Below are 115,343 nucleotides of genomic sequence, written 5' to 3'. Positions count from 1 at the left end.
CGTGATCGTGCGCGGCGCTGTCCCATTTTTCGGGGCGGAAGTTGGATTTGAAGCGCAGCGCCTGCAAGCGGCGGTTCAGGCCGAGATAGGTCTGGTGCAGTACCGAGTTGCGCGCGGCTTCGTTGATCTTGTTGTGGATGGCCTGGTTGCGGCTGTAATAACCGGGCAGGTCGTTTTGTGCCTTGCAGGCCAGCATGGCGTAATGCAGCGCCTTGATCTCGGCCACTTCCACCGGCGTGATGCGTTCGCAGGCCAGTTCGCCGGACATCGCTTCCAGGCCGCTCATGAGTTCGAAGGTTTCCCAGATCTCGTTTTCCGACATCTTCGACACCGATGCGCCGCGGTTGGGCGAGATTTCGATCAGGCCTTCGGCGGCCAATACCTTCAATGCTTCACGCAGCGGCGTGCGTGAAATACCTAGCGTTTCGCACAGTTCGCGTTCGTTCAGTTTGGTCCCGGGCGCCAGCACCGCTTCGACGATCAGGTTGCGCAGGTGCTCGACGACGGTGTCGTGCAGACGCTGGCGCTCCAGTTTCGGCAGGGCGGCGGGGGTGTTTCTGGTCTCGTTCGTGTCTAGTTCAATTGTTGAATTTTGCATTCAAAATCCTTAATGTCCTACTGGGGCGTATTTTAGCAGGGATAGCTTCATTGCCAAAATACCAGCTTCCTGCTGTTGTATGGATGAAAAATATTGCCATGAAATTCCTATTAGTGATTCTAAGTATATCTATTTACGCGATTTTTACCAAAAATATGCGCAGACTCCATACCTGAAGTAAGGACTGTGCGGATCAAAAAAACCTTTACCTCTCCTGGTCTGGCTGATAAAGTATTTTGCATTCAAAATACAAAATATCTAAAAGTTAAATTTCAAAGACAGATTTCAAAGGAGGAGTAAATGTTAAAACTAGACTTTCATCCAGCCGGCCGTCATTTCCTGCAAATCCCTGGTCCCAGCCCTGTGCCTGATCGCATCCTGCGCGCCATGAGCTATCCGACCATCGACCATCGCGGCCCGGAATTCGGTGCGCTGGGCTTGCAGGTGCTGGCGGGCATCAAGAAGATTTTCAAGACCGAGCAGCCGGTCGTCATTTATCCGGCCTCGGGCACCGGCGCATGGGAAGCGGCGCTGACCAATACCCTGAGCCCCGGCGACACGGTGCTGATGTATGAGACCGGCCATTTCGCCACGCTGTGGAAGAAGATGGCCGAAGCGCTGGGCCTGAAGCCCGAATTCCTCGGCTTGCCGGGCATCGAAGGCTGGCGCCGCGGCGTGCAGGCCGATCTGATCGAAGAGCGTCTGCGCAAGGACGGCGGCCATCAGATCAAGGCCGTCTGCGTGGTGCACAACGAAACCTCGACCGGCGTGACTTCCGACATCGCGTCGGTGCGCAAGGCCATCGATGCCGCCGGCCATCCGGCGCTGTTGCTAGTGGATACGATCTCGGGCCTGGCGTCGGCGGATTATCGCCACGACGAGTGGGGCGTCGACGTCACCGTCTCCGGTTCGCAAAAAGGCCTGATGCTGCCGCCGGGCATCAGCTTCAACGCGGTCTCGAAGAAGGCCATCGAGGCCAGCAAGAGCTCGAAGCTGCCGAAGGCGTTCTGGGGCTGGACCGAAATCATCGAGATGAACGCCACCGGCTACTGGCCGTACACCCCCAACACCAATCTGCTGTACGGCTTGTCCGAAGCGCTGGAGATGATTCTGGGCGAAGGCCTCGACAACGTCTTCGCGCGCCACGAGCGTCTGGCCGAAGCCTGCCGCCAGGCCGTCACGGCCTGGGGCCTGGAGATCCAGTGCGCCGATCCGGCCGTGTATTCGCCGGTGCTGACGGGCGTGATGACGCCGGCCGGTTTCGACGCCGACGCGATCCGCAAAGTGATTTACGAAAACTTCAACATGTCGCTCGGTACCGGCCTGGGCAAGATGAAGGGCGGCATGTTCCGCATCGGCCATCTGGGCGAAGCCAATGACCTGACCCTGATGGCGACGCTGGCCGGTTGCGAAATGGGCCTGAAGCTGGCGGGCGTGAAGCTGGCCGGCAGCGGCGTGCAGGCGGCGATGGACAACCTGACCGCGAAGAAAAACAAACCGGCGCTGAAGGTTGCCTGAATCCAAATGACAGTCAGCCGTATCCATGCCGTGTTGCGCCGTAAGGAGCGCAGCACGGCAGGGCAAAGCAAAAAGCAATAACGGAGGAAAGAACGCCGGCGCAGCGCGCATGTACGAGAAGCGCTGCGCCGGTCACGTGGACCAATAACGAAAGACCGGCGAAGCAGCATCCCGCAGAGGAATCGAAACCACAGGTTTCACGGCGCGCCGGCGCACCAATACTGGAGACAATGCAATGAGACACCTGCGTTTGCGCGCGACCACGGTCGTGCTATTGATGTTATGCATGATGTATTTCATCACCTACCTCGATCGCGTCAACGTCAGCACCGCCGCGGCCGGTTTTGCCAAGGAATTCAACCTCTCGAAGACGGAAATCGGCCTGGTCTTTTCCGCCTTCGCCTATCCCTATTTAGTGTTTCAGATCATCGGCGGCTGGGTCAGCGATAAATTCGGCGCGCGCCGCACGCTGATTTATTGCGGCTTGCTGTGGGCGCTGGCGACGGTGCTGACCGGTTTCGCGGGCGGATTGGTGTCGCTGTTGCTGGCGCGCCTGCTGCTCGGTCTCGGCGAAGGCGCGACCTTCCCGGCGGCGACCACCGCGATGTCGCGCTGGGTGTCGAAAGAAAAACGCGGTTTCGCACAAGGCATCACCCACGCCTTTGCACGCATCGGCAACGCGGTGGCGCCGGCGGCGGTGGTGTGGATCATGGCGGAGCACGGCTGGCGCGAATCGTTCTATATCTTCGGCGCCTTCAGCCTGGTGTGGGTAATCGTCTGGGCCTTCGTGTTCACCGAAGATCCGGCCAGGCATCCGCGCATCACTTCGGAAGAGCTGGCGATCCTGCCGGCCGGCAAAAAGAAGAGTCCGCAGATTCCATGGGGCCCGCTGTTCAAGCGCATGATGCCGGTCACCATCGTCTACTTCTGCTACGGCTGGACCTTGTGGTTGTTCCTGAGCTGGATTCCGCAATACTTCCTGCACAGCTATGACCTCGACATCAAGAAGTCGGCGCTGTTCGCTTCCAGCGTGTTCTTTGCCGGCGTGGTGGGCGACACCCTGGGCGGCATCGTCAGCGACAAGATTCTGAAGAACACCGGCAACCTCAAGCGCGCCCGCAGCTACATGGTGTCGGTGTGCATGCTGCTGACCTTGCTGTCGCTGCTGCCGCTGATGTTTACGCACAACGTCTACATCTCGATCCTGTCGCTGGGCGCGGGCTTCTTCTTCGCTGAAATGACGATCGGTCCGATGTGGGCGATTCCGATGGATATCGCGCCGGAATATTCGGGCACCGCCAGCGGCATGATGAACACCGGTTCGGCATTGGCCGCGATCATCTCGCCGGTGTTGTCGGGTTACCTGATCGACAAGACCGGCAACTGGGAGCTGCCTTTCCTCGGCAGCATGGTGTTGATGGGCTTCGGCGTGGTGCTGGCTTTCCGCATGCAACCCGACAACAAGTTCGAAAACACTACGCCCGACGCCGGCGGCAATGTGGTCAAGGCACGTGCCTGATTGCATCGGAAAACGCATCAAAGAAGAATGCCGTGCCTGATGAACCGGGGCCGGCATTCCTTCGCATCATCCATACGAGGTAGCCATGACGACTTTACTTTCCGCGGCTGAAGAACTCGGCCATCTCCTGGGCGACGCCTATTCCCGGCAAGCGACGCTGGCCGTCGTGCCGGCCGGGCTGGAACCGGCCAACATGGACGACGCCTACCGCGCGCAGCAGGCATTTTTGCGCCGCAGCCACGCCGCCACCGGCGGCTGGAAGATCGGCTCCAAGAGCGAATCCGGTCCGGTGCAGGGGGCGCCGTTACCGCTGGGCGGCATCCATCCTTCATCCTCGTCCCTGCAGCGCAGCGCTTTTCCCGTGCTCGGCATCGAGCTGGAAATCATGTTTTGCTTCGACTGCGATTTCGCCCCCAGGCCGGCGCCGATTGTCGAGGCGGAAGTCATGGACAGCATCAGCGCCATGGGGGCCTCCATCGAGATCGTCTCCAGCCGCATCGCCGGCTGGCCGGACGTGCCCAAGCTGAGTCAGCTGGCGGACTTGCAGAATCACGGCGCGCTGGTGATCGGCGAACTGAGCGACTACCGCGACGGCTTCGACTTCCATCGCCCCGAGGCGCATCTGACCTTCAACGGCGAAGACGTGTTCAAGGGGCAGGGCGTTAATCCCGCCGGCGACCCGCGCCGCTTGCTGAGCTGGCTGGTCAATCATTGCAGCGAGCGCGGCATCGTCATCCCCGGCGGCACGGTCGTCACCACCGGTTCCTACACCGGCATGTATTTTCCGAAAGCACCGGGCATGGTGATCGGACAGATCGCCGGATTGCCGCCGATCCATTTTGAACTGAGCTGAATTCCACGCTCGTTTTTTGACAGGACTACTTCATGCTGGTCAAGCCCATCCATCTTGTTCCTCCGAGCGGGCGGAGCACTGCACCCGCTACGCCGTTCGCCATGCAATTGCAGCGCGAGATGCGCGGCGAAGTCATGTTCGGCAAAGCCGATCGCGGTCGTTACGCCACCGATGCCTCCATCTATCAGATCATGCCGTTGGGCGTGGTCGTGCCGCGCGATCAGGCCGACCTGAAGATCGCGCTCGATATCGCGCGCCAGCATCGCATGCCGGTGCTGGCCCGGGGCGCCGGCACCAGCCAGTGCGGCCAGACCGTCGGCGAAGCGCTGATCGTCGACAACAGCAAGTATCTCAACCAGGTGATCGACTTCGATCCGGTTGCGCGCACCATCACGGTCGAGCCGGGCATGGTGCTCGATCACCTCAACGCCTGGCTCAAGCCCCATGGCTTGTGGTTTCCGGTGGACGTCTCGACGGCGGCGCAATGCACCATCGGCGGCATGTCCGGCAATAACTCCTGCGGCTCGCGCTCGATCGAATACGGCAACATGGTGCACAACGTGCTGGCCATTGAGGCCGTGCTGGCCGACGGCACCGAAGGCCGCTTCGGTCGTTTGCCGGAGATGCCCGGCAGCGGTCGCATCGGCGACATCGTGCGCGGACTGCAAACCATCGCGCAGCGCGAGCGTGGCGAAATCGCCGAACGCATCCCCAAGGTATTGCGCCGCGTGGCCGGTTACAACATCGACATTTTCGATTGCCAGAATCCGCGCGCCTACACCGACGACGGCGTCGCCAACCTGGCGCATATCCTGATCGGCTCGGAAGGCACGCTGGCCTACAGCCGCCAGATCATGCTGGCGCTGGTGCCGCTGCCGGCGCACAAGGTGCTGGGCGTGGTCAATTTCCCGACCTTCTATCAATCGATGGACATGACCCAGCATATCGTCAAGCTGGGACCGACCGCGGTCGAGCTGGTCGATCGCACCATGATCGACCTGGCGATGAGCAATCCGGCCTTCAAGCCGGTGATCGAGAAGGCGCTGGTCGGCCATCCGGAAGCGATTTTGCTGGTGGAATTCTCCGGCGAAAATCTCGACCGGCAACTGGAACAGCTCAAGCGTCTGGGCGAACTGATGGGCGACCTCGGCTTGCCCGGATCGGTGGTCGACATGCCCAACGCCAACGAGCAAAAAGCCTTGTGGGACGTGCGCAAGGCGGGGCTGAACATCATGATGAGCATGAAGGGCGACGGCAAGCCGGTGTCCTTCATCGAAGATTGCGCCGTGCCGCTGGAGCATTTGGCCGAGTACACGCGCCAGCTGACCGAAGTGTTCCACAAGTACGGCACCGAGGGCACCTGGTACGCCCACGCCAGCGTCGGCACCTTGCACGTGCGGCCCATCCTCGACATGCGGCGCGGTGGCGCGAAGGACATGCGCGAAATCGCCGAAGCCGCCGCGGTGCTGGTGCGCAAATACAAGGGCGCGTATTCCGGCGAACATGGCGACGGCCTGTGCCGGGGCGAGTGGGTGGCATGGCAATACGGGCCGAAACTCAACGCCGCCTTCAGCGAGATCAAGGATCTGTTCGATCCCGACAATCGCTTCAATCCCGACAAGATCGTGCGTCCGCCCAAGATGGACGACGCGAGCAACTTCCGCTTTGCGCCCGGCTATCGCGAGTTGCCTTACAGCCCGGCGCTGGACTGGTCGCCATGGAACGTCAAGCGCGATCCGCTGACCGGCAAGGAAAGCGCGCCCGGCAGCGGCGGCGATCGCAGCGACGGTCTGGCCAAGCTGGTCGAGATGTGCAACAACAATGGCCACTGCCGCAAGTTCGACGCCGGCACCATGTGCCCGAGCTATCGCGTCACGCGTGATGAAAAACATGTCACGCGCGGTCGCGCCAATACCGTGCGGCTGGCGCTATCCGGGCAGCTCGGCAGCGACGGGCTGGCCAGCCCCGAGGTCAAGGAAGTGCTGGACCTGTGCGTCTCCTGCAAGGGCTGCAAGCGCGATTGCCCGACCGGCGTCGACATGGCCAAGATCAAGATCGAAGCGCGCGCCGCCTGGGCCGCCAAGCACGGCATCAGCCTGCGCGACAGGCTGATCGCCTACATGCCGGCGTACGCGTCCTATGCCGGCAGCGTCGGCGGGGCGCTGGCATTGGCGGAGAAGATTCCGGTGATTTCCGGCTGGGTGAAGGGTTTGCTGGGGCTGGCGCCGCAGCGTTCGTTGCCGCGCTTCCGTAAAGCGTTTCTGAGCAATGCGCAGAGTGCGCCGGCGACAAATGCAGACAAAGAAGTCCTGCTGTTCGTCGACACCTTCAACAACAACATGGAACCGGAAAACGCCCGCGCCGCGCAGCAGGTTTTGGAAGCCGCCGGTTACAAGGTGCATTTCAACACGCTGCCGGAACAGCGTCCGCTCTGCTGCGGCCGCACCTATCTGGCGGCGGGGCTGGTCGACCAGGCCAAGGCTGAAGCGCGCCGCACGCTGGATGCGCTGATGCCCTACGTACACCGGGGCGTGGCCGTGGTCGGGCTGGAACCGTCCTGTCTGCTGTCCTTGCGCGATGAGTTTTTGAACTACGGTTACGGCGAGGAAGCACAACAACTGGCGAAATCGGCTTTCCTGTTTGAAGAGTTTCTGGTGAAGGAACACAAGGCCGGCAAGTTGAAGCTCGATCTCAAGCCGCTGTCGTCCAACAAGATCGTGCTGCACGGTCACTGCCATCAAAAGGCGTTCGACGCTTTCCGCCCGGTGCCGACCGTGTTGCAGTGGATTCCCCAGGCGGAAGTCGCCGTGGTGGAATCATCCTGCTGCGGCATGGCGGGGAGCTTCGGCTACGAGGAGGAGCACTACGAGGCATCGATGGCGATGGCGGAGCTGGCGCTGTTGCCGGCGGTGCGCAAGGCTGCGGCGGAAGCAATTGTGGTGGCTGACGGCACCAGTTGCCGTCATCAGATCCACGACGGCGCCGGGCGCGAAGCCGTCCACGTGGCCCGCGTGTTGGCGGCCGCACTGGACGGTGGAGGAAGGATTTAGTTCTTCGCCGGCGCGGGAGCCAGCGCCCAGACAACTGCAGCATCGAACAGGCGCAGGCCGATCGGCGTCAGTTGGTCAAAGGTCAGGTTGTCGAGGAAGAAGGCGACACGGCGCGCCGGTGCGACGAAGTCGTAATCCATCGTCGCGCCTTTCTCGTAGCCGAAGATCACGGCCTTGTCGAGGTCGCCCGGCAAGGTCGCGATCACGATTGCGCTGCGCGCCGGCGTGCCCCAACCCATGGAGGTGTCACGCGGATAGACGTAGGTCTTGCCGGCCGGCAGTCCGGCAGCCAGCGGATGCGGTGCGTTGACGATGCGGATGTAATGCTCCTTTTCCACCTCGCCGTAGACTTCGCCTTTCTTGCGGCCGGTCAGGCGCAGCGAGTCGAACAAGTCATTTTCCCAGGTCAGCATGGGAACGCGCACATCCTTGTAGGCGGTATCGGTCAGTTCACGCGATTGCACCACCGATGACAGAATCACCAAGTCGTATTTCTCGGCATTGGCCGGCGGTGCGCTCTGGTCGGCGAAGGTCACGGCGTAACCCATGGCTTCCAGATGCGTGCGTACCCTGGTGTCGCTGGCCATGCCTTTCTGCTGCAATTCCTTGTTGCGTTCGCTGGCGTTGGCGGGCAGATCCAGGCGCGTGACGTAGAGAATTTTTTTCTGAGGGGTGGCAACATCGGCAGCGTGGGCGATGTTTAACGGTGCAATGCCGATGAGTGTCGCGGCTGCTACAAGCGCCAGCCGCAGCAGGCGGGAAAAAGTGCGGATCATGTGTTCATCCTTTCGTTATCAAGTCAAGATCATCAGAATTCAACATTGCTCGACAGCGTGATCGTGCGCGGCATGCCCACGGCCAGTTGGCCGCTGCCCGCGGCACTCCAGTAGCGCTTGTCGGTCAGGTTGTCGACGTTGGCCTGGAAGGTGGTCTTCTTGCCGAACATCCGGGTCTGGTAGCGCAGGCCGGCGGTGTAGGTGGTGTAGCCGCCGATGAAGGCCTGGTTCTGGTCGTTGACCGGACGCGATCCCATCGACAAGGCGCCGGCGCTCACCGACAAGCCGGGCAATGCGGTGATGCGATAGGTGGCGAACAGATTGCCGGTGCGTTGCGGCGTGTTCTCCGGCGTCTTGCCGATCAGGGCGGTGGTGGTCGAGGATGCGATCCGTGCATCCAGCAACATCAGCGAGGCCGTCAGCGACAGGTTGCGTGTGAGGTCGCCTTGCAGCGACATTTCCACACCGCGGATGCGTTGCTTGCCGTTGATCGCGTAGACGTTGCTGCTATCGGTACTGGCCGACGGCTGGGCAATTTCAAACAAGGCGGTCGATGCCATCAGGCCGTCGGTAATGCGCGAACGCACGCCGACTTCTTTCTGCCGGCTGACGGCGGCGGGCAGCGACTGGCCGGCGTTGGAGGCGGTGGTCGGCGCGGTGCCGGCGGATTCCAGACCTTCCACGTAACTGGCGTACAGGCTGGTGTTCGGCGTGACTTTGTAGATCACGCTGAGCGACGGTGTGGTCGCCGTCGTCGAATAGCGCGCCGTGGCGAGTTGATCGATCGTGTACTTGCTGTAGCGTACGGCGCCGACGACTTGCCAGTGATCGTTGAGCGTGACGCGGTCCAGTGCGTAGACGCCGCCGTCGCGGACGGTCTGCTCGTTGAAGCCGCGGTCGCGCAGGGTGCTCTTGCTGCCTGTCGGAGAACGGATCAGCGTGGTGACGTCGATCGGGTTGTACAGGTTTTGCGCCGCGCGGTACATGTAGGTGTAGAAGCTGGGCTGGTACAGGCGGTTCTGGCTGGCGCCCATCAGCAGGTCATGCTGCAGGAAACCGGTGCTGAAGAGACCGTTGATTTCGGCGCGCACGTTCTGGTTGGTGTAGATCTGGCCGACCTGATCGGCGCCGTAGACGGTGCCGGCGCCGGTGGTGGCGTTGTAGTTGTCCATGATCCACAGCCAGCGGTCGCGATGGGTCTTGGACTGACCGGCGGTGATCTTGCCGGTCCAGTTGTCGTTGAAGGCGTATTCGGCGGTCAGCAAGTGGGTCTGCGCGTCGGAGACGGTGTTCTTGCCGCGCATCGACAGCAGCTTGGACGGATCGGGAATCGACGGCAAGGTGATGACGCCGCCGACTGCATTTTGCGGAACGATGGCGGCTTGTTCGGTGACGCTGGCCTTGATGAACTCGGCGTCGTAGCGCAGCGTCAACTGGCGGTTGATGCGCCAGTCGAATGCCGCGCTGAACATGCGGCGGTAGCCGTTGTCGTTGCCGATCGGCGTATGCACGTTGTTGGTCACGGCATTGATGCGCAGGCCGAATTGCTGGTCTTCGCCGAAACGGCGCGACAGATCCAGATGCGCGAGTGTGGAGCCGTTGTTGTCGGTGCTCAGCGTGACGGCTGTAACGGGCGTATTACCGGCGCGCTTGGTGGTCATGTTGACGACGCCGCCCGGCGTGATGAAACCGTAATAGAGCGCAGCGGCGCCTTTCAGGACTTCCATGCGTTCCTTGTCTTCCATCGGAATCGGCAGGTTGTTGTCGAACGGCAGTACGCCATTGAACAGATAGCTGGCGCGGTTATCCAGATTGATGCCGCGGATCGACAACTGATCGTAGGCGATACCGCTCTGCTGCTGGCGCACCACGCCGGCGACATTGCGCAGTGCGTCGTACAGGCCGGTCGCGCCCTGTATGTCCATCAGCTCGCGCGAGACGACGTTGACGGTGGCAGGCACGTCGAGCAGGTTGCCGCGGTAAGGACCGGATTCGACGGTCGTGGGCGCGTAGGGACTGTCTTTCTTGTCGGATACCGTGACGGTGGGCAGGGAGGCGTCTGTGCTTGCATCGGAGGTGGCGGTCTGCGCCAGCGCGGCATAGGGGATGCTCAACAGCGCCATGACCAGCGGCAATCGGCGTGGCAAAACGGACTTCATCGGATAGTTCTCCAAAGGTCGAATTCAAGTTCGAATTCAAGCTCGAATTTAAAAACAGAAAGACGCCCGGAAAGAAAATCTCCGGGCGACGCCAAGTGCTGATGAGGGACTGCGCTGTCAGCAACTAACGCGATGGCGGGTTCAGCGTGAGCGTGAGAACCGTGAAGCTGTCTGCGTGAAAAACGGGGTCCTGCTTGTGGCCGGCGGCGTCCGCTGCCGGTTGGGTGAAGTCCATGGTGAACAGATAGGCGGAACTGCGCGCCTGGTCGTACACCATGTTGTGCGCCCACAGGCGCGTGCCGACGTAACCGAGCATGCGGTAATGATCGGCATCGTCCTGCTGCACGACGGAGAGGTTGCCGGCGTTGCCGCTCGGGATCAGCAGGCGGCGTTGCGCGCTGTCCCAGGCCAGGGCGTTGACCGCCGGTGTGATCGGCAGGCTGGCGATTGGTGCGCCGCTGTCGAGATCGGCGACCGTCAGGATCGGCGCCTTGCCGCGGCAGGCGACAAACAGGCGGCGATTGGCATTGTCGCTGGCCAGTGCGCTGGGCTGCACGCAGCCGGGAAAGCTGTAACTCGCCAGTGTTTCCAGCGTCTTGCCGTTGAGGCGAATGACCCTGCCTTCATCGCGCATCGGCAGCAACAGGTTGCCGTCGCCGAGCACCAGCAGCGGATCGATTTTCTTGATGTCGACGTTGCGCTCGCCGACGATGCGATCCCGCTTCGGATCGAGGATGTACAGCGCCGACTGGTTGGCGCGGCGGCCGCTGGCGATGATGACGCGGCGGCTGACCGGTTCGTACACGGCGCTGTTGAGATTGGCGTCGGTGACCGGCAGGCGCTTGAGCGTCTTGAGGTCGGACAGGCGCACCACGGTCAGCGAGCCGTCCATGTTGGTGACGTAGGCGCGGTCTGCGTCGGGAACGAACACCACGCCGTTGGCGCCGGCGCTGTCGTCGAGCGTGCGGACAGTTTGCTGCGTGTCGGTGTTGAACACGGTCAGGCCGTTTTCTCGGCGCGCAATGAACAGGAAAGGGCGAGTCGGATCCTTGGCGGCGAAGCCCCAGCTATGGCCGGAGCCAGGCAGGACGCTGAGGTGCGTGATCCGGGCCAGCGGCTGAGGGGCGGATACTGCGGATTCTGCGGCAACTGCGGTGGCTGCCACGCCGGAGCCGAAGCCCAGCGTGGCAAGCAGCAGCGCCAATCCATGATGACGGACGGCGGCGCGCATGATCAGAACTCCAGCGTGGTCAGCAGCGAAACCTGGCGTGCATCGCCCATCGAGACGAAGTACTGGTTCGCGCTTGAGGTGTAATAAACGCGATTGAACATGTTCTTGACATTGAGCTGGAACTTGACCGACTGGCCGCCGATTTTGGTGTCGTAGGTGGCGAAGGCGTCGGCGGTGGTGTAGCTCGGCAGCATGAAGCTGTTGGCCGAATCGCCGGCGCGCTTGGCGACATAGTGCATGCCGGCGCCGGCGCGCAGTTTGTCGCCGCCGAGGATGGCGCCGAAATCATAGGCGGCGGAGAGCGCGGCAGTTTGCTTGGCGACGTTCCACAGACGCAGACCGGCATAGAGCGGATCTTCGGTGGTCTTGGCGTCGGTGTAGGCGTAGCTGCCGATGATGTTCCAGCGATCGGTCAACTGGCCGGTGACGTCCAGTTCGATACCGCGCGAGCGAGCAGCGCCTGCAGTGCGATAGTCGGTCAGGTTGGTGACGGCGTTGAACTGCGACACCAACACATTCTTCTTCTTGATGTTGTAGACCGCCAGCGTCGCCGTCAGGCCGGAGGCCAGGTCGTACTTGGCGCCGGCTTCCCACGAGGTTGCCTGTTCAGGCGCTACGTTGGAGTCGATCACGACACCAGTCCCGAAGGGCGCGATGGTTGAGGTCGGCTTGAGCGATTTGGTGAAGCTGGTGTAGAACGACAACTGATCGTTCAATTTGTAGATCAGGCCGGCGCGTGGCAGCCATTTGGAGCCGGAGAGGTTCGTGTTTGTGGTGAACGGACGTCCGCGTCCGGCCAACTGGTTGTAGTCCTGATAGCGCATGCCGCCGACCAGGATCCACTTGTCGGTCAGGTAGAGCGAGTCTTGCATGAACAGCGAACGGTCATGCAGCAGATCGGTCTGGGCGCTGTCGCTGGCCGATACGGTTGACGATGGCTGCAAGGTGCCATACACGGGATTCAGGAAATTGAAATTGGGTGCGGCCTGACGCAGCAGATCGGCACGGTAGATCTTGCGATATTCGATGTCGGCGCCGACCTGGATATCGTTGCGCAGACCGGCGATGTTGGTCTTGCCTTGCAGGTAGGCGGTGCCGTAGCTGTCAGTGCTGAGCGAGCCGTGGGTGGCGTCGTTGCTGCGGGTGATGACGCCGGTGGTCGGATTCAGGCCGGTGATGCGCAACTGGTTGGCGTCGTAGACTTCGCGGTTGTAGCTCAGGCCGATGTGGGCTTTCCAGTCGGCGTTGATGTCGTGGTCGACGTTCAGTTGCACCAGGTCGCTGTTGCCGACCATGTTGTTGAAGGGCTCGTCGAGGCGGCGATCGGCGGGGATGTTGAGCGGTCGTCCGGTGCGCGAATCGATGGCGGTGCCGCGGTCGAACGGGTACAGGAAGTCGCGGTGCTCGTAGGAGAACACGACCTGGGTTTCCTTGCCGTACCAGGCCAGCGACGGCGCGACCAGGGTTTCCTGATGCTGGCCGAAGTTGCGCCAGTAGTTTTCGTCGACGCGGTCGACGATCAGGCGATAGGCCAGGTTGGTGTCGCCGATGGCGCCCGTGGTGTCGAGCGTGGCGCCGCCGCCGCTGCGACCGTGGTCATAGGTGGAACCGAGCAGCGAGATGGAAGTGCGGCGTTCCAGTTGTGGCTTCTTGCTGATAACGTTGATCACGCCGCCCGGATCCATGATGCCGTACAGCAGCGACGACGGTCCTTTGAGCACTTCCACGCTTTCGGCGGTGGCGTTCAGCGCGCGGCCCTGCACCAGCGGCATGCCGTTGCGCATGACGGAACCGTCGCGATTGCCGCCGAAGCCGCGTTTCATGATGGTGTCCTGGGTGCCGGCCAACGTGTTGCCCTGGGTGATGCCGCTGACGTTCATTAGTGCGTCGTCGAGATTGCGCGGACGCTGATCGTTGAGTACTTGCGCCGGCACGATATTGACGATCTGTGGAATTTCCAGCGTTGAGGCATTGCTGCGCAACGTGCTGCTGCTGGGTACGACGCGATAGGTACCGTCTGCCTGCGAAGTACGGCTGCTGGAAGCGACGATGGTCGGCAGCGGCGCCTGCGCAGCGGAAGCGGCGGCGGATTGCAGGATGTAGCTGCCGTCGTTTTGCACGACCGCGACCAGGCCGGTGCCGGTCAGCAATTGCTGCAGACCCTGGCTGACCGAGACGCTGGCGTTGAGGCCGGGGCTATTCTTTCCTTGGGTCAGGCTGGCGTCGGCGGAAAGGAGGATGCCGGCTTCGCTGGCGAACTGGCGCAGCGCCTGGCCCAGCGGCGCCGCGGCAATGCTGTAGCTGCGCGCGACTGTGGTGCTTGCGCCGGTGCTTTGCGCGTGTGCCGGCTCTGCCGCCAGCAGCGGCAGAGCCAGCAAAGCCAGCCGCAGGTAGTGGGGCAGCGGGCGCATTTTCAACGAACGAGTGGGCGAGCGTGTGGCGCGTACAGGGAATCGAGCAACGGTCATGACGGTCCTTTTGGGTTGCGTGTTCGGCAGAGTTCTTTTTCCATTGCCAAGCGAAATGCAAAAAAGGGAACCGTTTCGGTAAAAATATTTTAAGAGGGATATTTTTAAGTGGGCAATCAGGCGGGCTCGACGCTGATCCACCACGGCAGGATGCGCCGCACTTTGATCGGCAGGCTGGCAGTCAGCGCCGCCAGTACGCGGTCGGTATCGGCCAGTGGATAGACGCCGACCAGGCGCAGATCGGCGACCTCGGGCGAGCAGGCGATGTAGCCGCGGCGATAGCGGCTGAGTTCGTCGAGGAAATCGGCCAGGCGCATGTTGTCCGGCATCAGCATGTTACGCGACCAGGAGGTGCGGCTTTCGTTGGTGGCGACGGGGTGGCCGATCCAGTTGCTGCCGAAGGTGACTTCGCTGCCGGCGGCGATGACGCGTGTTGCGGTGCCGTCTGCCGGTTCGACACTGACGGCGCCTTGCAGCACCGCCAGATGAGTTCCCTTGTCGCTCGGGCGCACGGTGAAGCGCGTGCCGAGGGCACGCAGCCGGCCATCTTTGACGTCGACTACGAGAGGACGTTTCGGCGCATGGTGGTCCGGAGCTGTTTCAATCAGGACTTCGCCCTTGTGCACGACGATGCGGCGCAGATCGTCGGTGAAGTAGGCGTCGGCGGCGCTGGCGGTGTTGAGCCATATCTGCGAGCCGTCTGCCAGCACGATTTTTTGGGTGATGCCGATGTCGGTGCGGTATTGGGCGTTGAGCGCAGCCAGATAGTCGCGCGGTGCGCGCGTGGCGAGCAGGCCGCCGGCGGAGGTCGCCAGGCACAGCAAAGCCAGCCGCTTCGCCAGCTTGCGGCGCTGTGTACCTGTGGCGGTCAGCGCATCGCGCGCAACTTCGCCGGGCAGCATGGTGAATTGTTCGTTGACGGCTTCGACTTTGCGCCAGGCTTCGCGATGCGAGGGTTCGGCGTCGAGCCAGATTTGCCAGCGCTGCCGGTCGCGGCTGTTGGCGTCGTCGGCGCGCAGCAGGGCGAACCATTCGGCGGCTTCCTGCAAGGTGGGGAAGTCGGGCGTCGACGACATGGATGCCGCTTTGCCGTGTTGGTTGCTGCGCAGGCTGGCGCTCATGATGCAACCAACAACATGCATTGCAGCATCGCCTGCGCCATGTACTTCTTGACCATGCGATCCGAGACGCCGAGCTGTTCTGCAATCTGGGCATAGGTCAGGCCATCGAGCTGCGCCAGCAGGAAGGCCTGGCGCGCCTTGGGGGCGAGACGTTCCAGCATGGCGTCGATCTGGCAGAGGGTTTCGATGACGAGGGCGCGTTCTTCCGGGGAAGGGGCCAGCATTTCCGGGCGGGCTTCCAGCGCGCTCAGGTAGGCGCGTTCGAGAGCCAGTTTGCGCCAGTGATTGACCACCAGCCCGTGGGCGACAGTAGTCAGATAGGCGCGCGGTTCGGCCAGCTCATCGGACGGCTTGGCGCTCAGCAGGCGCACGAACGTGTCTTGCGCCAGTTCCGCCGCATCTTCGCGTGAGCCGAGCTTGCGCCATAGCCAGCTGTACAGCCAGCCGTGATGGCTGCTGTAAAGGTGGCTAAATGCGTCGGCAGAAGGGCTGTTGGCGGACACGATCGAATACTGAATAGGTGCGGTAAGACGGTTGCAGTAAAAGCGGCCTTGAAGAGCGGTGGGGCGGTGAAGTGAGACCCGGTATCTCTTTGATCTCAAAAATTATATAATAAAAATCATTCGCATTTACGAATGTGTCGCAATATTTCATGTGCCTTCAGGCATTTGCAGTCAGCGTTGTTGTAGGGGTGTTGTTGGGGTAGTACAAAATTTCTTGACGAGCGTAGCTTTGTCGGCTATATTGTTTGCTGTTTCTCGGTTCGAAGCCGGGAGGTAAGTCGAAAAAGCAATAAAAACGCTCGGCTTGCTGGTGAAGGTTACTCCGCATTACTTCTTCATTTTTGACCTTTTCGGTCATGTCTGTAGCAGCAATTCATCTGTAAATCTTCCTCTATACATAAGTTTTAAGCGCGTTCGCATACGGTCGTCATTGTCCGCATGTTCAGTTTTTGGCATTCGTGCTGATATCAGAGCAGATTCATCTTTCGTCGTCGCCACTTTTCAGATAGAACTGGGCGGCGGGAATCTTCTCTATTATCCGCACGGATGCGGTCAATAGCGGCGGTCTTGCATTCGTACGGCGGGATCATGTGCCGGTGCCGATAACAGAGCGGATTCATAGTGCGATGCCACGTTTCAGATAGGATCGGGTGTCGAGAATCTTCTCTCTTATCTGCACACCGTAAGCCCGCTGCAAGTCATTGCCGGTATCTGTGCTGATGGCAGAGTAGATTCACAGGCGTCGGAACCACTTTCCAGATAGGACTGGGTGCCGGGAGTCAGTGCTGCTATCTACGCGGGATGCATCTGAGAGAGCAGTACTCAAGCTTGCGTGGTCTGCGCCGATAACTGAGTAGATTCAAATGCGGCACCACTTTCCAGATAGGTTGGGGTGCTGGAATCCTCTCAGTTATCGGCGCGCCATGCGTGCGGATACCAGAGCCGGTTCACCTTTCGCCTGCGCTACTTTCCAGATAGGACTGGGCGCAGGGAGTCAGCTCTGTTATCCGCATGTCAGTCATCAAGAGGATGAACGTCCTTCAGCTCGTTCTGCTCGTTCTGCTTTTAGGCAAGGCTGTTCATTACTCCAGCGACATCTCCACCGGGAGCACTGCCATATCATTTGAAAAAGGCAGCACTGCATCCGGCTTGGCGGCCAGGATTACTCGTCCGAACTCTTCCTGGATATGCGCCAGCGTCTGCGCCGACTCCGCTTCAAACCGCATCACTACCACCGGCGTGGTATTGGAAGCGCGTGCCAGACCAAAGCCGCCGGGATACTCAACACGCAAACCGTCAATTTTGATGATTTGATCCGCTCCCGGGAAATGTGCATCGCGTTGCAGCCTGGCGATCAAGGCGAAATTCTCTCCATCGTTCAACTGCAGTTGTAATTCCGGCGTGCTGACCGACTGCGGCAAGGCATTGAGCAATGCCGACGGATCGTCTTCGCGGCTGAGTAGCTCCAACAGACGAGCGCCTGCATAGAGGCCGTCATCGAAACCGTACCAGCGATCTTTAAAGAAGATATGTCCGCTCATTTCACCACCCAGCGGTGCGCCGGTTTCGCGCATCTTGGCCTTGACCAGCGAATGGCCGGTCTTCCACATCAGGGGGTGGCCGCCGTGATGGGCAATCCAGGGGGCCAGATGGCTGGTGCATTTAACGTCATAGATAATTTTTCCGCCAGGATGGCGTGTCAGTACGTCGGCAGCAAACAGCATCAGTTGGCGATCCGGGTAAATGATCTGGCCATCTTTGGTGACCACGCCCAGGCGATCGCCATCGCCGTCGAAAGCCAGCCCCAGTTCTGCATTGGAATGCTGCAAAGTCCGGATCACGTCTTTCAGGTTTTCCGGATGGGCCGGATCGGGATGATGATTGGGAAACCTGCCATCCACTTCGCAGAACAGTTCCCGTACGTCGCAACCAAGTGCGCGATATAACTCGCCGGCAAAGGCACCGGCAACGCCGTTGCCGCAATCCACCACAATCTTCATCGGCCGCGTCAGCTTGGCGTCGCCGATGATGCGTTGCAGGTAAGCGTGCTTGATGTCGTGCCGGCGGTAGCTGCCGGACGGCGACGTCAGTGCATCTTGCACACGGCCGCTGCTGATCGCCTGGTACAGCTGTTGAATGGCATCGCCGTAAATCGCCTCGCCGGCAAGCACCATCTTGAAGCCATTGTAGTCCGGCGGATTATGGCTCCCAGTGACCATGATGCCGGATTGCGCACCGAGTACGTGGGTCGCAAAATAGACCATCGGCGTCACCACCACGCCCAGATCAATCACATCAACGCCGGCATCCTGCAAGCCGGCCATCAAGGCGGCGCTCAGTTCGGGGCCGGATAGGCGCCCGTCGCGGCCGACCACCACTTGCGACTCGCCTTGGTCGCGCACTGCCTGGCCAAACGCCTGGCCTATCTGCCTGGCGACGTCAGCATCCAGCGTGACGCCGACTACACCGCGAATGTCATAGGCTTTGAAGATCGATTGTTGAATAGGAAGCATGATGTCACCATAGGTTATTTGCGTTGATAAATGTCGTCGAGACGCACGATGTCGTCTTCGCCGAGATAACTCCCGGACTGCACTTCAATCAGGTGTAACGGTAATTTCCCGGGGTTTTCCAGCCTGTGCGTGACGCCGACGGGAATATAGGTCGACTCGTTTTCGGTGAGGAATTTCTCCTCGTCACCGCACACGATGCGTGCTGTCCCGCTCACCACCACCCAATGTTCGGCACGATGATGATGCATCTGCAGAGACAGCTTGCCGCCGGGGCTGACGGTAATTCGCTTGACCTGAAAGCGGTCCCCCATGTCGATCGCCTCGTAGCTGCCCCAGGGACGATAGACGCGGCGATGGGTCAGGTGTTCGGTGCGCTGCTGCTTGCCGAGCTCGCCAACGATTTTCTTGACGTGTTGCACTTGATCCTTGTGTGCCACCAGCACCGCATCCCTGGTTTCCACCACCACCACATCCTGCAGTCCCAGCACCGCCACCAGACGGCTTTCCGCCCGTATCAGCGAATCCCGCACCGCGTCCGTATAGACGTCACCGCGCAGCACGTTACCGTTTTCATCGCCTGCCATGACGGACCACAGCGCCGACCAAGAGCCGACATCATTCCAACCGATGTCAGCGGGCACCACCGCTGCATTGCGGGTGTGTTCCATCACGGCGTAGTCGATCGATTCGCTGGGGCAGGCAGTGAAAGAAGCCTCGTCCAGACGGTGAAAATCGAGATCCCGATAGGCAGCGTTGAAAGCCAGTTGGCAGTGCTCTGCGATCAGTGGTCGAAACTCGCGCAACTCCTCCAGATAGCGTTTCGGCTGGAATAAGAACATGCCGCTGTTCCAGCTATAGGCGTTATCCTTGACGAAAGTTTCTGCCGTTGCACGATCAGGCTTTTCGACGAAGCGCTCGACGGCATAGCAGCCGGCCGCGCCGGGTAATTCTCCCTGGCCCCGGAGGATATAGCCGTAGCCGGTTTCCGCCGCAGAGGGCACAATGCCGAAGGTCGCCAATGCACCTTGACGGGCCGCCTGCGCGGCACATTCGATGGCGGCACGAAAGGCTTCCGGCCGGCTGATCACGTGATCGGCCGGCAGCACCAGCATCAAGCTGTCGTGGTTCGTTTCTTGCGGTTCCGTCGCTGTGGACTGCTTGCGCTCATGCTGCAACAGGTATTGCGCCGCCACGGCCACCGTCGGCGCGGTATTCCTGCCCTCCGGTTCCAGCAAGATCGCCAGCGGCGCGATGCCGATTGCGCGTAGTTGTTCCGCCACCAGAAAGCGATGTTCGTTGCCGCAAACCAGCAGCGGCGGCATCAGTTCCGCCCACTTGACCAGACGCAGCAAGGTCTCCTGCAGCATGGAATGCGACGAGCAAAGCGGCAGCAGCTGTTTGGGATAAGCCTCGCGCGACAGTGGCCACAGGCGCGTGCCGGCCCCTCCGGCAAGGATGACAGGGTATATTCTCATGGTTCGCTCAGCGCAAGATTGTCGACGCTTTGATTGACCATGATGGCCCTGACGCCATAGCTGGCCAGAGATCCAATCAGGCAGACCGTGGTGGGCTTGCCAAAAATCGGCGTCATCGGTTGCGGAAAATCGTAGGCCGGCGGGCGTACCCGCGTGCCTTTAACTGCGGCCGGAATAACTGCGGCCGGAATCATAGCTTTCATTGAAATCACCTCATGCGAGTCGGCAGAAAAAGCGAGCGTGCGTTAAGTCCGCGTCTGGGGCTGTGCATTTTCTGCGCTGTACCTATGGCACAACAGCAAAAATTTCATGATGTCAACGGTATAGCGTTGCGCCAAGCGCCGTGGTTCGAGAGACAGGCGAAATAGCCACTCAAGATGAATCCGCCGCACCAGTCGTGGCGCGCGCGGCTTTTCTCCGCTCCAGAAGTCGAACAGGGCGCCGACGCTGATCACCACATTGGCATTGAGCGCATCGCGGCATGCCAGAATCCATTCTTCTTGTATCGGATTCCCCAATGCCACCAGCACCACATCTGGCCGCGCGCGGTTGATCGAATCAATCAGGACGGCACGGTCCTGCGCCATGCCTGCATAGCCATCGCAGGTACCGACCACTTCTTGCTTCAACGTAGTGCGCACATGCACGGCGGCCTTGGCCAGCATCTCGGGCCTGCCGCCCAGCATGAACACACGCAACGGCGCCGCGGCATTGGCGAAAAAGCGCGGGACGAAATCTGTGCCGTTCAGATTTTCCTTGAACGCCTGGCGACGGAACAAATAAGCCGCGATATCCATGCCAACGCCGTCATTGACGATGACCACGGGCGTGCTTTTTATCTTTTCCAGCAGGGGATGGCATTGCACGATGAAATTGGTATTTGCAAAAAACAAGCAGGCCTTTTTGTTGAGGCACTTGGTTCGCAACAGATATCTGGACAATACGGACGAGGTGGTCTTGACTACCGGAAATCCAGCGATGTGAATAAATTTGTTTTCAGACATGGTGTACTCCTTCATTGGCAATATCAAGCATTGATTCAACAGGGAAAACTCATTGCTAAGACCTTGCTGCGCTAGCGTGTACCTGTGCGGAGCGGCCGCAAGACTGACTGCAGCAGGGCATGCCAGGAAGCGTTGCGGCTCCTGATACGCCATCCGGTCACAGCGACCGTCAGCGGATATAACAGGCAAGCCAGCACAATGCCGCCTGCCAACGTCAGGCTGGTGAAGTGTCGCGGTATCAGCGCCAGATAAGCTTCCAATCCCAACAACAACACCACGCCCGCCACCAGAGGTGGCGCCAGTGCGAACCACACCATGCGTGAATTCAGGCCAAGCGCGCGATGCAATAGCCACTGCGAAACCGGGAATATCACCAGATAGGCGCCGCAAAACGACAGACTCATGCCGATCAGGCCGAAGTGGCTGACGCTGGCGGCGGAGGTAATTGCCAGCAGCAATTGCGCGATGCTGAGCCATACCGGCAGCCGATTTTTTCCGAGGGAAAAAAACAGGTAGTCATTCAACTGAACAATCGAGGAGAGCATGTAAAGAAGCGCCAGGACACCGATGACCGGCGCTGCCGGCAACCATTTCGCACCGAATACGATCTGCACCAGCGGTGTGGCCAGCGCTCCCTGGAAACAGAACAAGGGCAGAATAAAAAACAGAGTGATGCCGATGATTTTCAGATAGCGATTCTGCAACTCGATACGATCTTCCAATGCATCGGAAAACATCGGCAGGGCGACTCTTTGCATCGAACTGGTAATGACCAGATAGACTGCTGAGGTCACGCGCTTGGCCAGGTTGTACAAGCCGGTCGCGTAAGGTCCGAGCAAAAAACTGACTAAGAGAGAATCGCCGTTTGCATTGGCAAAATTGAGCAAGCCGCTCATGCCGACCTGGCGGATATCGTCCCAGTATTTTTCATGCAGTGCGCGATCAAACACCAGTGTCGGCAACCATCGGCTTTGCGCCACCACCAGCACCAGAGCCAGGCCGGATGCCGTGACCTGCTGCACCACCAGCGACATCGCCCCCGCTCCACTGGCCGCCATTGCTATGCCAATGACGCCGCCTATCATCACCGAAACGATCGAGCGGATTGCCAGTTGCCGGAACATCATATTGCGCACCAGTCTGGCTTCATAAGCACGCACCAGACCGAAGAAGAAAATTGAGATGCTCATTCCCTGCAGTACGACTTTCAGATCCTGTGTGCGAAACAGGGAAGAGATCAGTCCCGCCGAAAAAAACATCGTCATGGCCAACAGCAAGCCGGCAATCGAGCAGCAGGTAAACACCCAGGAATACAGCCTGTCGTTCGGCGCCAGGGCGCGCACGATGGGCATAGCGATGGCGTCGAACACGACCAGCCGGGTAAACAAGATGAACAGATGCGCCACCGTCAACAAACCGAAGGCATCCGGTGCCAGAAAGCGCGCCAGCACGGCAAATGCCAGGAACGACAGCACTTGCTGCGCGAGGTTATCGACGATCGACCAGATCGAGCCGGATGCCAGGTTGCCGTTCATGTCTGTTGGAGCTTGTTTGCTCATTTTCGCCATCCTTGTACGCGCGCCAGCACGCTGACGTATTTGAAGTGTGCTTTGAGAAAATTGCCGCCCGCCATGGCCAGCAATGCACCACCGCAGGTGCGCAGGCAGGTGCCGGGGAAATACCAGAACGGATAGGCGTTGATGCGCATCACGCGGCCAATGCCTGCCTCATATTTTTTTTGCCGGTGGCAGGCGCTGTCGTCGAAGTTGGCGGTTTTCACTGGATGGTGCAGCGTTATTTCTTGCAGATATTTCAACTTGAAGTCGTGCTGCAGGCTGCGCAGAAGATAGTCGGTTCCCTCTGCCGCACCCCATTCGGTGCCGGCGCCGACACCCAGCGATTCATCGAACTGGCCGACTGTCTCCACGACCTTCCGGCGCAGAAAAATACTGAATTCGATCGCGCCGCGCCAGACGTTATAGCGGTCCAGCAGCATGCTGCGCCTCAGCCAGCGGCCTTCGGTACGGCCGCTGCCGTCGGTGAAGCGTCCGGTAATGCCATCGAGCTCCTGATGCTGGTGCAAGACGGCGGCCACCTGTGTCAGTAAGCCGTCCGGATACCAGCAATCGTCATCGGGAAAAGCAATCACGTCACCTTTCGCCAGCGGCAGACCGGTATTGCGAGCGCGCGAGACGCCGCGTGCAGCCGAGCGGAGATGCCGGATCTGCATTTTTTCGCCATACATGGCCATCAGTGGAAGCAGACGATCATCGTCATTCTGATCGACGACGATCAGCTCGAAATTTCGATAGTCCTGGGCGTGCAGCGACACTAAAAACCGTGCAACCTCGTCAGTGCGTCCCAGCGTGGCCAACACCAGTGAAAATTTCATCGTGTTCCCTTCGTGCGTGTTGTGCATCAGTGCTACATCGCTTGTTTCATCCAATACATGGATATGGACACGGCCTACAGGCCGGTTTTCAAAATGGCCATCTGCGGCTTGTCGCCATTGCTGTCCGGTTCCAGGTTGAACGGATAGTCGCCCAGCCATTTGCTGCTGGTCCAATAGGTCCAGCCGCCCCAGGCTGCGCGGTCCTGCATGCCTCCCACGATGGCGCTCAACGCCTGCAGGCAGGGTGGCGTGGCGGCGACACCGAACTCACCCAGGAACAAACGCTGTTTGGTCGCCTTGGCCCATGTGGTGATCGCGCTCATGGCCGCATTCAGGCGGCCAGGATCGATACAACTTTTTTGGGTGCCGGAGAAATCGGCATCCGCGTATTGATGCACTTCGATCAGGTAATTGTTGGCCGGGTCGTGAAACTGGCTGAAGGCATCCGCATTCGATACACCTTGCTCTTTCGCGAACCAGGAATGGGCGCCGCTCCAGTTGCCGCCGGCGACCAAGATCAGATGGCGCGATCCGTTTTTGCGCAAGATGCCAAGCGTTTCCTGTGCCACTCCTGCCCATGCTGCAATCGGCAGTTTGCTGGGCTCGTTCATCAAGCCGAAAGCGGTGTTTTCGGGGTCCTTGAAACGGGCCAGAAGCCGGCTCCACAAGTCGAAAAATGCCTTGCGCGGTACCGCCGACGAGTCGAGCGGCTTGCCGCGATATTCGCCAAAGTTATGCACATCAAGGATGATGCAGGCGCCTAGCGAACGGGCGGTAGCGACGGTTTGTTCCATTCGTTGCACTTCCGCTTCATCCAGTGGACCGAATAATTGCGGCTGTATCCTTTCCCACAGGAACGGCAAGCGGAATGCGTTCATGCCTGCGGATTGAAAGTGACGCATGTCGTCGGGATCGGGATAGCCGTAGTCTTTGAAGACCGTTCCAGGCAATTTGTCGGCGGCGAACTCCGGCCCGCTCAGGTTGACACCTGCCAGCCGCTTGCCGTCCAGGCAGGCAGCCACGGCCGCATGGCCGGACAGGAAGCAGGCAGCCAATAGCGCCAGACCGAGCATGCGTCGTACATGGCTGCCTATGGCGGGCCATTGCCAAGGGCATTTGTGTGCCGTGATTTGTGCCATGGCTGTTGCCGTGGCCGATAGGAGCTTTATCATCTGATCTCACTTTCGGTAGGCACAGCGGGGGTGTCGTCCGCCAGCGCAAAAAATGGCAGGACTTTGTGCTGCAGAGTCTTCCCCGTGGATTTGATGAGCCGTGCTCCGGGGCGCTCGACGAAGCGATAGTTGAGCCAGGAAAACAGCAGGACCAGCGCGATAAACGGCGCCAGTAACAAGAGTTGCAGGGGGGATTGCAAGGGTTCCGGATGCCACTGATGAAATAGATAAATCACGGGCATGTGCAGCAGATAAATGGAAAAACTGCATTCCCCGCACAAGAGGATGAATTTGTTTTCAAAAACGATCGCCCCGAGTGCGGATGGAAACGACAGGCAAAACACGATCAAGGCACCGAAAACGGCGCTCAGAACGCTGTCATAGAAGGTGTTGTTGCTGGAAAAAGCCAGCGGCAGCCAGCCGCAGAGAATCAATATGGGCGAGACGGCCAGCACGGCATGCAGCAAGCTCAGTGACGTGCGGTCTCGCTGCTGATCGGATCTGACGACCGAGCGGAGCATGCCGGCACCGGCGCCGAACAGAAAATAATGCAGTTTCGAGCCCAGGAAGGTGCCTGGAAAAGAAGCCCGATACGACAACAAAATCAGACTGCACAGCACCAGCAGCAGTAGCGGGAACAGCTCCCTCCGGCTCCGGTAGCGGCTGACGGCAGCCCAGAACAACACAAACAGGAAATAGAATTCAACCTCGGGCGTGATACTCCAGAATACCGATACGTTGCCCGAGAAGAGCAGATGGCGCAGGATGTTTTGTTCAGATATGTTGTAGACAAAATGCGGATCAAGCTGTGTATAGATGAAAAAGGACGCCAGCAAAATGATCAAATAAGCAGGCGCAATTCTGGAAAATCTGTGGATGCCATATTCAGTGACTGTCGTGATCGAGAATTGCTTGTCCAGATATAGATAGGCCATCAAAAAACCACTGAGCGAGAAGAAAATCATCACGCCGAGTTCTCCGGATAAATGGTTTTTCCATGGCAGTGCAAACCATTCCACGCTGTGGCCATACACCACCAGCAGTGCGGCCATGCCACGCAATCCCGTGATGGCGTCGATTCTGTCGTGATTTCTTGGCTGATCCATCGCTGCCACCATCAATTCAGCAAGTCTTGATAGACGTCGACATACTTGGTCGCGATACGCCGCCAGCTATAGCGTTCGACGAACGACTGCACTTGCGCGCGCCGGCGTGCGTAATCAGACCTTATTTCTTCGTGCAGCCTGGCTATTTGCGCAACCTTGGCCGCCACATTTTCTTGCGTCAGTACTAAACCGGCGGGGGCGTGTTCGAGCAGATGGCGAAACGGCGGAATATCGCTCAATATCGGAATCAGTCCGGCGCTCATTGCTTCAATCGGCGCGATGCCGAAACCTTCGTGCCGGGACAGGCAGATGAAATAGCTGGATTGGCGGATCAAGGCCGCTAATTCATGATCGGAAGGATTCGCAACAATCTGCACGGCCGCCGTCAAATGCTGTTGCACCACCAAGTCCCGCAATTGCTCCGCGCCGAGATCGTATTCGCGGCCGGCGATGATCAGTTTCCAGCCAGATTCGCGCGTGGCCAGTTGTTTGAACAGGTCCAGCATTTCCAGCAAGCCTTTGTTGGCCGACCAGCGGCCGAAATAGATCAGCGTCCGGGTCGATTCAACTGACGAATGATCCCGGTATTTCTCGACATCGACGCCGTTCTCGATCACACTCAGTTTCGGCGATTTGACAATGTCGCGGAAAATATCGCCGTCGTTGTCGCTGGTGGCGATGATCTTGTCGTAAGCCATGCAGGAAGCGCGCGTGATGGTATTGAAATAGAGCCGCTTGAGCCCGGATGCAAACTTGGTGTGAAAAAAACCGCCATGCGTGGATGCCACCAGCGGCCGTTTGTGCAGTTGTTTGGTAGCGGCCAGGTAGTCAAAGAAGAAATCGATGCCATGCACATGTATTACATCGGCGTCTTCCAGATGCCCCAGAACTTGCGGGCAAAAGGGGTATCGGCTGGTACCGTGATACGGCAGTCGCACGACGCCGACGCCGTTGATCAAGGCTTCCGGTTCGAGCAGTTCGGCAGAGTTCCTGAACAGGCGATTGAGCGTAACTATCCTGGGAAGCTGTCCGTGCTGCTCGCGCTGCAGGCGGGCAATATTCTGAACCACATTTTCCATGCCACCGATGGAGGGGGCATATTGGCGCACGATATGTGTGACTTTAATAGGCATGTCGATTTTCCTTTTCATCACTCTGACGGCTTGCCATGCAGCCGATCAGAAACCATAAAATTCCGGCAGTTTTTAATGCAAAAAGAGACGTTCCGCTGACGCATAGAATTAGTGAGATATAGACCGTGACGGATGCGCGCAGACGTGCGCCGCGCGGGTCCTGCATGTTGATCATCCAGAACGCGGCCCACAGAAACAGGCAGAGCAGCAAGCCCAGTCGGGTGAGCAGGGAGGGATAGCCCATGTCGCCGTAATTGGTGTTGAAGCCATCCAGGCCGAAGATCATGGGCAGGTCCAGGCTCTGCAAGGTCCGACCGCTGACATACAGGCGGCCGACGATATTGTCGCCATACTGGGTGCCAAAATAAGTTGCCAGAAAAATCAGCAGGGCAACGCAGACCGCCGGCAAGAGCATCATCCATGCGTGGTGTTTCCCCAGAGGCAGGCAACGCAGCAGCACCAGAAGCGCCACTGTAATCATGCCGTAGCGCGAGTCACTCAAGGCGATCATGACGGCGGCAGCCAGCACGAAAAAAGCCGTCTCCTTGATCTGTTCGCGGCTCTTGACCAGCCCCCAGGCAGCGACGATGACGGCAAAATTTCCCAACGATACCGGCTCCAGAAAAATGGACGAGATGCGATGGTTGCCGAGCAGGGATGGCAAGATGGTGCGGCCGATTCCTTCCGGCCGGATGCCGTTCAATCCCAGTACGCTATCCTTGGCCCAGTTGGAACCTGCCGCCAGACCGCCCTGGCTCACGTAGTAGGAAAAGATATTGAAGATGCGGGAAAACCAGTCCAGTAAAAACAATTCGAAAAAACCGAACACCAGCACCAGTGCAATCATCCACTTCAGCAGGCGGTCGGCGTATGGCACGCTGCCCAGTTGCCGCCCCAGGCCATAAAACAGGATGGGAATCATCACATCCCGGAATCCCTTGGGATCGAGCTGATTGCGCAAGATTGCCCACAGCAACAGATAGGCCGCCGTGAGACTGCCGATGACCAGCAGTTCGAGCTGGACGCGCCGCGCCAGTATGACGATGCAGGCGAGATAGATGACCGCTTCGGCCAGCGCGACATCGGTCATGGAGATGTTGTGCAGATTGGTGTGAATCGCGCACAGCAAGGCCTGATAAGTCAGCGCGCTCAGCAGTATCCAGAAAGCCGGTGTGGCCAGACGGAGCTGAGCCTGAGCCGGGCTGCCGGCCATCTGCCCCGGCTGCATGATCTGGCTCCCGTCCATCAGAAACTCACCATGACAGAACCGACGATTTCGGCGCCGCTGTGCCGCAACTGATCGCTGACGTTGGCAAGATCGCTGATCCGCGTATGGTCTTTGCGGATCACCAGCAATACGCCACCGGCACGCGCGGCGACAGCCAAGGCATCGCCCGCGCTGAGCAACGCGGGGGTGTCGTACAAGACGACGTCGAAGCGTTCGCACAGGGTTTGATTGATCGCATTGAAGCTGGCGCGGTTGAGCAATTCCTGCGGATTGGGGGCGGGCGATCCGGCTGGTAACAGCGACAGATCGACAAATGAATCAATCATCTCGATCATGTTCAGGTCGCTGCGCCCAGCCAAGACATCGGCTAATCCGCTCTGGGTCGGCAGATTGAAAATATGATGCTGACGCGGGGCACGCAAATTCGCATCGACCACCAGCGTCTGTACTCCCAGTTGCGCAAAGACCACGGCCAGGTTGGCTGTCAGCAAGCTGGTGCCGTCGCCAGAGTTGACACTGGCAATGGCGAGTTTCTTGCGGCTGGCGCTGAACCAGCGCGACATCAGCTGGCTGCGTATTGAACGCAATTCTTCGACCTCCACGCTGAACGGACGGTAAGCGGCGATCAGCGTCGATGGAAAATTGCCGCTGCCATCTTGCAGGTAGGGATAGTCGAACTGACGCGACAACACTTGCTGGATATCATCTTCACAGATCAAGCCGAGACGTTTTGCCGCCTCGCCGAAACGCAGGCCCTCGCGTTTTTGCATCAGACGCACCGTTTCGACCTGCTGCAGTGTGAGCTTGCCTTGCTCAACCAGCATGTGGCCGATGTGCGAGTCCTTGTATGATGACGCTGTGTTGGCGGTGCTCAGTATGGAATGCATAGGTTTGTTCATGTGGGCTCCCTGTCAAGCTGGTCTGGATGTATGGCGATCAATGCGATAAAAACATATTTGGAAATCCAGACTTGCGTACCGGTTTTTTCCAGGCGACGGCTCCCAGCACTGGCGCTTGCAATACGGTCAGCAAGTCGTCGCTGGATCGCACGCGCCGGTTGGTCAGTTCAGCCAGGATCGCCAGTGCCAGGCCCAACGTGGCGCCAAGCAATACTGCCAGCACGGCATTGAGCGCGATATTCGGGCTGGCCGGTCGTGCTGGGATCACGGCTGGATTCAGCAGCACCACATCGGATTGGTTGGCATTACCTTCCAGGTCGGTCTGGGCCAGCCGCTGCGCGGCAGCGTCATAGGCGTGCTGGGCGTTCTCCACATCCTTGCTGAGCACCGACAATTCATCGCGCGCCCGATTCATCTGCAGCAGCTTGGTAGTCTGTGCATCCAAGGCTGCACGTATTTCTGCTTCGCGCTGGCGCAAGATACGGCCGTTATTGGCCACGCTGTTATTGGTTGAACTGATGCTGTTATTTAGTGCGGCCTGCAATCTGTCGACTTCAGCTTTGGCGGCCTGGTACTGAGGATGGTTGTGGTCCAGGTTTTGCGACAGCATCGCGAACTTCGCTTGCGCTTGCGCCAAAGACGCTTTCAGATTTTGGATCAGCATGTTGCTCGCCACATCCGGCGAATCCCTGCCATCGCGGCCCATGGCCTGGCTGCCGCGCGAGGATGCTTCGATGGCCTGGCTCTGGGCCTGGACCAGTTGGGTCGACAATTCGTTCAGACGTGCAGTGGCGACGTCGACACTGCTGTCCGTGCTGACGATACCGTGATCTTGCTGATACTTGGAGAGTTTGTTTTGCGCCTGTTCCAAAGCGCTACGCAAGGTCTTGACTTGCGTCGAGAAATACTGCGAAGCCTGCTGCAAAGGGGCCAGCTTGATCTGCAAGTTGATCTGCTGATAGGCTGCGGCGAAGGCGTTGGCAACGCTGGCAACGAATCTCGGATCGCTGCCTTTGGCGCTGATTTCGATCACGCTGCTCTCCCTCGAAGGTGCCAGCTCTACCATCTTCAACAAGGAATCGGCTAACCAGTCGCGCATTGGGACGTTGCCATTGGCGACCTTCTGGAAGCGTTTTTGGGCATTGGGGTCGTCGGCCAGCCCCAGATTGTCAACCACTTTCAGCGCTACGCTCCTGCTGGTGACGATGTCCATTTGGGTCGCCATGTATCCGGATACCTGTTGCGCCGCCAGAACGTGACCGGAGACGGGGTCGGTGCCCTTGTAGTTGAGCAGCAATGAGGTCGTTGCCCGATAGGTTTTTGGCAATGCGAGGCTCACCGCGACGGTCGCCGCGATCACGATCAGCAAGGTCGTCAGAATGAGTTTGTAGCGCGTGCGGACGATGGTCCGTATCTGAAAAAAAGTCATGGCAGCTCCGTCCTGGTGCAGGCCGAAAAATGGCGGCGAAAGAATAGTTCGATAGCGGCGTGCATCAGAACAGGCTCTCTTTCACATACACAATGTCATCTGCCTGTAGCACCGTATTGTTCTTTGCGTCGATCATTTGCAGATTGCCGCTGGCATCGCGGCGTTTTATCCGCAGGCCGCGTTCGGTGCCGCGCGGGGTCAATCCGCCGCCCACGGACAGGGCCTGCAGCACAGTCATCTCGGCTTCCAGCCGGTAGCCGCCGGGATGCTGCACTTCACCGTAGATATAGAATTTCGGCGCGCGATCGACATACACCGTGTCGCCGTTGCGCAATTCCAGATCCGATGTCATATCGGGTGAATGAACTATTTGAGCCAGATTGATCACTTGTTTGCTGGACTGGCCATTGCGCATGCCAATGACGGTGACGGTATCGCCGCCGTCGGGGCCGACGCCGCCGGCCATCGCCAGCATGTCCGTTACCTTGCGCTGGCCGCTGATGACATAGCGTCCGGGATGCAAGACCTGCCCTAGCACCGACACCATCTGGCTTTGCACTTTGGTGACCAGAATATTGACTTGTGCTTTATGCAGGAAGCCACCTTGCGTCAGCAGCGCGGAAATTTTCTTTTCGGCGTCGGGGACAGACAAGCCGCCGACACCGACATTGCCGATCATGGGAAAGGTGATGTCGCCAGCATCGCTGACTTGCGTTTCCAGGCTCAGATCTGGATTGCCGAAGACCGAGATTTTCACGGTATCGCCGGCTCCCAATGGCGTATCTGTTGCGAACGCGGAAGTGCAGCAAAGAAGCAGCAACCAGACTGCCAGTATGGCTTGAGGAAATCGTGGTTTCATCATATTCATCCTGTACCTTATTTAGTGATTTCAGCGATGGATTTATCTTGGACAAAATGGTGGTCTTCATGCACGGCGTGGGCACTGGCGACGGCAGTCTCTGGTTGGCCGGGCAAGGTCATGACTAAAGTTGATGTGTTCTCAACTATCAACGCAGCGGGTTTCTCGACGTATTCGATCTTCGCCGCAGAACGCAGCCGTGCAATTTCTGCTGCGGAGACTTCCTGCATTTTTTTGTTGAGCAGATAACGCTCGATCTGCGGGTAGGCGGTTTCCTCTGTGACGGGACTATCTTTCCAATCGATCAACATGCACAACCGATCTCGCTGCCCGTCTTTCAAGATAAAGAAACGGTTGCGCCTGAGCTTCTGAAGCCGTTCGGCAACGTCGGGCGGCAATTCGCCGCTGGTATAGGAAAGCTTGCCTTTGTCATAGGCAATGGCATGCTTTTCCAACCAGATTTCGACCTGATCCAGGGACCGGGCAGAATCCATCATTGTCTTGAGCGGCAAACTCAGGTCGCGGTCAACAATACTCAACTGCTGGATATTGAAAATCTTCCGATTCGCAAACAGTTCCGGGTGAGCTTTAAAATAGGCATCGACTTCCGCCTTGGACGGTTTTCCCCGGTTTGCCTCTATCGATTCCAGGTAGGCCTGGACAATCGCCTGGGTCTTGAAACGATTGACGACCTGTATCAATTTCGGATTGCGGTCGAGCTTGTTGCGCATGGCCTCGTCGAGCAGGATCTGACGATCAATCAAGGCCTCCAGTGCCTGCCCGCGTACTGGCGGATGTTGTTCCATGCCTTTGGCGCCGCCGGCATACTTCAATTCGGTTTCCAGCTGAAACGCGGTGATCGGTTTGCCATCGACACGGGCCAGCACTTTGCCGGTATTTTTTTCCTTATCGCCGCAAGCCGACAAGCTCACGACAGTCAGCAAGAGCGCAATGCCGACTGCCTTTCGTTGTGAAAAAGCAGTCGGCATTTTCTCCATTGGATAAAGAGCCATGGTTAGCATGAAATCACGCAACCCTTGGCGCAGTCGATATCGATGCGGGCGGGAAGCCGATCGAAGCTCGCATCGAGCGCGGCCGGATCTGGTACAGCAAGAAGCCAATCCCTAGTAGAAACAGGCTCCAGCGTGCAGGTTTTTGCAGCGGTTGTGCCTGAAAATCCTGCAGGAAATAAAACAGAGAATCATCCGTAATATTCAGTGTGGAGGTCGTTGATGCCGCTTCCAGCGGACTGTTGAGGGCAGGTGAATAGCCCACCGCAAGCAGCTGGCCGCCCAGGGACGTAGTATCTCTAGCGGCATCCGTTTCGCCAAAGACCACAGAAGCAGCGGAAACCCGTCCCGTGGAAGGCGTTACACGGCTGCCTGGCAACGCCGGCAGTGGATTGATCACGCTGGCTGGATAAGCATCGATGGCCTGCACATAGGTTCCCCTGTCCTGGTTTGTATCGATTTCAAAAAGCGGCGTGGCGGCGCTGGCGGCGCCGCAAGAAGTGGTAAATAAAACGGTCATCAACAACTTGGTTCTTTGCATGATGCTTCTCCAGATAAAAATTCATCACATCGGGATCGATCTCCAGCGCTGCATGCGATCGCAGCTATGTCTCCTGCCATCCTTCTTTTGCTATGGATCAGTAAGCGCTATCTTTTTTCAAGACTTCTTTGACAGTGCGAACGATGATCCATAAATCCAGCGTCAAAGACCAATTGCGCAGGTATTCAAGGTCGTATGCAATACGCGAACGCATTTTGTCCAGGGTATCGGTCTCGCCGCGATAGCCGTTCACCTGGGCCCAGCCGGTAATGCCGGGCTTCACCTTGTGCCGCAACATATAGCCGCTGATGAGTTTTCGATAAAGCTCGTTATGTGCGACTGCGTGAGGGCGTGGACCGACGATACTCATACGCCCCTGCAGCACGTTAAAAAATTGCGGCAATTCGTCGAGTGAGGTGCGCCGTAAAAATCCGCCAAAACGGGTAACGCGAACGTCGTTCTTTTTGGCCTGGTCGACTTTGTCGCCATCTTCTGCGACCGTCATTGAACGAAATTTATAGACCACGATTTCTTCGCCATTCAAGCCATAACGGCGCTGAGCAAAGATGATTTTTCCGGGGGATGAAAGTTTGACGCCGCAGGCAATCACCAGCATGATGGGCAACAACATGAGCTGGATCATTAATGCCAAAACAATGTCGCTGCCGCGCTTGACGACACCGCGCAGGCCGGTGAAGGGTGTTTCCCAGATGCCGATCACCGGTACACCGCCGACATGATCGAGGCGAGCTTGTATGAAACCATGGGTATAGATATCCGGCACCAGATAGACCGAGGCCGTGGTGTCGCGCAATTCTTCCATCAGCGCCAGAACTTTGTGTTGCTCCGTCATGGGCAGGCAGATGAAGATCGTTCTGATCTTGTGTTTCTGGACATACGCGCTGACCTCGGCAATGGCACCAAGGTGAGGGCTGGAAAAAGGCGCGTGCAGGTTCGCCAATTCATCCGGATTTTCAAAGAAGCCGCGGATGTCGAGAGTCTGACTTGCCTTGCCCTGCGATGCCAGACGGCTAAGGATGCCGCCCTCAGGGTCGTTGGTGCCGACGATCACCGCGGAGCGTACTTCCGGATGCTTGCCGAAGTGGAAGGCCAGCTTATATGCAGTCAACCGACTCAGCAGCAATGCAACCGGCGCGCTGGCAAACCAGATGGCGATGACCTTGTCAGAAAAATCATAGCGCAAGCCGGTACCTTGTCCAATGAGCGCCAGAATAGTGATGATGATCATCCATCCCAGAAAAATATCAACGGCATACGCATGTTGTTTACCGACGTGCAAAGTGCGATACAGGTCAATCTGTTCGTAGATATAGGAGGATACGAAGAAGGCGATAATCATCAACACCAGATAGCTGCCCGTGAATACTTCGTCCTGTATCAAGATGCTCAGATACAAGGAACCAAGAATAATCAGCGGATCGAGCAGGCGTTTGAAGAATGAAACCAGGGGGATGTCATTTTCGGTCATGATCGGTCACCTCAAAACGTATAGCGTGTGGTGAGCATCACGCCGTTGCTTACGTAGCCACCCGAAGCATTCTGGAGGGTCTGGGTACTACGCGTGCCGGACAGCTGGATGCGCCATTTCCGGGTCGGGTTATAGACCAGGCTCAGAGCCATGTCGCGCAACGTGTCGTTGGGATAGGCGGCGCCCAGCTCGGACGATTGGTTGAAATTTCTCTCTATATATCTGTATTGCGCCACCAGCTGGACCTGTTCAGAATATTGCCAACTCGATCCAATGCTGGCACCGTGATTCAGTGAGTACACGACGGAGACATCATCGATCGCACCGATTTCCCGCCAGCCGGCGACGGACACTGCAATTTTTCCCGTGGCCAGCCAATCGGCGGAGACGCGCGTATTGATGCCACTGAAATTGCGCGAAGAAAATTCATCCTGCTTGCGGCTCACCCAGCCGCCCAGAAAATGCAGCGTGGTCTTGCCAGTTAACAGCCAATCGATCTTGGCCTTGAGTTCGTCCTGGCTATAGCCGTTCAAGACCGCGGTGGCGCCGTTCAATTCAGGATTGGGATAGTCGGCTCTGGTATGACGCAGCTGCAGGCCGATGGTACTGCCGCTGGAAGCCAGGTAGTCCACTCCCAGTTCCTCTTGATTCTGGGTGTTGTTGCCCGGCTGTTGCGATGCGAGGTCGTACCATAACTTGCTGTGCACCAGTCCGCCCCGCAGGCGCCAGCTGGGCCCTAACAGCCAGCTGCCGTCTGCGTAAAACTTCTCGGTGGTGCGTAAATTACGTTCCAGTAAATGGAAGTTGATGAAAGGTGTCAGGCCTTGCGTATAGCTGGTGCCGACATTGCCCTGAAACTGTTGACCGGCATGCCAGTTCCAATTCAGCGCTGCATTTTTGTCGATATGATCGAGTTGGCTGAATCTGTCGTAATCGACTTTGGCGGCATTCAGATTAGCCGTGAGGTGTTGCTGACTGAAAGTCTTGTCTACCGTTAGGCCGAATAGTGCGCTGCGTGTGAAATCGGATAAGTTGCTGCCGATCCCCGCGGTTTGCGCAGACGCCGCACTTGGCAATCTCAGCAAATTACTGTCATAGCTGATGCCGTAACCCACATACGGCGTGACGGCATCCGGTGTAGGGATAACGATGTCGGGCGACGGAATGTAGTCGGTCTGCACAGCATCCCCGGCAAAGGCAGGTGCTGCTGCGCAAGAGCAGATCGGTATCAGAAGAACGCTTTTCCACGGTAAACCGCAAAACAGGACACGTCTTCCGACGAGGCTTTTTATAGGTCTGCTCATCAATGATCTTTCTGGCATAAAGAATGACGTACAAACGCGTAACTGCGACACCACAGACCATTTTTACGACTGCTCATTACATGGCGAGCAGGCCGAAAAATAGTAAGGATGTACGCCGATAAGCCGCTTTGTGTTTTTCTAAGCGCGACGAGAGACCATTGCTCGGAATCGTTCGAATGATTCAGGCAGGTGGCAATTGCATCAAAAAAATCTGGTGTCGGCTGTGCACGTGCGTGCCGCCGCCTCGCAGTTATCGCTTTGCATCAAGATGCACTAGCGGCAATCAGAACGCTTGTCACCGATAACCACGCGAGGAATTCTAAAGATCTGAATCGAAAAATAATGAACGGAATTGCACGGAGGTTTCGCAATGAACGCAATGAATGGCATGGGCGCTTATCGCGACGGAGCTATTCTTTAAGGCGGGGGCCAGGAACTGCGAGTGAACGTTTGTTTGCATGGTCCTTCCTTTAACAAATACTGAGCAAGTAATGGCCGTGGCCCGTACAAGAAAATAAGTAGGGTCAGCCTGGTCATTTATTGACTGACGTTCTAAAGCAATTCAAAGTCAACTGTCCTTTTGAAGAGGCGCATCGAATGCGTTTTTCAGGGCATGTTGCAGGACAACATTGAGACCAGAGAGGAGCTGTGTAGGTTCAGATTAAAAACGATTTGTTACATCTTGCTTTTTAATAATTCACAAGATGTTAACTGTGATGCTGTGGTGCACCAAATTGGATTTCTTGGGTGCCCAAGATCTGGGCGCCGGATGAGAATAACAAGCCAGGAAAGTGTTCCGCTGAGGTAGGTGAGCCACTCGTGTGCATGGTGTGCAAGCCACGTGGCGCACGCTGATGTGAGTGGCGGTTGCATTGATTGCTTCCGTCATCAGCAGTACTTCACAGACGTTGTCGGCATCGATTGAACGCGATGAATCGAGCGTGGCGAATACGATGGTGTCATTGCGGACGAGCGAGAACGCGTTAAGGTGCCGGCGCATTTGTCTCGCCTGCCCAGCCGTTAGCTTGATGCAGCACATGCCTAGCAGGGATCGCATAGTAACGTTCGCGGTGGGCCGATATCACTAACGTTTACTAGAGCGCGTCTCAGACCGATTTGTGAAATGAGTTCTATGACATGCATCGGGTCTGCCGGATCGGGCAGCGGCAGTCCGGATCGAGCGGCCGCGTTCGCATTGTCTGTCAGACTTTACCTACACGGGTGTGGAAAATAGGTCAGACGAATCTGAGTGGAGCGTTGATCTACTGTTTGAAGCGAGGATCGCAAGGCCTCGTTCTCCGGTGTCGTGCGCGACTGGTCGCGTAAATACTGCGCCATTCTTGGGCAGGGCCTGGTATTGGCTGCTTGCGTTCTTCATGCAGCTGCGCGCCGCGTTCAATAAGTAGCTTGGCCTCGGTGCGATTTTTCAGACCTGGCCGGGCGCAGGGAGTCCATTTGGTCGCTGGTGCGTATGCGGGCTTTCTTGGCCGTGCGCTGCAAAGCAGCGTAACAACGCTACTAATTTGTTATAATTACGCGATGTTGCATGGTTGCACGCTTAACGTGCATGATGTGATCATGTTTTTGCAGTATTCCCTATTCAGCATGTAAGAGCGAGAAAGGCACACCGGTTATGACACCGCGAACTACCACCAAGGTCTCTACGCGACGCTAGTCGGGTTCTTTTTCGTCTTCTGAAAAAGCGCGGCTGGTCCGCGTTTTTTTTCGTCCTTATTTTCCGCATTCTATAAATCAAGCGTCGGCAAAAAATGCCGAGATGGAGTTCAAAATGGTTTCAGTTCGTCTCCCCGATGGTTCGCAACGTCAATTCGACGCGCCCGTCACCGTGGCGCAAGTCGCCGCCAACATCGGCGCGGGTCTGGCCAAGGCAGCGCTGGCCGGCAAGGTCGACGGCAAGCTGGTCGATACGTCTTTCCTGATCGAAAAAGATTCCGATCTGGCGATCGTCACCGACAAGGATGCGGACGGCCTGGAAGTGATCCGTCACTCGACCGCCCACTTGCTGGCATACGCGGTGAAAGAACTGTTTCCCGATGCGCAGGTGACCATCGGTCCGGTGATCGACAACGGCTTCTATTACGATTTCGCTTACAAGCGTCCGTTTACGCCGGAAGATCTGGCCGCCATCGAAAAGAAAATGGCCGAGCTGGCCAAGAAGGACGAGCCGGTTACCCGCAAGGTATTGCCGCGCGACGAGGCGGTGGCTTACTTCAAGTCCATCGGCGAAGCTTACAAGGCCGAGATCATCGAATCCATCCCGCAAGACCAGGATGTGTCGCTCTATACGGAAGGCAGCTTCACCGACTTGTGCCGCGGTCCGCACGTGCCGTCCACCGGAAAGCTGAAGGTGTTCAAGCTGATGAAGCTGGCCGGCGCCTACTGGCGCGGCGATTCCAACAACGAGATGCTGCAGCGTGTCTACGGCACCGCCTGGGCCAAGAAGGAAGATCAGGAAAGCTACCTGCACATGCTGGAAGAGGCCGAAAAGCGCGATCACCGCAAACTGGGTCGCGCGCTGGACTTTTTCCACTTCCAGGACGAAGCGCCGGGTTTGATTTTCTGGCATCCGAAGGGCTGGTCGATCTGGCAGCAGGTCGAGCAATATATGCGCCGTGTTTATCAGGACAACGGCTATCAGGAAGTCAAGGCGCCGCAAATCCTGGACCGCTCACTGTGGGAAAAGACCGGCCATTGGGAAAACTATCGTGAAAACATGTTCACGACCGAATCGGAAAACCGCGCCTATGCGTTGAAACCGATGAATTGCCCTGGCCATATCCAGATTTTCAATTCCGGCCTGCACAGCTATCGCGACCTGCCGTTGCGTTACGGCGAGTTCGGCCAATGCCACCGCAATGAGCCGTCCGGCGCGCTGCACGGCATGATGCGCGTACGTGGCTTTACCCAGGATGACGGCCACATTTTCTGTACTGAAGATCAGGTGCAGGAAGAAGTCGCGGCCTTCAACAAGGTGGTGCGCGAGGTGTATACCAACTTCGGCTTTACCGACGTCGCCGTGAAGCTGGCGCTGCGTCCGGAAAAACGCATCGGCGAAGAAGCCGTCTGGGACAAGGCCGAAAACGCCTTGCGCGAAGCCATCCGCGCTTCCGGCACCGAATGGGAAGAATTGCCGGGCGAGGGCGCCTTTTACGGTCCGAAGATCGAATATCATCTGAAAGACTCTATCGGCCGTTCCTGGCAGTGCGGCACCATGCAGGTCGACTTCTCGATGCCGGCGCGTCTGGGTGCGGAATATGTCACGGAAGACAACGACCGCAAGGTGCCGGTCATGCTGCACCGTGCGATCGTCGGCTCGCTGGAGCGTTTCATCGCGATTCTGATCGAAAACCATGCCGGCGCGATGCCGCTGTGGCTTGCTCCCGAGCAAGTTGTCATCCTGAATATTTCCGACGCGCAGGCCGAATACGTCAAAAACGTTGCGCAAACGCTGAAAAAACAAGGGTTTAGAGTCGTCACCGATTTGCGTAACGAGAAGATTACCTATAAAATACGGCAGCATTCTTTACAGAAGCCGCCCTATATTCTGGTGGTCGGCGATAAAGAACGCGATACAAACACAGTGGCCGTGCGTGCGCGGGGCAATGTCGATCTGGGTGTCATGCCTATCGACGTCTTGGTGGAACGCCTCAGAACCGAGGTGGAAACCAAAGCCTAAAGGAGCAAAGCTCCTTCCAGCGCAAGAGCACGGCTTAATTTATTGGACGTTTAAAGGAAACTGCAATAGCTACTGACAAGTCGCATCGCATCAACGGTGAAATTACTGCACCGGAATTGCGTTTATCCGGAGTCAATAACGAACCGCTTGGTATCGTCAATTTGGCTGAGGCTTTCCGTCTGGCGGAAGAGGCTAACGTGGATCTGGTGGAAATCGCACCGACCGCCCAACCTCCTGTTGCGCGCCTGATGGATTATGGCAAGTTCAAATATCAGGAGCAGAAGAAAGCTCATGAAGCCAAGCTGAAGCAGAAAGTCATTCAGGTCAAGGAAGTCAAATTCCGTCCTGGCACGGATGACGGCGATTACAACATCAAGCTGCGTAATCTGACCAAGTTCCTGGAAGAGGGTGACAAGACCAAAATCACCTTGCGCTTCCGTGGCCGTGAAATGGCTCACCAGGAAATCGGCATGCGCGTGTTGGAGCGCCTGAAGGCGGATCTGGAGCCGTTTGGCCAGGTCGAGCAGTTTCCAAAGATGGAAGGACGCCAGATGATCATGGTCCTGGCGCCGAAGAAGAAGAAGTAACAGCAATACATTCAAGAAAAAGCAGCCATGCTTTTTCGCGCATCGCAGGGCAGGTCTTTGCGATGCGTATTCCGGTCCAGCAAGCGTCAGCTGTAGCGAAACCGAAGATTTTGTCGGGAAACAGTGGTTTTGTTTCCTGCAAAAGCAGCAATGAAAATTGCTGCCAATAAGTGAGAGCAGGCATCCAAGAGCAGCGTATTGTTGCCACCTGCAATCATCAAAAAATGGAGCTGTCCAATAAAGGACAGATAGTGTTATGCCAAAAATGAAGACGAAAAGCAGCGCCAAAAAGCGCTTCCGCGTCCGTCCAGGCGGTACCGTTAAACGCGGTCAAGCGTTCAAACGTCACATCCTGACCAAGAAGACCACCAAGAACAAACGTCAATTGCGCGGTGCAGTGGGAGTCCATGAGACTAACATGACATCCGTTCGCGCAATGCTGCCGTTCGCTTAACCTCACACTAAGGAGCTACTATGCCTAGAGTTAAACGTGGGGTAACAGCACGTGCCCGTCATAAAAAAGTCCTGGCGCAAGCCAAGGGTTACCGTGGTCGCCGCAGCACCGTCTATCGTATCGCCAAGCAAGCAGTCATGCGCGCTGGCCAATACGCATACCGTGACCGCCGCAACAAGAAGCGCGTATTCCGTGCACTGTGGATCGCCCGTATCAACGCTGCTGCTCGCGAGCATGGCGTGACATACAGCGTGTTCATGAACGGCCTGAAGCGTGCTTCGATCGAACTGGACCGCAAGGTTCTGGCCGATATGGCTGTGACTGACAAGCCAGCGTTCGCTGCGATTGTCAATCAGGTGAAAGCCAACATCGCTAAGTAATTAGCCATGTTGCAGTCGTCGTCCGGTTTCGGACGGCGCTGCACATCCTGCGGGGCAGAGGTGAAATACCTGTGCCCCGTAGTCGTTTTACATCTCAGTATTTCACTGTTTTTTCGACTTCGTCGTCAGAGCCGAACGGTTCTTGGATTTATCAGACTTCCATCTGAATGGAGCGAGACTTACCGCATGAATTCCCTAGAACAACTCGTTGCACAGGCCCAGGCCGATTTTGCCGGCGCACCCGACGCCGCAGCCCTGGAAAACGCCAAAGCCAAATACCTTGGCAAAACCGGCCAGATCACCGAGCAAATGAAGGGCCTTGGCAAGCTGGCTCCGGAAGAACGCAAGGTGCAAGGCGCCGTCATCAACGCCGCCAAAGAGCAGATCGAGAATGCGCTGACCGCGCGCCGTGATGCACTGGCCAACGCGCAAATGCAAGAGCGCCTGAACGCCGAAGCGATCGACGTTACGTTGCCGGGCCGCGGTCGCGGCAAGGGCGGCATCCATCCGGTCATGCGCTCGTGGCAGCGTGTCGAAGAAATCTTCCGTTCGATCGGCTTCGACGTCGCCGACGGCCCGGAAATCGAAACCGACTGGACCAATTTCTCCGCACTGAACAGCCCGGAAAACCATCCCGCGCGTTCGATGCAGGACACCTTCTACATCGAAGGCAACGATACGCAAGGCAAACCGCTGCTGCTGCGTACCCACACCAGCCCGATGCAGGTGCGCTATGCGCGCATGAACAAACCGCCGATCAAGGTCATTGCTCCCGGCCGCACGTATCGCGTCGACAGCGATGCGACGCACTCGCCGATGTTCCATCAGGTCGAGGGCCTGTGGATCGCCGAAGACATCAGCTTCGCCGACCTCAAGGGCGTCTATCTCAACTTCGTCAAAGCCTTCTTTGAGACCGATGACTTGCAGGTGCGCTTCCGCCCCTCGTATTTTCCGTTCACCGAACCGTCGGCGGAAATCGACATCGCCTTCGGCAGCGGTCCGCTGAAAGGCCGTTGGCTGGAAGTGTCCGGCGCCGGCCAGGTACATCCGACCGTGGTGCGCAACATGGGTCTCGATCCCGAGCAATACATCGGTTTCGCGTTCGGCTCCGGCCTTGAGCGCCTGACCATGCTGCGCTATGGCATCAACGACTTGCGTCTGTTCTACGAAGGCGATTTGCGCTTTCTGAAACAATTCAATTGAACATTGTGATGCGGGGCCGGCGCGAATATCATCATCGTCATCCGCGCTGCCTTGCGAACTGTATGGACTGTCCGGATTCCCGGATCATAGCTGAAGGTTTGAATCATGCAATTCTCTGAAAACTGGTTGCGCACCATGGTCAATCCGAAGATGACTTCGGATGAGTTGTCGCACTTGCTGACGATGTCGGGCCTGGAAGTGGAAGAGGTCGAAGCGGTCGCGCCACCGTTCTCCAACGTGGTGGTCGGCGAAGTGCTGGAAATCGCCAAACACCCGAACGCCGATCGTCTGAACGTCTGCCAGGTGGACGTCAAGACCGGCACCATTCTCAACATCGTTTGCGGCGCGCCGAACGTGCGCGTCGGCATGAAGGTGCCGTGCGCCATGGCCGGCGCCGTGCTGCCTCCGGGCGCCGACGGCAAGCCGTTCGAGATCAAGGTCGGCCAGTTGCGCGGCGTCGAGTCGCAAGGCATGCTGTGCTCCGCGCGCGAACTGAAGCTGTCGGAAGACCACGGCGGTCTGCTCGAGCTGCCGGACGACGCGCCGGTCGGTCAGAATTTCCGCGATTACTTCCTGTTGAACGATCTCAAGTTCACCATCAAGCTGACGCCGAACAAGGCGGACTGCCTGTCCGTGCTGGGCGTGGCGCGCGAAGTGTCGGCCTTGACCGATACACCGCTGAAACAACCGACCTTCCAGAAAGTCGCCGTCGGTATCGACGAAAAATTGCCGGTCAGGATTTCCGCACCGGACCTGTGCGGCCGCTTTGCCGGTCGCGTCATCCGCGGCCTGAACGCCAAGGCATCGACGCCGCAGTGGATGAAGCAGCGCCTCGAGCGCAGCGGCCAGCGCCCGATTTCGGCGCTGGTGGATATCTCCAACTACGTCATGCTGGAACTCGGCCGTCCGTCGCACGTGTTCGATCTGGACAAGATCCACGGCAGCCTCGACGTGCGCTGGGGCAAGAAGGGCGAACAGATCAAGCTCCTCAACGGCAATACCGTGGAAGTCGACGAATGGGTCGGCGTGATCGCCGACGACAAGGAGCTCGAATCGCTGGCCGGCATCATGGGCGGCGACGCGACATCCGTGTCGCTCGACACCGCCAACATCTATCTGGAAGCCGCGTTCTGGTTCCCGCAAGCGATCCAGGGCCGCGCGCGCCGCTACAATTTCTCGACCGATGCCGCCCATCGTTTCGAACGCGGCGTCGACTTCGCCACCGTGGTGGACCACATCGAGCGCATCACCGCCTTGCTGATCGAAATCTGCGGCACGGCCGACACCAAGGTCGGTCCGGTCGACGACCAGATCGTCAACCTGCCCAAGCGCGAGCCGGTCAAGGTGCGCACTGCGCGCGCCACCAAGGTCATCGGCGTGGACATCACCGACGACATGATCGCCAACATCTTCACGCGTCTCGGCCTGCAATTCACGCAAGAGCCGGGCTTGTTCGCCGTCACGCCGCCGTCTTTCCGTTTCGACATCGAAATCGAAGAAGACCTGATCGAAGAAATCGCGCGCGTCTACGGTTTCGAAAACATCCCGGCCTTGCCGCCGGTGGCCGCCAGCGCGATGAAGATCGCACCGGAAAACGTCCGCTCGCTGTTCGCCGTGCGTCATCTGCTGGCCGATCTCGACTATCAGGAAGTGGTCAATTTCAGTTTTGTCGACAGCGCATGGGAAGCTGATTTTGCCGGCAACCTGGAGCCGATCAAGCTGCTCAATCCGATCGCCAGCCAGATGAACGTGATGCGCTCCTCGCTGATCGCCAGCCTGGTCGCCAACGTACGTTACAACATCAACCGCAAGGCCAATCGCGTGCGCGTGTTCGAGGTCGGCGCCGTATTCCATCGCGACACCCAGGTGCAGGACGGTCCGCTGCAAGTAGCGGGTTACCAGCAACCGAAACAAGTCGCCGGCCTGGCCTATGGCGCTGTGGCTGACGAGCAGTGGGGCTTGAGCTCGCGCAATGTCGATTTCTTTGACGTCAAGGCGGACCTGGAAGCCTTGTTTGCACCACGGACGCTGCGCTTCGTGCAGGCTGAACATCCGGCCTTGCATCCGGGCCGGTCGGCCCGGGTCGAGCTCGATGGCCAGGATATCGGCATCATCGGCGAATTGCATCCACGCTTGCAGCAAAAGTATGATCTGCCACTGGCCCCGGTGGTATTTGACGTTGCTGCGTTAGCATTGCAAGAGCGTAAGGTGCCGACGTATGTCGAGATTTCCAAATTTCCAGCGGTCACGCGCGACCTGGCATTGGTGGTTAAGCAAGCGGTTCGGGCGCAAGAATTGTTCGATGTTTTTGCTGAAGAAAAGCGAAATAACAGCGCCTGTGCAATCATCCAAGCCATTGTTTTATTTGATGAATATCAAGGGAAAGGCTTGGAAAATGACGAAAAAAGCCTTGCTTTCCGATTCACCTTGCAAGATACTCAAAACACACTCCAGGACGACAAAGTTGATGTTGCGATGAGCGCGATAATCGCCGCCGCGACGGGCAAGCTTGTCGCCAAAATGCGTGCATGATTATCTTGAGCAATCAAGATAATAAGCAAAATAGTATTCAAAACAGTAAATTAGGCACCACTGCCATAACAGTCAAAATAAGACTCAGAACCGGTAAGGAACGGGCAACCCTCTCGTCATGAACAACGTGAATTCAAGTGAATTTCAGTCTGTACTGGATGCCGATCTGGAGCGCGCCGTACTCGAGTCGCAGGTGCGCTCCCAAGCGGAAAAAAATCTTCCGACGCTGACCAAGGCCGAGTTGGCCGAACTGTTGTTCGAGCAAGTCGGCCTCAATAAGCGTGAAGCCAAGGATATGGTCGAAACTTTCTTTGACGAAATCCGCAATGCGCTAGAGCGCGGCGAAGCGGTCAAGCTGTCGGGCTTCGGCAACTTCCAGTTGCGCGACAAGCCGCAGCGGCCTGGTCGCAATCCCAAGACCGGTGAAGAAATTCCGATTACTGCGCGGCGCGTGGTGACTTTTCATGCCAGCCAAAAACTCAAGGAAATGGTTGAAGTGTCAAGTCATCAGCCGTTTGCCATCGTCGTCTGAACGTGTAAGCCATGAATGAACGCGTTAACAAGCCTGCGCTAATCGTATTGCCGCCGATTCCGGCGAAACGCTATTTCACCATCGGTGAAGTCAGCGAGTTGTGTGGGGTCAAGCCGCATGTACTGCGCTACTGGGAGCAGGAATTTACCCAGCTCAAGCCTGTCAAGCGGCGCGGCAACCGGCGCTATTATCAGCATCATGAAGTGCTGCTGATTCGGCGTATACGTGAGTTGCTGTATGAGCAAGGCTTCACCATCAGCGGTGCGCGCAACAAGCTCGACGGCCATATGGGCGAAGAGCGGCAGGAAGTGTTGCCGGAAGAGGCCGAAGTGTCAGTGTCGATGGATGCAGCCCAGATTGATGCGGTGCGTGTCGAATTGCTCGATATTCTCGAATTACTGCGACCGACGGCGCGTGCCTGATGGCCTGTATGAACAAGAAAGCTGCCGCTGGCAGCTTTTTTCTTATCCGAGACAAGCACGTAGCAACGCGCACTTCGGTTGGTGCTTGAGGCATACTGAGCGCTCACAGTACGTTTCGTACGCCTATTTCCCTTTTCCGGAATCACATAAATTATTGAGGCTATAGTGATCAAAGCCATTAAAGCTGCCTTGTCCAGATTGAAACACGATGTCGTTGATTCGCAACGGCTGTATGCTCAATGGGAGCAGATCCAGCTGAAAAAGCTGCTGCGATATCTGGATGTCGATGCTGTCTTCGATATCGGCGCGAACCAGGGGCAATATGCCGAGATGCTGCGTCGCGGCGGGTATCAAGGTCATATCTTTTCGTTCGAGCCGAATCCGCGTGACGCCGCAGTCCTGCGCCAGCGTTCCGCGCGCGACGATAAATGGATCATCAGCGAACTGGCGATTTCGAATCAGGATGGCGTCGCCCAATTCAACGTCATGCAATCGAGCCAGTTCAGTTCGCTGAGCACTCCCAGCCATGAAGATGTGAATTTGTTTGTCAAATTGAATGCGGTCAGCGAAACGATCGAAGTCAAGACCGAACGCCTGGAGAAAACCTTGCGCCGGCTGCAGTCAGAATATGGTTTTGTCCGGCCCTTCCTGAAAATGGATACCCAGGGTTACGACGTCAACATCTTCAAAGGCTCGGCCAATATCGTGCAGGAATTTGTCGGTCTGCAGAGCGAACTGGCGATTGCCAAACTGTATGCGGATTCGGTGGATTTCCGCGAGGCCCTTACCGTATACGAAAGCCACGGCTTCACGTTGAGTGCCCTGGTGCCGAACAATGCCGGGCATTTCCCGCGCCTGGTAGAAGTCGATTGCATCATGATCCGCTCGGATCTGGTACCAGCGAAATAAGCCAGGCCCTGCTGCACAGAGGAGCAGTTTGCCGCTTGCCGTTGCGCACGGCAGACCGACGGGCTGCACATGGATGGCAGCCGGTCTTCAGACTTCACGGTAGTTGAGATCGCCCGCTCCTGGTGCAGACGGACAGGGCTTATTTCTTGCCCAGCAGGGTATTTTTCAGACGCGTCATTTGCCATTGCCGCAAGTAACGCCGGAATTCCATATTGTCATAACTGGGCTGACGGCGTACCCAACACCAGAAGAACCCGAAGATCATCAACAGGCCGCCAATGAACACAGGTTTTTCGCGCATGCGGTTGATGCCGGCGGCAATCGCATACAGCGGATGGTAACCCATGTACCACATGGCCCGGCCCCAGCGCAGGCGGCCTTCATAGATATGCTTGTCGGACGAGCCCATAATCCGGTGATGCCATAGCCAGGCTTGCGGATCGTAAAAGCTGAAGGTTTTCCAGCCCTTCATCCAGGCGCTATGGACGTCAATACCATCCCACGACAGGTGCTGCACGAAACCGCCGATGTCTTCAAATGCTTTGCGCTTGTAGAGCTTGAACTGGCCGGCGACCTGTTCGTCGATATGGGTTTCTTCGATATAGCGGCCATCTTCGTCGCGATACACTTTGCCGGATACGGCGGCCAGTTTGGGGTCGATCTGCAGGCGCTGAAACATGCGCTCCAGGTAGAGCGGGCCGAAGGACATATCGCCATCGAGTTTGGCGATGTATTGGTATTCGCTGTGCTGGATGTGTTCCTTGCCGAAATTGAAGGCGGCGATCACACCACCGCCCAGTTTGCGGAACCCGCGGTCCTGGCGCGGCAGCAGGCGGATGAACGGGTATTTCGCGGCATATTCGCGCACGATGTCGGGGGTGGCGTCCACCGAGCCGTCATCCACCACAATCCACTCGATTGGGCGATAAGTCTGTGCCACCACCGAATCCAAGGTGCGGCGCAAGTACTTGGCTTCGTCGCGCACCGGAGAAATGATCACTAAAGGAACAATGTGAGGATTGACCGCAGGTGCTGCGGCTACCGGTTGCAGGGGCAGTTGTTCGGTATCGGGCATGGCTGTCCTAGGAAGTTGGTTTGTTGCAATTTTGACAGGCATAAATGCACTTGGCGTGTGCCGCAGTGTTGTTTATCCTGTGTCATCAGCATGCAAAAAGCAAAAAATTATCTGGCAATGATCATCAAAAATTGGGGTACTAGTAGAAAATTGTTAAAATAATATCAAATTGGCTTCGGTCAAGCTAATGCATTGAGGTAAGTTTGCTTGCATTCGGGTGAGGAAGAAATGAAAACAGGGGATTTTCCGATTTGTCGGATGTTTGGTATCGATATATGTGTTGCCAGTTTTGATCAGGCCGCACAACGTCTGATGCAACTGGCCGCCAGCCCTGCCGGGAAGCCGGCGATCGTCGTCACGCCGAATGTGGATCATGTGGTGCGGCTGGATGCAGATCCGCAGTTCCGCCAGTTGTATGTGCAGGCCGATTTCATTTTTGCCGACGGCATGCCTTTGGTGTGGGCCAGCCGTCTTACCGGGCAGCCCTTGCCTGAGCGGGTTACGGGGGCGGATTTGTTTGTCGCGCTGGCACGGGCTTGTGCCGCGCAACAGGTGCCGGTTTATGTGATCGGCGGCATGCCGGGGCAGGAGCAGGCGTTGCATGCGGCGTTTGCGCGTATCTATCCGGGCTTGCAAGTGGAGCTGTTTTGTCCGTCGATGCAGTTCGATCCGCTCGGTGCGGAAGGATTGGAGGCTTTGCAGCGGGTCAATCAGGCCCGACCGGGAGTGGTATTCGTCTGTCTGGGCATGCCCAAGCAGGAGCGTTGGGCAATCGGACTGCGCGATCAATTGCAGGCCGGGGTGGTAATGTGTGTGGGCGCGGCAATGGAGTTTGCGCTTGGTTTCAAGGTACGCGCGCCGCGCTGGATGCAGAAGTGCGGCCTGGAATGGACCTGGCGGCTGGCGTCCGAACCGCGCCGCCTGTGGCGCCGGTATATCGTGCAGGGCGCGCGCTTCGCTGGTCTGCTGCGGCGGAAGTGGTAGCTGCAATGCAGCGTAGGCAACAAGCAAAAAGCGAAGAAGGAGTGGGCATTGAGTTTTTATTCGGATAAGCGCAATCACCATGCGACTTTACTGGGGCTCGTAGTGGGCGTGGCCTACGCCTTTACCATCGTACTCACGCTGGAAGTCTGTGTCGCTTTCTACCAGTGGGCGAATTTCTCCACCTTCAACTTTGTCGCCGCAGTAGCCGGTGTCACCGGCTTTATCGTGTTCAGTGACCTGCGCCGCTATGCGGTCGAGAACACTTCCATGATGGTGCATCATTTCGGCACGATAGTACGGCTGTGGGTCGGCACCTTCTTCGTGGTGGTGCTGGCGCTGTACCTGACCAAAAGCACTGCCGATTTTTCGCGGGTGGTGATGACTGCCTGGCTGATCATCACGCCGTTCACGCTGACTGCTACCTCTTTGCTGTGCCGCTGGTGGGCACTGCGTCTGTACACCGCCAAGGGGCAACGGCGCACCGCCGTGTTTGTCGGTTTCAGTGAAGATGCACAGCGTCTGTCGGAATCGTTCAAGACCTCCAAAATGCTGGGCATCAGTCCGCTCGGCTTCTTTGACAATCGCCAGGGCATCCAGCGGGTAGGTGCTGAACTGCCGCGTCTGGGTGGTCTGATGGATGCCATCAGGTGGATCGAGGAAAACCCGGTGGATGTGGTGTTCGTGGCGCTGGTGCATGCGCGTTCCAGCGATATCGCCCCGGTCGTGGATGCCTTGCATGATTCGGTGGCATCGGTGTATTTCGTGCCGGATTCCAAGATGTTCGGGCTGGGTCATATGCAATATGCAGAAATGGCCGGCACGCCGGTGCTGGTGGCGTATGAAACGCCGTTTATCGGTGTCGCGCGCCTGCTGAAGCGCTTTGTCGATGTGGTGCTGTCGTTGATCATCCTGATCTTGCTGAGTCCGTTGCTGGCGTTCATCGCGCTGGGCGTGAAACTGTCGTCACCGGGACCGGTGGTGTTTCGTCAGTTCCGTTATGGCGTCGGTGGACAAGAGATCGTGGTGTCCAAATTCCGTTCGATGCGCAACGACCCCTTGCCCAGGGATGAAGAGGTCAGGCAGGCCACTGTTGGCGATGTTCGTGTAACACCGTTAGGTCGTTTCCTGCGCAAGACCTCGCTGGACGAGTTGCCGCAGTTCTTCAACGTGCTCGAAGGTTCGATGAGCATCGTCGGTCCGCGTCCGCACGCGGTCCAGCACAATGAGCTGTATCGCAAGCAGGTCAAGGGCTACATGCTGCGCCACAAGGTCAAGCCGGGCATCACCGGTTGGGCGCAGGTCAACGGCCTGCGCGGCGAAACCGATACGCTCGACAAGATGCAGCGCCGTATTGAGTACGATCTCTACTACATCCGCAACTGGTCGCTGGCATTGGATTTCAAGATCATCCTGCGCACCGTGCTGGTGGTGGTCAAAGACCGCAATGCTTATTGAATCTGCCGAAGTTGCCGCGCCGCATATCGCTTATGCCGCATGAAGTCGTCCGACACCTGCTGAGCGCACTGGCGCCGGATATCGCCGGCCGCTTTGCCGTGGGGATGGCGATGCGTATTCATCCCTCCTTCGAACACAGCGAGATGCGCTGGCGCGCGGCGCAGGCCTCATGCGCGGCATACGGTTTCCAGGCCTACGACTGGCTGGCGACCTGGCAGCGCGAACTGGGGGCGCGGCAGGGCTGGGAAGTCTGCATTGTCGAGCTGACGGATGCGGATGATCGCACGCTGATGCTGCTGCCGCTCGGCCTTCAGCGCAAGCAGGGGATACGCATCGCCGGTTTCCTCGGCGGCGAGATCACCGACTATCATGCGCCGCTGCTGCATCCCGACTTCGACGCTTCATCCTTTGCGCTGCTGTGGCCGGTCATCATCCGCCTGTTGGGCGGCGTCGATGTCTTCCGCGCGCGGCGCATGCCGCAACATGTCGAAGGCGTCGCCAATCCGCTGATTGCATTGACGGGCATGCGCCGCACCGAGCAGGCGCATGCGGCGACGCTGACGCCGACCTATGCCGAATTCCAGAAAGCGCGCAGCGCCAAAATGTTTGCCGACACGCGCCGGCAATTGCGGCGTCTCAATGAATTCGGCACGGTGAAATTGCTGATCGATGCGCCTGCGGATCAGCGTGCGGCGGTGATCTCGGGCATGGCGCAGCAGAAGGCGCGGCGCTGGCATGAGACCGGCAGCCGCGATCTGTTCGCCGAGCCGGGCTATCTGGACTTCTATCAACATCTTGCGGCGCAAGGCCTGTCAGGCGGCGAGATTGTCGTATCGGCCTTGTATGTCGACGACAATCTGGTTGCAACGCATTGGGGCATGCGCTACGGCAGCCGCTTTTACTGGCTCATGCCGGGTTATCAGGACGGCGAGTGGGCGCGCTATTCGGTGGGACGGATCTTGCTCGATGCCGTGGTACAGCATTGCATCGCAGAAGGATTGGCGGTGTTCGACCTGACCGTGGGCGACGAGGGCTACAAGATGCAATGGGCCGATCACATGCTGCCGCTGTATGCCGGCCAGCAGGGCCATAGCCTGCGCGGAAAAATTGTAGTGGCGTGCAGCGAGGCCTGGCAGCAACTGCGTGCGCGGGCGCGCAACAATGAGCGTCTGCGCAGCCTGGTCAGGCGTCTGCGCGGGCAGCGTTCTTCTCGAAGTAATCAATAGCCGCATTCACCGGCAACACCTTGCAGCCCGCGGCCAGCGCGGCAGCGACGGCATGTTCCAGCCGCTCAGGAGTATAGCCGAAACGGCTCGGCGGACTTTCCACGTCATGCGTGTTGACGATCAGCCAGCCTTTGCTGCGCGCGGTGCGTTCCAGCAGCGTTTCATAATTTTCCGTATCCACCGGCAGGTCGTACAGGCGATGCGTCTTGAGCGCGTTCAGGTCCGCGACCTGTTCATGCGTGCCGCCGCCGGTGACGCGGCTGGAACGGAAGCGCCTGCTGCAGATGCGTTTGGCGTTGTAGGCGTAGGCGCCGAACGGATAGGCGAAATTCAGCGCCGCAATATCCACGCCCAATTCGGCGAGGAAAGCGGCGTTGCGGTCCAGTTCTTTTTCCAGCGCATCGACGCTCAGGTTGTCGCAGCGGATGTGCGAAAAACTGTGGCAGCCCAGTTCGTGGCCGTTGGCCAGCAGGGTCTGCAGATGTTCGCGGGTATGGCAGGGTTTGCCTTCTTCCATGCCGCCGGTCAGGCCGCCGGCCACGTAGAAGGTGCCGTGCGCGCCGTGGTGCTCCAGCGCGTGTGCACCTGCTTCGCATGCCGATGCCGGCGCGTCGTCGAAGGTGAAGCTGACCACGCCGGTCTCTGCCTGCAATGGCAAGAGGTTGCGAAAGGCATGCTGCGATAGTCGGCGACTGATGCGCAGGGCAAGTTTGGCGGCGGTATCGGGCATGAGTGTTTTCCGGCAGCGTTGGCGATGATGTCAACTCGTCAATCAGTTGTCGACCACGTGCGCGCCGAAACGGCGGCGCCAGCGCAGGAACGGCTTCTCCACAAAATTGTAGGACGACACGGCAAGTACAAATGATAGCAGCACCGCAGTCAATGCGAAGGCCGGGAAGGCGTGCCAGCCGATGCGCTGCGGCCCGAGGCTGCCGGGCCCCCACCAGATCTCCGCCAGCACGATGGCGATGGGGTGATACAGGTAGAGCGAATACGACCAGCCGCCGATGCGGCGCATGGGTTTGGTTTCCAGCACCCTGGTCAACGGCGTCGCCGAAGCAGTGAAGCAAATTGCGGTTATCAGCGGCATCAGCGCCAACCCTTGCAGCGAGTAACAAAGCGTGTCGTCAAAGCCGGGATGACGCACCACGAAGCTGGCCTGCAGCAACAACAGGCACACCGCCTGCACCACGTGGCTGGCCGAAAAGCGTCGCCAGTGCTTTTGCGTATCGTTGGCCAGGATCAGCGCCAGCCAGGCGCCGTACAGGATCGAATCGATGCGCGTGTCGGTCGCCATGTAGATGTAATCGCTGGTGCCGCCGCCGCTGTTGCCATAATGATGCACGATCACGCGCCACGCCAGCACCAGCACGACGCTGCCCGCCAGCACCCAGGAAAAGCGGCGCAGGTCGGCGGTTCCCGCCAGCAGAGCGACGCAGACAAAAGGGAAGACCAGATAGTATTGCTCCTCCACCGCCAGCGACCACAGAATGCTGAAAGGATCGAAGCCGTCGCGGCCCTGGCCGAAGTGAACGTAGATGCCGTAGTAGTTGGCATAGTAGAACAAAGCTGAAAATACCTTGCCCCAGCCCATGATGCCGCCCGCTGCGCTGAACGTCAGTGCGGCCAGCGCCACCGCCACCAGCAAGGCAGGATACAGCCGGAACAAGCGCCGTACATAAAACCGTCCCACTGCAATGCGGCCGTTTTGTGCATGCTCAGCCAGCAGCAGTCGGGTAATCAGCAAGCCGCTGATGAAGAAAAACACCGTTACGCCGAAGCCGCCGGGGATCGCCGTGCTGAAGCCCAGATGGGCCACCAGCACCAGCAGGACCGCGCAGGCGCGCAAACCGTCCAGGCCGGGGATGTAATCGAATGAAGGTCGGGCGCTTGCCGTTGTGCTCATACTGGTGCCGACGGTCATCGCAGATCCTCAATTTGTTGACGCGCGCGGTTGTAGCCTTGCTGGTTGTCGAAGTTGAACGGCCCGGTGATGTTGTCGAAGGTGTAATTCAGACTGACTTGTACCGTGCTGCGCCGGTAGTCGATATTGCCTCCCGATTTGGAGGTGGTCTGTTCGCGTATGGCGTCTACACGCAGCGCCAGGCGGCGCGTGATGTCGTAATCGTAGCGAAAGCCCAGGCGCAACACCTGATCGTCGCCGCTGGTCGGCGTGCTGATCTGGGCGGTGGCGAAGTTCTGCGACTTTTGCGACTCCAGCGAGGCCAGCAGCGACACGCGCGTCTTCGGCGTGGCCTGCCATACCGCACGCCCTTGCACGCCCCGGGTAATCACGTAGAGACGGCTGTCGGCTTCCTCGTTGGCTTGCGGACGATCCCAGATGCGGCCGTAGAAGGTGGTCTTGGTCGAGTAATGCCAGTCGACTCCAAGCTCGCCCGACACCAGCCGGCTATCGCGATTGGGCAACGTGTTGAAATGGCGCGCGATCGAGCCGAGATGGGCGACGAACACCGTGTTCTCGGTATAGCGCCAGGCCGCGTCGGTGAAGAATTCGGTATCGGTATAGCCCGAATCGAAGTCGGCGACGTCCTGGGCCGTACGATTGGGAAAACCGACCCGGTTGCGGCGTACGCCCGCCGACAGCGTCGACTTGGTGCCGGCGGTGTAGCGGATCGCCGCCTGGATGGCGTTGCTGTTCATGTTGTACATCTCAACCCGGCCCGGCACCGTGTAGCTCAGCGTTTGCTGAGTCCAGGTGAGCGGCACGTCAAAGCGGTTGGTGACGCGATAGGCGACTTCGACCTCGTCTTCGCGGATATGCGGAAATTCCGGCTCGACGTTGGAGATGCCGCGTGGCGGCGTCGTTGTGCTCGGCGTGATTTCACCGCCGAAATAGTTGTACAGGCGGTCGTCGGTGCGATGGCGGATACGGCCGCGCAGCAGGTCGCTGAATTCCCAGGTGTACATGCCTTGAAATTGTTTTTTGGTCTGGTTCAGGCTATAGGGGCCGTTGCCGTTGAGGTCGGTGTAGTTGCCGAATGTGCTGCCGTAGTGCATCTGCGACACCGATGCGGTCAGCTGCAGGTTGCTGCGCTCGGTCGGCAGCGGCAGGAACAGCGCGCCGCGGACGTCCGTCGACCAGGCCGAGTCGGAGGTCTTGAGCTTGTTGTCGCTGTCGCCCGGGAACATGAAGGGGTTGTCGATGCGATACCAGCTCACGCCGCTCTGCAGCGCGTATTCGGCCGTGGCGCGCGCCGACGCGGATATCAGCGACATGCCGAGCGCTGCCGATGCCAGCATGCAAAGCCGCGCCGGCAAAAAGAAAGGGCCTAGCGATTGCTTGCGTTTATTCATCGGCGATTACCTCGTACCAGGGACTGGCCTGGGCAATATCGGCCTGGATATGGATGATTGCCATGCCGTTGTTGAGGCTGGCGCGGCTGCCGTCGAGCGCGGTCATGCGCTTGCCGCTGCCGTCGAGGGGATAGACGCTGATGCGTTTGGCCTGGGTGCGCAAGCTGATGCGCGCTTCATTGCGTTCCATCCAGACCGGCCCTTCGACGTCGCGCGGACCGGAGGGTTTGTTGTTCATGCCGGCGTCCTGCTCCAGCGTCCACCATCTGGCGTCGCTCTTGTAGCGGATCAATTCCTTCGGGCGCGGCGGCATCGAGCCGGGCTGATTGCCGGTGACGGCACTCGATGCGGAGATCAGTATCTGCCGCGACGAGACGAGCGGGCGGTTATCCAGCGCGGTCAGCAGCACGCCGGTAAAACCGCGGCTCTTGCCGAGCAGCTCGATGGCGGCATTGTCGTCGCCCACGCGGCGTTTCATCAGGAAACCGAAGAAGCCGCGCGCCTGCGGCGTGCGCAACTGGATGGTGCGTTGTTGCGCTTCGAATTCGAATTCGCCATTGGCCGCGCGCAGCGGCGTTGTTGCCGGCGGCGTTTGCTTGTCCAGCTTGCCGGCGCCGGTCAGATCCATGCCCAGTCGCGCTTGCGTGGCCAGTTCCGGCGTGACGCCGTAGCGCACCGACAGATGCGTTTCGAATGCGCTCTGCTCGCGCACGGCGGCGACTGCCGCGCGTGTTTCGGCGCCGAAAGGAATCGCCGTTTGCTTCGGCAGCGTGCCGACCAGTCCGTTGCGAAAGAGCATGGCGCTTTGCCCGGTGGCGGCGTATTTGCTCCAGTCGCCGCTGAGCGTGAAGGCGGACGGCGTGGCGGCCCAGTTGTCGCCGTCGATGTAGTCGAAAAAGAATAGTCCATCCCAATCCTGCGCCGCGCCGATGGCGGCCATCAGCGGCTGGATTTCGCTGCCTTGCTTGTTGGGGAAGGGCTGGTTGTATTCGCTGACGACGAAGGGCTTGCGGATGTCGCGGCGCAAGGACAGCGCCAGCAGGCGGTTCAGTTCGCCGTCGCTGGCGGCGCTGTTGCGGATGCGCCAGTCGTTGCGGTCCCAGGCCGGGCCGGGGAAGTCGGGATGGTCGATGTAGAAGTGCTCATCGAGGTAATCCATCTGCGCCTGCGAATCGAAGTTGAGCACGCCGCCGTAGCCCATCTGGGTGCCGGTCACCGGCACCAGCGCGTCGGTCTCGCTTTGCACGACTTGGCGCAGGCGATTGAAGTAGGCGCGGTCGGTGTCCGCCAGGAACAGCAGGAAGTCGCGCACGCGCAAGGCTTCGCCGGACGTATTGGGCGTGCCGGGATCGGCCGGGCCCAGCACCTTTTCGGTCAGCGATTTGAACTTGCCGTCGAGACGGTCGCGCCATTGACCGATTTGCGAGGCGTCGGTAGGGGTCAGCAGCGGCACCACGGAACTGGAGGAGACGCAGGTATTCCACGTCGCGCAGGCTTTGGCCGTAGAGCCGTAGCGCCTGACCAGCCATTCCTGCCATTGCTTGCGCAGTTCGGCCTCGTAGGCGCGGGGCACGGCTTCGGTCCACTCGCGGCGTTGCCAGGCAGCCAGCAGCGACGATTCATTGTTGATCTCCACCATCGCCAGCGCCGGGTTGTTGCGCAAGCCGAGCGCGCGGATCAGCTGGCGTGCATAGTCTTCCTGCAGCGCCACCATGCGCGGATAGTAGACGTGTATCGGCGCGCCCAGCGGCGTGGCTTCTGTCTTGCCGTCCAATGGCGGCAACTGGTCGACGGCGGGGCGGAAGCGATAGCCCACGTGCAGGTTGAGGTCGACGTAGATGCCTTGCAGTTTCAGCGCATTGATGAGGTTGCGCAGGCGGCTGACCGCCACCGGATTGAAAGTCGGATACGGACCGGGCGTGAGCAGGCCGCGCGGCGGATTGTCCTGGGTGCCGGGGCTGGTATCCATGTGATGCAGGCGCACGGCGTTGATGCCAAGCTTGCGCAGGCGTTGCGCCAGCCGCACGGCATCGGCGTCGGATGGAAAATTGGCGGCAAAGCTCAGGTTGATGCCGTACAGGCGCACGCGCGCATCGTCGGCCGTATTCGGTCGATGGTCGGGACCGACGCGGTAAAAGTGGCCGTTGCGTACGAAGATGCGCGAGCCGGCGTCGAGCGGCTGGTTCATGGCGGAGCGGTCGGGGGCGCCGCCCAGCTTGTCTTCATCGATGGCGAAATTGAAATACGCGATACCGTTGTCGCCGATGGTGAAGGCCGTCGGTGCAGTCTGCGCAGTTGCGGGCAGGGAAAGCGCGGATAGCGTCAGGCAGGCGGCAGCCTGCATCAGTGTGCGCAGGTGCAGGATGTTGCACATGAGTTTGCTCATGATGCGGCTCCAGGCAAGGTATTTTCGGATTGCTTTGCGAGTTCAGCCTGTTCCATGCGATGCAAGGTCAGGCGCGCGGAAATCGCGGTCGACGAATAGATGAAGAAAATATTCTGGAACAGCACGCCGCGGAACACCTCGCTTTCCGACAGATTACTGATCAGGATCAGGATCAGCATGGCCCAGTGGATGGCGGCTTCTTCGCGGTCGATGCGCGTGAGCTTGATCAGGTTGCGGATGTGGAAGACGAACACGCCGGCCATGATGACCAGCCCGATGATGCCGAGCTCGTTGAGGATGTCGAGGTAGCCGTTGTGCGCCTGCAGCGGAATCCAGTGCAGGGCGCTGATGATCGTCTGCGACGGACTGCCTTCGCCGAGCCAGAAGGCGCCGTAACCGATGCCGAACACGGGATGGCGATCCACTTCCAGCAGCACCAGTCGCCAGATGTCGGTGCGGCCGGTGAGGTCGGTGCTCTTGTTGAACAGCGCAGTGAAGGGAGAGAACAGCTCGCTCCATTCAGGCAGGCGACCGTTGATTACGTAAAAAATATGGAAACCGAGCAGGATGACGACGGCCACGCTGATCGTCAGTTTGCGGCCGTCGAATTCACCGGTCAGGTAGCGTCGCCGTACCAGCAGGTAGATCCCGGTGCCCAGCGCGGCTACCAGGATGGCCGTGCTGCTCTTGGCCATCACCAGTATGAACAGGCTGAACAGGATGCCGAAATAACAGATCGAACGCGGAAACGTGGTGCCCAGGCTTTCCTTGATCCACAACACTACGCACAGGCCGGAGATGGCGCCCAGCGCATTTTTTTGCATCAGGATGCCGCGCCAGGCGCCGCCCAATTCGTAATCGACGCCGATGCGCGGCAGCACCAGCGCCACTACAAACGAACACGCCATCAGCGTCATCAGCGTGCCCAGCATGGTGCGGATCAGTTGCTGCTTGCCGCCGATCGGCGGCGAGATCGCGATGCCGACCAGCGTCAGGCCGATCAGCTGGATGCTACGTTTGAGCGTGACGACCGGGTAGGGCGACCAGAGGATGGTGATCAGGCAGTACAGAATGATGGCGATCAACGGCGGATTCAGGTGCTGCACATGGCGCAGGCTCCAGCCGCGATTGCGCCAGGCCAGCCAGGCGCCGATCAGGAACACCGAGCCGAATTCCATTTGAAAGATGAGCGAGCCTTCCACATAGCTGCCTTGCGCAGCGGTGTTGCCCCAGTTGAAACCGGGCGGCAGCAGCGAGAACGTGATGCTCATGACGATCAGCAGGCGCACGACAAGCGGATCGATGTTGTCGAAGATGTTGGCCGGGCGCGATGCGCCCAATTGGTCAGTTGCCGTATTCATGATAGCGATGGCCCGCAAGGGCGCTTAATTTGCCGCACTGCGCCAGCGTGGTGCGCAGCCAGCGAATGGACATGATGCGGGAAAAGGGCAGCGTCGCCAGCGCGACGCCGGCGGCAATCAGCAACTGCAGCAGCGCGCGCACGCCCAGCTGGGCCGCGCGCAGGAAGCGCTGCATGCCGTGCAGGCGGGCGATTTCCGACAAGACGTAAGTTTGCCCGAGGCGGTAAGAGCGGCGCAGCAGCCAGTTCAGGGTGGCGCGCTGGGCCGGGACTTCTTCGCTCACGGTGGCTTCGTCGCACCAGACGAATCTGGCGCCGTGCGCCAGCATGTCGCGAAACAGCATGGTGTCTTCCGCGCCGGTGCGGCCGAAGGCGGCGTCGAAAGGCCCGCCTTCGGGAGCAGAGACGGCCATCAGTTTGCCGCGCCGGATCAATACGTTGCCGGTACGGGCGTCCTTGGTGGTGATGACGGTGCCGGTGGCGAAGCGGCGGCGATTGAAGAAGTCGCCGCTGCGTATCCAGGCCGGCGTGTCGTCGCGATAGCGCGGCAGCACGGGCGCAAACACCGCGTCGGCGTCGTAGCGGCGCTGGGCGGCGACCAGGTGGCGGATCCAGTCGGGGTCGGGCGCTTCGTCATCGTCGATGAACAGTACCCATTCTCCCTGTGCGGTATGCACCGCGGCGTTGCGCGCCTTGGCGATATTGGGCGTATTTTCATGCACGGCGTGCAGCGGCATGGGGAAATGGGTCTGCCAGTCGCGCAGGACAGGCGCGGCCGAACCGGCAGGGTCGTTGTCCACTACCACCACTTCGATGTGCAAGGCGTCGCAGGATTGTTCCGTCAGCGCGGCCAGCAAGCGATCCAGCAGTTCGGGACGGCGGAAGGTGCAGATGCAGATGCTGATGTCGATGGGCGCGCTCATCTCTGTCTGCGCCTCAGCATGGGCAGGAAGACGACCCAGATCAGCAGCAGGTCGAACACTTCCACGATGATCAGCGCCAGGATTGCGCCCCATGTGCCGTACAGCGGGATGAACACTGCTGCCGAAATCAGCATGATGACCAGACAGGCGACGCCGCTCAGCAGCAGCAGCTTGTACTGATCATTGCTGGTCAGCCAGGACGAGCCGATCCAGCGTGCCGCATTGATGGCGAAGTAACCGCCCCAGGCCAGCACCATCGGTTCCAGCCCGTGGTATTTGGCGCCCAGCACATGCGCCTGCAGCCACGGCAAGGCCAGCCACAGGGCGATGACGTAGGCGATGGTGACGATTTCGATGCCGGCGATCGAGGCCCAGGCCAGGCGGTCGAGATGCTTCCAGTCGCGTGCCGCGAACAGGCGACTGACCATTGGCCGCGCCACGCGCGACCAGGCCAGCACCGACAACGAGATCGGCATGAGCAGCAGGCGCGAGGCGTTCAGGTCGGCGGATGCGGCAACGCCGAGCACGGCCGCCACCAGATACAGGTAGCTGTAATTGGTGGCCCAGGCCACCAGCGCGCCCGGCAAGGCCCAGCGGCCGCGTTGCATGACTTCGCCGACGACGGCGCGGTATTCCGTTTTATCGCGGGCCTGCATCGAAGTTGGCGATGCCAGTCCGTGGTCGGTGCTGCGCCACATGCCGGCGATGTTGGCCAGTCCCAGCACCAGCAATATCGCCGGCACGGTCAGGTAACCGGCCAGCAGCAGGATGCCGACGCCCACCATCACGCCGAGCGCATAGGCTGCATCGGTGTGCAGCACGCGGCGAGGACGGGCTTCGATGAAGCTGATGCTGCGGTGGTATTCGCGCTGGGCGTTGGCCAGGATATAGATGGCGAAGGCAATGCCCAGCCAGACCGGATGCGCGTCGATCTTCGCGAGGGTCGCGATCACGCCGCTGCCGATGCCGAACAATACTGCCAGGACTATGCTGAGCTGCCACTGGAAACGCAGCAACAGCGTGGTCAGGCGCGCGCGTTCGGCGATCGTCTTGCCGGGTGCAATGGTGGTCAGCGGGCCGGTGATCAGCGCTTCGATGACGGTGGAGGCAAAGATGCCGGCGACGTATATCTGCGAATAGACGCCGTAGGACTCCTTGGTCGCCAGACGGATCAGCACCAGCCCCAGTGCAAAGTTCAGGCCGCTCAGCAAGGCCTGGTCGAGCAGCGACGCCAGCGAGTGCGTCAGCAGCTTCCTGCTGCTGACGCCGCCTACCTGTTGAGTGGGCTGCTCAGCCATTTGCGCAGACGGTGCCATAGTTTTTTGCCCTTGCCTTCGAGCTGGTCGAAGGCGTCTTCTTCGGCGAACTGGTTGTAGACCGTGCCGATGATTTGTGCGCCTGCGGTTTTCATTTGCGCTTGTGTCTGACGCAGGTCGTCCAGGCGGGAGTGATGCTGCCGCACCACCAGCAGGCACATGCCGACTTGCTGCGAAATGGTCTGCGCGTCGGAAGAGGTTTGCGCAGCCGGCGTATCGACGATGAAGACGTCGAAGTCATTGGCCAGTTGCCGCATCAGGTTGCTCAGCGCCGGCTGCAGCAGGATTTCCAGCGGATTCGGCGGTTGGGGGCCGGCGTTGAGGACATGCAGATGCGGGAAACCTTCGGTCAGGCCGCCGGCGGAAATCTCGGTGCGGCCGGCCAGCATGGTCGACAGGCCGGTTTTGTTTCCCAGTCCGAACAGGAGATGCTGCTTGGGCGAACGCATGTCGGCGTCGATCAGCAGGGTGCGTTTGCCCATCTGCGAGAACGCCAGGGCCAGGCTGGCGGCGAGATAGGATTTGCCTTCGCCTTCGGCGGTGCTGACGATGGCCAGCGAGATTTTTTCCTGGTCGCTCAGGCGTATCGACAACTCGGCGCGGATCTGGCGGATCGCTTCGGCCTCCATGCCGAACGGCGCCAGCGCGATGTCCAGCGATTTGTCCAGGCCTTCGGTCGAGGTCAGGGCGGTGGCGTAGTTGAACTGTTTGGACAGCACCGCCTGCACATCCTGTTCGGTCAGCAGCCCGAGACGGACGGCGGCTTCGCCAAAGCGGATATGGGCGGAGTTTTGCAACTCGACAACGCGTGCGACCTGTTCTTCGGTCAGCAGGCCCGCTTCCACGAAGCGGGCGCCCATCTTGTCGGCGGTTCCCGTAGTGGTCGGTGCGGTCGATGTATTTTCTGTTGCCATGGTCATTGCAGTCTTAGCGGATACCGATGTTGCCGATGAGCGGGAGATGGATGCCGCGCACCAGATCGTCTTCGCAGCGCACCCTGCGTTGGCCGAGTTCGTACAGCAGGGCCAGGCAGAGGCCCAGCGCCAGGCCGACCACGATGCTGGCGGCGATGTTTTGCAGCAGCAGCGGCTTGGAATGCGTACTCGGCACTTCGGCCACGCGCAGGACGGTCAGGTCGAAGGTGTTGATGTTGCTGGCCATGAGGATTTCATCGTACTTCGCCAGCGCGGTGTTGTAGACGCGCTCGACGCTGTCGAGCTGGCGCTGGTAAGAGGTGATGGTGTCGCGATGCTGTTTCTGCTCAAGCAGCTTGGCGCGCTGGGTGTCGACTTCCTTTTGCAGCGCCTGTTCCTGCATGGCCAGGCGGCGCGCGTCGATTTGCTGCGCATCCAGCGAACTGCGCGCTTCGCGGGAGATGCGCGCAGCGATGTCGTCGCGCTCGCTGATCAGCGCCATTGTCTTCGGATGGCGCGGGCCGAGTACCTCTTGTACGTCAGCCAGGCGCTTGTTGACGTCGCTGAGTTTGGACTTCAGATCGTTGATGTTGGGGCGCTGGGCGACTTCCGGCAATTCGTCGACGCGCATGCCGCTGCGCACCAGGCTGTCGGTGGCGTTCTTGCGGGCCAGTGCTTCCTGTTGCTGGTTCTGAACGGCGATCAGCGAAGTCATCAGGTCGCCCAGCTGGCGCGATTGCAGGTCGTTGCGTTCGTTGGGATCGAGGATGCCGACTTCCTGCTGGTACTTGGTCAGTTTCTCTTGAATCGAATCGGCTTCCTTGCGCAGATGTTCCAGCTGCGCGTTGTACTGCTCGCGGCGTGAACGCGCCGAAGCGGAGGATATCTGTTGGTTCAGGTCGATGTAGGCGCGCACGACGGCATTGGCCAGGTCGCGCGACTGCTCGGCGGTGTCCGCGGCATATTCGACTTCGATCACGCGGCTGGAGCGGCGCGTCACCACCATGGTATGGTCGTTGATGCGCTTGACCAACTGCGAGTGCGCGCGGGCTTCGCCGCTGCGTTCGACCGCTTCGTGATAGGCGGCGGTACGTTCCAGGTCGAGCGCATCGATGACTTTTTCCGCCACGGCCTGGCTCTTGATCATGTCGAGCTGGGTTTGCATGTAGCTCTCGTCCATCATCGGCGAGAACAGGCGTCCGTTGATGGGATCGTTGCCCTTGTAGTCGAGGTAGACGTCGGACGAGGCGGTATAGGTTTTCGGCAGCAACAGGGTCACGACGATCGTCGCCGCCACCGTGGCCAGCAGCGTCTTGAATATCGTGCTGCGCCGCGCCGAGATCATCGACGCCAGCTGTTTGGAAGATAAACCGGTTTCCGGAGCCTGCAGATTCACGTTATAACCTTGATGTTTGTTCAGAACAGACTTTCGTTGACATAGACAACGTCGCCGGGCAAGACCGGGTCCGTCAATTTTGCCTTGATTTCTTCTACGCCTTTGTCAGGTATTTCCCTATTGATATAAATACGGCGCTGCGAAGCGCGCTGCGTCATGCCGCCGCCGAGGGAGATGGCGCGCATCACGTTCATGTCCTGTTCCATGGGGTAGGAGCCGGGCCGGTTGACTTCGCCGTGGATGTAAAAGAGTTTCTTCTTGTTGACGTAGACGACGTCGCCGTTGTTGAGTTCGACATCCAGCGGACTGCGCGCGGTGGCTTTGGTTTCTCCCAGCAGGATGGGGATGCGCACGTCGCTTTCTGCCCCGCCGATGCCGCTATCGTCGGTCTTGCGACGCAGCAGCGTGACGGTCTGGTCGGCCTGGGTTGTCAAGCCGCCGGCGGTCGCCAGCAACTCCAGCACGCTTAGGTGGCCGGGAATCGGATAACGGCCCGGGCGGCTGACTTCGCCGAGCACGGACACCATCTGGCTGCGCAACTGGATCACTTCGACCGACACTTCGGGGTTGCGCAGATACTGGCCTTTGCGCAGCGCATCGGCGACGCGCGCCGAAATTTCACTGGTCGTCAGGCCGGTCACGTCGATGCCGCCGATCAGCGGCAAGGTCAGCACGCCCTTGTCGTTGACGCCGACTTCCGCCGACAGATCGGGCTGGCCGAAGACGGTCACGCGCAACACATCGCCTGAACCGACGCGCGTATTGGTGACTGCAGAGGAGGGAAGCGCCAGCGTGGACAGCGTGCCCGGCGGTGCGGACATCACTTCGCCGGTTTTGGTTGGATCCGTCGGTACCTGTGCAAATGCGGAGATACTCACCAGGAAGGCAATGACGGCAAGAAGAGACAAGACTGATCGACGCAAACTTAACTCCCGGGACTGATTGCATTACAAAACGATTTGCGACTGTGCCACTGTGCGATTTGCGTTGTGCAGGGTATTGCTGTGAGCGCAATAAACGTGAATCAGCGAGACAAAGTTTTGTAAATGTGACAACTAATTCGTGCATCTTAATCGAAAATGCATTTTTTTTGAAAAAATTCTAAAAACTCTGAAAATTTTTACAATTTTAGTCTCGTTATTGGCAAATGTTTCCTCTTGGGAAAATTTATCTGTTTTTATTATCTGCCAATGGATCAGATTTACGCATACTCGCTACGCATGTTAGTTCACCGAACTGCGACGGAGAACCGCGTAAGTGTCGGCTACGCAGCCAGTTAAGCATATAAATTGCACGATATCAATTCAATGTTGCGCGAACATTACGCCCATGCGTCCCTGCTGCGTGACTTTTCCTTTCTCTCTACGGCCAGGCAAAAGCGGGTGTGAAAAAACGGTTTGAGCGAATTCGTCTATCCTTGCCGGATTAATCGCCGCTCGCTACCGTCATGTCCGTTTCCGACCATCATTCAGTCCCTTCATCCAGCGCCTCGCTGCAGATCAGCGTTCTCGACCAGGCACCGGTATCGGAAGGCGTGTCCAGCGCCCAGGCGCTGAAAAATGCCATCGATCTGGCGATCCTCGCCGACCGGCTTGGATACTACCGCTACTGGGTAGCAGAACATCACGGCACCACGTCCCTGGCGTGCGCCAGTCCCGAAGTGCTCATCGGCTCGATTGCCGCGGTGACATCGCACCTGCGCCTGGGCAGCGGCGGCGTCATGCTGCCGCATTACAGCCCGTTAAAGGTAGCGGAGTCGTTCAGCATGCTGAGCGGGCTGTATCCGGGGCGCATTGATCTGGGGCTGGGGCGGGCGCCGGGCAGCGACTCGCTGACGGCGTCGGCGTTGCAGCGCGACCGGCGTCAGCGTCCGCAGGACGATTTTCCCGAACAGTTGAACGAGCTGCTGGGCTATCTTTGGGATGAGTTGCCGGAGGATCATCCGTTTGCGCGCTTGTCGGCCTTGCCCGGCAGTCCGGAATTACTGCAGCCCTGGATGCTGGGTTCTTCCGCGCAAAGCGGGATTTGGGCGGCTGAACTGGGCTTGCCTTATATGTTTGCCGATTTCATCCATGCCGCCGGCGAACCGGTGGCCGAACGTTACCGGCGCGATTTCGTGCCGTCGCCGCGTTGCCCTTCGCCGCGCCAGGGCGTGGCCTTGCAAGTCATTTGCGCCGACACCGACGAAGAAGCGCGGTTGCTGGCAACCAGTTACGGCATGCGGCTGATTCACATGCACAGCGGACGGCGTCTGGACAAGATCCCGTCAGTGGACACTGCGCTGAAGTTTTTTGACGAATACAATCTGCCGCCGTCGACTTTGCCGTCGGGCCGGCGCGCCGTGGTGGGTTCGCCGGCAAAGGTGCGGGAGCAGATCGAAGCCTTGGCGGCGGCCTATGGCGCGGATGAGGTCATGATCGTGACCATCATTCATGAGCACGAGGCGCGCAAGCGATCCTATGAGCTGATCGCAGGGGAGTTTGGTCTTGTCTGAGCGATTGGTTGATGCCGTCGAAGTGGGCGCGCGTAAATGCATCCACTTTTATCAATCAGGTAAATTTATTTAGAATCAAGAAGATAGCGAAAACTCCTCAACTTTATCCACAAAGTTACCCCCAGTTTTTGTGGGTAACTTTTTTCTGTGGGAAGCGGTTGTCGCTAGCGCCTGTCGTCAGCGCATATTGCGGCCAGACAGCCACAGCCGCGTCATCTGTTCGGCGCTGTCTTTCAAGAGCGCCGCAGCATTGGCGATGGCATCGTTGAGCGTCGCCGGACCGAACACGATCGAAAAACATCCCGAGAAACTGGTTTGCAACTGGGGCAAGGAGGCGCGATCGATGCCGCCCGACAAGAGCGAAGTCTGAACGCCTGCCAGGCGCGCGCGCTGGGCCGCGATGAAGGGCGCTTTGCCGTGCAGCGTCTGGGCGTCGCTGCGGCCTTCGCCGGTGATGAGCCAATCGGCGTTTTTTAATGCCGCATCGAGGCCGATATAGTCGGCGACGGTTTGGGCGCCGGACTGGAACTCCGCGCCCAGCATCAGCAGCGCATAGCCCAGCCCGCCGGCAGCGCCTGCGCCGGGAGAAAGGGCTTCGCTGCGGCCGCAGGCTTGTTCGAAGAGCGCGGCAAAGCGGCCGAGCAAGGCATCGAGAGGTTTGACCTGCTCCGGGTTGACGCCTTTTTGCGGACCGAAGACGGCAGTTGCGCCATGTTCGCCGCACAGAGGATTGTCGACGTCGGACATGGCGACGATGTGGATGTCTTTCAGGCGCGGATCGAGGCCGCTGACGTCGACGCGCGCCAGCTTGTCCAGTTGCGACGGCACCGGGTCGAGCAGCTTGCCTTCCGCATCCAGCAGTTTCAGACCCAGCGCGACCAGCATGCCGATGCCGCCGTCATTGGTGCTGCTGCCGCCCAGCGCAATGAGGAAACGCCGCGCGCCGCTGTCCAGCAGAGCCAGCAAGGCGTCGCCGATGCCGAGCGTGGAACGGTCTTGCACCGCCACGGCGGTTCCCGCCGCATCGGTCAGGCCGACGATTTCGGCCGATTCGATCACGGCGCTGCCGTCGCTCAGGATGCCGGCTGCCGCTTCATGCATGGCGCCGGCCGCGCCGCGCACCTGCAGGCGCCGCACTTCGCCGCCGGCATGGAGCAGAGCGTCGAGAGTGCCTTCGCCGCCGTCGGCGATCGGGCACAGGCGAATCTGGGCATCCGGCGCCGCAGCCAGCACGCCGGCACCGATCGCTTCAGCAACTTGCTGGGCGCTCAGGGAACCTTTGAAGGAGTCGGGGGCGATGACGACAACGGGGGCGGAAGCGGTAGTCATGAGTACACTTGTCGGTGAAGGGAGCGGGCGACGACGCGGCGCCTGGCGGGAGCAGGGCGCCGATCGATGGTCTCCGTGGTGATTGAATATTTTTATGGAGCGCTGATTATATAAGCATCCACGGTGCGGCACGATAGCGGCGGCGCATGAGCGGTATCAATGTATCGCTATCTATCGGTCTCACGCGCAAGGTAACAAAAGGTAATTACGCTGGAAAAGGTGCCGTCGGAATAGGATGATGCAAAAAGAATAATTCCGGCAGTGAGGACATGATGAAACGTTTGCTGTGGATCATCCCGGCGCTCATGCTGGGCGGCTGCGTCGCCGTGCCTTACGACCCGTATCCGTATTATGGGGCGCCGGCACCCGTCTATGTGGTGCCTTCGGCCAGCGTTTATTACGGTTACGGCGGCGGCTATTGGGGTGGTTGGCGGGGCGGCGGCGGGCACTGGCGGCATTGAGACCGGACAACGCCGCCGGAGATCGCAAGCCGGCTGGCCATGCGCGAGCGGCGGGTTTGCATTCTTCAGCCCAAGCCAGTAGCATTGCGGATCATCGATCCAGGACCGATGCGTCTTGTATCGAGTATGATGGGCGCTAAAAATTGGATGCTATCCGTTGTTGCTGCATGGTATGACGATTTTTACGATACTTTCTCACTCGACCCCCAGAACACGCACGCGTAACAGGACGATCGTCGGCGTCAGCCTGTCGATACTGATTCACGTGGTGCTGTTTTTCGTTTTGCGGCCCAGCCTGCAAAAAATCAACGTACAGGCGAATTCTTCACACGAACCGCTTGAGGTGACATTCGTCCGCAGTACGCCTCCACCGGCCGTCGTCAAGCAACCGACGCCACCGGAAAAGACCAAACCGGTCAAGAAAACTTCACCACAACCCAAACAGGTCGCACGCGCCAATCCCAAGCCAAGCCCGGCGCCGGCTCGCGAAGCGCCTGCACCATCGCCGACCGCCATCACGCAGGCGCCGCCGGAAATGGACATGTCCACGATGCTCAATGCCGCACGCGAACGCCGCCGCGCAGCCGAGGATTCCGCCGCCCGCGAGAACGCCGAGGCGCGGGCCGCGGAGCAGGGCCCATCGGCCAACGAGATTGCGCGCGCCAACATCGCCTTCCAGACGCGCAAAGCCAGCGGCGGCACCAATGGCGTGTTCGAGATCGTCAGCAAGGGGCCGCGCGTGGCGCAGTACATATTCCGCGGCTGGACGACCGACGTGCGCAATAGCCAGCGCCAGACCATCACCGTGGATGCAGGTCCCAACGGCGACGTGGAAAAGGCCATCGTCGACAGCATGATCGCGCTGATCCGGAAATACTATTCGGGCGATTTCAACTGGGATTCGCAGAAGCTCGGTCGTGTGGTTCCGCTTTCCGCTCGTCCGGCCGATACGGCGGGCCTGCAAGCCTTCCTGCTGCGTGAATTTTTCGGCTGAGCCAGTCTCGCTCGGAGCCTGCCTTTTCTTCTGCATGTTCGCGTATCGCCCGCGTTGTTGTGCCGGGCATGCATCCCAACGGGTTTTGAGAGTTTTCCTATATCAAGGCCGGGGCTAAAAATTCACACTATTGAACTTCGACGTCTAACCGTGCGAGTTCAACATGACTGGTTTTCTCTGGGTTTTTGCCGTTCTTTGTGGCTTTGCTTATCTGCTCAACAAGCGCGCCTCGTCCCAAGCGCCCAAGCAGAGCCAGCAGCAGTGCCAGCGTCAATTCGTCGTCGATGTCTGCGATGGCAACCAGCGACGGGCTGAGCGCCTGATGACAGAAAAGGCCCGTGCGCATCCAGGCCTTGGCGCATCTCAGATCCTGCAATTGGTGTATCAGGACATGCTGGAGCTGACGGTCGAAGAACGGACCGCAGCCGCAGGTACACAGCGGGCAATGCCGTGAAAGGCCGCATGGCCTGAGCGTATTTCCGAGTCGTTGCAGGGAATTGCCCGTCAACCGATTCCACGATTCCGTCAGGAAATTCCTTCACGCTTCAAAAACATGTGAAAACGACATGTTGAAAGTCTTGCATCCCTTGCTGGTAAAGGGTTTTCGGCTTCCTACACTATTTTCCTGTTTGTGCTACCATGGCCTTACTTGCTGTGAGGAAACCATGAAAACTGCTGAAAAAAATGTCGAATTAACCGGTGAAGAATTGCGCTGGATGTATAGCGTGTTCAAAGGGGATTTCCGCATCATTCCGCGGCGCGTGGTGCAAAGCGTGATCAGCAAAGGCTTGGGCATCCCCAACCTCGGCGGTGCTTTCAACCTGACCAATGCCGGCAGAAACGTGTTCCGACGCACACCTCAGGAGCAGGCTGCCAACGACGACATGCACATCGTCAAATCGCGTTATCGTCACCGCTCCAATTGGCGTTTGGGTTGATTTCGCGCCGGACGGTGGTGGAGCTCACCGAAAGCAGTATTCGACATGATTCGGATACTGCTTTTTTCATTTCCGCGGTGCTTTTTCCCTTGCACTTGCCGGGGATGGAATAAAAAAGCCCGGCACCAGAAAATCGGCACCGGGCAAGCTCGTCACTCCCCCGAAAAAACGGGCAGGCAGAGTCGCGTTCTCAACCGTGGGCATTGAGCGCCTGATGAGGAGATGTATCAGGCGCCTCAGAATCGATGGGGATGCGAGTGACTTGTTTGCATTTTCACAAAAAGATCGCGCGAATAACATAGAAAAAAATCGAGATATTCCATGTATTTGTATTCGGAAGAAATCGCATCAATATTTTTAATCTACGAATAATTGGAGTATTTCTATCTAAATGCTTTTTGATGTTTTTTGTCGATCATCAAGCATTGCCGGCATCTTCAACATCATGGCTCCCGTGCCGTTTTCTTTGTTTTTGAAGCGGTTTTCCTTCTTCCTGGGGGGGGCGTGAGCAGCATTTCCAGCCCGGTGCTAGACTGGTTTTTTCGTTCACCCAAGGAATCGTCATGTCGAGTCGTTCCAGGTTGTTGTCATTGATCACATTCGCGTTGCTGGCTTTACCTTTGCTGTCGCAGGCCCAAAGTGCCGCTCCGAGCCGCATCCGGGGCACGGTAGCTGCCGTCAACGGCAGCGATGTTGATGTCACGACGCGCGAAGGCAAAAGCCTCAAGCTGCATCTGAGCGACGCCACGCGCTACGCCTCGGTCAAGCCGCTCGATCTGTCGGCGATCAAACAGGGCAGCTTCATCGGCACGGCCGGCAAACCGGGCGCCAATGGCAGTATCCAGGCCCTGGAAGTCGTGGTTTTCCCCGAGGAAGCGCGCGGCACCGGCGAAGGGCACTACGACTGGGATTTGCTGCCCGGCAGCAGCATGACGAACGCCACCGTCTCTGCGGTGGTCTCGGGCAGCACAGGGCGCGATCTGGATCTGGTCTATCAGGGCAAGACCATCAAGATTTCCGTGCCTAAGGACGTGCCTGTCGTGACCATCGTTCCCGCTGCTTTGCAAGACGTCAAGCCGGGCCTGGCCGTGTTCGTCGTTGCGACGCATGTCGGCGACGACTGGAATGCCGCCCGCATCGTCGTGGAAAAAGATGGCGTCAAGCCGCCGATGTAATCGGGAGTGAGGATGAAGATGAGGAGGATGCGGCCAATAGGGGCGCTTTATGTCTGGAACGCATAAGCGAATGACATATTGATCGTTTTCTCAGCGGATTTTCTGCGATACAGTGAAAACGTCTCCTCAATCAACCTCCTGGAAGATGTTTTTTGAGATTGAACCCGCCCTGCATGCGCTCGGCGGGTTTTTTTTGTTCGTGTTGCGGCCGTAGAGCGCTTATTAAATAATCAATTTGTTGCGAGGCGAGGCTCAGCAAGGCATTGCGCAGGTCTCCCACAGCTTATCCACAGATCTATTCACAGGCATTGTGGGTAAGTAGAGACAAAATCTTCATTGCCACACGGCATTCCGGCCGATTCTCGTTGCCTGTGGCTGCGCGTGCGCTTACCATAGCGGCCCGGACATTCTGGCACACTGTCTGTCTGCCTGAATCAACACGGAGAATGCAATGAGCGACGATCTGACCAAAGATGAATTTGACGCCCTCGGCCAGGTAAGCCGGAAGGAACACCGCGGCCGCCCAAGCGCCTGCGTCGCCCGCAACGCCAAGCGCCTGACCGGCCTCAAGTTCCTGGAATATGCCCGCGACGGGCAATTGGGGTTGACGGAAAAGGGCAAGCAAACCTTGTTCATCTACCGTTGCATCGAAGCGCTGCGCGGACTCAGTCTCGATCCGCATGCGCATATCGACGCCGATGTCGCGATTTTCCTCGGGCGCAAAGGACACATCGTCGAAAAGGAAGGCAGCAAGGAATTTGAAATCACCCAGCGCGGCCGGGAATCGCTTGCCGACATCGACGCGCAGTCGCACTGACCTTTCTCGTCGTTCTGTATCTTTTCTTTTCACCGTCGGGCATGTGCGTCGCCGCATGCCTTTCAGGCGGCTCTTCTTGCGGCCGTTGCGCCTCCCGGCACGACAGTGCACACAGGTTTCCCGGCTCTTTTCCATAGAACGGAAGTGCCGTGCGGACATAAGGAATTCCCCGATAGATTGCGCACGCTTGCGTGACTAAGATGATCTCCATGGAACGACGGTTTGCCAAGCCGGCAAAGCAAGTACAGCCCGGCAGCAGACCTGAACGCAAACCGAACTTACGGAGATCATCATGCAATTCATAGTCGACACTGTGCCAAACGATATCGCCCTGATGTTTCTTACCTACCTCAGTTTTTGCCTGGTGCTGATGTACCTCTTCATCCGCGCCGATTGCGAATGGAACAAACGCGAAGTCAAACTCTCACGCGAACGTCTGCGTCTGCTGTCGGTGGACCAAGGCAAGATGGAGCGCCTGCGCGAACTGACAGCCTGCTCGGTGCATCACGACGTGAACTGCGCTTGCTTCCTGCATGGCAAGAACGACGACGCCAATCGTACCGAGGCGGCATAACAGCAGCCGCATCGGCAAGGATGCGCGCATCTGCGGCGAAAGCGGATGGCCGGTATGAGAAAATACGCGGATGAAATCACCTAACATTCGCCCCCTCATCCCGCTTGCGGATTATCAACGTATTTTTCGCGTCATTCACTCGGTGCTCGATAGTGTCGACGCCAATATTCCCGCCGCGAGTTTTTTCTTCAGCGTGACTGCGGCACAGATATTGAAGAAGTTTTACAAGAAGAATGCCTTTCCGGTTGCCGGCGCGGCTTTCTACCTGATCAGTGAAGACGGCAGCGGCGCCTTGTCATTCGGCACGCTGGACGGCGACAAGGTCGACAGCAACAGCGACGCGTTTCATTGCTGGGTGCAATGCGACGGTTATGTACTGGATCTGATGGCGCCGGTGTTCCAGGAACTGCTGGAGTCGGCCGGGCATCCGATGACGGTGCCGCGGCAAATGTTTCAGAAGGATCTCGCACGCATGTCGGCTTCGCCAAATGCCTTGGGCGTGCCGGGAGATTTTCATCTGGCGCCGAATCTGGCGCTGACGAAGGAATTGTTGCAGCAATTCATGAGCAAGCCTGCCCTGAGCAATCTGTCGCAGGTGTGCATGGAGTGGTACCAAAAGCCGCCGAAAGAACTCGGCACCGATCTGGTCATGCAAGGTGCGGAAGGCGAAGGCACCAAAATCAAACTCAGTCGCTTGCAGGTTACAGGCGCCTGGTGATTCAAACGAATGGGGAAGCAGAGGTAGTAGCAGGGGAAAGTGCGTAGCAGCAGTAAGAGGTACTCTTGGGGAAAGCAGGTGCGGGGGAGAGAAACGGGATGGAGCGGAGGGGGAATGGTGCACCGGACGGTTGGTCCGGCACACCCTGCAATCATGCATATCGGTTGCATGTATCGCGAAAGAGTAGACAGGATAATCCGGCTTTGTGACTTGCTGATGACAGTAGCAACCATCCCATGATGGTTGCCCGCCGATTCGGAAAAGCGCGAAACAGTTTTAGCGTGTCACGAAGCCGTCATACGTCGTCGCTAGAATCTCGTTTGTCTCCTCTAAACTTGCTTTAGATTCACCTGCGATACGCAAGTATCGCAGGTTTTTTTTCCTCAACGGTTTTGTGGCAAAGATCTGCGAGATTGGCTTGAGTCGCCAATGCCGGATAGTGGCGTTGTAACCCGGCTGTACGCACACGTAGTGGAAGCTGCCATCCTCCCTGCTGGTAATCCAGCCCGGTGGCGCGGGGTGCGTAATTATCTACATCTTGTCCGCGATTGCTTAAGAATCACAACGAATTGAAATTTCGATTGTTATCAAATACTTAAGCGACTTCTCCAACGCTTATCCACAGGCTTGCTCCCAAAATGTGGGGATAACTTGGCCTGTAGCTTCGCAGCCTCGCAATGAAAATAGCCTACTGCGCAGGCGCCTGATCCGTGTACGGTTCCACCTTGACCGACGCCATGCTGTAGCCGGCGGTGCCCATCATCGTGTCCGAGTGTTCCACCTTCAGCACGCCATTGATCCACACCGCATCCATGGTGCGGATGTTCTTGACCGCCTTGCTGCTGTGGACGTGGATGATCTGGTTGGCCGGCGGCGGCGGCACATGGATGCAGGCGCCGAAATAGGGCACCAGCAGGAATTCTTTCAGCGCTTCGCCTTCACGCTCCAGCGACACCACAAAACCGGGAATGCGGATCGATACGCCGTCCATGCTCGGATCGATGGGCGCATTCTTCCAGTACTTCTTGGCTTTCCACAGCGCTTCCATGGCGCGCGGGTCGCCGTCTTCCATCTTGTCGAGCTTCAGCCCCTTGAACGGCGCCATGGCGTCCCAGTCTTTCGGCATCAGGGATTCCCAGGCGATCTCGCGGAAGGCGCCGTCGTTCTTGCCGGACGGCTTGTAAGGTTTGTTCGACAGATCGGGACTTTGTTGCAGGTGATCGCCGACCTTGTATTGCGCATTGTCGGAGTACGGTGCGTTGCCGGTTGGTGCGGCAGGCACGGCAGCTCCGACGGCCGAAGCAATCGGCGCACCGGCATTGACTGCCGCCGCAACTGCTGCGGCAGCCGAGGTCTTCGGCGTTGCCGCGAGATGGGCGCCATAACCGACCAATAGTCCGGCGGCTACGATGCCGCCTATCCAGGTAATGCTTTTCATGATCTCATTTTCATGCAGTAAATTCGTGACCTTAAATTCTCGGCGTCAGGCCATCGGCCAGACTGAGGCGGTAAGCACGCAAGCCCGGCAACAGGCTGGCGACAAAGCCGGCAACGATGGTCCACAGCAACAACTGCAATTCACCGGCGGCAGGCAGGGCCGGATGCAATGTTACGCCAAATTGCGCACTGAGGAAGGGCCCCAGCGCAAACAGCGCCAGCGTCAGAAAAACCACGCCCAGCACCACGCCGGCCAGCATCACGGCCAGTCCTTCCAGCGCCAGCAGCAGGAAAATATCGCCGGGACGCGCGCCGACCGAGCGCAGCACCGCCAGCTCGCGGCGCCGTTCTCCCAGGCTGGCGAGAATCGCCGACACCAGTCCCGCCAGGCCGACGATCACCACCATGCCGGAGACCACCAGCAGGGCGTTTTCGCCGACGCCGACGACTTGCCACAACTCATCCAGCGCCACGCCCGGCAGCACCGCCATCAAGGGCTCGCTGTTGTCATCGGCGATGTCGCGCTGCACGCCGAACACCGCCGCGCGATTCTTCAGACCGACCAGCACGGCGGTGACGGTCTTGGGCGTCAGGTCGAATTTCTTCACCAGGGCGGGTGCAATCGACAGGCCGGGCATCGGTGCGCCGCCTTCCCAATCTAGATGGATGGCTTCCATTGCATCGAGGCCGATGTGCACGGTGCGGTCCACCGGCGTGCCGGTGCGCGCCAGGATGCCGACCACCGTGAACGGCTTGTCGGCGTGATCGGTCAGGTGCAGGCTGCCCATGCCGTGGCTGAGCACGATGCGGTCGCCGAGTTTGTAGTGCAGGCGCTGCGCGACTTCGGCGCCGATCACGGTTTCGAACACGCTGGCGAAGGGGCGGCCTTCGCTCAGGCTCAATGCCTGTCCGTCGCCATAGTGGAAGTGTTCAAAATAATTGCCGTTGGTCGCCAGCACCGGAAAGCCGCGATGCGAATCGCCCAGCGACAGCGGAATCGTCCACTTCACGGCGGGATTCTTCGCCAGTTTTTGTGCGCTGTCCCAGCCCATGTTGTTGGTCGCGCCGCCGATGCGGAAGATCGCGTACAGCATCAACTGGACCGGGCTGGTACGTGCGCCCACCACGAGGTCGGTGCCGGAGACCGATTGCGAGAAGCCGTCGCGCACGTCGTGACGCACGCGTTCGATGCCGAGCAGCATGGCGCTCGACAAGGCGATCGCCAGCAGCATCAGGCCGAGCGTGAAGCGGCGATTCCACGCGCTGCGCGCGGCGAGGCGAAAGAGGAAGCTCATGCCGATTCCTCCATGCCGGCGCAACGATTGATGTCGTTGAGCGCAATGCGGCGATGGAAGCGTTCGGCCAGTCGCTGATCGTGGCTGACGAACACCAGGCTGGCGCCGGCCTGTTCGCATTCATGCTGGATCAGGTCGAGAAAGGCTTGCTGGCGGTCACTGTCAAGCGCCGACGTCGGTTCGTCGGCGACCACGATTTCAGGCCGGCCGATCAGGGCGCGCGCCGCAGCGACACGTTGCTGCTGGCCGATGGACAATTGCGTCACCGCGCGCGTCCACAGGTTCGGTGCCAGATCGAGGCTGCGCAACAGCGATTGTGCCGCCGCGTGCAAATCCTGCCCCTGCGCCAGCGCGCGCTCACGGCGATAGGCCGAGAACTGGCAAGGCAGCAGCACGTTATCCAGAATCGACAGATAAGGAATCAGATTGAATTGCTGAAAGATGAAGCCGATATGGTCGACGCGAAAGCGGTCGCGCCGCGACGCCGGCAAACCGTCCAGCGCTTGTCCGAGAATGGCGACGCTGCCGCTTTGCGGGCTGGCGATGCCGCCGATCAGCGCCAGCAGCGTGCTCTTGCCGCTGCCGCTGGGACCGCTGACGAAGACCTGTTCATGCGCCTGCACGTCGAACCGGTCCAGCGCCAGCGTCGGCGTCTTCTGGCCGGGCCAGGTGAAAGAAATATCGCGCAAGGCGATGGCAGCGTCGCTCATATCGGGTTGGCTGATCAATTATTGAATCGTGATGCTTGCGGCCGTCGGCGTCAGCTTCACCGCACCCTGACGCTTGGGCGTGACCAGTTGCACGTCGATGCTGTTGAATCCCTTGAATGCCTCGAACAGTTTCACGTCGATGCGTTGCAAGCGTTCCGGGTACGCGCATTGAAAACTGAAATCGGCATCCATGTCGGCGTGGCCGTCATGATCCTCATGGCCGGCCGGCTTGCTTGTTTTGCTCACCGCAGCTTCGCCCAGCAACACAGGTTCGATAGCGGCGGAGACCAATTGGACTCCACTGACCTTGCATTCTGCTGACGGGGTGGTGACGAACACCGTTGCCGCGTTGCGCAGCGTCCTGGCCATGTCTTGTGCGGCTTGCTTGTCCTTGGCGCTCCTGGCGGCATGCTCAAAGCCGATCAGGTTGACCAGCGGCGAGTCCAGGTGCAGCGACAGTGTCTTGCCGTCGAGTGCGACGTCGAGCTTGCCGACGCCGTGGACGTGGGCTTCGTGAGCGGTTGCGAGTGTCGCGACAGAGAGGAGAAGGGCGGAACCGAGCGCCACTGTGATTTTGCGAGAATTCATGAACGCGATCTTTCTTCAGGTGAGCTGCCGGGATTTTCCGAAAGGAAAGGCTCGGCCAGCATTTTGACTGGATTGTCGGATTTCTTCGAGGCTTGTCACATCTTGCAACAATGTTGCATTATAATTGCGGTTTCGCAACTTGGTTGCAAACAGATTTGTAACGGCGATTTTGATTCCCCATGGCCATGTGCTGAATATGCGTTGCTGCCACAAATCAACCAACAATAATTCCTCGACAACTATGCTTTCGCGCTTCTTTCAACAAACCAGCGTCCTCGCGCTGCCCTGGTGGCAACGCGTGCTGCTGGTCGCGCCGGTATGCCTGGTCCTGTGGCTCGGCGTCATGTGGGCACTGGGAGGCGAGTGAACATGTCCGTCGCCATCTCATTGGAAAACCTGACCGTCACCTATCGCCGGCATCCGGCCCTGCATCACGTCAGCGGCCATTTCGCACAAGGTTCGCTGACCGCCATCGTCGGCCCCAACGGCGCCGGCAAGAGTACGCTGCTCAAGAGCATCATGGGCCTGGTCCGTTGCAACAGCGGCCGCGTGGTCAAGCATGCCGCCGCCAGCCGGATTGCGTATTTGCCGCAGCAGGCCGAGATCGATCGCAGCTTCCCGATTTCCGTACTGGATTGCGTGTTGTTGGGCTACTGGTCGAAAGCCGGCCTGTTCCGCCGCATGAGCCGCGACATGGTGCACCGTGGGGAGGATGCCCTGGCGGCCGTCGGCCTCGACGGTTTTGCGCAGCGTTCGATCGCCAGCCTGTCGGTAGGGCAGTTCCAGCGCGTGCTGTTTGCGCGCATTTTGTTGCAGGACGCCGAACTGATTTTGCTGGACGAACCCTTCAGCGCCATCGACACCAAGACCACCAACGACCTCCTGCACATCATCAAATCCTGGCATGCCGAGCAACGCACGGTGATCGCCGTGCTGCATGACTACGATCAGGTGCGTCGCGCTTTTCCGCAATCCCTGCTGCTGGCGCGCAATGTCGTCGCCTGGGGCGCAACGGAAGAAGTGCTGTGCCACGAAAACCTGCATCGTGCGCGCTCCATGGCGGAAGCCGTGGATGAGCATGCGCCGCTATGTGCCGTTGATGCCGTGGATGTCATCGACATCACGCATGGCGAAGGAGCGCCGCGATGATGCTGCTGCACGATTTCCATCAATTCGCGATTGCGCCGTTCCAGGAATTCGCCTTCATGCGCCGCGCGCTGGTGGCGACCCTGGCGCTGGCGCTCAGCAGTGCGCCGCTGGGCGTGATGCTGACCTTGCGCCGCATGAGCCTGTTCGGCGAAGCGCTGAGCCATGCGGTGTTGCCGGGCGTGGCCGCAGGTTTCATCTTCTTCGGCTTGTCCTTGCCGGCGCTGAGCATCGGGGGTTTCCTCGCGGGCGTGATCGTGGTTGCGCTGGCCGGCTGGATCAGCCGTCACACCGAACTCAAGGAAGACGCCAGCCTCGCCGCCGTCTATGTGGTGGCGCTGGCGCTCGGCGTGATCATGATTTCCGGCCACGGCACTCAGCTCGATTTGCTGCATATCCTGTTCGGCAACGTGCTCGGCGTCGATACCGAAGGCTTGCTGCTGGTCGCCGGCGTGTCCAGCCTGAGCGTCCTGTTGATGGCGGGTTTGTATCGCGGCTTGTTGCTGGAGAGTTTCGATCCATCCTATCTTGCCGCCAGCGGCGGTCGCAATACGATTTATCAGCAGTTGTTCCTGATGCTGGTGGTGCTGAATCTGGTGGCGTCGTTCCAGACCCTGGGCACGCTGATGGCGGTCGGCCTCATGATGTTGCCTGCCGTGTCGGCGCGGCTATGGCATGACACGCTGCCTGCGCAGCTGCTCAACAGCACCGTGCAGGCCGCTGCGGCCGGTTATGCCGGGTTGATGCTGTCGTACTACGCGTCGGTGCCGTCCGGCCCGGTGATCATCGTGTGCGCCGGCGGTTTCTATTTCTTGTCCCTGATCTTCGCACCGCGCGGCTGGTTGCCGCGCATGTTGCGCCGGCCGCATCTGCGCGCCTGATTTTTGTGAGTCTTCATTAGGAGTCGTCGTGAAACTGTTTCGTCACATCTTGTTGCTTGCTGTCGCGCTGGTTGCGCAGGTATCGTCTGCATCCGCGGCCGACGCCAGATTGCCGGTCGTCGCCAGCTTCAGCATCCTCGGCGACATCGTCGCCAATGTCGGCGGCGACCGCATCGCCGTGACCACGCTGGTCGGCCCCGATCAGGATGCGCACGTGTTTCAGCCTGCTCCCGACCATATCAAGTCGGTCGCCCGCGCCAAACTGGTGGTCATCAACGGACTCGGTTTTGAAGGCTGGATGGAGCGCGTCGTGCAATCGGCCAATTACCGCGGCGACATCGTCGTTGCATCGAACGGCATCGTCGTGCGCGACCGCATCAGCGATGAGCATGATGATCACGACCATCATCATGGCAAGAACGATCCGCACGCCTGGCAAAATCCGGCCAACATCGTCGTCTATACGCGCAACATCGTCGCCGCACTGAGCAAGCTCGATCCGGCCGGCGCTGCCGTTTATCAAAAGAACGGCGACGCCTACGTCGCCAAGCTCAACGAGCTGGATCGCTGGGCCACGCAGCAGTTCGCGCAGTTTCCCGACGCCAAGCGCAAGGTGATCACTTCGCATGACGCGTTTGAATATTTCGGCGCGCACTATCAGGTCAGGTTCCTCGCGCCGCAAGGCGTGTCGACCGACAGCGAGCCGAGCGCGAAGGAAGTCGCCAATCTGATCCGCCAGATCCGCAAGGAAAAAATCCGGGCCGTCTTCATCGAAAACATGAGCAGCCCCAAGCTGTTGCAACAGATCAGCAAGGAAGCCGGCGTCACGCCGGGCGGAAAACTGTATGCCGATGCGCTGTCGCAAGCCGACGGCCCGGCGCCGACTTACCTGAAGCTGATGCGATACAACATCGAACAGTTGCTGGCGCGGTTGAAACTGAATTGATTGCCTCGACGGAAAACTGCGCAGGGCAGGGAGCAAGCCTGCATCGTCACGAAATCCGGACTTCGCGTATCCTTGTCGTTTTTCCTAAACCAAGAAACGCATAAAGGAGATGACAACATGGTCCACGTAGTCGCAATCATTACCGCCAAGCCCGGCAAGCGCGAAGAGCTGCTCAAGCTGGTGCGCGCCAATCTGGCTGCCGTACGCGCCGAACAGGGATGCATCGATTACGGTCCTGTCATCGACGTGCCGGGCTTCGGCGGCGCGCAAGCCGAGCTTGGCCCGGATACTTTCGCCTTCATCGAAAAATGGGAAAGCGCCGAGGCGCTCAAAGTCCACTTCACGCAACCGCACATGCTGGACTACCGCGAAAAGTCGAAAGACTTGATCGCGGCGCGCGCGGTTCACGTGCTGGAATCGGCAGAATAAAAAGCCTGGGCAAACGCCGCGGGCGTTTGTCCCTGGACTAAAAAATCTTCTTCGGATCGTAGGCTGACGCCTGTCCCATCAGCATCAGCCACGAGATGAAGGTCTTCAGGGCGTTGCCATTGCTGCCGTCGGCAGTCCGATGCAGCATGTGGAAGCCTTGGCCGTGCAACACCACCTCCGGAAACAACTGGCGCAAGCGGCCGTGCGACAAGTCGTCGTCGACCAGCGCCAGCGATCCCATCGCTATCCCCAGATCCGTCGATGCCGCCTGCAAGCTCAGGAAGAAGTGCTCGTAACTGGTTCCCGGCAACCTCTTCTTCACCGGCACGCCCGCCTTGATCAGCCATTGCTGCCACGCATCCGCGCGCACGCTCAGGTGAATCAATGAGGCCTGCAGCAAGTCGGCCGGCTTGCTGATCGGATGCAATTCAAGATAATGCGGCGAGGCCAGCGGCGCCGAGACGTCATCGAGGAAGCGCACGCACTCAAAGCCGCTGCGCTCCAGCGGGCTGCGCCACAGCACCACGTCGAAGGGATCCTTGACGTCTTCAAAGTGTTCCGACACCGTCGTCGTGACGCGTACTTCAATGCGCGGGTTGTCGATCTGGAACTGCGACAGCCGCGGAATCAGCCAGCGCATCGCCACCGACGGCGCAGTGATCACGCGCACGATGCGGTTCTTGCCGGTCAGGGTCAGTTGTTCCGCCGCCATGGCGATGCGGTCGAGGGCGGCGCGCACCTCGGTATAAAACACTTGCGCCGCCTCCGTTGCTTCCACGCCACGCGGAAGACGAATAAACAAGGGTTGGCCGAAATGTTCTTCCAACAATTTTATTTGCTGACTCACGGCGCTATGCGTGATATGCAATTCGTGCGCGGCGATCGTCAAACTCCGCGTGCGCACGGCCGCTTCGAACACTTTGAGGGCCTTCAGCGGGGGCAGGGAAATGCTCATGGTGTTAGTTTTTCTTATGGTGGTGTCGGAAAATATTGCTTTTTAAAGTAGGAGGCAGCCCCTATTCTCACCATCACTGCAACGTTATTTATATGAAGGAAAGAAATGTCTACTTATCAATCTGCCGGTTTTTCTAATAATTTACAGAGTTTGCTGGAAGCTTTCCAGTTCTTTGTCGAACGCGCTTTTTCGTCGTCCAAGCCAGCCATGAACGGCCCCTTGTTCGATATCAATGACGCCCCATATCTGGAAGGCGTCGACAGCCACGCCGATCTGGAGCGTCGTCTGCGTGAACTCAATCGCAGCCATCTGGTGGCTTTGTCGCAACTGCAATCGCAAATCTGATAGATAAATCGGAAGCAAGGCAGTCGTAAAGACTGAATGATATTGGCGTGATGCCAGAGATGTTAAAAAAATGCTGCGCGCATCTCGATCTGACGATCGGGTTTGAAGCGACAGGAGAACGAGCCGGAAGCAATCCACCGGCTTACAGCAAACAGATGTCGCTCCGCAGACGCCGCATGTTCTGCGGGAAGACGATATCGAAGCGAGGCGAATCGCTACGATGCCTCGCTTTCATCCCGCAAAGGCGCCCGCAGAGGGTGCCGTCATTCCTACCGATGAGTTGAACCGGAATTCGTGCGTCATGCCGATTCCCAAGCCTGCCGGGCTTTGACCCGCGCTCAGGCCGGGGATCGCATTGTCGCCGACAATGCAATGCGCGCTGATGCGACGCAGGGCAAACTCATGCCGTCAATGTCCCTGCGTCAGACGCATGGGAGACTACCTCTTCGTTTCCGGCATGGCGAACGCCTTGCCGCTCGCCAACCTGCAAAAATGTTTGCATTGATTTTTCGCGAAACAGGATTGACATAATTACCTGCTATATTCGAGCGCAAGGTGAGGATAGGTTTCGTCGCAGCACGCAATAGTCGATTGTCAGTCTCCGGTCCGATGTTGTCGCCATTCAATGTTGCCTTCCAGTATGAATAAGAAAATGGCGACTATTTTTTCTTAAGGGGGAATACCATGCTGTCCTCACTCCGCACACGGCTCATCGTCATCTGTGCCCTGATCGTCGCGTTCGCCATGATCGCCTTGAGCGTCGCCAATATTTTCAGCGTGCGACGCGATACCCTCGCAAATTTGCACACGCAGATGGCGCAACTGACCGACACCAATGCAGCCAACATTGCCGAGTGGGTGCGCAGCAAGCGCACCATCACCGGCTCGATGAAACAGGCGCTGAGCCAGGCTGACGTTATCCCCATCGTCTCTGCGGCGAAAGAGGCGGGTGCCTTCGACGACGCTTATATCGGCTATCCCGACAAGCGCATGCTGGCCTTGCATCCGATGCCGGCCGGCTATGACCCGACCGGGCGGCCGTGGTACGTGCAGGCCGTCAATGCCGGTACGCCGGTGCTGACCGCACCCTATGTCGACGCCACCACCGGCAAACTGGTCGTCACCTTCGCCGAGGCGGTCGGCGGCAAGGCCGACGTGAAAGCCGTGGTCGGTTCCGACGTGCAGCTCGACAACGTCGTGCGCAATGTCGCCGGCATCAAGCCGACGCCGAGCAGCTTCGCCTTCATCGTCGGCAAGGACGGCGTGATCATCACGCACCCCAACAAAGAATTGGCGCTGAAGCCGGTATCGGCGCTCGACCCGGCGCTGACCGCACAATCGCTGGCATCGATGGAAAAGGGCGGCGAAGCCAAGATCAACGGCGTCAATCATTTGCTCTACACCAAAACGATCGAAGGCACCGACTGGTCGCTGGTCGTGGCCTTGAATTATGCGGAAGCGACGCATTCGATCACGACGTTGCTGACGACCTCCGTCGTCGCTGCGATCCTTGCGATCGTTGTCGCAGGCATCCTGTTGACGTTGACGATTACCGGTTTGCTGAAACGTCTGAGCGTGGTGCGCGATGCACTGGAAGACATCGCTTCCGGCGAAGGCGATCTCACGCGTCGCCTGGATACGCAGGGGCGGGACGAGTTGTCGCAGATCGCCAATGCATTCAACCGTTTCATCGACAAGATCGCCGGGACCTTGCTGGAAATCCGCAACGCCAGCGTATCCGTGAAAACCTCGTCGAGCGAAATCGCCAGCGGCAATCTCGACTTGTCCGGCCGCACTGAACAGCAAGCCGGCTCGCTCGAAGAAACCGCGTCCGCCATGGAAGAGCTGACTTCCACCGTCAAGCAAAACGCCGACAACGCGCGCCAAGCCAACCAGCTGGCCGTCTCGGCATCCGAGGTCGCGGTGCAGGGTGGCGCGGTGGTGGCGCAGGTGGTCGACACCATGGGGTCGATCAACGCCTCGGCGCGCAAGATCGTCGACATCATCAGCGTGATTGACGGCATCGCTTTCCAAACCAATATTCTCGCGCTCAATGCAGCGGTGGAAGCCGCACGCGCCGGCGAGCAGGGCCGCGGCTTCGCGGTGGTGGCGTCGGAAGTGCGCAGTCTCGCGCAACGCAGCGCCACTGCGGCGAAAGAGATCAAGACGCTGATCGACGCCTCCGTGCATGAAGTCGATGCCGGTAGCCAGTTGGTGGCGCAAGCCGGCAACACCATGACTGAAGTGGTGTCCAGCGTGCGTCGCGTAACCGACATCGTCGGCGAAATCAGCGCGGCGAGCCAGGAGCAAAGTTCGGGTATTGCCGAGATCGGTCGCGCCATCACGCAGATGGATGAAGCGACGCAGCAGAATGCCGCCCTGGTGGAGCAAGCCGCGGCGGCCGCACAATCGTTGCAGGATCAGGCGGCGCATCTGGCCGACGTGGTGGCTGAGTTCAAACTCGAAGACAGGGCCGCGATGCCGGCCGCGCGCGTTGCCAAAGCAGTGGTCAAGCGCAGCGTCAACGTGACGCCGCCGGCGCCGGCATTGAAAGCCAAATCAGCCACACCGGCCAAGCCGGAAGTCGCCAGGATTGCCGCCGCCAAACCGGCGAGCGAAGGCAAGCCGGCCAAGACGGGCGGCGATGGCGACGGATCCTGGGAAGAGTTTTAAGCGTTCCCGGCGTAGCGGAATAAAAAACGGCGCAGGCATATTGCCTGCGCCGTTTTTTCATGCCCGCAACAAACGTGCGTCCTACTTTTGTTTTTGCAGCAGATGCATGTCGCCGAACAGTTTTTGCATGCCGCCGTGGGCGATGAAGCTGAGGTTGTAGGGATGTTCCGCCACCGCACGCGGGAAGCTTTGCACGACCGGCAAGCCGTGCAACTGTTCGGCGATTTTTCCCCACAGGACCAGCGTCGGCAGCGTCTTGCTGGCAGCCTGGTTGTGTTGCGCAAGGCCTTTCAATACGGTTTCGAAGAACGGCTTCCAGGCCTTGGCGTCTTTCACCGGCGCCACGTGCGTGCGGAACACCAGGCTGGCGTTGAGCAGCAGGAAACCGTGCGCGGTCAGGTTGTCCTGCAGGTCGGACAGCGTCTGGATGGTGCCGGCGGTATCGGCCTGCGCTTTGGCGGCGATGTCGAGCAGGGCGTCGCCGCTGGTGTTGTCGGCCGGGACCTGGCCATCGGCGACCAGCAGCATTTTCATGAAGTTGCGCAGCGAGGTGGCGCGATTGACTTGCTTGGAGAGTCCCTTGTCCGACCACAGCGAGCCGACCGCGCCGTCCATGAAGCACACGCCGGTGGCGCTGGCTGCGCGCGGATAGGGACCTTCGCCGACCAGTACATAGCGCACCGCATCGAGCGGTTGCCTGAAGGCGGCGAAGATGCGGCCATCCGTCGGCAGGTAGGTGACGTCTTGCACCAAGGCGGGCAGATAGGCAGGATCGGCATCCGCGATGGCTTGCAGGCCGGTTTTCAGGATCGCCTGCCAGGACGGATCGGCGGTGGCGCAAAGATCGAGCAGGGCGGAAGGAACGGTTGCCGGCATGGAAGATGTCTGATGAATGGAATAGGTAGAAAATAAAAAACTGCCCGCATGATAAATCAATGCGGGCAGCTTGGGACGATCCGGATGCCGGGAGTGTTGCGCGATCAGGCCACGGCAATCGTATCGTCGCCGGCGGCGCCGAACAATTGCTGCTTGAGCTGATGCAACTGATCGCGCACCTTGGCGGCCTTTTCGAATTCCAGGTTCTTGGCGTGGTCCAGCATGAGTTTTTCCAGGCGCTTGATTTCCTTGCTGACCTGCTTCTCGCTCATGGCCTCGTAGTTGGCTTGCTCTTGCGCGACCATCAGTTCGACACGCGCTTCCTGCGGGCTGTAGACGCCGTCGATGAGTTCGCGGATTTCCTTCTTGATGCCCATCGGCGTGATGCCGTTCGCTTCGTTGAAGGCAACTTGCTTGGCCCGGCGTCGTTCGGTTTCGCCGATGGCGCGGTGCATCGAGTCGGTGACCTTGTCGCCGTACAGGATCGCCATGCCGTTGAGGTTACGCGCGGCGCGGCCGATGGTCTGGATCAGGCTGCGTTCGGACCGCAGGAAGCCTTCCTTGTCGGCGTCGAGGATGGCCACCAGCGACACTTCGGGAATGTCCAGGCCTTCGCGCAGCAGGTTGATGCCGACCAGCACGTCGAAGGTGCCCAGACGCAGGTCGCGGATGATTTCGACGCGCTCGACGGTGTCGATGTCGCTGTGCAGGTAGCGCACCTTGATGCCGTTGTCGCTGAGGAATTCGGTCAGCTGTTCGGCCATGCGTTTGGTCAGCGTGGTCACCAGCACGCGCTCGTTCTTTTTGACGCGGATGGTGATTTCCTGCATCAGGTCGTCGACCTGTGTGCTGGCGGGGCGCACCTGAATCAGCGGATCGACCAGGCCGGTCGGACGCACTACTTGCTCGACCACCTGATCGGCGTGGCTGTTTTCAAAATCCGCCGGCGTGGCCGAGACGAACACGGTCTGACGCATCTTGCCCTGGAACTCGTCGAACTTCAGCGGCCGGTTGTCCAGCGCCGACGGCAGGCGGAAGCCGTAGTCGACCAGGTTGGTCTTGCGCGCGCGGTCGCCGTTGTACATGCCGTTCAACTGGCCGATCAGTACGTGCGACTCGTCGAGGAACATGATGGCGTCCTGCGGCAGGTAGTCGACCAGCGTCGGCGGCGGATCGCCGGCCTTGGCGCCGGACAGATGGCGCGAATAGTTTTCGATGCCTTTGGTGAAGCCGATCTCGGTCATCATTTCGATGTCGAAGCGCGTGCGCTGTTCCAGGCGCTGTTCTTCGATCAGCTTGTTTTCCTTGCGGAAGAATTCCAGGCGTTCGCGCAGCTCGTCCTTGATGGTCTCGATGGCGCGCAGCACCGTGGCGCGCGGCGTGACGTAGTGCGAGCCGGGATAGACCGTGAAGCGCGGAATCTTCTGGCGCACGCGGCCGGTCAGCGGGTCGAACAATTGCAGGCTGTCGATTTCGTCGTCGAACATTTCGATGCGCACCGCCAGCTCGGCATGTTCGGCCGGGAACACGTCGATGGTGTCGCCGCGCACGCGGAAGGTGCCGCGGCCGAAGTCGACTTCATTGCGCGAGTATTGCATCTGGATCAGGCGCGCGATGACGTCGCGCTGGCTGACCTTGTCCTTGGCGCGCAGGGTCAGGATCATCTGATGGTATTCGTTCGGGTTACCGATACCGTAGATGGCGGACACGGTTGCCACAATCACAACGTCGCGGCGTTCCATGAGCGATTTGGTGCAGGACAGGCGCATCTGTTCGATGTGTTCGTTGATCGAGGAATCTTTCTCGATGAACAAGTCGCGCTGCGGCACGTAGGCTTCCGGCTGGTAATAGTCGTAGTAGCTGACGAAATATTCGACCGCGTTCTGCGGAAAGAACTCACGAAATTCGCTATATAACTGCGCCGCCAGCGTTTTGTTCGGTGCGAAAACGATCGCCGGCCGGCCGAGGCGGGCGATGGTGTTGGCCATGGTGTAGGTCTTGCCCGAACCGGTGACGCCCAGCAAGGTCTGAAAGAACAGGCCGTCATTGACCCCTTCGACCAGCTTGTCGATCGCCGCGGGCTGGTCGCCGGCAGGCGGGAAGGGCTGGTACAGGCGATACGGGGAATCGGGGAAAGTCAGGAACTTACCCTCGTCGAGAGTAGGGGCAACGGTACTTAAGGGGGATAAATCAGCCATTGTCATTCGACCTTTGGTAAAATTATGCGTTGCAAAACGGTGCTCGGCTCGCGGCTTTGCCCTGCATCCATCCCGACTGCAATCCACATTTGCAGCTAACTTTTTATGTTATCACGATGAACGCACCTCTCTCAGCCTCCTCCCTTTTCACCGCCATCGAAATGGCGCCACGCGACCCTATTCTCGGCATCACGGAAGGTTTTAATGCCGACAAGAATCCAGGCAAGACCAACCTCGGCGTCGGCGTTTATTACGACGATAACGGCAAGGTGCCGCTGCTGGAGTGCGTGAAAAAAGCGGAGGCTGAACTGGCCGCCAAACTGGCGCCGCGTACCTACCTGCCGATCGACGGTCTGGCAACGTACGACAAGGCAGTCCAAGAGTTGGTATTTGGTGCCGACAGCGCGGTTGTTCAAGAGAAGCGCGCATTGACCGTGCAGGCGCTGGGCGGCACTGGCGCACTGAAGCTGGGCGCCGACTTCCTGAAGCATTTCTCGCCGGCAGGCACCCAGGTCTGGATCAGCGATCCAAGCTGGGAAAACCACCGCGCCCTGTTTGAAATGGCGGGCTTCACCGTCAACAACTATCCCTACTACGACGCGGCTACCCGCGGCGTGAACTTCGCCGGCATGCTGGATGCGCTCAAGACCATGGCCGCCGGCTCGGTCGTGCTGCTGCACGCATGCTGCCACAACCCGACCGGCGCCGATCTGACTGCCGATCAATGGACGCAAGTGATCGAAGTCGTGACTTCGCGCGGCCTGATTCCTTTCCTCGACATGGCTTATCAAGGCTTCGGCGACGGCATCGAAGAAGACGGCAAGGTGGTGCGCCGTTTCGCGGAAGCCGGCGGCCCGCTGTTCGTATCGAACTCGTTCTCGAAGTCGTTCTCGCTGTACGGCGAACGCGTCGGCGCGCTGAGCATCGTCGCCGCCACCAACGAAGAAGCCGCACGCGTGCTGTCGCAACTGAAGCGCGTGGTCCGCACCAACTATTCCAACCCGCCGATCCACGGTGGCCAGGTGGTTGCGACTGCGCTGGCATCGCCGGAACTGCGCGCCCTGTGGGAAAGCGAACTGGCCGAGATGCGCGTGCGCATCCGCGAAATGCGCCAGCTGCTGGTTGCCAAGCTGAAAGAGAAGGCGCCGGCGCATGATTTCGATTTCGTCATCAAGCAACGCGGCATGTTCTCGTACTCGGGCCTGACCAAGGCGCAAGTCGAACGTCTGCGCACCGAGTTCTCGATCTACGCGGTCGACACCGGTCGTATCTGCGTTGCTGCGCTGAATACGAAGAACATCGACGCCGTCGTCGACGCCATCGCCAAAGTCCTCTAAACAGGGGGAGCGCATTCCGGCCTGAAAATGGTCGGGATGCAAAAAGGTTTTGACAGCAAGTAAAATTCCGGTCATAATCTTTTTCTCAGCTGTTCCCTGATAGCTCAGTCGGTAGAGCGACGGACTGTTAATCCGCAGGTCCCTGGTTCGAGTCCAGGTCGGGGAGCCAAAAAATTCGAAAAGCCTCGCATCCGTGCGGGGCTTTTTCAATTTATAGAGAATTAAAAAGCCTTCTTCGGGATGCTTTTTCTGATGCCGCACGGTGAGTGAAAGTGTGGCGGCATGATGTGAAACTGAGTTGTTAATTTCTTCCGCAAAGCTATGGCGAGGAAATAAAAATTAGTTCATAATCGCGCCCTCAGCTGTTCCCTGATAGCTCAGTCGGTAGAGCGACGGACTGTTAATCCGCAGGTCCCTGGTTCGAGTCCAGGTCGGGGAGCCAGAATTCAAAAGGGCCGCATGTTCATGCGGCCCTTTTCTATTGCGATCGGCAATTCGTGTTCAGGCGCCTTGCGGATCGTCGTCGGCAGGAATGAAACTCAGCTTCGGAATCCACAGCAGGAAGACGAGCGACGCCAGCGCGACAACGCCGGCAATCCAGATAGCCGAGGGATTTTCGCTGAATTGCGTCGGGTAGATTTTTACCGCGGCCAGCAAGCCGACGGCATTTCCCGCCAGCGCCAGCAACGCCGCTGCATAATCCTGCATGTGTCGCGCGCGGTTCGCGTTGATGGACCACGTCGGATTGGCGTTGTAACTCGGGACGTTGCCGTTTTCATTGCCCAGGCGTTCCAGCGCGCACAGAAAGCGGCGCAGGTTGGTGATCGCCATTTCGGCCTTGTAGCTCATCAGCGCCAGAAACGTGGAGGCAACGGGAAAACCCAGCACCAGCCACTGGATGGGCAAGGTGGCGCCTGCCGTGCCGGGCTTCAGCGCGACGAGGGCGGCGAGCAGGCTCAGTATCATCGATACGTAAATGGTCAAGGCTTGCTGGCGTTGCGCGATCCGGGTATTGACTTCCTGATAGGCGCCGACAAAACGATAGTTTGCGGTGACTTGGGCTTCTGGCATGGGGACTCCTCATTGTTGTCGGTTTTTTTCAGGTGCGGCGAACCCTGTCGGGGCAGTTCTTTTTCCGCGCCGGCGGTTGCTTGGGCATGATTTGTCGCAATTTATCATGTCGGCGCCAAGGTCCCCGTGTCTGCATTTTTTTATACGGATGAGGTCGGCAAAGGCTTGCTCCGGCAAGCATGAATGACGCGTGCTAGAATTGCTTCCGTAGTGCAACACGGCCCCGGGAGCCGGTGAATCTGAAGGCCTCGCATGTCTGCGGGGCTTTTGCTTTTGCAGGTCGGCATGAAAGCGGCATAAGCATATTCAGCGAAGTTGGTTGACTTCAGTATCTGTATCGAATATAAATACAGTATGAAGTCGAGTCGATTTGCCGTGGCGGCACACATATTGGTCAGCGTCGAGCACGCGACCCGGGAGGGGAAAGAGTTTCTTCCCTCGTCCGCCATTGCGACCAGCGTCAACACCAATCCCGTGTTTGTGCGCGAATTGCTGTGCAAGTTGTCGAAAGCGCATCTGGTGGTGACGAAGGAAGGCCGGGGCGGTGGCGCGCAGTTGGCGCGGCCGGCTTCGCAGATCAGCCTGGCGGAAATTTATCAGGCGGTGGAGGACGAGCCGGTATTGAAGCACAATACGCGGCCCAAGGATTTGTGTTGCCCCGTCAGCTGCGGCATGGACATGGCGTTGGAGCCGGTGATCACCGAGGTCGAAGGCGCGATGCTGAAGATTTTGAAGGGCAGGAAACTGTCCGAGCTTGTGAATAAAATTTCCGACGAGGTCGAATCTTAGATTTCGCATATAACGAGACAAGCTGTACCTGAAAAGAAGGATCCTCTGAGGTCCTAATTTTTATTTCATAACTGTCATAAAAAATAAGACAGTTTAAACAATCAAGTGATGGCATTTGATGACACGTCATCGGCATCACAGGCGACGAAACAAGATGCAAGCGAATGCAGTCAGTGCAGCATTCAATCCAGATTAATCGGCTCGGCGCCGGGGCGGCGCAAGGGCAAACAAAGTTCAGGAGTTTTACATGGAAAAAAATATCGCGGTAGGCGGTGTACGGGACGGCGTTCCGCACGATCCGCTCAGTGCGGCCGAGAACGCGGCGTCGCCGTTGCGGTCGTGGCTGTCGGTGGTATCGGTGGCGATTGGTGCGTTTGCGTTCGTGACGACGGAGTTCTTGCCGGTCGGCTTGTTGCCGCAAATCGCGCATGAGCTCGGCGTCTCGCCGGGCACCGCCGGCCTGATGGTGACGACGCCGGGCGTGGTCGCAGCCATCTCGGCGCCCGGCTTGATGCTGGGGGCGGGGCGTATCAATCGCCGCTTCATCTTGCTGATGTTGTCGGTGTTGCTGCTGGCGTCGAATCTGGTGTCGGCGTTTGCGCCTTCATTCGGCGTGATGTTGTTGGGGCGCGCGCTGCTTGGTGCTGCCTTGGGCGGCTTCTGGACTCTGGCGCTGGCGACTGCCGGCCGTCTGGTGAAACAAGAGCATGCAGCGAAAGCGACGGCCATGATCCTCAGCGGCGTGACCTTTGCGACCGTGATCGGCGTTCCGCTGGGCACCTTCATCAGCGGTCTGTCGTCGTGGCGCGCATCGTTCATCGCCACCGGCATCCTGGCGGCGCTGGCGCTGGCCGCGCAGACCTTGTTGTTGCCGTCCTTGCCTTCCAAGGCAGCGATTCGCTTCCGTGATCTGACCACGCTGGTGAGCCGCGCCAATCCGCGCAAGAGTCTGCTGATGGTGGCCCTGGTGTTCGGCGCGCACTTTTCGTCGTACACCTACATCGCGCCTTTTCTCGGTCAGAACGGTTTCAGCCTGTCGTCGATCACGACCGTGCTGCTGGCGTTCGGCTTTGTGGGCTTCGTTTCCAATCTGGCTATCTCGGCGGTGGTGACGCGTCATTTGCAGGCATCGTTGTTCGGCATGGTCACGGTATTGATGATTGCCTTGCTGTGCTTGCCGCTGGTGCATGCCTCCGGCTTTGGCGTGACCTCGATGGTGATCGCCTGGGGTATTGCGTTCGGCGCCATCCCGCTGTGCCTTAGCATCTGGCTGCAACTGGCGTCGCCCGATCTGCCGGAAGCCGGTTCGGCGCTGTTCGTCAGCATCGTGCAGGTGGCCATTGCCGTCGGTTCCTTCGTCGGCGGCGTGGTGGTGGATGCAGTCGGCATTCCTTCCACGATGTGGTTGGGCAGTGCGCTGGGATTGCTGGGGCTGGTGGCGATTGCCAGCTTTGGCATGAACAACAAGAATCTTGCCGATATCCTTCACAAGTAATCGCGTAAATGAAAAGGCTTGCAGGTAGAAAACTGCAAGCCTTTTTTATTGGAATTGGTTGCGGTTTACTCAGCCGGAACGCGAATCATCAGGAGTTATTCATGAACACCAGAACAGTCAAGATTCCCGGCCCCGATCATCCGATCACCATCGAATCCGGCAAGGCGCGCATCGTCGTCACGCTGGGCGGCCGCACCGTCGCCGATTCCGCTGCGGCGCTGACGCTGCGCGAGGCGGCGTATCCGCCGGTGTACTATATTCCGCGCAAGGACGTGGACATGTCGCTGTTGGCGCGCACCGAGCACAACACCTATTGCCCTTATAAAGGCGAGTGCGCGTACTACAGCATCCCGAGCGGCGGCGAGCGTTCGGTCAATGCCGTCTGGAGTTATGAAGATCCGTATCCCGCCGTCGCGGCGATCAAGGATCACGTGGCGTTTTATCCTGATCGCGTCGATGCGATTGAGGTGCACGAAGCCGATTGAGCCGGGCGCTCCGTTTCAGGCTTTGCGGCGCAAGGTCCTGGCCAGATCCGACAACTGGTAGGGCTTGTTGAGGAAGGAAAAACCATACATGTTGCCCTGTGCGGCATTCAGTCCGGGCAGCGGATAACCCGAAGCGAGGATGATCTTGGTGTCCGGATATTGTTCGCGGGTCAGGCGGGCCAGTTCCACCCCGCTGATGCTGTTGGGCATGACTACGTCGCTGAACAGGATGTCGACCGCGGTGCGTTCCAGCACTGCAAGCGCTTCGGCGCCGCTGGTGGCGGTGAGGGCTTCGTAGCCGAGCGTGCGGAACAGCTCGGCCGTGACTTCCAGTAAATCCAGCTGATCGTCGACGATCAGTACGGTCTCGATGTCGAGACGCGCCTCATTGCTTTCTTTCACTGCGTTGCTCTCCACCAGCGGCAGGTAGATGGCAAAAGTCGAACCAACTCCGGCCTCGCTGGAGATGACCACGTCGCCTTCCGATTGCGTGATGAAGCCATAGACCTGACTCAGGCCGAGTCCTGTTCCTTCGCCCGGCGGCTTGGTGGTGAAGAAGGGCTCGAAGGCGCGCGCGATGACATCAGGCGTCATGCCGATACCGGTGTCCGATATGCGGATCTCGGCATAGAGCCCGGCCGCCAGATGATTGACGGCCTTTTCTTTCAGGCGAATCCGGTTGGTGCTGATCGCCAGTTGTCCGCCTTCCGGCATGGCCTGGGAAGCGTTGACGACAAGATTGAGCAAGGCCGTTTCAAACCGCGCGGCGTCGATCTTGACGGGAATGACGCCGGAGTCGATCTGGAGTTGGAACCGAATCGACGAGTTGCCCGCGCGCCGCAACACCGATTCGAAATCGTTGATCAATGCGTTCAGGTCATGCTCTTCCGACTGCAGCGGCTGCTGTCGCGCAAACGACAGCAACTGCTGGGTCAGATTGGCGCCGCGCGAGATGGCGCGGCGCATGCTCTCAAGCGTGCGCGAGCCCTGCAGTTCCGGATGCTGGGCAGTCAAAACGTCGATGCCGCTCGAGGCGACCGCGAGCAGATTGTTGAAATCATGCGCCACGCCGCCGGTGAGTTTGCCCAATGCTTCCATCTTCTGCGATTGGAACAAGGCGGCGTTGGCTTGCGCCAGTGCCGCAGCGGCTTCCCGTTTTTCGGTGACGTCGCGGGTGATTTTGGCGAAGCCGATAAGTTCGCCGTTTTTCTTGGTGATCGGATCGATGACGACGCTGGCCCAGAAACGCGATCCGTCTTTGCGCACGCGCCAGCCTTCGTCTTCGAATTTCCCTTCCGTGACGGCGATGCGCAGGGCGCGCGCCGGCACGCCGGCCTTGCGATCTTCCTTGGTGTAAAAGCGCGAGAAGTGGGTGCCGAGAATTTCCTGCTCGGTGTAACCCTTGAAGCGTTCGGCCCCGCTGTTCCAGGTGGTGACGTTGCCCTCGCTATCCAGCATGTAGATCGCATAGTCGCGAATCGAAGAGACCGCCAGCTGGAACCGCTGTGCATCGGTCAGTTCGGCATCGTCCGGGAGCTCCTCACCTGTCATCTGGCTCGTTCCTTCAAATGGTCGATCAGGCGGAGTCCGCGCCGATTATTGAAAAACCTGGCTGTCATTGCGCCGGCGATGCACCGCCAACATGCGAAGTATTGTGACGCGGACAAACTTTTGACGCAATTACTGTTACCACATTGATTCAGCGGGACCGCGAGGCATGCTTGTCGGATACCGGTTTGTTAAAGATTTGACGCCCGTACCCGTTAATTGGTGGATGCGAATGCGGAATGAATATGACATGAAGATTGATGCGAGCGCCAATGTGCAGAATGCCGTCTACGAGACGAGTGCGGCTGGCGGCAAGACAGCACCCGCCGATGAAAGCAAGCCGGGCGCCTTGACTGACGCAGTGACCTTGTCGGATGCGGCGACGCGACTGGCGGACGGGCTCGCTGCATTGGCCACTGCAGTGGCGGCGATGCCTGTGCCGGAGCAGCCGGCGCCACAATCACTGCGTCATCGGAAACAGCAGGGAAACGGCTTGTCGCCGATGCTGGACGTCGATGCATTCCGCCTGATCCGCGACAAATTGCGCTCCCGGAATCTGGGGTTGCAGGAGCCGGATCCGGTAACGAAAAAGCTGAAAGACGCCGTGCAGGAAGGCCTCAAGATCTGATGGCATATGGGTTTGCCGGCGTTTGGCATCGCTGTTTCATCAACAGTATCGAATGTTGGCAGAGACAAAACAAATTCTGCTCTGCTATAATTGCCGGCTTGTCGGGGCGTAGCGCAGCCTGGTAGCGTACTTGCATGGGGTGCAAGGGGTCGTGTGTTCGAATCACACCGTCCCGACCAAAGAAATCAAAGGGTTACAAGCTTTGCTTGTGACCCTTTTCCTTTTCCGGGCCCCGGGTCTCCATTTCTCATTTCTCATTTCCCTTTCCGACGTTTTCGCCGGCCTTTGCCGGCAGTTGCCTACCGGCAGGTATGGTGCAACAGGTATATAAAGATGGTGGTTGCCAGGCGGGAACGCATGGTCGGCAGAATCCGGCATTGGCCGTTCCGGCATAAGTTACACGTAAGTTATCCCTTGTAAGCTGCCCTCAAAATGGGAGGAGGCTGGACGCCGGATCGCATAAATAGAAACCGAGAGAAACCGAGAGAAACCGAGGGCGAACGGTGCGGCGTATTCGGATCTCCCTTTAAACAAGTTGTTCGGACGATATCTGTACTTGCCATCCCGCCAGAAAATGCAAAGCAAACCGGGAGAGGCGGAAATACTGTGAGGAGACTGCCGTATGTTCCAGAGGAAAAGCAGGGTGCTGTCGCGGGCGCCTAATATGTTGACGGCGATATTGACGACGGTGGTGATTCCCGTCGCCGCCGGTGGCGGTGTGTTTGCCGGGCTCAATGCATCGGCGTTGCCGCTGTCAGCGCTGTGGCAGGCGCTGCTGTCGGTGACGGTGGCCGTGATCTTGTCCAGTCTGGTGCGTAGAAGCGGCGCCACTCCGGACGGCGCGAGCTTCGTCGACAAGATCGGCAAAGAAATCGATCACATCATGATCGGCGCGGCAGAGACCTCGTATTTTGTGGATTCCATCAAAAACAAGATCGGTCAGGACGTGCAGGCGGCCAACGGCATCGTCGCCGGTTCCGAGCAGAACGCCACCACCACCGAACAAATTGCGGCCAATGCCGAGCGCGCCTCGAAGGTCGCTGCCGACGTGCGCACGGAAAGCGTCGCCGGTCGCGCCGAGGTGGATCTGGGATTGGCGCAGATCAGCAAAGCCCGTCACGATGCGCAGAATGCGTCGGCGATGATGTCGGCGCTGCAGGAAAAATCCAAGCGCATTCACGGCATCACCGAAGTGATCAGCGAAATCGCTGCGCGCACCAATCTTCTGGCGTTGAATGCCGCAATCGAAGCGGCGCGCGCAGGCGAACATGGTCGGGGATTTGCGGTCGTGGCCGGTGAAGTGCGCCAGCTGGCGCAGCGCACCAAGGAGGCGACCGACGACATCGGCGCGATGGTGCGCTCCATCACGGAAGAAGCGGAGCGCGCCGCCGGCGGCATGCAGGCGCTGAGCGTCAAAGTGCAGGAGGCGTCGCAAAATGTCGAACGGGTGCATGGTTTCCTTGGCAACATCGAGCGTTCGGCCGGCGTCTCCGAAGAAGAAATTCAGCAGATCGCCCGCGCCTCGCGCGAGCACGTGGCAACCACGCATCGGATTGCCGAGGCCATTCTGAAAATTCGCGACGGCATGCTGGCGACCGATATCGAATTGCCGCGCGTGGCCGCATCGGCCATGGCTTTGTCCGAACGCGCCGAGTTGGTCTATGACGCCCTTGCCGAAGGCAATGCAAAGACGCAGCACGATGCGATTCAGAAGGCCGCGACCGCGACCGCCAGGCGCATCGGCAAATTGTTTGAGGAGGCGATTGCGGCCGGGCGCATTGCCGAGACGGCGCTGTTCGATCGCACTTACAAACCGGTTCCCAATACCAATCCGCCCAAGCACACGACCCAGTTCGACGCATTCACCGATCGCGTACTGCCGGATGTGCAGGAGGGGCTGTTGGAGGCGATGCCGCAACTGGCTTATGCCGGCGCGGTCGACAACAACGGATACTTTCCGACGCACAACAAGAAGTTTTCCAAACCGCTGACCGGGGACTACGACACCGATCTGGTGAACAACCGCACCAAGCGCATTTTCAGCGATCGTACCGGAAAGCGTTGCGGGGCGAATACAAAGCCCTTCCTCCTGCAGACCTACAAACGCGATACCGGCGAAGTCATGCACGACCTGTCGGTGCCGATTTACGTCAACGGCAAGCATTGGGGCGGTTTTCGCGTCGGCTATCGTTCCAGTCAGGCCGAGGAGGCCGTGCCGGCAGCTGCGGTTAACGTCGCCGCCGCGGCGCAAACCGTCAAAACGGCATCAGGAAAGCCGTCTAAGCAGCTAACCGCTGCGAACAAGACCGAGAACAGCAAGGGATTGGTGCGCCAGATTTCGGCTTGAACAGCTTGACCGTGCAGGGCAGGTTGATAGACTATTCGACAACGGGGGTATCTGTCTCAGAATCGGGCAGGCCGGAATAGAAAAGGAAAATCAACTTGAAACCTGCGCCACAGAATAGGCTTGATTCTGTCAAAGAGTTCGATTTTACCAATCGTGATTTTGACCGGGTCCGGGACCTGATATACAAGCGTGCGGGCATCGCTCTGGCGGAAAGCAAACAGGAAATGGTCTATAGCCGGCTGGCGCGGCGTTTGCGCGCGACCGGCATCGCCTCGTTCGTGCAATACCTGGACCTGCTGGAGCGGGGCGGCGACGCGGATGAGTGGGAAGCCTTCACCAATGCGCTGACGACCAATCTGACGTCGTTCTTCCGCGAGTCGCATCATTTCCCCATCCTGGCGGATTTCGTCAAGACATTGAAAGAGCCGGTCACGGTCTGGTGTTCAGCCGCTTCCACGGGCGAAGAGCCCTACACGATCGCCATGACGCTGTGCGAAGCCTACGGCAGCCTGACGCCGCCGGCGCAGATCATCGCCACCGATATCGACACCAATGTGCTGGCGACCGGCGCCAATGGCGTCTACCCGATGGAACGCATCGACAAGCTCTCGCCCGAGCGCGTGAAGAAATTCTTCCTGCGCGGCAAGGGCAACCAGGAAGGTTATGTCCGCGTGCGTCCGGAGCTGCGGAAGATGATCACCTTCAAGCAATTGAACCTGTTGGGAGAAGGCTGGCCGGTGACGGGACCGTTCGACGTGATTTTTTGCCGCAACGTGATGATCTATTTCGACAAGCCGACGCAGAGCAAGATTCTGTCGCGCTTCGTACCGCTGATGAAGCCGCATGCGCTGCTGTTTGCGGGGCATTCGGAAAATTTCCTGTACGTTTCCGACGCGCTGAAGTTAAAAGGCAAGACTGTCTACGAACTCAATGCTGCGTCACAACGCAAGGTGGGGAAATAAATCATGAACCCCCAAGGTCAGGATCAATTCGCATCCAACGTTTATTACGACCGTACCTTCGACTGCGACGCAGCGAAGATACTGCCTGGCGAATACTATTTCACGCACAAGGACATGATGATCGTCACGGTGCTGGGGTCGTGCGTGTCGGCGTGCATCCGCGACCGCGTCACCGGCATCGGCGGGATGAACCATTTCATGCTGCCTGACAGCGGCGATGGCGACAGCCCGATTTCGGCATCGATGCGCTACGGCACCTATGCCATGGAAATTCTGATCAACGACGTGCTCAAGGCGGGCGCGCGGCGTGAAAACCTGGAAGCGAAAGTGTTTGGCGGCGGCAATGTATTGCGCGGCTTCATCGCGATCAATGTCGGCGAGCGCAACGCGCAGTTTGTGCGCGATTATCTGAAAGCGGAAAATATCCGCGTCGTGGCCGAAGATCTCAACGACATCTGGCCGCGCAAGGTGTATTTTTTTCCACGCACCGGCAAGGTGCTGGTCAAAAAGCTCAAGCAACTGCATAACAATACGCTGGTGAATCGCGAACAGGATTACGCCAGCAGGCTGGTCACAAAACCGGTTGGCGGCGAAGTCGACTTGTTTTAAAGTCTGGCTTGCTCACCGCAGGGTGGGTTGTACAATGGTTCATAGGCTTTTGCGCGCATGCGCAGAGGCAAGTTTCTGGAAAGTACTGATCGTATGAAAATAAAAGTATTGATCGTTGACGATTCGGCATTGATCCGTAGCGTCATGAAGGAGATCATCGGCAGCCAACCAGATATGGAGGTCGTGGGCGTGGCCCCGGATCCCATCATCGCGCGCGATTTGATCAAGCAAACCAATCCTGATGTCTTGACCCTGGACGTCGAAATGCCACGCATGGACGGGCTCGACTTCCTCGAAAAGCTGATGCGCCTGCGGCCGATGCCGGTCGTGATGGTGTCGTCGCTGACCGAACGCGGTTCGGAGATTACGCTGCGCGCGCTGGAATTGGGGGCGGTCGATTTTGTCACCAAGCCGAAGATTTCAATCCAGAGCGGCATGCAGGAATACACCGACATGATCGCCGACAAGATTCGCGCGGCGTCCAAAGCCAGCATTCGTCCTCGCGCGATTTCACATCCGGACGCGAACAAGGCGGCGGGCGGCGAACCGCTGCCGCAGATGCGCAATCCGCTGTTGTCGAGCGAAAAACTGATCATCATCGGCGCTTCCACCGGCGGCACCGAAGCAATCAAGGAATTTCTGATCAGGATGCCGTCGGATTGCCCGGGCATTCTGATTACCCAGCATATGCCGGAAGGATTTACGCGCTCGTTCGCGCAGCGTCTGGACAACCTGTGCAAGATTTCGGTCAAGGAAGCCGCCGGCAACGAGCGTATCTTGCCTGGTCACGCCTATATTGCTCCGGGCCATTCCCATCTGAAGCTGGTGCGCAGCGGCGCCAACTACATGACTCAGCTCGACCAGGGGCCGCCGGTCAACCGTCACCGGCCGTCGGTTGACGTGCTGTTCAATTCGGCGGCGGCGTGTGCGGGCAAGAACGCGCTGGGCGTCATTTTGACCGGCATGGGCAAGGATGGCGCACTCGGCATGCTGGAAATGCGCAATGCCGGAGCCTACAATTTCGCGCAGGATGAAGCTTCCTGCGTCGTGTTCGGCATGCCGCGCGAGGCGATTGCCGTCGGCGGCGCACATGAAGTATTGTCCCTGCAGGCCATGCCGGGCCGGGTGATGAGCTATCTTGCCGAACATGGCAGCCGTGCATTACGTGTGTAGTTCGAGTACCATGCAGCCAATTGCGGAATTGGATGCTTGGTAGTAGGTGGTGAGTTTTATAGGGCAGGGCCTCAAGTTTCGCTGTATTAGTGTCGTTATCGTCAACAATTGTTTTGAATCAATGGAGTAATAGTCATGGCAGGCCCAAATACCAAGTTTCTCGTTGTAGACGATTTCTCCACGATGCGCCGCATCGTCCGGAACCTGCTCAAAGAGCTGGGTTACACCAACGTGGATGAAGCCGAAGATGGCGTGCAGGCGCTGCACAAGTTGCGCAGCGACCAGTTCGACTTCGTGGTTTCCGACTGGAACATGCCCAACATGGACGGTTTGACCATGTTGCAGGAAATCCGTAAAGATCCGGCGTTGTCGAAGCTGCCTGTTCTGATGGTGACCGCAGAAGCCAAGAAGGAAAACATTGTTGCCGCTGCGCAAGCGGGCGCCAATGGCTACGTCGTCAAGCCGTTCACGGCGGCCACACTGGATGAAAAGCTCGGCAAGATCTTCGAAAAGCTGGATGCCGGAGGCTAACGTGGACACGGCATCCCAAGGAGCGGTATCTCCGGGAGCGGAAACGGCACATCCGGGGGCTGATCAGCAAGATCAGTTTCTGGTCCGCATAGGTCACATGACGCGCAGCTTGCACGACAATCTGCGTGGTCTGGGTTTTGACCGTCTGCTGGAAAAAGCCGCGAGCGACATGCCCGATGCGCGTGATCGCCTTGAATATGTGGCGATGATGACCGAGAAGGCTGCGCAGCGCGTACTGAACGCGACGGAGACCGCCGGCCCGATGCAGGACGCCATCGGCGATGGCGCAAGCAGTCTTGCGGCAGAATGGAAAGCCGTCACCGAAGCCGGCTTTTCCGAAGAGGCGTATCGCGCCATGGCGGAGAAAACCCAGCAGTACCTGAGTTCCACGCGCGAAAACGTCAGCCTGACCAAGCAGCAACTGCTGGACATCATGATGGCGCAGGATTTTCAGGACCTGACCGGGCAGGTCATCAAGCGCGTCACGGCGCTGGCGCATGACATCGAGAGTCAACTGGTGCAGCTGCTGGTCGATTATTCCCCGCCGGAAGCCAAGCGTGAAGATAGCGGTTTGCTCAATGGGCCGCAGATCAATCCGACCGGCACGAATGTCATCGCCAATCAGAGCCAGGTGGACGATTTGCTGGAAAGCCTCGGTTTTTAAGCCGGCTTTCATGTTGTTTATTGGTTAATTTTCTGCAACAAATCTCACCGGGCTGGAAGTAAATTCACAGTCCGGTGCGGATTTCTCCCTCCGTTGATTCTGCCATCTCCCTCTGAAGGCAGATTCGGCGTGCTTTTCCTCCCCCGAAATACGGGGCGTTTCGCCCCTTATTCCCGCGATGATTCAAGGCCTCCGTCGCCAATAATTCTGCCTGATAGTCTCAAAATTCCGTCCTTACAAGCGGAAAGCAGCAATACAGGGGAGCGGCAGTGGCCGAAGATAGCGAACAGGAACGGACCGAACAGCCCACGAGCAAACGCATTGAAAAAGCTCGTGAGCAAGGCGATGTGCCGCGTTCGCGCGAGATGGCTACGTGCGTCACGTTGCTGATCGGCGGCAGTACTATCTGGATGTTCACCGGTCCCCTGATCACCAGTTTGAACCGCATCATGGTCTCCACCATGACGTTCGAGCGCGAGATGGCCTACGATCCCGTGCTGCTGTTCAATCATCTGAGCGGGCATTTCATGGAAATCGCGGTGGCGATGATCCCGATTGCCTTCATGATGACGCTGGCGGCAGTGGCGTCGCCGCTGATTCTCGGCGGCTGGCTGTTCAACAGCGGCTCGCTGGTTCCCAAGTTCAGTCGCATGAATCCGATCTCCGGATTCACAAACATGTTCTCCCTCAATTCGGTGGTCGAGCTCGGCAAAGGGATTTTGAAGACCGTTTTGGTCGGCACGGTTGCCTGGCTGGCCATGAAGAGCCATATCGACGCAGTGCTCAATCTCAGCGTCGAGTCGCTCGAGAGCAGCAGCAGCCACATGCCTCATCTGCTGTGGAGCAGTTTCATGATGATGGTGTGCGCATTGATCGTGATCGCCGCCTTCGACGTGCCTTATCAGCTGTGGAACTACAACCGCAAGCTGAAGATGACCCGCCAGGAAGTCAAGGAAGAGCACAAGGAATCTGACGGTAATCCGCAAATCAAGGGCAAGATTCGCCAACTGCAGCGCGCCGCTGCACGTCGCCGCATGATGTCCAACGTGCCGACTGCCGACGTCGTGGTGACCAACCCGACGCACTATGCCGTTGCACTCAAGTACAGCGAAGGCTCGATGTCTGCGCCGACCGTCGTGGCCAAGGGCACCGAAGCGGTGGCCGCGAAGATCCGCGAACTGGCGCGCGAGCACAAAGTGCCTATTCTCGAGGCGCCGCCGCTGGCGCGCGCCTTGCATTACCACACCGAAATCGGCGACGAAATTCCAGAAGCGCTTTATACCGCCGTGGCTGAAGTGCTGGCCTACATCTTCCAGCTGCGTACCTATAGCGCAGGCGGCGGTGTCCGGCCGGAAGAGCCGCATGATCTGAATGTGCCGAAAGAAATGGACGATCCTTTGTACAAACGCAAGGCTGCAATCGCTGCCATTCGCGCTAGGGCAGCACGATGAATTTCAATAATATCAGCAGCATGAAAATGCCGGCCTGGGTGCCGGTAAAGCACACCAAGGCGCTGGCGGCGCCTATCCTGATCGTCATGATGCTGGCGATGATGGTGCTGCCGCTGCCGGCGTTTGCACTGGATATCCTGTTCAGCTTCAACATCTCGCTGTCGGTCATCGTCCTCCTGACGGCCTTGTACACCGTCAAACCGCTGGACTTCGTGGCTTTTCCAGCCGTGCTGCTAGTCAGCACGATGCTGCGACTGTCGCTCAACGTCGCTTCCACGCGCGTCGTGCTGACAGAAGGCCACACCGGGCCTGATGCCGCGGGTAAAGTGATCGAAGCCTTCGGCCACTTCCTGATCGGCGGCAACTACACCGTCGGTATCGTGGTGTTCATCATCCTGACGATCATCAACTTCACCGTCGTCACCAAGGGCGCCGGCCGTATCGCCGAAGTGGGCGCACGCTTTACCCTGGATGCGATGCCGGGTAAACAGATGGCGATCGACGCCGACTTGAACGCCGGCATGATCGGTGAACCCGAAGCGCGTGCGCGCCGCAAGGAAGTCGCCCAGGAAGCAGAATTCTACGGCGCGATGGACGGCGCCAGCAAGTACGTGCGCGGCGACGCCGTCGCCGGCATTATCGTCACCGTCGTCAACATCGTGGGCGGTCTGGTCGTCGGTATGATCCAGCATGATCTGGCGTTCGACATGGCGCTCAAGAACTACACTTTGCTGGCTATCGGTGACGGCCTGGTGGCGCAGATCCCTTCGCTGATCATTTCGACCGCAGCCGGTGTCGTGGTGTCCCGCGTGGCCAACGACCAGGATGTCGGCGGCCAGTTGATCAACCAATTGTTCGCCAAGCCGGAAGTGCTCTATCTGACGGCCATCATCATCGGCGGCATGGGCCTGATCCCGGGCATGCCGCACATCGCTTTCATTTTGCTGGCGGGCATCTTGGCCGGTACGGCTTATGCGATCAGCAAGCGTATTCAGGAAGCAGCCGTCCAGACCGAAATGCCGGCGCCGACTGCCGTCGCTCCCGAAATCGAAGAGGCGACCTGGCAGGATATTCTGCCGGTCGACACGCTTGGCCTGGAAGTCGGCTATCGCCTGATCCCTCTCGTGGACAAGGGGCAGGGCGGTGAACTGCTGCGCCGCATCAAGGGCATTCGCAAAAAATTCGCGCAGGAAGTTGGCTTCCTGTCGCCCCCTGTACACATTCGCGACAACCTGGAACTGAAGCCATCTGCCTACCGCATTGCCTTGAAGGGCGTGGAAATCGGCAAGGGCGAAGCTACTTTCGGCCAGTTCCTGGCGATCAATCCAGGCATGGTGACCGGACCGTTGCCGGGCCTGATGACGAGCGATCCGGCCTTCGGCCTGCCCGCGGTCTGGATCGAAAGCGGCATGCGCGAGATGGCGCAGACCATGGGTTACACGGTGGTCGATACCGGTACGGTGATCGCCACTCACCTGAATCACCTCATCACGCTGCATGCCGCCGAATTGCTCGGACGCCAGGAAGTGCAACAGTTGCTCGACCATATCGCCAAGGACGCGCCGAAGCTGGTCGAAGATCTGGTGCCGAAGCTGTTGCCGCTGGGCACGGTACAGAAAGTGTTGCAAAACCTGCTCATCGAAGGCGTGCATATTCGCGACATGCGGACTATCATCGAAACCCTGGCCGAGAATGCGGGGCGGGTGCAGGAGCCGAACGAACTTACCGCGATCGTGCGTATTGCATTGGGCCGCGCGATCATACAGCAGATTTTCCCGACCGAAGAAGAGTTGTCCGTCATGGCGCTCGACAGCAAGCTCGAACGGCTGCTGATGCAGGCGATGCAGGCAAGCGGCCAGGATGGCGGCGGCATCGAGCCGGGTCTGGCCGATGCACTGATTACGCAGACAGAAAATGCAGCACGTCATCAAGAGCAATTGGGTTTGACCCCGGTATTGTTGGTCCCGGCTCCGTTACGGGCATTGCTGTCGCGCTTCCTGCGACGCGCAATGCCGCAGCTCCGGGTGCTTTCGCACGCTGAAGTTCCTGATTCGAAAACGATTAAAGTTACCAGCCTAGTTGGAGGGCAAGCATGAACGTTAAAAAATTTATTGCAGGTTCGTCGCGCGATGCATGGCGCCAGGTTCGGGAAGCGCTTGGTCCCGATGCGGTCATCCTCTCCAATCGCAATATCGAAGACGGTGTCGAGATTCTGGCGATGGCAAACGAAGACATGTCTTCGCTGGTGGTGCCGGCCATGGCCAAGGACGCGATGCCGCGCCCGGCTGTGCGACGACCTCCCGCGCAGCCGCCGCAGCCGCAGGCGGCCGTGCCGCGTCGCCCCGAACAACCTCAAGGACTTCGCGTCGAGTCGAGCGCCATCGAGCACAGCGCCGCGCAGGCTGAAGCGCGCGTATGGCGCACCCGCAATGCTGCGCGCGCCAGCGCCAAGGAACAGCAAGAAACCGTTGCGCAGCAACGTCCTGCATCATCGTCGCCGTCTGCACAGCGTCCCAAGCAGTCGCCCGTCATGGCCGAATTCGACGGCAAGGATTACGATGAAATTCTGTCCGACGTGATGACGGAAATTCGTTCCATGCGCGGCGTGCTCGAAACGCAACTGGCTGAAATCTCCTGGGGCGGCACGCAAAAGCGCGAGCCGGCCAAGGCGGCGATCATGCGTGAAATGCTGGCAGCCGGTTTCAGCGCCAGCCTGTCGCGTCTGATCACCGAAAACCTGCCGCAAAATCCGAAGTCGCAGGATGCAATGTTCTGGGTGAAGTCGGTACTGGCCAAGAATCTGATGACCATGGCCAATGAAAACGAATTGCTGGAAGAGGGCGGCGTCTATGCACTGGTCGGTCCGACCGGTGTTGGCAAAACGACCACGACGGCCAAGCTGGCGGCGCGTTGCGTAATGCGTCACGGTCCGGGCAAGCTGGCCTTGATTACGACCGACGGCTACCGTATCGGCGGCTACGAACAACTGCGCATTTACGGCAAGATTCTGGGCGTCATGGTGCACTCGGTGAAAGACGAAGCCGATTTGCGTATCGCGCTGGACGAACTGCGCGGCAAACATACTGTCCTAATCGATACGGCAGGCATGGGCCAGCGCGATCAGATGGTCGCCGAACAGGCGGCCATGCTGTCCGGCGCAGGCACCGAGATCAAGCGCCTGCTTTGCCTCAATGCAACCGCGACCGGCGGCACGCTCAATGAAGTCGTGAGCGCCTACTCCGTTGACGGCCTGGCCGGCTGCATCATTACCAAACTCGATGAAGCGGCGACCATCGGCAACGTGCTCGACGTTGTCATCCGTCAAAAACTGAATCTGTACTACGTGGCAAACGGTCAGCGCGTTCCTGAAGACTTGCATGTCGCCAACAAGTTGTATCTGGCCGACCGAGCCTTTAAACTGAAGCGAGAAACTGCGCCGTTCGAATTTCAGGATGCAGAGTTGCCCGTTGTTGTCGGACCGACAGCAACGGCCATGAATGACAAGAGCCTGCGGGAGGTGATCCTTGGCTAGCTATGATGTTGATCAAGCGGAAGGACTGCGCCGGATGCTGGAGCGTCCGACGCCGCGCGTGTTCAGTTTCTTCTCGGTATTGCCCGACGACGAAAAAGGCGCGATGCTGATCAATCTGGCGGCTTCTCTCGCCGCGAATGACTGCAACGCCTTGTTGGTCGACGCTTGCATGACGCCATCGAGCATTTTGTCTCGTTTTGGCGGACTTACCGTAGCGAGCCTGCTCGACGTCGCGCGTCAGGAGCGCCATCTCGACGAGGCAGTACGATTGGTGCCGGAAGGTTTTGCATTGGCGCGCCTGTCGCGTAAAAATGTGTCTGCTGCAACGCACCCGCAGGCGTCGCGTCTGGCGGAAATTTTCGATGCGCTGACGGCAGAGTCCGACATCACGCTCGTCAATGGCGAACTGAGCGAAGACGACGTGCTGCCGGTGCCGGCGATGGAGATGGGGGAAATCGTCGTGCATATGTCGACCAGCGCCAATTCCATCAAGGCGGCTTACGTTCTGATCAAGAGCCTGAGCGACCGGTTGGGGCGCCGCCCCTTCAATTTGCTGGTCACCGGCGGGTCCGATGCGGAAGCGCAAATGGTGTTTGCCAATATGGCGCAGGCTGCCAATCGTTATCTGGCGGCACAACTGAATTTCATGGGTTCGATCCCGGCTGACGAGCATATCCGCCGTGCTTCGGGGCAGGGCCGTACCGTGCTGGAGGCATTTCCCCTGACCGGAGCAACAATGGCGTTCAAGCGTTTGGCCAATCAGTTCTCGCTATCCAATCTCACCAAGGGCACGTACGGTATGGCAACCGATGGTGCAAGTCTCGGAGTATGACGTGTCATGTATAACGTCAATGGCAAGACGGACAAAAATGATTTGCTGCAGCTGCATGCGCCGCTGGTAAAGAAGCTGGCGCATCAGATGAAGGCAAAGCTTCCGCCGAGCGTGGAAGTGGACGACTTGATTCAGGCAGGCATGATGGGGCTGCTTGATGCCATCAATCGCTATGAAGAAACCCATGGCGCGCAGTTCGAAACCTATGCCGTGCAGCGTATTCGCGGCGCCATGCTGGACGAGTTGCGCAGCAGCGACTGGCTGCCGCGCAGCATTCGCCAGAGCACGCGCAAGATCGAGGATGCGATCCACGTCCTGATGCAGCAACTGGGCCGGCCGCCGCAAGAAGCGGAAGTCGCCAAACAGCTCAAGATGAGTCTGAACGAATATCAGGAAATGCTGACCGAATGCGGCGGCCATCAACTGATCTATTACGAAGATTTTCATGATGCCGAAGGCGGCCATGAGCATTTTCTGGATCGCTATCAGACCAGCCAGAGCGACGACCCTCTGCAGAACCTGATCAACGGGGGGTTCCGCGAAGCGGTGATCGATTCGATCCGGGCCTTGCCGGAGCGCGAAAAAATCCTGATGGGCTTGTACTACGAGCAGGAAATGAACCTGAAAGAAATCGGCGCCGTCATGGGCGTGTCCGAGTCGCGCGTATGCCAGTTGCATAGTCAGGCGATTGCCCGCATGCGCTCGACCCTGAGGGAGCAAGCGTGGACTGGAGTAGCGTAGGCGGTCTGGTGTTGGCCTTGGGAGGGATCTTCCTGGGTCAGGTGTTGGAAGGCGGTCATCTTGGTTCCATTTTGCAGCCGACGGCATTTCTGATCGTCTTTGCCGGTACGGTCGGCGCGGTTCTCCTGCAAACCAGACTCGACAACTTCGTGCGCGGCGTGAAATTGATCGGAGCGGTGTTTTCTCCTCCCGTTCGCGATCACCGCAAGCTGATCGACGATATCTCGCTCTGGAGCACCATCTCGCGCCGCGAGGGATTGTTGCACCTGGAAGAGCACATGAACGACACGGACGATCCCTTCATCAGGAAAGGGCTGCGCCTGCTGATCGACGGCATCACGCCGGCCAAGCTGCTCGAGATTCTCGAGATCGACATTTCCACTTACGAAACGCAGCAGCGCCAGGCGTTGAAGATATGGGAAGCCGCCGGCGGATACTCGCCGACCATCGGTATTCTCGGCGCCGTGCTGGGGTTGATCCACGTCATGGAAAACCTGGCTGATCCGGCGCGTCTGGGCGGAGGGATCGCCGTGGCGTTCGTTGCCACGATTTACGGCGTCGGCCTGGCCAATTTGTTCTTCCTGCCCGTTGGCAATAAACTGAAAGAGCTGTTGGCTGCCGAGGTCCTCAAGCGAGAGATGGTGGCCGACAGCTTGTGCGGCATCGCCAGTGGCGACAATCCGCGGGTCATTCAGGAGCGGGCCGAATCCTACTTCGGGAACGCATAGGCGGCGATCATGGCGCGCAAAAAACATGAGGAAGAACACGAGAATCATGAGCGCTGGCTGGTTTCCTATGCCGACTTCATTACGCTGTTGTTCGCCTTTTTCGTGGTGATGTACGCGATCTCCCAGGTCAACGAGGGCAAGTACAAGATCCTCGCCGATTCCCTCATCAACGCCTTCGGCAAAGAGCCGGTATCGACCGCGCCGGTGATCGTGCAGGCCGGTGGCCAAGGCGCGCAGCAAGCCGCCACGCCTAAGATTCCTCCTTTGCAAAAAACGCGCAACAATGAGGCCCTGCGACGGGAAAAAGAGCGCATGACCGACATGGCGCGCGACATCATGCAAGTACTGGCGCCGCTGGTGCGGGAAGGAAAAGTGCGGGTGACGCAGACCAGTGTCGGCGTTAACGTGGAAATCAATGCCAATGTCTTGTTTGCACCGGGCGACGCCAAGGTCGGCAAGGAATCGGAAGAGACGCTGATCGCCATCGCAAGGGTGCTCAAGAACGACGATCATGCCATCCAGATTGAAGGTCATACCGACAACACGCAGATCAGTACGGCGGTGTTTCCTTCGAATTGGGAATTATCGGCAGTGCGGGCCAGTACCGTCGCGCGCCTGTTTGGCAATCAGGGCATTGCCGAGATGCGCTTGACGGCGGTGGGGCATGGCTCGAATCAGCCGGTGTCGTCGAACGACACGGCCGAAGGGCGTCTGCGCAATCGGCGTGTGGATGTCATGATTCTATCGCGCCTGACCGAACAGGCGACCGAGGTGCCGATCACCGAGCGCGTGCCGAAAACCCAACCTTAGCTCTCATTGATTGATCCTGGAGGGTGAAAGGCGACGAGCATAAAAAAGACCGCAGCTGCGGTCTTTTTTGTTCGTTCTGCCCGGCTTCGGATCAACCTATGCCAAGTGGGCGTCCGGTCGTGCGTACGCTGGCCGAGCCATCCGGGCCATAGAATGAGCCGCTACTGGTGCCGCCTTGCAGAATCTTCAGTGCGTTTTGATTGATTGCCATTTGACGGCCGACCAAGGTGCCATTGACGCGGTTCAATTCCCGGGCTGACTGAGCCAACTCGAACAGTTCATTCCAGAGTGTTTTATCAGCTTCCGCGCCGTGCTGATCGAGCCAGCTTTGCATGCCATTTTCGCTGGCAGGGAAGCTGACGGCCGATAACAGTCTGTAGCGTTGATCCGCCAGTCTTGCCATTTCGGCAATGATCTGTGCTTTTTCGTTGATTACGTTCGGAATTTCATCCGCATCGCCGTTGCCGCTGAGCAAAGCTTGCTCTTGTTGCAGTGTTGCAACCAGGCGTGACGTTACCTGCTTTTCTTCGGCAAGGTAGTGCGAGGGCAATTGCGAAGTCGTACTTGTCATTGCGTTAAGCTTTGCTGCGTGTGCTGATCAGATTTTTAACGGTGTCCAACAGTCCGCTGGCAACCTTTTCCGGGTCAACCTGGAAGGTGCCGTTGGCAATTGCTGCTTTGATCTCTGCGACTTTCTTTGCGTCGAAACTGCCGCTTGGGCCGGCCGCCTTGGTGCCAAGAGACTGGTACTGAGCCGACAGCTGTACATTGGCGGAGTCAGCGCTTGCTGCATCCGTCTTGGCACCGGTCGTACCGGGAGTGCGCGGCTGGGGCTGCGCTACCTCCGGTAAGCCTGAGCCAGTTTTAAGGGCGTCATTAACGTTCACGGCATCATCCTTGTGTGGTGAGGGCTCTCAGGCCCGCCTGTTGCATAGATTATCGGCGATTTTTCCGTAAACTTTAATACTATTTCTCCGACGGGAATTTGTTTCCCGTCAGTAATTGATTTCAATAATTCCGCCTGCCCTGGCAACGCCGCTGACCACCTGTCCGGCCGGCGTGCGGGCTTGCGCAATCTGGCCTTCGCTGGCGTTGTTCAGGGCGCGGCCCTCGGTGGCAATCTGGAATCCCGGGCCGACGGAAACGATGCGAACCGACTGTCCTTGCTGTACGACACGATTGGCGCGCAAAATATCCTGGCGCAATGGTGCGCCGGCGGCCAGAGAGATGCTGGCAGTGCGACCGATGGCTTGTGCTGCGTCGGTAATAATGCCGCTTGGCAAATTCGACAGGTCGCCTTTGATCTTGGTAATGTCGTTCGGGCCGATGGTCTGGCCTTGCGCCAGAGGTGTGGCGGTGACAATATATTCGGCAACGACCTGCACGGTGGCGCGCACGTAAATCGTCCAGGGGGAGGGGGCGGTGCACTTGATGCCGATGGTGGTTTTGCCCCACAGGCGCCCGCCGTTGGGCAGAAATGCCTGGGGCGATGGGCAGGCGGCCAGGCTCAGGCGGCTGTCGACCGGTTCGACCGTCGCATTCACCGTGCCGGACAAACCGGTGGTCTGGACCTTGATGAACTGTTCGGCGATTTGTTGCAAGGCGCTCAGATTCTGCCGTGGCGGCGCATTGGATGGATCGGGAGTTGCCGTTTGTGCAAGCGCCGAAAACCCGATGGCAGGCAAAAGCAGCACCAGCGCTGTGAGGAATGATTTCATAACAACAACTTAAAACCTTAGTGGCCGAAGGAGTGGCCATCGTGTCAGCAATACTAATGGCGACAGCCTTCATCAAAAGGCTGAACAAGGCATAGTTTTATCTCTTTATCGGGCAATCGAGTTTCAGGTGGGGTCGTATGATCCAATGGTATCTAAATCCCATTATCGGCGTAATGCGTACTTTTTGAAGGGCGCATTCAGGAGAAATCGATGGTCGCAAAACTGGATGATTATCTGAGGTTCAACGAGACGGCGCTGAATTTGCGCGCCCAGCGTCAGCAATTGCTGGCATCCAATATCGCCAATGCCGACACGCCGAATTATAAGGCGCGCGACATCGACTTCGCCAAAACCTTGCAAGGCGCCATGGACGGCAAGTCGTCGCCCAAGGTGCCGCCGGTAGAACTGGCGCGCACATCGGCGGGTCATATCGCCGGCAAGCCGACTGGCGACAGCGGCATCGGCGGTTCTCCGCTGCTGTATCGCACGGTTACCCAAGGCAGCGTGGACGGCAATACCGTCGACATGGACGTCGAACGTAACCAGTTCACCGATAACGCCGTGCGCTACGAAGCAGGCGTCACGGCCGTCAACGGGCAGATCAAGACGCTGCTCGCCGCCATCCAACCGGGCTGATCATCATGTCTCTTTCCAATATTTTCAATGTCGCCGGCTCGGCCATGAGCGCGCAGTCGCAGCGTCTCAATACGGTCGCCAGCAACATCGCCAATGCCGACAGCGCAACCAGCCCGAACGGCCAGCCGTACAAGGCCAAGCAGGTCGTGTTCAAGGCGGTGCCCTACGGCAACATCTCCGACAGCGGTGTCAAGGTCGATCAGATCGTCGAAGACCAGGCGCCGCCCAAGCTGACATACGATCCCAAGCATCCGCTGGCGGACGCCAACGGCTATGTCGCCATGCCGAACGTTAATCCGGTAGAGGAGATGGTCAACATGATCTCCGCTTCGCGCTCGTATCAGACCAACGTCGAGACGATGAACACCGCCAAGAATATGTTGATGAAAACCCTCACCATCGGTACTTAAGGAAGATCCTAATCATGACTACTGTTTCCTCTGATCTGCTGGCGGCCGTGAATGGCACGTCGACCTCGACCAGCAGCACTTCCAGCCTGAACGACAACAGCCCTGAAGCGATTCAGCAACGTTTCCTGAAGCTGCTGACAGTGCAGATGCAAAATCAGGATCCGACCAATCCAATGGACAACTCCCAGTTGACCACGCAACTGGCTCAGCTGTCGACCGTGTCGGGCATCAGCCAACTGAACACGACCTTGAGCGCCTTGATGAGCAATCTGGGCACATCCCAGTCGCTGCAGGCAGCCAACATGATCGGTCACAGCGTTCTGGCGCCGGGCAACAACGTCACGCTGACATCGGACACTACTACGGCGACTGACGGTACTTCAACCACGACGCAAAAAGCGATCTTCGGCGTGCAACTGGCCAGCGCAGCGGACAGCGTCAAGGTCACCATCCGCGACTCGGCCGGCAACGTCGTCCACTCGCTGGACCTGGGTTCGCAAGCCGCAGGCACAGTACCGATCATCTGGAACGGCGCAACCGATGCCGGCACCCAGGCTAAAGACGGCACTTATACCTTTGACGTCACGGCGACCAGCGCCGGCACGTCGGTCGGCGCGACCGCCCTGGCATTCGGCACCGTTGCCAGCGTCAGCACCGGCACCGACGGCGTCAAGCTGAACGTTTCGAACATCGGCACCATCAAGTCCACCGACGTAGTCCAAATTCTTTAATCGACGGCCGCTTCCAGCAGAAGGAGAATCAAATGAGTTTTCAACAAGGTCTGAGCGGTCTGGCAGGTGCATCCAAAAGCCTCGACGTGATCGGCAACAATGTCGCCAACGCCAGTACAGTGGGTTTTAAATCGGCGCAGGCGCAGTTCGCCGACATGTATGCCAATTCGATGAACCGCTCCGGCAACTCTCCGGTTGGTATCGGCGTGACGGTCGCCAACGTGCAGCAGGCATTCACGCAAGGTAACGTCACCACGACCAATAATCCCCTGGACATCGCCATCAATGGCGACGGTTTCTTCCGCATGCAGGGCAGCCTGACCGATTCGTCGCCACTGTATGGCCGCAATGGCCAGTTTCAGCTGGACAAGAACGGCTACATTATCAACCCCAGCGAAAAGGGGGCTTACCTGACCGGTTGGCTGGGTACGGTGACGGGCGGTGATCCGGTTCCTCTGCAAATCGATACATCGAATATTCCTGCCACGCAAACCACCAATGTGGCAAGCAAGCTGAATCTGGATTCGCGCCTGACAGGCATTGCCCCGGCGACGACGCCATTCGTGTTCAGCGATACCAGTACGTATAACAGCACGACTGGCGTGACGGTCTATGACAGCCTGGGTAACAGCTATAACGTCCAGACTTACTACGTCAAGAACGCGACAACGTCGACTGCCACCACCACCGACTGGGATGTCTACACGACCGTTGACGGTGTGGCGTATCCAGCCTTTGTGGCGCCCGCCACACAAGCGAAGGTTGGTACGTTGACCTTTGACAGCAACGGTATCCTCACCAGCGCGCAGCCGGCTGCGACGCTGAACCTGACCGCGAAAGCGGGCGCATCGTTTGCCGCTGCCGGTATCACGCTGAACTACACTGGCACGACACAGACCGGCGCCGCGTTTGCGACCGTTGCACAAAGCCAGGATGGCAAGGGCCCGGGCGTATTGTCGAGTTTCTCGATCGGCAAAGACGGCCTGATCACAGGCAGCTACTCCAACGGCGACACCAAGACGCTGGGTCAGGTGTTGTTGGTGAACTTTGCCAATCCGAATGGTCTGCAGCCATTGGGCAGCAATCTGTACACCGCAACTTCCGATGCCGGCACACCGCTGATCGGTACGCCGACCACAGGCCAATTCGGTGTATTGCAAGCACGTTCGGTGGAGGACTCCAACGTCGACCTGACCACGGAGCTGGTCAACATGATCGTGGCGCAGCGCGTTTATCAGGCCAACTCGCAAACCATCAAGGTGCAGGATACCGTTCTGCAAACCTTGGTCAGCCTGCGTTAATGGCGTTGAGCCCGGGCAATTTGAATTAAGCGGGGAAGCGTGCAGCAACGCAGCTGCACGCAAATATAGGGGTAAATATGGATCGTGTGATCTACACCGCCATGTCGGGCGCCAAGCACACATTGGAGCAGCAGGCCAACGCCAGCAACAATCTGGCGAATGCGACGACGACGGGTTTTCGCGAGCAGCTCAACACTTTCCGAGCCGTGCCTGTCGTTGGCGAAGGCCTGGCGACGCGCACCTTCGTGGTCGACTCGACCGCCGGCACCAATTTCAATGCGGGTCCGATTCAGGATACCGGCCGTGCGCTGGACGTCGCGGTCCAGGGGCCGGGCTGGCTGGCCGTGCAAACGGCTGACGGCAGCGAAGCCTACACGCGCAACGGCAGCTTCAAGCTGAGCGAAAACGGCATCCTGCAAACGCAGACCGGTCTGAACGTGGTCGGCGATGGCGGTCCGATCAGCATTCCGCCGGACGTCACCATTGCGATCGCTTCCGACGGCACCGTGTCGTCGATTCCGACCACGGGGACCCCGAATGCAGTGAATATTCTGGGGCGCCTCAAGCTGGTCAACCCCGATGAAAAAGCACTGAAGCGCGGCGACGATGGCCTGTTTCGCATGACCGCCGGCGCGCAAGCGCCTCCGGACGCCAATGTCCGTCTGGTCGGCGGTGCGTTGGAAGGCAGTAATGTCAATGTTGTCGAGTCCATGGTCAGCATGATCAACCTCGCGCGTCAATTCGACCTGAACATGAAGGTGGTGACAACCGCCCAGAGTGATTCGGACAAAGCAAACCAAATTCTGTCGTTGAGTTAATAACCAGGCACTGGAGAAAAAATGATTCGTTCCCTGTGGATTTCCAAAACCGGTCTGGATGCGCAGCAAACGCAGCTGGACGTGATTTCCAATAACCTGGCCAACACCAGCACCAATGGTTTCAAGCGCTCGCGCGCGGTATTTGAGGACCTGATGTATCAGACCATCCGCCAGCCGGGCGCACAATCGTCGCAGCAGACGCAATTGCCGTCGGGTCTGCAAATCGGTACCGGTGTGCGTCCCGTGGCGACCGAGCGCATCCATACGCAAGGCAACGTGAACCAGACCAACAACGACAAGGATATCGCCATTCAGGGCGCCGGCTTCTTCCAGGTCCTGATGCCGGACGGCACGACGCAATATACGCGCGACGGTTCGTTCCAGACCGACAGCCAGGGCCAGCTGGTGACTTCCAGCGGCTACACCGTGCAGCCGCCGATCACGATTCCTGCAAACACCACCAAGCTGACGGTCGGTCGCGATGGCACCGTGTCGATTAACCAGGCCGGCTCGACTGCGACGACGCAGATCGGCACCCTGCAGATCGCTACTTTCATCAATCCGGCCGGCCTGGAAAGCAAGGGCGAGAACCTGTACGCCGAAACGGCGGCCTCCGGCACGCCTGCTCCCAATACGCCGGGCACCAACGGCGCCGGCGCACTGTGGCAAGGCTACGTTGAAACGTCGAACGTCAACGTGGTGGAAGAAATGGTCAACATGATTCAGACGCAGCGCGCTTACGAAATCAATAGCAAGGCGATCACCACGTCCGACCAGATGCTGGCGAAATTGTCGCAGCTGTAATGTTGATGAGTATTAGCAATACCTTGTTTTGATGAAATGGGATGAGGCAAACATGAATAGCCTTTTGAAACTTGCCACCATCATCGGGATGTTCGCCATCGCTGGATGTACCACGGTACCAGAGTCGATCGTCACCGGGCCGAAGTCGGCCCGGCCTGAGCCGGCCTCCTATGCGCCGCCGACCAACGGGGCAATTTTCCAGTCGGCGGCATATCGTCCGCTGCTGGAGGATCGCCGTGCGCGTCTGGTCGGCGATACGCTGACCATTGTCATCAATGAAAACACGACTGCCGCCAAATCGGCCGGCAGTTCGTCCAGCAAGACCGGCAGCGCCACCGCAGTGGCGCCGACCTTGTTCGGCACTTCGATCAAAGAATTGTCGGGCAGCGGCGGCAGCACCAACAAATATGACGAGAAGGGCGCTATTTCGTCCAGCAACAATTTCACCGGCACCATCGGCGTGACCGTGATCGAAGTGCTGCAGAACGGTAACCTGCTGGTCAGCGGCGAGAAACAGGTGGCGCTCGACAAGGGGGTTGAATACGTGCGCTTCTCGGGCACCGTCAGCCCAGACAAGATCGCTACCGGCAATACCGTTTCGTCCACCGCGGTGGCCGATGCGAAAGTGGAATACCGCACCAATACCCGTGTGGATATGGCCGAATTTATGTCTTCGTTGTCGCGCTTTTTCTTCAGCGTCTCACCGTTCTGATCAGGGAGTCGCATGATGATTCAACGTTCCTATCTGTTGCAGCGGACCAACCGGCTGGCGTCGGTTCTGCTGGCATCCCTTTGTT

106 protein-coding genes and 3 tRNA genes (2 of these 109 cut by a window edge) are annotated in these 115,343 nt (G+C 58.8%); 61 read left to right on the top strand and 48 right to left on the bottom strand.

Annotation, left to right across the window (positions count from 1 at the left end):
- A protein-coding gene (locus PMI16_RS19805) for a GntR family transcriptional regulator (RefSeq protein WP_007882828.1) crosses the window boundary here: on the bottom strand, window positions 1-598 show its 5' portion. Its footprint begins 161 nt before the window's first position; only the first 598 of its 759 coding nucleotides appear in the window; it begins with the start codon at window positions 596-598; its stop codon lies beyond the left edge, outside the window.
- A gap of 300 nt (window positions 599-898) precedes the next feature.
- On the opposite strand from PMI16_RS19805, the gene PMI16_RS19800 reads away from it, so the two are divergent.
- From PMI16_RS19800 to PMI16_RS19785, 4 genes are all read left to right on the top strand, one after another.
- Window positions 899-2,116 carry a pyridoxal-phosphate-dependent aminotransferase family protein gene (locus PMI16_RS19800; RefSeq protein ID WP_007882827.1) on the top strand — a complete coding sequence of 406 codons (1,218 nt, stop codon included), beginning with the start codon at window positions 899-901 and terminating at the stop codon, window positions 2,114-2,116.
- A 235-nt stretch (window positions 2,117-2,351) separates the two neighbouring features.
- A complete protein-coding gene (locus tag PMI16_RS19795; RefSeq protein ID WP_007882826.1) occupies window positions 2,352-3,635 on the top strand; it encodes an MFS transporter in 1,284 nt (427 codons plus the stop codon).
- An 85-nt stretch (window positions 3,636-3,720) separates the two neighbouring features.
- On the top strand, window positions 3,721-4,488 hold the full coding sequence (locus PMI16_RS19790) for a 2-keto-4-pentenoate hydratase (RefSeq protein WP_007882819.1): 768 nt from the start codon (window positions 3,721-3,723) through the stop codon (window positions 4,486-4,488).
- Between the two features lie 32 nt (window positions 4,489-4,520).
- Window positions 4,521-7,538: an FAD-binding and (Fe-S)-binding domain-containing protein gene (locus PMI16_RS19785; protein WP_007882817.1), complete on the top strand. Its 3,018-nt coding sequence runs from the start codon at window positions 4,521-4,523 to the stop codon at window positions 7,536-7,538.
- Here PMI16_RS19785 and PMI16_RS19780 read toward each other — a convergent pair.
- The 23 genes from PMI16_RS19780 to epsL form a co-directional block, all read right to left on the bottom strand.
- Window positions 7,535-8,314, bottom strand: a complete 780-nt coding sequence (locus PMI16_RS19780; protein WP_007882816.1) for a hypothetical protein — start codon at window positions 8,312-8,314, stop codon at window positions 7,535-7,537. The two genes, PMI16_RS19785 and PMI16_RS19780, sit on opposite strands and share 4 nt — an antisense overlap.
- Window positions 8,315-8,346: 32 nt before the next feature.
- Window positions 8,347-10,473: a TonB-dependent siderophore receptor gene (locus PMI16_RS19775; RefSeq protein ID WP_007882815.1), complete on the bottom strand. Its 2,127-nt coding sequence runs from the start codon at window positions 10,471-10,473 to the stop codon at window positions 8,347-8,349.
- 124 nt (window positions 10,474-10,597) lie between these two features.
- Entirely contained in the window at window positions 10,598-11,704 is a 1,107-nt protein-coding gene (locus PMI16_RS19770; RefSeq protein ID WP_007882813.1) for a YncE family protein, read from the bottom strand.
- 2 nt (window positions 11,705-11,706) lie between these two features.
- Complete coding sequence (locus PMI16_RS19765; protein WP_007882811.1) at window positions 11,707-14,172, bottom strand: TonB-dependent siderophore receptor; 2,466 nt, start codon at window positions 14,170-14,172, stop codon at window positions 11,707-11,709.
- A gap of 116 nt (window positions 14,173-14,288) precedes the next feature.
- A complete protein-coding gene (locus PMI16_RS19760; protein ID WP_007882809.1) occupies window positions 14,289-15,293 on the bottom strand; it encodes a FecR domain-containing protein in 1,005 nt (334 codons plus the stop codon).
- Window positions 15,290-15,796 carry a sigma-70 family RNA polymerase sigma factor gene (locus PMI16_RS19755; protein WP_007882808.1) on the bottom strand — a complete coding sequence of 169 codons (507 nt, stop codon included), beginning with the start codon at window positions 15,794-15,796 and terminating at the stop codon, window positions 15,290-15,292. The genes PMI16_RS19760 and PMI16_RS19755 overlap by 4 nt, the downstream gene beginning before the upstream one ends.
- A gap of 1,082 nt (window positions 15,797-16,878) precedes the next feature.
- Window positions 16,879-18,309: a phosphomannomutase/phosphoglucomutase gene (locus tag PMI16_RS19750; protein ID WP_007882807.1), complete on the bottom strand. Its 1,431-nt coding sequence runs from the start codon at window positions 18,307-18,309 to the stop codon at window positions 16,879-16,881.
- 14 nt (window positions 18,310-18,323) lie between these two features.
- On the bottom strand, window positions 18,324-19,784 hold the full coding sequence (locus PMI16_RS19745; protein WP_007882806.1) for a mannose-1-phosphate guanylyltransferase/mannose-6-phosphate isomerase: 1,461 nt from the start codon (window positions 19,782-19,784) through the stop codon (window positions 18,324-18,326).
- Entirely contained in the window at window positions 19,781-19,987 is a 207-nt protein-coding gene (locus tag PMI16_RS19740; protein WP_007882805.1) for a hypothetical protein, read from the bottom strand. The genes PMI16_RS19745 and PMI16_RS19740 overlap by 4 nt, the downstream gene beginning before the upstream one ends.
- A 42-nt stretch (window positions 19,988-20,029) precedes the next feature.
- Entirely contained in the window at window positions 20,030-20,788 is a 759-nt protein-coding gene (locus PMI16_RS19735) for a WecB/TagA/CpsF family glycosyltransferase (protein ID WP_007882804.1), read from the bottom strand.
- Between the two features lie 71 nt (window positions 20,789-20,859).
- Window positions 20,860-22,347, bottom strand: a complete 1,488-nt coding sequence (locus PMI16_RS19730; RefSeq protein WP_007882803.1) for a lipopolysaccharide biosynthesis protein — start codon at window positions 22,345-22,347, stop codon at window positions 20,860-20,862.
- A complete protein-coding gene (locus tag PMI16_RS19725; RefSeq protein ID WP_237719905.1) occupies window positions 22,344-23,354 on the bottom strand; it encodes a glycosyltransferase family 2 protein in 1,011 nt (336 codons plus the stop codon). The genes PMI16_RS19730 and PMI16_RS19725 overlap by 4 nt, the downstream gene beginning before the upstream one ends.
- Window positions 23,255-24,319 carry a glycoside hydrolase family 5 protein gene (locus PMI16_RS19720; RefSeq protein WP_237719904.1) on the bottom strand — a complete coding sequence of 355 codons (1,065 nt, stop codon included), beginning with the start codon at window positions 24,317-24,319 and terminating at the stop codon, window positions 23,255-23,257. Before PMI16_RS19720 ends, PMI16_RS19725 begins: the two co-directional genes overlap by 100 nt.
- Before the next feature lie 29 nt (window positions 24,320-24,348).
- Entirely contained in the window at window positions 24,349-25,458 is a 1,110-nt protein-coding gene (locus tag PMI16_RS19715) for an acyltransferase family protein (protein ID WP_034381391.1), read from the bottom strand.
- Between the two features lie 11 nt (window positions 25,459-25,469).
- Window positions 25,470-26,591 (bottom strand): glycosyltransferase family 4 protein, encoded by a 1,122-nt coding sequence (locus PMI16_RS19710; protein ID WP_007882796.1) that lies wholly within the window; start codon window positions 26,589-26,591, stop codon window positions 25,470-25,472.
- Window positions 26,581-27,837: a hypothetical protein gene (locus tag PMI16_RS19705; protein ID WP_034381333.1), complete on the bottom strand. Its 1,257-nt coding sequence runs from the start codon at window positions 27,835-27,837 to the stop codon at window positions 26,581-26,583. Before PMI16_RS19705 ends, PMI16_RS19710 begins: the two co-directional genes overlap by 11 nt.
- Window positions 27,837-28,718, bottom strand: coding sequence for a chain length determinant protein tyrosine kinase EpsG (gene epsG / locus PMI16_RS19700; protein WP_007882792.1), 882 nt, complete (start codon window positions 28,716-28,718; stop codon window positions 27,837-27,839). Before epsG ends, PMI16_RS19705 begins: the two co-directional genes overlap by 1 nt.
- A gap of 37 nt (window positions 28,719-28,755) precedes the next feature.
- Window positions 28,756-30,147, bottom strand: a complete 1,392-nt coding sequence (gene epsF, locus PMI16_RS19695; RefSeq protein ID WP_007882782.1) for a chain length determinant protein EpsF — start codon at window positions 30,145-30,147, stop codon at window positions 28,756-28,758.
- A gap of 64 nt (window positions 30,148-30,211) precedes the next feature.
- A complete protein-coding gene (epsE, locus tag PMI16_RS19690) occupies window positions 30,212-31,009 on the bottom strand; it encodes a polysaccharide export protein EpsE (protein ID WP_007882780.1) in 798 nt (265 codons plus the stop codon).
- 14 nt (window positions 31,010-31,023) lie between these two features.
- On the bottom strand, window positions 31,024-32,028 hold the full coding sequence (locus PMI16_RS19685) for an EpsD family peptidyl-prolyl cis-trans isomerase (RefSeq protein ID WP_237719903.1): 1,005 nt from the start codon (window positions 32,026-32,028) through the stop codon (window positions 31,024-31,026).
- 4 nt (window positions 32,029-32,032) lie between these two features.
- Complete coding sequence (locus PMI16_RS19680; RefSeq protein WP_007882768.1) at window positions 32,033-32,557, bottom strand: hypothetical protein; 525 nt, start codon at window positions 32,555-32,557, stop codon at window positions 32,033-32,035.
- Between the two features lie 97 nt (window positions 32,558-32,654).
- Window positions 32,655-34,046 carry an undecaprenyl-phosphate glucose phosphotransferase gene (locus PMI16_RS19675; protein WP_007882767.1) on the bottom strand — a complete coding sequence of 464 codons (1,392 nt, stop codon included), beginning with the start codon at window positions 34,044-34,046 and terminating at the stop codon, window positions 32,655-32,657.
- An 11-nt stretch (window positions 34,047-34,057) separates the two neighbouring features.
- Complete coding sequence (epsL, locus tag PMI16_RS19670) at window positions 34,058-35,350, bottom strand: XrtB/PEP-CTERM-associated polysaccharide biosynthesis outer membrane protein EpsL (protein ID WP_237719902.1); 1,293 nt, start codon at window positions 35,348-35,350, stop codon at window positions 34,058-34,060.
- 1,789 nt (window positions 35,351-37,139) lie between these two features.
- Here epsL and thrS point away from each other — a divergent pair.
- The 9 genes from thrS to PMI16_RS19625 all read left to right on the top strand — a co-directional run bounded on the left by thrS (window position 37,140) and on the right by PMI16_RS19625 (window position 46,066).
- Window positions 37,140-39,047 (top strand): threonine--tRNA ligase, encoded by a 1,908-nt coding sequence (gene thrS / locus PMI16_RS19665; protein ID WP_007882757.1) that lies wholly within the window; start codon window positions 37,140-37,142, stop codon window positions 39,045-39,047.
- A 41-nt stretch (window positions 39,048-39,088) separates the two neighbouring features.
- A complete protein-coding gene (infC, locus tag PMI16_RS19660) occupies window positions 39,089-39,634 on the top strand; it encodes a translation initiation factor IF-3 (protein WP_237719910.1) in 546 nt (181 codons plus the stop codon).
- A gap of 256 nt (window positions 39,635-39,890) precedes the next feature.
- A complete protein-coding gene (rpmI, locus tag PMI16_RS19655) occupies window positions 39,891-40,088 on the top strand; it encodes a 50S ribosomal protein L35 (protein WP_007882755.1) in 198 nt (65 codons plus the stop codon).
- A gap of 20 nt (window positions 40,089-40,108) precedes the next feature.
- Window positions 40,109-40,468 (top strand): 50S ribosomal protein L20, encoded by a 360-nt coding sequence (gene rplT / locus PMI16_RS19650; protein ID WP_007882754.1) that lies wholly within the window; start codon window positions 40,109-40,111, stop codon window positions 40,466-40,468.
- A gap of 186 nt (window positions 40,469-40,654) precedes the next feature.
- Complete coding sequence (gene pheS, locus PMI16_RS19645; protein ID WP_007882753.1) at window positions 40,655-41,671, top strand: phenylalanine--tRNA ligase subunit alpha; 1,017 nt, start codon at window positions 40,655-40,657, stop codon at window positions 41,669-41,671.
- Window positions 41,672-41,776: 105 nt separating this feature from the next.
- Window positions 41,777-44,203: a phenylalanine--tRNA ligase subunit beta gene (gene pheT / locus PMI16_RS19640; protein WP_007882751.1), complete on the top strand. Its 2,427-nt coding sequence runs from the start codon at window positions 41,777-41,779 to the stop codon at window positions 44,201-44,203.
- Window positions 44,204-44,321: 118 nt separating this feature from the next.
- A complete protein-coding gene (locus PMI16_RS19635; protein ID WP_007882749.1) occupies window positions 44,322-44,735 on the top strand; it encodes an integration host factor subunit alpha in 414 nt (137 codons plus the stop codon).
- A gap of 11 nt (window positions 44,736-44,746) precedes the next feature.
- Window positions 44,747-45,157 carry a MerR family transcriptional regulator gene (locus PMI16_RS19630; RefSeq protein ID WP_007882747.1) on the top strand — a complete coding sequence of 137 codons (411 nt, stop codon included), beginning with the start codon at window positions 44,747-44,749 and terminating at the stop codon, window positions 45,155-45,157.
- A 165-nt stretch (window positions 45,158-45,322) separates the two neighbouring features.
- Complete coding sequence (locus tag PMI16_RS19625) at window positions 45,323-46,066, top strand: FkbM family methyltransferase (RefSeq protein WP_007882743.1); 744 nt, start codon at window positions 45,323-45,325, stop codon at window positions 46,064-46,066.
- 139 nt (window positions 46,067-46,205) lie between these two features.
- Here PMI16_RS19625 and PMI16_RS19620 read toward each other — a convergent pair whose 3' ends face one another.
- Window positions 46,206-47,141: a glycosyltransferase family 2 protein gene (locus PMI16_RS19620; RefSeq protein WP_007882742.1), complete on the bottom strand. Its 936-nt coding sequence runs from the start codon at window positions 47,139-47,141 to the stop codon at window positions 46,206-46,208.
- A gap of 228 nt (window positions 47,142-47,369) precedes the next feature.
- Between PMI16_RS19620 and PMI16_RS19615 the strand changes: the two genes are divergently transcribed.
- From PMI16_RS19615 to PMI16_RS19605, 3 genes are read left to right on the top strand one after another with little or no spacing between them, the layout of a single operon-like run.
- Entirely contained in the window at window positions 47,370-48,125 is a 756-nt protein-coding gene (locus tag PMI16_RS19615; RefSeq protein ID WP_007882741.1) for a WecB/TagA/CpsF family glycosyltransferase, read from the top strand.
- Window positions 48,126-48,173: 48 nt separating this feature from the next.
- Window positions 48,174-49,580 (top strand): undecaprenyl-phosphate glucose phosphotransferase, encoded by a 1,407-nt coding sequence (locus PMI16_RS19610; RefSeq protein WP_007882740.1) that lies wholly within the window; start codon window positions 48,174-48,176, stop codon window positions 49,578-49,580.
- Between the two features lie 32 nt (window positions 49,581-49,612).
- The gene (locus PMI16_RS19605) at window positions 49,613-50,806 is read left to right on the top strand and encodes a GNAT family N-acetyltransferase (protein ID WP_007882739.1); all 1,194 of its coding nucleotides are present in this window, start codon (window positions 49,613-49,615) and stop codon (window positions 50,804-50,806) included.
- Here PMI16_RS19605 and PMI16_RS19600 read toward each other — a convergent pair.
- The 10 genes from PMI16_RS19600 to PMI16_RS19555 form a co-directional block, all read right to left on the bottom strand.
- A complete protein-coding gene (locus PMI16_RS19600) occupies window positions 50,763-51,536 on the bottom strand; it encodes a polysaccharide deacetylase family protein (protein WP_007882738.1) in 774 nt (257 codons plus the stop codon). The two genes, PMI16_RS19605 and PMI16_RS19600, sit on opposite strands and share 44 nt — an antisense overlap.
- Window positions 51,537-51,578: 42 nt before the next feature.
- The gene (locus PMI16_RS19595) at window positions 51,579-52,712 is read right to left on the bottom strand and encodes an acyltransferase family protein (RefSeq protein ID WP_237719901.1); all 1,134 of its coding nucleotides are present in this window, start codon (window positions 52,710-52,712) and stop codon (window positions 51,579-51,581) included.
- A 14-nt stretch (window positions 52,713-52,726) separates the two neighbouring features.
- A complete protein-coding gene (locus PMI16_RS19590) occupies window positions 52,727-54,043 on the bottom strand; it encodes a hypothetical protein (protein WP_237719900.1) in 1,317 nt (438 codons plus the stop codon).
- A 70-nt stretch (window positions 54,044-54,113) separates the two neighbouring features.
- Window positions 54,114-56,507: a hypothetical protein gene (locus PMI16_RS19585; RefSeq protein ID WP_007882723.1), complete on the bottom strand. Its 2,394-nt coding sequence runs from the start codon at window positions 56,505-56,507 to the stop codon at window positions 54,114-54,116.
- Window positions 56,504-57,868, bottom strand: coding sequence for an O-antigen ligase family protein (locus tag PMI16_RS19580; protein ID WP_007882719.1), 1,365 nt, complete (start codon window positions 57,866-57,868; stop codon window positions 56,504-56,506). The genes PMI16_RS19585 and PMI16_RS19580 overlap by 4 nt, the downstream gene beginning before the upstream one ends.
- A complete protein-coding gene (locus tag PMI16_RS19575) occupies window positions 57,852-58,790 on the bottom strand; it encodes a glycosyltransferase (RefSeq protein WP_007882718.1) in 939 nt (312 codons plus the stop codon). The genes PMI16_RS19580 and PMI16_RS19575 overlap by 17 nt, the downstream gene beginning before the upstream one ends.
- A complete protein-coding gene (locus PMI16_RS19570) occupies window positions 58,787-60,088 on the bottom strand; it encodes a lipopolysaccharide biosynthesis protein (protein ID WP_157212710.1) in 1,302 nt (433 codons plus the stop codon). Before PMI16_RS19570 ends, PMI16_RS19575 begins: the two co-directional genes overlap by 4 nt.
- Window positions 60,061-61,020 carry a polysaccharide biosynthesis tyrosine autokinase gene (locus PMI16_RS19565; RefSeq protein ID WP_157212709.1) on the bottom strand — a complete coding sequence of 320 codons (960 nt, stop codon included), beginning with the start codon at window positions 61,018-61,020 and terminating at the stop codon, window positions 60,061-60,063. The genes PMI16_RS19570 and PMI16_RS19565 overlap by 28 nt, the downstream gene beginning before the upstream one ends.
- Window positions 61,021-61,033: 13 nt before the next feature.
- A complete protein-coding gene (locus PMI16_RS19560) occupies window positions 61,034-62,416 on the bottom strand; it encodes a Wzz/FepE/Etk N-terminal domain-containing protein (RefSeq protein ID WP_007882715.1) in 1,383 nt (460 codons plus the stop codon).
- A 20-nt stretch (window positions 62,417-62,436) separates the two neighbouring features.
- Window positions 62,437-63,237, bottom strand: coding sequence for an SLBB domain-containing protein (locus PMI16_RS19555; RefSeq protein ID WP_034381325.1), 801 nt, complete (start codon window positions 63,235-63,237; stop codon window positions 62,437-62,439).
- Window positions 63,238-63,863: 626 nt separating this feature from the next.
- Here PMI16_RS19555 and PMI16_RS19550 point away from each other — a divergent pair.
- Complete coding sequence (locus PMI16_RS19550; protein ID WP_007882713.1) at window positions 63,864-64,910, top strand: LLM class flavin-dependent oxidoreductase; 1,047 nt, start codon at window positions 63,864-63,866, stop codon at window positions 64,908-64,910.
- 177 nt (window positions 64,911-65,087) lie between these two features.
- Here PMI16_RS19550 and PMI16_RS19545 read toward each other — a convergent pair whose 3' ends face one another.
- The gene (locus tag PMI16_RS19545; RefSeq protein WP_007882712.1) at window positions 65,088-66,239 is read right to left on the bottom strand and encodes a glycerate kinase; all 1,152 of its coding nucleotides are present in this window, start codon (window positions 66,237-66,239) and stop codon (window positions 65,088-65,090) included.
- A gap of 269 nt (window positions 66,240-66,508) precedes the next feature.
- Here PMI16_RS19545 and PMI16_RS19540 point away from each other — a divergent pair, with 269 nt between their 5' ends.
- The 8 genes from PMI16_RS19540 to PMI16_RS19505 all read left to right on the top strand — a co-directional run bounded on the left by PMI16_RS19540 (window position 66,509) and on the right by PMI16_RS19505 (window position 71,916).
- Window positions 66,509-66,700 carry a hypothetical protein gene (locus PMI16_RS19540; protein WP_237719899.1) on the top strand — a complete coding sequence of 64 codons (192 nt, stop codon included), beginning with the start codon at window positions 66,509-66,511 and terminating at the stop codon, window positions 66,698-66,700.
- 343 nt (window positions 66,701-67,043) lie between these two features.
- On the top strand, window positions 67,044-67,694 hold the full coding sequence (locus PMI16_RS26335; protein WP_237719898.1) for a hypothetical protein: 651 nt from the start codon (window positions 67,044-67,046) through the stop codon (window positions 67,692-67,694).
- A gap of 163 nt (window positions 67,695-67,857) precedes the next feature.
- The gene (locus tag PMI16_RS19530) at window positions 67,858-68,148 is read left to right on the top strand and encodes a hypothetical protein (RefSeq protein ID WP_007882697.1); all 291 of its coding nucleotides are present in this window, start codon (window positions 67,858-67,860) and stop codon (window positions 68,146-68,148) included.
- Window positions 68,149-68,359: 211 nt separating this feature from the next.
- A complete protein-coding gene (locus PMI16_RS19525; protein ID WP_007882695.1) occupies window positions 68,360-68,632 on the top strand; it encodes a hypothetical protein in 273 nt (90 codons plus the stop codon).
- Between the two features lie 563 nt (window positions 68,633-69,195).
- Window positions 69,196-69,807, top strand: coding sequence for a hypothetical protein (locus PMI16_RS19520; protein ID WP_007882693.1), 612 nt, complete (start codon window positions 69,196-69,198; stop codon window positions 69,805-69,807).
- 451 nt (window positions 69,808-70,258) lie between these two features.
- Window positions 70,259-70,624 carry a hypothetical protein gene (locus PMI16_RS19515; RefSeq protein WP_007882691.1) on the top strand — a complete coding sequence of 122 codons (366 nt, stop codon included), beginning with the start codon at window positions 70,259-70,261 and terminating at the stop codon, window positions 70,622-70,624.
- A 292-nt stretch (window positions 70,625-70,916) separates the two neighbouring features.
- On the top strand, window positions 70,917-71,198 hold the full coding sequence (locus PMI16_RS19510; protein WP_007882690.1) for a hypothetical protein: 282 nt from the start codon (window positions 70,917-70,919) through the stop codon (window positions 71,196-71,198).
- 70 nt (window positions 71,199-71,268) lie between these two features.
- Window positions 71,269-71,916: a DUF2026 family protein gene (locus tag PMI16_RS19505; RefSeq protein ID WP_007882688.1), complete on the top strand. Its 648-nt coding sequence runs from the start codon at window positions 71,269-71,271 to the stop codon at window positions 71,914-71,916.
- A 688-nt stretch (window positions 71,917-72,604) separates the two neighbouring features.
- Here PMI16_RS19505 and PMI16_RS19500 read toward each other — a convergent pair.
- The 4 genes from PMI16_RS19500 to PMI16_RS19485 are packed head-to-tail and all read right to left on the bottom strand — an operon-like array spanning window position 72,605 to window position 75,946.
- The gene (locus PMI16_RS19500; protein ID WP_007882686.1) at window positions 72,605-73,354 is read right to left on the bottom strand and encodes a DUF3299 domain-containing protein; all 750 of its coding nucleotides are present in this window, start codon (window positions 73,352-73,354) and stop codon (window positions 72,605-72,607) included.
- A 31-nt stretch (window positions 73,355-73,385) separates the two neighbouring features.
- Complete coding sequence (locus PMI16_RS19495) at window positions 73,386-74,648, bottom strand: ABC transporter permease (protein ID WP_007882685.1); 1,263 nt, start codon at window positions 74,646-74,648, stop codon at window positions 73,386-73,388.
- The gene (locus PMI16_RS19490) at window positions 74,645-75,358 is read right to left on the bottom strand and encodes an ABC transporter ATP-binding protein (RefSeq protein WP_007882684.1); all 714 of its coding nucleotides are present in this window, start codon (window positions 75,356-75,358) and stop codon (window positions 74,645-74,647) included. The genes PMI16_RS19495 and PMI16_RS19490 overlap by 4 nt, the downstream gene beginning before the upstream one ends.
- Before the next feature lie 18 nt (window positions 75,359-75,376).
- Window positions 75,377-75,946: a DUF2796 domain-containing protein gene (locus tag PMI16_RS19485; RefSeq protein ID WP_007882683.1), complete on the bottom strand. Its 570-nt coding sequence runs from the start codon at window positions 75,944-75,946 to the stop codon at window positions 75,377-75,379.
- Between the two features lie 241 nt (window positions 75,947-76,187).
- Between PMI16_RS19485 and PMI16_RS26690 the strand changes: the two genes are divergently transcribed.
- From PMI16_RS26690 to PMI16_RS19465, 5 genes are all read left to right on the top strand, one after another.
- Complete coding sequence (locus tag PMI16_RS26690; protein WP_007882682.1) at window positions 76,188-76,313, top strand: hypothetical protein; 126 nt, start codon at window positions 76,188-76,190, stop codon at window positions 76,311-76,313.
- Window positions 76,314-76,315: 2 nt separating this feature from the next.
- Complete coding sequence (gene aztA / locus PMI16_RS19480) at window positions 76,316-77,095, top strand: zinc ABC transporter ATP-binding protein AztA (protein ID WP_007882681.1); 780 nt, start codon at window positions 76,316-76,318, stop codon at window positions 77,093-77,095.
- Window positions 77,092-77,973, top strand: a complete 882-nt coding sequence (locus PMI16_RS19475; RefSeq protein ID WP_007882680.1) for a metal ABC transporter permease — start codon at window positions 77,092-77,094, stop codon at window positions 77,971-77,973. Before aztA ends, PMI16_RS19475 begins: the two co-directional genes overlap by 4 nt.
- Before the next feature lie 28 nt (window positions 77,974-78,001).
- A complete protein-coding gene (locus PMI16_RS19470) occupies window positions 78,002-78,919 on the top strand; it encodes a metal ABC transporter substrate-binding protein (protein WP_007882679.1) in 918 nt (305 codons plus the stop codon).
- Between the two features lie 117 nt (window positions 78,920-79,036).
- Entirely contained in the window at window positions 79,037-79,348 is a 312-nt protein-coding gene (locus PMI16_RS19465) for a putative quinol monooxygenase (RefSeq protein ID WP_007882678.1), read from the top strand.
- 37 nt (window positions 79,349-79,385) lie between these two features.
- Here PMI16_RS19465 and PMI16_RS19460 read toward each other — a convergent pair whose 3' ends face one another.
- Window positions 79,386-80,303, bottom strand: a complete 918-nt coding sequence (locus tag PMI16_RS19460; RefSeq protein WP_007882677.1) for a LysR substrate-binding domain-containing protein — start codon at window positions 80,301-80,303, stop codon at window positions 79,386-79,388.
- 105 nt (window positions 80,304-80,408) lie between these two features.
- Here PMI16_RS19460 and PMI16_RS19455 point away from each other — a divergent pair, with 105 nt between their 5' ends.
- Both PMI16_RS19455 and PMI16_RS19450 read left to right on the top strand, forming a co-directional pair.
- A complete protein-coding gene (locus tag PMI16_RS19455) occupies window positions 80,409-80,648 on the top strand; it encodes a hypothetical protein (protein ID WP_007882675.1) in 240 nt (79 codons plus the stop codon).
- Window positions 80,649-81,332: 684 nt separating this feature from the next.
- Window positions 81,333-83,321, top strand: coding sequence for a methyl-accepting chemotaxis protein (locus PMI16_RS19450; RefSeq protein WP_007882672.1), 1,989 nt, complete (start codon window positions 81,333-81,335; stop codon window positions 83,319-83,321).
- Between the two features lie 81 nt (window positions 83,322-83,402).
- On the opposite strand, the gene PMI16_RS19445 is transcribed toward PMI16_RS19450, so the two are convergent.
- Window positions 83,403-84,197, bottom strand: coding sequence for a hypothetical protein (locus PMI16_RS19445; protein WP_007882671.1), 795 nt, complete (start codon window positions 84,195-84,197; stop codon window positions 83,403-83,405).
- A gap of 104 nt (window positions 84,198-84,301) precedes the next feature.
- Window positions 84,302-86,395, bottom strand: a complete 2,094-nt coding sequence (uvrB, locus tag PMI16_RS19440) for an excinuclease ABC subunit UvrB (RefSeq protein ID WP_007882670.1) — start codon at window positions 86,393-86,395, stop codon at window positions 84,302-84,304.
- Between the two features lie 116 nt (window positions 86,396-86,511).
- Here uvrB and PMI16_RS19435 point away from each other — a divergent pair, with 116 nt between their 5' ends.
- The 3 genes from PMI16_RS19435 to PMI16_RS19425 all read left to right on the top strand — a co-directional run bounded on the left by PMI16_RS19435 (window position 86,512) and on the right by PMI16_RS19425 (window position 88,174).
- Window positions 86,512-87,732 carry an amino acid aminotransferase gene (locus PMI16_RS19435; protein ID WP_007882669.1) on the top strand — a complete coding sequence of 407 codons (1,221 nt, stop codon included), beginning with the start codon at window positions 86,512-86,514 and terminating at the stop codon, window positions 87,730-87,732.
- A gap of 93 nt (window positions 87,733-87,825) precedes the next feature.
- Window positions 87,826-87,901: transfer RNA gene (locus PMI16_RS19430), tRNA-Asn, on the top strand.
- A gap of 197 nt (window positions 87,902-88,098) precedes the next feature.
- Window positions 88,099-88,174, top strand: a tRNA-Asn gene (locus tag PMI16_RS19425).
- A 59-nt stretch (window positions 88,175-88,233) separates the two neighbouring features.
- Here PMI16_RS19425 and PMI16_RS19420 read toward each other — a convergent pair.
- Complete coding sequence (locus PMI16_RS19420) at window positions 88,234-88,803, bottom strand: hypothetical protein (protein WP_007882668.1); 570 nt, start codon at window positions 88,801-88,803, stop codon at window positions 88,234-88,236.
- A 354-nt stretch (window positions 88,804-89,157) separates the two neighbouring features.
- Between PMI16_RS19420 and PMI16_RS19415 the strand changes: the two genes are divergently transcribed.
- From PMI16_RS19415 to PMI16_RS19405, 3 genes are all read left to right on the top strand, one after another.
- On the top strand, window positions 89,158-89,592 hold the full coding sequence (locus PMI16_RS19415; RefSeq protein WP_034381316.1) for an Rrf2 family transcriptional regulator: 435 nt from the start codon (window positions 89,158-89,160) through the stop codon (window positions 89,590-89,592).
- A 247-nt stretch (window positions 89,593-89,839) separates the two neighbouring features.
- The gene (locus PMI16_RS19410; protein WP_007882656.1) at window positions 89,840-91,087 is read left to right on the top strand and encodes an MFS transporter; all 1,248 of its coding nucleotides are present in this window, start codon (window positions 89,840-89,842) and stop codon (window positions 91,085-91,087) included.
- 101 nt (window positions 91,088-91,188) lie between these two features.
- Window positions 91,189-91,572 carry a DUF427 domain-containing protein gene (locus PMI16_RS19405; RefSeq protein ID WP_007882654.1) on the top strand — a complete coding sequence of 128 codons (384 nt, stop codon included), beginning with the start codon at window positions 91,189-91,191 and terminating at the stop codon, window positions 91,570-91,572.
- Between the two features lie 15 nt (window positions 91,573-91,587).
- Here the strand turns inward: PMI16_RS19405 and PMI16_RS19400 are convergent, their stop codons facing one another.
- A complete protein-coding gene (locus PMI16_RS19400; protein ID WP_007882652.1) occupies window positions 91,588-93,123 on the bottom strand; it encodes a PAS domain-containing sensor histidine kinase in 1,536 nt (511 codons plus the stop codon).
- A gap of 247 nt (window positions 93,124-93,370) precedes the next feature.
- On the opposite strand from PMI16_RS19400, the gene PMI16_RS19395 reads away from it, so the two are divergent.
- From PMI16_RS19395 to motD, 15 genes are all read left to right on the top strand, one after another.
- A complete protein-coding gene (locus PMI16_RS19395) occupies window positions 93,371-93,748 on the top strand; it encodes a hypothetical protein (protein ID WP_034381313.1) in 378 nt (125 codons plus the stop codon).
- A gap of 102 nt (window positions 93,749-93,850) precedes the next feature.
- Window positions 93,851-93,927 (top strand) — tRNA-Pro (locus tag PMI16_RS19390).
- Window positions 93,928-94,412: 485 nt separating this feature from the next.
- Window positions 94,413-96,095, top strand: a complete 1,683-nt coding sequence (locus tag PMI16_RS19385; protein WP_443134900.1) for a methyl-accepting chemotaxis protein — start codon at window positions 94,413-94,415, stop codon at window positions 96,093-96,095.
- Window positions 96,096-96,190: 95 nt separating this feature from the next.
- Window positions 96,191-97,057: a CheR family methyltransferase gene (locus PMI16_RS19380; protein ID WP_007882646.1), complete on the top strand. Its 867-nt coding sequence runs from the start codon at window positions 96,191-96,193 to the stop codon at window positions 97,055-97,057.
- Window positions 97,058-97,060: 3 nt separating this feature from the next.
- The gene (gene cheD / locus PMI16_RS19375) at window positions 97,061-97,666 is read left to right on the top strand and encodes a chemoreceptor glutamine deamidase CheD (protein ID WP_007882644.1); all 606 of its coding nucleotides are present in this window, start codon (window positions 97,061-97,063) and stop codon (window positions 97,664-97,666) included.
- Window positions 97,667-97,759: 93 nt separating this feature from the next.
- Window positions 97,760-98,839: a protein-glutamate methylesterase/protein-glutamine glutaminase gene (locus PMI16_RS19370; protein ID WP_034381310.1), complete on the top strand. Its 1,080-nt coding sequence runs from the start codon at window positions 97,760-97,762 to the stop codon at window positions 98,837-98,839.
- A 135-nt stretch (window positions 98,840-98,974) separates the two neighbouring features.
- The gene (cheY, locus tag PMI16_RS19365; RefSeq protein WP_007882640.1) at window positions 98,975-99,370 is read left to right on the top strand and encodes a chemotaxis response regulator CheY; all 396 of its coding nucleotides are present in this window, start codon (window positions 98,975-98,977) and stop codon (window positions 99,368-99,370) included.
- The gene (gene cheZ / locus PMI16_RS19360) at window positions 99,357-100,034 is read left to right on the top strand and encodes a protein phosphatase CheZ (protein ID WP_034381309.1); all 678 of its coding nucleotides are present in this window, start codon (window positions 99,357-99,359) and stop codon (window positions 100,032-100,034) included. The genes cheY and cheZ overlap by 14 nt, the downstream gene beginning before the upstream one ends.
- Window positions 100,035-100,303: 269 nt before the next feature.
- Complete coding sequence (flhB, locus tag PMI16_RS19355; protein WP_007882636.1) at window positions 100,304-101,485, top strand: flagellar biosynthesis protein FlhB; 1,182 nt, start codon at window positions 100,304-100,306, stop codon at window positions 101,483-101,485.
- Window positions 101,482-103,581, top strand: a complete 2,100-nt coding sequence (gene flhA, locus PMI16_RS19350) for a flagellar biosynthesis protein FlhA (protein WP_007882632.1) — start codon at window positions 101,482-101,484, stop codon at window positions 103,579-103,581. Before flhB ends, flhA begins: the two co-directional genes overlap by 4 nt.
- The gene (flhF, locus tag PMI16_RS19345) at window positions 103,578-105,017 is read left to right on the top strand and encodes a flagellar biosynthesis protein FlhF (protein WP_007882631.1); all 1,440 of its coding nucleotides are present in this window, start codon (window positions 103,578-103,580) and stop codon (window positions 105,015-105,017) included. The genes flhA and flhF overlap by 4 nt, the downstream gene beginning before the upstream one ends.
- Window positions 105,018-105,051: 34 nt before the next feature.
- The gene (locus tag PMI16_RS19340; RefSeq protein ID WP_007882630.1) at window positions 105,052-105,849 is read left to right on the top strand and encodes a MinD/ParA family ATP-binding protein; all 798 of its coding nucleotides are present in this window, start codon (window positions 105,052-105,054) and stop codon (window positions 105,847-105,849) included.
- 6 nt (window positions 105,850-105,855) lie between these two features.
- Complete coding sequence (locus PMI16_RS19335; protein ID WP_007882628.1) at window positions 105,856-106,590, top strand: RNA polymerase sigma factor FliA; 735 nt, start codon at window positions 105,856-105,858, stop codon at window positions 106,588-106,590.
- Entirely contained in the window at window positions 106,572-107,318 is a 747-nt protein-coding gene (locus PMI16_RS19330; protein ID WP_007882626.1) for a flagellar motor protein, read from the top strand. The genes PMI16_RS19335 and PMI16_RS19330 overlap by 19 nt, the downstream gene beginning before the upstream one ends.
- Window positions 107,319-107,327: 9 nt before the next feature.
- Window positions 107,328-108,128 (top strand): flagellar motor protein MotD, encoded by an 801-nt coding sequence (gene motD / locus PMI16_RS19325; RefSeq protein WP_007882624.1) that lies wholly within the window; start codon window positions 107,328-107,330, stop codon window positions 108,126-108,128.
- Window positions 108,129-108,219: 91 nt separating this feature from the next.
- Here the strand turns inward: motD and PMI16_RS19320 are convergent, their stop codons facing one another.
- The 3 genes from PMI16_RS19320 to flgA all read right to left on the bottom strand — a co-directional run bounded on the left by PMI16_RS19320 (window position 108,220) and on the right by flgA (window position 109,846).
- Window positions 108,220-108,699, bottom strand: coding sequence for a flagella synthesis protein FlgN (locus PMI16_RS19320; protein ID WP_007882622.1), 480 nt, complete (start codon window positions 108,697-108,699; stop codon window positions 108,220-108,222).
- A gap of 4 nt (window positions 108,700-108,703) precedes the next feature.
- Complete coding sequence (flgM, locus tag PMI16_RS19315; RefSeq protein WP_007882621.1) at window positions 108,704-109,015, bottom strand: flagellar biosynthesis anti-sigma factor FlgM; 312 nt, start codon at window positions 109,013-109,015, stop codon at window positions 108,704-108,706.
- A 108-nt stretch (window positions 109,016-109,123) separates the two neighbouring features.
- A complete protein-coding gene (flgA, locus tag PMI16_RS19310; RefSeq protein ID WP_007882620.1) occupies window positions 109,124-109,846 on the bottom strand; it encodes a flagellar basal body P-ring formation chaperone FlgA in 723 nt (240 codons plus the stop codon).
- Window positions 109,847-110,056: 210 nt separating this feature from the next.
- Between flgA and flgB the strand changes: the two genes are divergently transcribed.
- From flgB to PMI16_RS19270, 8 genes are all read left to right on the top strand, one after another.
- Window positions 110,057-110,482, top strand: coding sequence for a flagellar basal body rod protein FlgB (gene flgB / locus PMI16_RS19305; RefSeq protein WP_007882610.1), 426 nt, complete (start codon window positions 110,057-110,059; stop codon window positions 110,480-110,482).
- A gap of 5 nt (window positions 110,483-110,487) precedes the next feature.
- Window positions 110,488-110,892, top strand: a complete 405-nt coding sequence (gene flgC / locus PMI16_RS19300) for a flagellar basal body rod protein FlgC (protein WP_007882609.1) — start codon at window positions 110,488-110,490, stop codon at window positions 110,890-110,892.
- A gap of 14 nt (window positions 110,893-110,906) precedes the next feature.
- Window positions 110,907-111,623, top strand: a complete 717-nt coding sequence (locus PMI16_RS19295; protein WP_007882608.1) for a flagellar hook assembly protein FlgD — start codon at window positions 110,907-110,909, stop codon at window positions 111,621-111,623.
- A gap of 32 nt (window positions 111,624-111,655) precedes the next feature.
- A complete protein-coding gene (gene flgE, locus PMI16_RS19290) occupies window positions 111,656-112,924 on the top strand; it encodes a flagellar hook protein FlgE (protein ID WP_007882607.1) in 1,269 nt (422 codons plus the stop codon).
- A 77-nt stretch (window positions 112,925-113,001) separates the two neighbouring features.
- On the top strand, window positions 113,002-113,742 hold the full coding sequence (flgF, locus tag PMI16_RS19285; protein ID WP_007882606.1) for a flagellar basal-body rod protein FlgF: 741 nt from the start codon (window positions 113,002-113,004) through the stop codon (window positions 113,740-113,742).
- Between the two features lie 21 nt (window positions 113,743-113,763).
- Window positions 113,764-114,546, top strand: a complete 783-nt coding sequence (gene flgG, locus PMI16_RS19280; RefSeq protein ID WP_007882605.1) for a flagellar basal-body rod protein FlgG — start codon at window positions 113,764-113,766, stop codon at window positions 114,544-114,546.
- A 52-nt stretch (window positions 114,547-114,598) separates the two neighbouring features.
- Window positions 114,599-115,258, top strand: coding sequence for a flagellar basal body L-ring protein FlgH (locus tag PMI16_RS19275; RefSeq protein ID WP_007882604.1), 660 nt, complete (start codon window positions 114,599-114,601; stop codon window positions 115,256-115,258).
- Between the two features lie 15 nt (window positions 115,259-115,273).
- Window positions 115,274-115,343: the 5' end (the start) of a flagellar basal body P-ring protein FlgI gene (locus PMI16_RS19270; protein WP_007882602.1), read on the top strand. The gene runs 1,070 nt beyond the window's last position; only the first 70 of its 1,140 coding nucleotides appear in the window; it begins with the start codon at window positions 115,274-115,276; the stop codon falls past the right edge of the window.

It is taken from the genome of Herbaspirillum sp. CF444, assembly GCF_000282135.1.
Taxonomy (GTDB): domain Bacteria; phylum Pseudomonadota; class Gammaproteobacteria; order Burkholderiales; family Burkholderiaceae_D; genus Herbaspirillum.
The sequence above is the reverse complement of the archived record's forward strand: the minus strand, read 5'-3'. Positions and strand labels throughout refer to the sequence as shown.

Coding starts and splice junctions, on each gene's coding strand:
- PMI16_RS19800 (WP_007882827.1), top strand. CDS start 899: ATGTTAAAACTAGACTTTCATCCAGCCGGCCGTCATTTCCTGCAAATC.
- PMI16_RS19795 (WP_007882826.1), top strand. CDS start 2,352: ATGAGACACCTGCGTTTGCGCGCGACCACGGTCGTGCTATTGATGTTA.
- PMI16_RS19790 (WP_007882819.1), top strand. CDS start 3,721: ATGACGACTTTACTTTCCGCGGCTGAAGAACTCGGCCATCTCCTGGGC.
- PMI16_RS19785 (WP_007882817.1), top strand. CDS start 4,521: ATGCTGGTCAAGCCCATCCATCTTGTTCCTCCGAGCGGGCGGAGCACT.
- PMI16_RS19780 (WP_007882816.1), bottom strand. CDS start 8,314: ATGATCCGCACTTTTTCCCGCCTGCTGCGGCTGGCGCTTGTAGCAGCC.
- PMI16_RS19775 (WP_007882815.1), bottom strand. CDS start 10,473: ATGAAGTCCGTTTTGCCACGCCGATTGCCGCTGGTCATGGCGCTGTTG.
- PMI16_RS19770 (WP_007882813.1), bottom strand. CDS start 11,704: ATGCGCGCCGCCGTCCGTCATCATGGATTGGCGCTGCTGCTTGCCACG.
- PMI16_RS19765 (WP_007882811.1), bottom strand. CDS start 14,172: ATGACCGTTGCTCGATTCCCTGTACGCGCCACACGCTCGCCCACTCGT.
- PMI16_RS19760 (WP_007882809.1), bottom strand. CDS start 15,293: ATGAGCGCCAGCCTGCGCAGCAACCAACACGGCAAAGCGGCATCCATG.
- PMI16_RS19750 (WP_007882807.1), bottom strand. CDS start 18,309: ATGCTTCCTATTCAACAATCGATCTTCAAAGCCTATGACATTCGCGGT.
- PMI16_RS19745 (WP_007882806.1), bottom strand. CDS start 19,784: ATGAGAATATACCCTGTCATCCTTGCCGGAGGGGCCGGCACGCGCCTG.
- PMI16_RS19740 (WP_007882805.1), bottom strand. CDS start 19,987: ATGAAAGCTATGATTCCGGCCGCAGTTATTCCGGCCGCAGTTAAAGGC.
- PMI16_RS19735 (WP_007882804.1), bottom strand. CDS start 20,788: ATGTCTGAAAACAAATTTATTCACATCGCTGGATTTCCGGTAGTCAAG.
- PMI16_RS19730 (WP_007882803.1), bottom strand. CDS start 22,347: ATGAGCAAACAAGCTCCAACAGACATGAACGGCAACCTGGCATCCGGC.
- PMI16_RS19720 (WP_237719904.1), bottom strand. CDS start 24,319: ATGGCACAAATCACGGCACACAAATGCCCTTGGCAATGGCCCGCCATA.
- PMI16_RS19715 (WP_034381391.1), bottom strand. CDS start 25,458: ATGGATCAGCCAAGAAATCACGACAGAATCGACGCCATCACGGGATTG.
- PMI16_RS19710 (WP_007882796.1), bottom strand. CDS start 26,591: ATGCCTATTAAAGTCACACATATCGTGCGCCAATATGCCCCCTCCATC.
- PMI16_RS19705 (WP_034381333.1), bottom strand. CDS start 27,837: ATGGACGGGAGCCAGATCATGCAGCCGGGGCAGATGGCCGGCAGCCCG.
- epsG (WP_007882792.1), bottom strand. CDS start 28,718: ATGAACAAACCTATGCATTCCATACTGAGCACCGCCAACACAGCGTCA.
- epsF (WP_007882782.1), bottom strand. CDS start 30,147: ATGACTTTTTTTCAGATACGGACCATCGTCCGCACGCGCTACAAACTC.
- epsE (WP_007882780.1), bottom strand. CDS start 31,009: ATGATGAAACCACGATTTCCTCAAGCCATACTGGCAGTCTGGTTGCTG.
- PMI16_RS19685 (WP_237719903.1), bottom strand. CDS start 32,028: ATGCTAACCATGGCTCTTTATCCAATGGAGAAAATGCCGACTGCTTTT.
- PMI16_RS19680 (WP_007882768.1), bottom strand. CDS start 32,557: ATGCAAAGAACCAAGTTGTTGATGACCGTTTTATTTACCACTTCTTGC.
- PMI16_RS19675 (WP_007882767.1), bottom strand. CDS start 34,046: ATGACCGAAAATGACATCCCCCTGGTTTCATTCTTCAAACGCCTGCTC.
- epsL (WP_237719902.1), bottom strand. CDS start 35,350: ATGAGCAGACCTATAAAAAGCCTCGTCGGAAGACGTGTCCTGTTTTGC.
- thrS (WP_007882757.1), top strand. CDS start 37,140: ATGGTTTCAGTTCGTCTCCCCGATGGTTCGCAACGTCAATTCGACGCG.
- rpmI (WP_007882755.1), top strand. CDS start 39,891: ATGCCAAAAATGAAGACGAAAAGCAGCGCCAAAAAGCGCTTCCGCGTC.
- rplT (WP_007882754.1), top strand. CDS start 40,109: ATGCCTAGAGTTAAACGTGGGGTAACAGCACGTGCCCGTCATAAAAAA.
- pheS (WP_007882753.1), top strand. CDS start 40,655: ATGAATTCCCTAGAACAACTCGTTGCACAGGCCCAGGCCGATTTTGCC.
- pheT (WP_007882751.1), top strand. CDS start 41,777: ATGCAATTCTCTGAAAACTGGTTGCGCACCATGGTCAATCCGAAGATG.
- PMI16_RS19635 (WP_007882749.1), top strand. CDS start 44,322: ATGAACAACGTGAATTCAAGTGAATTTCAGTCTGTACTGGATGCCGAT.
- PMI16_RS19630 (WP_007882747.1), top strand. CDS start 44,747: ATGAATGAACGCGTTAACAAGCCTGCGCTAATCGTATTGCCGCCGATT.
- PMI16_RS19620 (WP_007882742.1), bottom strand. CDS start 47,141: ATGCCCGATACCGAACAACTGCCCCTGCAACCGGTAGCCGCAGCACCT.
- PMI16_RS19615 (WP_007882741.1), top strand. CDS start 47,370: ATGAAAACAGGGGATTTTCCGATTTGTCGGATGTTTGGTATCGATATA.
- PMI16_RS19605 (WP_007882739.1), top strand. CDS start 49,613: ATGCCGCATGAAGTCGTCCGACACCTGCTGAGCGCACTGGCGCCGGAT.
- PMI16_RS19600 (WP_007882738.1), bottom strand. CDS start 51,536: ATGCCCGATACCGCCGCCAAACTTGCCCTGCGCATCAGTCGCCGACTA.
- PMI16_RS19595 (WP_237719901.1), bottom strand. CDS start 52,712: ATGAGCACAACGGCAAGCGCCCGACCTTCATTCGATTACATCCCCGGC.
- PMI16_RS19590 (WP_237719900.1), bottom strand. CDS start 54,043: ATGTCGCTGATATCCGCGTCGGCGCGCGCCACGGCCGAATACGCGCTG.
- PMI16_RS19585 (WP_007882723.1), bottom strand. CDS start 56,507: ATGAGCAAACTCATGTGCAACATCCTGCACCTGCGCACACTGATGCAG.
- PMI16_RS19580 (WP_007882719.1), bottom strand. CDS start 57,868: ATGAATACGGCAACTGACCAATTGGGCGCATCGCGCCCGGCCAACATC.
- PMI16_RS19575 (WP_007882718.1), bottom strand. CDS start 58,790: ATGAGCGCGCCCATCGACATCAGCATCTGCATCTGCACCTTCCGCCGT.
- PMI16_RS19570 (WP_157212710.1), bottom strand. CDS start 60,088: ATGGCTGAGCAGCCCACTCAACAGGTAGGCGGCGTCAGCAGCAGGAAG.
- PMI16_RS19565 (WP_157212709.1), bottom strand. CDS start 61,020: ATGGCAACAGAAAATACATCGACCGCACCGACCACTACGGGAACCGCC.
- PMI16_RS19555 (WP_034381325.1), bottom strand. CDS start 63,237: ATGTCCGCACCGCCGGGCACGCTGTCCACGCTGGCGCTTCCCTCCTCT.
- PMI16_RS19550 (WP_007882713.1), top strand. CDS start 63,864: ATGTCCGTTTCCGACCATCATTCAGTCCCTTCATCCAGCGCCTCGCTG.
- PMI16_RS19545 (WP_007882712.1), bottom strand. CDS start 66,239: ATGACTACCGCTTCCGCCCCCGTTGTCGTCATCGCCCCCGACTCCTTC.
- PMI16_RS19540 (WP_237719899.1), top strand. CDS start 66,509: ATGATGAAACGTTTGCTGTGGATCATCCCGGCGCTCATGCTGGGCGGC.
- PMI16_RS19530 (WP_007882697.1), top strand. CDS start 67,858: ATGACTGGTTTTCTCTGGGTTTTTGCCGTTCTTTGTGGCTTTGCTTAT.
- PMI16_RS19525 (WP_007882695.1), top strand. CDS start 68,360: ATGAAAACTGCTGAAAAAAATGTCGAATTAACCGGTGAAGAATTGCGC.
- PMI16_RS19520 (WP_007882693.1), top strand. CDS start 69,196: ATGTCGAGTCGTTCCAGGTTGTTGTCATTGATCACATTCGCGTTGCTG.
- PMI16_RS19515 (WP_007882691.1), top strand. CDS start 70,259: ATGAGCGACGATCTGACCAAAGATGAATTTGACGCCCTCGGCCAGGTA.
- PMI16_RS19510 (WP_007882690.1), top strand. CDS start 70,917: ATGCAATTCATAGTCGACACTGTGCCAAACGATATCGCCCTGATGTTT.
- PMI16_RS19505 (WP_007882688.1), top strand. CDS start 71,269: ATGAAATCACCTAACATTCGCCCCCTCATCCCGCTTGCGGATTATCAA.
- PMI16_RS19500 (WP_007882686.1), bottom strand. CDS start 73,354: ATGAAAAGCATTACCTGGATAGGCGGCATCGTAGCCGCCGGACTATTG.
- PMI16_RS19495 (WP_007882685.1), bottom strand. CDS start 74,648: ATGAGCTTCCTCTTTCGCCTCGCCGCGCGCAGCGCGTGGAATCGCCGC.
- PMI16_RS19490 (WP_007882684.1), bottom strand. CDS start 75,358: ATGAGCGACGCTGCCATCGCCTTGCGCGATATTTCTTTCACCTGGCCC.
- PMI16_RS19485 (WP_007882683.1), bottom strand. CDS start 75,946: ATGAATTCTCGCAAAATCACAGTGGCGCTCGGTTCCGCCCTTCTCCTC.
- PMI16_RS26690 (WP_007882682.1), top strand. CDS start 76,188: ATGCTTTCGCGCTTCTTTCAACAAACCAGCGTCCTCGCGCTGCCCTGG.
- aztA (WP_007882681.1), top strand. CDS start 76,316: ATGTCCGTCGCCATCTCATTGGAAAACCTGACCGTCACCTATCGCCGG.
- PMI16_RS19475 (WP_007882680.1), top strand. CDS start 77,092: ATGATGCTGCTGCACGATTTCCATCAATTCGCGATTGCGCCGTTCCAG.
- PMI16_RS19465 (WP_007882678.1), top strand. CDS start 79,037: ATGGTCCACGTAGTCGCAATCATTACCGCCAAGCCCGGCAAGCGCGAA.
- PMI16_RS19460 (WP_007882677.1), bottom strand. CDS start 80,303: ATGAGCATTTCCCTGCCCCCGCTGAAGGCCCTCAAAGTGTTCGAAGCG.
- PMI16_RS19455 (WP_007882675.1), top strand. CDS start 80,409: ATGTCTACTTATCAATCTGCCGGTTTTTCTAATAATTTACAGAGTTTG.
- PMI16_RS19450 (WP_007882672.1), top strand. CDS start 81,333: ATGCTGTCCTCACTCCGCACACGGCTCATCGTCATCTGTGCCCTGATC.
- PMI16_RS19445 (WP_007882671.1), bottom strand. CDS start 84,197: ATGCCGGCAACCGTTCCTTCCGCCCTGCTCGATCTTTGCGCCACCGCC.
- uvrB (WP_007882670.1), bottom strand. CDS start 86,395: ATGGCTGATTTATCCCCCTTAAGTACCGTTGCCCCTACTCTCGACGAG.
- PMI16_RS19435 (WP_007882669.1), top strand. CDS start 86,512: ATGAACGCACCTCTCTCAGCCTCCTCCCTTTTCACCGCCATCGAAATG.
- PMI16_RS19420 (WP_007882668.1), bottom strand. CDS start 88,803: ATGCCAGAAGCCCAAGTCACCGCAAACTATCGTTTTGTCGGCGCCTAT.
- PMI16_RS19415 (WP_034381316.1), top strand. CDS start 89,158: ATGAAGTCGAGTCGATTTGCCGTGGCGGCACACATATTGGTCAGCGTC.
- PMI16_RS19410 (WP_007882656.1), top strand. CDS start 89,840: ATGGAAAAAAATATCGCGGTAGGCGGTGTACGGGACGGCGTTCCGCAC.
- PMI16_RS19405 (WP_007882654.1), top strand. CDS start 91,189: ATGAACACCAGAACAGTCAAGATTCCCGGCCCCGATCATCCGATCACC.
- PMI16_RS19400 (WP_007882652.1), bottom strand. CDS start 93,123: ATGACAGGTGAGGAGCTCCCGGACGATGCCGAACTGACCGATGCACAG.
- PMI16_RS19395 (WP_034381313.1), top strand. CDS start 93,371: ATGAAGATTGATGCGAGCGCCAATGTGCAGAATGCCGTCTACGAGACG.
- PMI16_RS19385 (WP_443134900.1), top strand. CDS start 94,413: ATGTTGACGGCGATATTGACGACGGTGGTGATTCCCGTCGCCGCCGGT.
- cheD (WP_007882644.1), top strand. CDS start 97,061: ATGAACCCCCAAGGTCAGGATCAATTCGCATCCAACGTTTATTACGAC.
- PMI16_RS19370 (WP_034381310.1), top strand. CDS start 97,760: ATGAAAATAAAAGTATTGATCGTTGACGATTCGGCATTGATCCGTAGC.
- cheY (WP_007882640.1), top strand. CDS start 98,975: ATGGCAGGCCCAAATACCAAGTTTCTCGTTGTAGACGATTTCTCCACG.
- cheZ (WP_034381309.1), top strand. CDS start 99,357: ATGCCGGAGGCTAACGTGGACACGGCATCCCAAGGAGCGGTATCTCCG.
- flhA (WP_007882632.1), top strand. CDS start 101,482: ATGAATTTCAATAATATCAGCAGCATGAAAATGCCGGCCTGGGTGCCG.
- flhF (WP_007882631.1), top strand. CDS start 103,578: ATGAACGTTAAAAAATTTATTGCAGGTTCGTCGCGCGATGCATGGCGC.
- PMI16_RS19340 (WP_007882630.1), top strand. CDS start 105,052: ATGCTGGAGCGTCCGACGCCGCGCGTGTTCAGTTTCTTCTCGGTATTG.
- PMI16_RS19335 (WP_007882628.1), top strand. CDS start 105,856: ATGTATAACGTCAATGGCAAGACGGACAAAAATGATTTGCTGCAGCTG.
- motD (WP_007882624.1), top strand. CDS start 107,328: ATGGCGCGCAAAAAACATGAGGAAGAACACGAGAATCATGAGCGCTGG.
- PMI16_RS19320 (WP_007882622.1), bottom strand. CDS start 108,699: ATGACAAGTACGACTTCGCAATTGCCCTCGCACTACCTTGCCGAAGAA.
- flgA (WP_007882620.1), bottom strand. CDS start 109,846: ATGAAATCATTCCTCACAGCGCTGGTGCTGCTTTTGCCTGCCATCGGG.
- flgB (WP_007882610.1), top strand. CDS start 110,057: ATGGTCGCAAAACTGGATGATTATCTGAGGTTCAACGAGACGGCGCTG.
- flgC (WP_007882609.1), top strand. CDS start 110,488: ATGTCTCTTTCCAATATTTTCAATGTCGCCGGCTCGGCCATGAGCGCG.
- PMI16_RS19295 (WP_007882608.1), top strand. CDS start 110,907: ATGACTACTGTTTCCTCTGATCTGCTGGCGGCCGTGAATGGCACGTCG.
- flgE (WP_007882607.1), top strand. CDS start 111,656: ATGAGTTTTCAACAAGGTCTGAGCGGTCTGGCAGGTGCATCCAAAAGC.
- flgF (WP_007882606.1), top strand. CDS start 113,002: ATGGATCGTGTGATCTACACCGCCATGTCGGGCGCCAAGCACACATTG.
- flgG (WP_007882605.1), top strand. CDS start 113,764: ATGATTCGTTCCCTGTGGATTTCCAAAACCGGTCTGGATGCGCAGCAA.
- PMI16_RS19275 (WP_007882604.1), top strand. CDS start 114,599: ATGAATAGCCTTTTGAAACTTGCCACCATCATCGGGATGTTCGCCATC.